We start from the raw sequence: 115,343 nt of genomic DNA on the forward strand, positions 1-115,343 counted from the left end.
TAGTGGTGACATTGTGTACAGCTTTCACCTGCCGCCTGATGGGTATGGCACGACGCGCAGCCTGATTTTTCGAGCGGTTCGAAACCGGAATCCTGAAGCTGGCCAGCGCGAACTTCACCTTGAGGTCGATCCTCACTCACCCGATGACAACTCTTGCAATCTTGTAATCTGGGCTGGGTCAGATGGGGCGTGTGTGAGAAATGAGTGAATCCTCGCGGTCTTGAATCGGTCTGTAACGACCGCCAATGAATCTTCACAATTCGATCCTCCTCACGCACCGCGGTGTGGCAGGTGCTACAAAGGCCTGGTGACGTTGGAGAAAACATCTCCTTAAGCAGTTGGTCTGCCATGACTGACCGACCACCGCGGTTGGCTTCAGCGGCGAGATCAAGCCACCCCTGCAGCCAAGGATCGGAATGACCGCTCGGATGGTACTTCAACGCGAAGGATGCATCATCTCGCTTCCAGGTCCCTGAAACTTTCTCTGGCGATGCCTCCTCTGAAGTTTGCCGCTGGCCGAACCAGTGTTGGCGATACTCCTGCAGCATCTGTTGCGAGAGTCCGCTTTCTAGTCGTGCGGCTTCTGGCTTGCTCAACGGCCTTCCCAGAACCTTCTCTGCTCGGGTGGTGATTGCCGACGGCCCTTTCTCTTCTAGCTCAGCGACAAACTGCTTCAGACTCTTGATGATGTCGCCTGCAACTTGGAGTTGCTGCGGGTCGTCGATATCGATGTCAAAGAAACTAAACTCTGGCCCTAACATTTGCATCGCTGAAAGCGCTCGTTCATCTGACGAGAGCAACAAGCGTGTGACTGGCGAAAGCTGACCATCGAAGTCGAAGTCGGCATCTTCAGGCCACGCGCCAATCTCTGCTCCTGCCTCAAGCAAAGTCTCAGCGTCCAGCGTCGGTAACGAAACAAGCGAGACGCCGTCAGACAAGCTCGCGTTGATTCCCTTCTCATGACAACTCGCACAAGAACTCTCATAGCCAAGCGTGCTGATGCCACCTCCTTGATCTTCGACGTGGCACTGTTGGCAGTTGAACGGTTGGTCCTCCTTGGGAAAGTGCTTGCCGCTGTGTGAGGCGTGGTCAAAGGAAATCCTCGTCGGCTCACGGTAAGGCCAGCCTGTAAATTCAGGATGATCCGTAGTGAAGGAATCGATCTTCTCAACATGGCACGCCTGGCAGGAAGCGCTATCGATGGCCGTGAGATCATGGTCCAAGCCGTGGTGCTCACGGTGGCATGCGGCACAGGCGATTGCGTTTCGTGAATCAATTCTCCCGGTGCCGATCGCTTCGATCCCATGTTTCTCCGCGGTACGCTCACAAAGGGAAGCAACCGGCAGATTATGGGCGGCTAAGGCGTACTTGGCTGAAAATGTTTGCTCATGACATTTCATACAGAGTTGAGACTGCATCGGCTGCAAGGCGACACCGCCGGTGGTATGAGCCCACCACTGACCAAGACTTGCATTCCCAGCAGCGTGACAATTGATGCAACGGTCTTTGCTCTGCCCCGTGGTAATGAGTTGTGCATGGGGCCGCGTCAACATCCCGGGTGCGAGCACCTCGTTCCGCCAGGAACTACTAATCAGCGTGAGGAGACCTCCAGCAACTGCGAGTAGAATACCGACAACGAATCTGCCACGACGCGAGCGAATCGAACGCGTCGGCGTACAATTGTACTGCACGCAACATTCGCCTTCAGGCGAGGGGCCCTCCTCGCAGGGGCCTCCGCGCATGTCCGATCGGTTGCAAAGCCAACGATCGCCCTCTTGCTTGGGGTGACAACCGTTGCCGTGTGAGCAACTGCCGCCGAGCGTCGGCCCCAGAGGGCAAGGTGTCTCGGCATCACACTGCCACGGCTGGTTCGGGCGATGGTAGTCGCCTGAGCCTTCAGGGTCGAGCGGACCTCTCACGTCGCCACCCCCATTCCTAGATGACCCAGTCTCGGGTAATCCAGACGACTCAGACCAAGCAACAGGTCACCCGAAAAAAGATGCGCCGTCCAACCGTGGAAGGCGGCAAGCAGCAGGAGTGGAAATGTTAGAGCGATATGAACGAATAGCCAGCCCTTCAATCGCCACTGCAATGCGTCGTGGTAATCGAGGTCGTCTCGACGACGTATTAATGAGAATAACTGTTCCGCCGTTTTGCGTTCTGCATCTGAAAGGTATCGCGTAGCTTCCGTGAGATCTGCCATTAATTGTTTGCGTCGCTCACTGGTTGGCCGCAAGCGATACTGCCAGCTACGTCGACTGGCGAAGTAGCTGCTGAGATGCTGATCGTAATACTCCCCCAAGGTTACTTGCCCGGAGGTTCTCACCGTTGCGAGGATGGTTGATTGTGCGTGGTCGCGAATGAGTTGTCTTAGGCGAGGGATTTCTTCGTAGAGGACTTCTTCGCCAACTCGGGCCAAACGTTGTGGTAAGGTTCGGGTCCAATACAGGCCCAAGCAGCCACTGGCAATGGTGGCGGCGAAGACGCAAGCGAGGGTGGTTTCCAGGATGCCGTTGGGGAGCCGCCACTGAATGTGGAGCAAGAAAATGGCGATCGATGCAAAGCCAAGATAAATGTGCATCTGCATCCACCAGGCAGATCGTCCCAGTGGTAGCGTTGGCAATCGTTTCCGCAGTGAATAGCTCGCTAGTACGATCATTGCCGCCATCAGCAGCCAGCCGCTATGAAACGCAGAACGTCCTAGCGAGAGTTCAACCCGGCGAACCCACCAAGCGATCAGCGCAACAGCAACGATTGCAATCGAGCTGTTGACGATTCGGCGGCGAGTGAAGGGGCGCATTGAAGAGTTACTGTCAGGACTTTTTCTAACCACGAATAACTCGAATAGGACGAATACTTTCTGTCAAAGTGGCGTTGATCGAGAACCTTATCTATTCGAGTTGAGAATGATAATTCTATTCGTGTTATTCGTTTAATTCGTGGTCAAAACAGAATCGCCAGAAAACTCACGAGCATTTACTTGACGACTAGCGATCGAGCCAGCCAGATAATTCACCCAGATTGCCTAAGTCAATCCGTACTAGAGCGTCATGTGGGCAGGCAGCGACGCAAGCGGGTCCTGTCGGCTGGTTGTGGCACAGGTCACACTTCGTTGCTTTGGCAATTGGTTGGTGCGTGGATTCATCGATGAGAACTGAACCGCGTCGGTCACGAATCTCAACCATCTTGATATTGTCATACGGGCAACTGTTCGCGCAAGTGGTGCAGCCGATACAACTTTGATCGTTAATCCGCACCACCCCGGTTGCCGTATCACGCGCGATGGCGCCGGTTGGGCAGCCAATCATGCAGACCGGATCAACACAGTGCATGCAGGCGTGTGTAATTTGGATGGGTCCATGGCGTGGACCTTGTCGGACGAATCGGGGGTTATTGTCGTGCGTCGCCGCACAAGCGCGAACGCAATCGTCACAGCGGGTACAGCGCTCCAAATCAATAGCCATCGCTTGTTGACCATTGATCAGTCGCCGCTCAACTAAGAATTCGAGCTTGGCTTGATTCAGTTTCTTGCCCGGATTGGCATTCGGTGCTGAGCTAACCAGTTGCTGATTCGTCACGCCGTACAGGGGCTTGAGCGTCCACTCGGCCACCTTGGCCGGTGACAAGTGAGGCAGAACGAGAGCTTCCAAGGCCTCTCTGGGAATACGCAACACGTCGACGTATCCCAGTGCGCGAAGTGAGAACTCAAGCGAAATTGTTCTCTGCTCTTGGAAGGATCTTACTGCTTCCGAAGAGCCAAAGGCTTGACCTTTGCCCAGATAAGCCAGTGTGCGGTGACCACTTCCAAAGCGCTGACTGACCCGAGCGAATCCGGAACGCACGAGCAACAATCCGTCAGCCGATTGGTTCTCTTCAGCAATGACGGGCTCGCGCTCGACCGCATCGCCGCGCCTTCCTCGCAAGGTTGCTTCGTAGTTATCGTTCCAACTGAAATGTCCGTGCGACTCGAAGACAGTTGCCTCAGCAACCGCGTCGATCTGTGTCGTTGAAAGCGACTCCAACAATGGTGTTTCTCGAAGGTGCAATCGCAAGCTGTTTTGTCGATAGAGCCGTTCGACATGCAGACGCAACGCTTCGGTGCGTCGCATGAGGTCGCGCAACCCTTGCCAACGAATCTCGACGACCGTCACTTCCCCCTCAGCGAAAACTGTTGCCGGTCGCTGACTCCGTGTCATGGCGGCGTACTCGCCAAAGAGTTCACCGGGACCGAGCCGATCGTTTTCGGTGCCGGCAACAAGTCGGGGAACATCTTGCACAAATACGCGAGGCCCCTCAGCATCCTTGCGGACGGAGGTCAGACTGTCTGGATCGGATTCCACATCCGAGAGATCAAAGGATGCCGTCGCGGACGACTTGCCGTGGCGAACTTCCGGCAGCTTGGGGTTAGTGGCCAACTGCCATAGCGCCGACCACCAGCTTCTTTTCCTCTCGGAGGGTCGTCCCATCGACTCCGCGGAGAGTCCACTCAGAACGACGCGGACGTTCCCTTGCAGAATGAGAAATGCACTACTGCCATAGTCGCCCTCGCGGACGATGAAGTCTCCGCTCTTGTAGTCAACAATCCGTGTGTCGTTGAGAAGTAAGTCGCGAAGCGACAAACTTGCGGGAAACCTTTGGGCATCGATCTGGGCGAAGGGATCGAGCTGCAAGAGATGCTCGACATCGACGTCACGCATCGACGGACTGAACGGCTGATCCCAACGCTGGGGACGGCTGACGGCGACTTCCATGTGCTTCGCAGTTTTTAGTTGTCAGTGTTCAGTTTTCAAGCCCAAAGCTACTCACAATATTACGCCGTGTGCTTGCACCACGCTCGTTCATTTGTAGCTGCTCGGAGCTGGCAGCAACGGATCAATTGCTTGCAAGTCTTTTCCGTCGGCTGTCGAAGCAAACTCGTAGGCAGACTGGCCGATTCTCTCTGCCGCTGCCAGAAGTGCCTCGCGATTGTTGAGCTTTAACTTCACGCTGAGGGCAGCATCCATTGCGGCAGCAACGTGCGTATTATCCGTGAGTTTGCGAATTTGGTACAGACGTTTTTTTTGGGCCAAAGCTCGCTTGGCCGCGGTGATCCCGAACGCAGCTTTTTCAGTGGCTAAAGCTGTCGCTTTGAAGCTTGCTTCCAGGTCGGCCATCACTCCGACGACGAACATCACACGTAGCCGTTCGGGTGTCGAGGGCACATTGGTTTCACCATTGCCACGGAGAAAGTTATGCCGCACCATCCCTTGCGACCAGGCGACCAGTTCGAAGTCAGTACTCCCTGGCTTATGTCCGCCAACATTGACGAGCTTCTCGTTCGGCGAAGTATGGCACGCCAAACATTGTCGCGCGACAAGGTACAAGTTCGTCGGGTTGTTCATCCCCGCGGCAATGCTCTTCTGCAAACGTTGCTGACGATGCTCAGGGGATTCGCTCTCTCGCGTAGCCGTCGGCCCGCCATAGTCGGCGTGCAAGTCGACCCAATCCTTTGCCGCCCCGTGACAAGATTCACATGAGACGCCAGCCACGACACGAGTCCGTCCTTCAGTCTCCTGGCACGTGTAATGGCATTTGGTGCACGTCTCATTGCGTTTGACACTTCTTAAACCTAACTTCTTTGCAATCTCTTTCGCTTCCGGCTTGCGATGCAAGGTTTCAAACGTGGCATAATGCGGCGTGGTCTTCCATTGCCCAATCTCAGCCCCGTGACATTTCACGCAAGCATCAACGCCAAGGACGTTGGCGGGGTCGCACTTCGCCTGTATTTCTCGGAGCTTGGCTGGAATATTGCCCGGCAACGGCTTTGCGTCACTAGCTTGGCACGCTTGCGAAATCCCCAGCAGCAGCGACAGGCTGAAGGTTGTAACGATTTTGCGAATGTTGATGACCATGACTTGTACTTGGAAGGTGTGCCGAGAGAGTGGTTGGGAAAGTGTAGGTCATAGATTGGCGTAGGGTATTGCCGAGGCACGAGGCATACCAGGGTCAAGCCCCAGCAGCTTAGGGTTGCGTCAATCCTCGCAGAAGCTTAAGGATTCTTATCTAGTCGATTCAGGTAGATAAACAATGCTAGGAGCACTGCACCGAGGACCAGATAGTAGGGACTACCCACGATGATTCCGTAAACGACCCCGACAACTCCTCCTCCTACACAACTAAGGTTAAAAAGGCAGCCGTTGAACTTGTCGTGTAATTCCCACGCGTCCTTCATTCCATCATCCAACGCTTCCATCGGATTGATCGTCTCTGAATACCTCTCAAGAAGGCGCGGCTTTCTCTTCTCGCCGCAATGCTGCGATTTGTCTTCTCTCTGTTCTTCAGACATGTTTGAAGTTCTCGTGCGTTCACTGTATGGCTCGCAGTATGCCTCGTGCCTCGGCATACCCTACGTTTTTTCCCGAAGCGAGGCGGAAGCGTGGGAACGAGGTCCCCATCACTCCAAGACCACATCTCCTTCTGGCACTGCAATGCAGGCTAGGCACTCACCCTCGCCCAACTCAACGCCCGGAGGCTTCACGTGACTAACACTGCCTGCCAGGACTTTCACACGGCATTGGCCACAATTCCCAGCGCGACAACCTGAAGGAAGGTCGATCCCCGCGTGTTGTGCAGCGGCGAGGATCGTTTCCTGGTCACTGGTCCAACGGACCGTTTCACCTGTGCCCGTAAACTTCACGTCGCACGGTTCTCGGTCGAGCGTGTCGATTCCGCTGATCGTCGCTGGGCCGAAAGCTTCGAAATGAACATGCTCGCGCGGCACGCCCCACGCCCAAATCGCAGGCACGAGCGACTGCATCATGGCCGGCGGTCCGCAGATATAGAAGCGATAGTTGTTTGTTCCCAATTCCGACTGGAGATAATCGAGATCAATGTATCCGCAGTGATCGTAACCGGCGAGCGTTCCGTTGCCACGAGCATGATCCGCCGAGGAAGGACGTGAGTAAGCGGTGCGTACTCGTAGCTTCGGCAACTGTTCGCGGAGTTTCAAAAGCTCACCCGCAAACAGGCGCTCGTCACCGTTACGGAAACCGGCAAACAGCCACGCGTCGCGCATGTCCTGTCGCTGGGCCAGCGAGACAATCATGCTCATCATGGGGGTCATCCCGATCCCCCCCGCGATGAAGACCACAGGCAGAGAGTCGGAGGTATCAAAGAAAAAGCATCCTTGTGGTGCTTCACATTCCAGGGTCGAGCCGACAGCGACATGCTGATGAAAGTAACTACTCCCCAGCCCCGCGGGTATGCCGGGCGAGTTGGCGGGAGGCAAGGCGTGTTTGATGGTCACCCGATAGCGGTCGCTTCGCCAACGATCTGAAAGCGTGTAGCAACGAACCAAGGGGCGCTGCGGATCGCCTGTTGGCAAATGGAAAGTCAAATACTGCCCAGGTGCAAAGCTCGGCAACGGCTGGCCGTCGGTTGGTTCGAGATAGTACGAACGGCAGTGAAACGCTTCGTCTACGATGGCGGTTACACAAAAGGGCCGCGTCCCTTGCCACGCTTTCAAGGCGGGCTGGCTTGCTTTGGCCCACTGGAGCGCTGCTTCAAGCTGAGTGTTGAATTCGCGCTGCTGATGGGAACGTTGATCGGCTTTGCGCCTTTTAGCGCGTCGCCCACTGTGTGCTGCGAGACCTGCACGCAGACCTGCAGCGCCGAGTAAGGCAGCGCCGGAAAGCATTCCTATAGCAGGTTGGTCGAGCATGAAGAGTAGGCAGTGGGCAGTGGGCCGTGAAACGTAGTTTCTAATTCAACGCTCACATGGAAGTCGACTTTCTCTTTAGCGTTTCGCCGCGGAGCTTGCTCCGTGATGGCATCACTTCGCAGTTTTCTCTTTCGCTGGCGCTGGCAACCTGCGAGCTAATTCAATCGCCTCGCGACTGACAGGCATCGCGGTGGGAGTTTCACCAACGGCGAATTGCACCCAATAGCCAGCCGAAAAATCAACCCACGCAGGCTGCAACAACAGTGCCTTGCCGTCGCGAACCATCAGTCGTGCATCGACTCGCCCCGCGTCTTCCGGCAAATCGCCCCACAGGCTGAATCCTTTTTCATTGAACACCATGCGCACCGCAAGGCGATCAAAGGGGATTGATTGCTGCGGTTGGATTCCTGGAGTTGCCAGGTTTTCTGCCTGGGGACGACACCACAACTTCTTCTCGATCTCCGCGAATAGTCGTGCGCTAAGCTCGCCTGATTCAACCTGCAATGCTCCATTGAGTCTTTGGATTCGATCGCCGACGAAAGCCAATTCCTCTAACTCAACAAGCGCTTCGCCCGTGGCATCCTGGGGGAATCGCCCTGGGAGATAATCACTAAGTTTATTACCTGTGATAGTTCCCTGGGCAAAGCCAACGATCTGCTCGCCTCTCGAGTCCCACCGAATCTTACCTCGAAACTTACCCTCCAAACCTTTCAGGACGGGAGCACAATAGGAAAGCAGCCTTACTGGCAAAGCTGTAGCACTTGCATCGAGTTTCGCTCTCCAAGTGCCGTCGGCTTCTTGCTGGACGAGCGCCGAAATCGCGTTCGCCTCATTAGGATCAAGCTGTGCTGCCAAACGCAAACGCTCGAACTCACCAACCCGATCGACTTGAAGACGAACGTTGTGAAGTGCCAACTCGTTCTTTGTCTCATCACCTCGTTTGGAATCGATGTTGAGTACCTCGATTCGCAGCAATAGTGGTTCTGCCGTTGGCGATTCCCACTCTCTTGCAGCGACTTTCAGTAACTCTCCGAGCGATTCCAGCTTGAGGCTGGCTTCCTTGATTTGAACGACATGCAAGTCGCCGAGTTTCCGCAGCTCGACTTGGTTGGCAGCGGCGAAATCGGCAAGCGTCGCGAAGGAAAACCTGGTGAGGCCGGGCTTTGGGTTTTGTTGAGCGGCCAGCTTAGGCGTTACGCGGAGACGTTCCGCGAGGCTCGCTTCTAACCGCTCGTGAGAACCGGGCAAATAGTGCGAACCGATCCAGCCGCTCGTCACCACGGTAGGTGCGAGGCAGAGCAGGAAAAAGCCGAGACGGCAAATCCTTTTGCGAGTTGTCTCGTGGAGTGTTGGCATCCTTGCCTGATTGTTGCGTTTGCTTAGCTACTTTTTTGAACCACAGAGGGCACGGAGAACACGGAGTTTTGTTTGAGAGCAATCCCCAACAGTTAGTACGCTCGCATCCAATCACTTATCAGTGTTCTTGATAATTTGTCCTATACTTAGTCCGTCCTGAAGAGACTTGATCGTTGCTTTGATTTTGGACTTATCTAAGCTTAGTTCGCCTTCGTAGCTCCAGTCTCCGTTAATGTATTCCACCACCTCACATTGACCGTTGTTCCTCCAATCTAAAGAATGGCTTGTTAACTCATTGGCAAGCTGCTTAAGGTCAAGTGCTGCTTTTGCGCCCTGTTTCGAACGTACCAGAGCTAGGTATTCGACAATGGACCTTGAATCCTCCCATCGGTGATGAGAGAGGCCCCAAGCGACCAACACCGTGTTACCGTCACGATCTGTTATAGCAGTGCTACTATCTCCAATAGGCTTCCAAAAGAAATCATGTTCATTCTTTACATACCATGAACACACAAGAGCGACGATTGCGACCAGCACCAAGACCACTTTCAACGAGAAGCGTTTTTGAAACTTCAATCTTCTACCTCGTTTGAAGCTTGATTACTAAGTCGATAGTTCATTCTCCTCCGTGTTCTCCGTGCCCTCTGTGGTTAAAAAAACTAAATGTTTCCATCAGTCAACGTTCCGCGGCCATCTTCATGAATAGTTCGTGGCGGGCTTTGATTTCTTCCAAGCTGTCGCCGCCGAACTTATCCACCACGGCGGCGGCCATTTCGAAGGCGACGACGTTTTCGATGATCACGCTGGCGGCGGATATCGCGCAGACGTCGCTTCGTTCGTAGCTGGCACCCTGCTCTGCTTTGGTCTCCATGTTGATCGACGCCAGCGGTTTGGCGAGCGTGCTGATCGGTTTCTTGGCGGCGCGGATGATTAACGGCTGGCCGTTGGTCATGCCGGCTTCGAGGCCACCGGCGTTGTTCGTGGGGCGTTCGTAGCCAAGTGTGGGGGTGTTCTTCTTCGACTCGTCGTAGTGGATCGGATCGTGGACTTGGGAACCTGGGCGACGAGCTGCTTCGAAACCGAGACCGATCTCCACGCCTTTGATCGCTTGCACAGCCATCACCGCTTGGGCGAGGCGACCATCGAGTTTGCGATCCCACTGGGCATGCGTTCCCAAGCCAAACGGCAAACCATCGACGCGCACCTCGATGATGCCGCCGAGGGTGTCGCCATCCTTACCGGTCTTGTCGATGTACTGCTTGATCGGCTCGTCACGGGCGAGATCGAGTCCGTAGACGATTGACTCGTCGCGAATCTGACGGAGTTCTTCCAGCGGCGCATCAACCGGCTCGATCTTTTCTTGGCCGATTTCAGTAACGTACCCGAAGACGGTGATGTCGAGCGCGGCAAGCAGTTGCTTCGCTAGCGCTCCGGCGGCGACGCGAACAGCCGTCTCGCGGGCGGAAGCGCGTTCCAACACGCCGCGGATGCTGCCGAGGTACTTCACCGCGCCGGTCAGATCGCCGTGCCCCGGGCGGGGACGTTCGAGGTCGTCCATCCGCTCGAGTTTGTAGTCTTTGTTGATCACTTCCAGAGCGATCGGGCTGCCGAGTGTCACCCCGTGCCACACGCCGGTGCGCACGTCGACCTTATCGGTTTCAATCCGCTGCCGCCCACCCCGTCCGTAACCGCCCTGGCGGCGTTTTAGCTCGAAGTTGATCGGTTCTTCATCAATGGTAACGCCCGCGGGGAAACCATCGACGAGCGCAAGCAGCGTCTTGCCGTGGGATTCGCCAGCGGTGAAATAACGGAGCATGTGTGAGGGGTGAGGGGCTAAAGGTCAAGGGCGAGTGCCGCGCAGCAATAGCGCAGAACTGCCGTGGAAGGTTAGTTTTCTTACTGTCGTGCTGCAATATGAGCGCAGCTGCTATCATACCCTGAAAATAGCAGAGTTGGGGAGGGAGGGTAGGCTGGAATGACCAATGCCCAAGCCTAAATGACCAATCACAAGCGATTTAATCGCTGTCAGGTCTTCACACAGAGTTATTGGTCATTGGGATTTGGACATTGGTCATTGCCAAGCGGCATGCAGTGTTATTCACGCAACTAAAAAGATGGACGTCCATCGTTCGAAAGAGCGGGCGTTCCGTCGGGCCGCTCGGTCGTCAGCACGGCAAACCGCGTTCGCGATCACTGCTAGTGGGCGTCGTCCTCAGCCCCCGGGAAGCGTGGTGATCGACCACCAGAGCTTTGTTCAGGCCGAGGAGTTCCGCGTTTCACAGCCCGCCGCTGTCGCCTGCCGAACCGCCGTCGAAGTGTGGGCTATTTTAGATGATTAGCGAGGCAGTTTCAGCCACGATTCTTGGCCACCGCCGAATTCTAACTCTTTCCTAATTCTATTTTGAACCACAGAGGACACGGAGAGCACGGAGAGAAGCAAGAAGAAAGCTTGCACTATAAAATACAAGTAGTGATTAGTTCTTGTAGTTAACAATTGAAACTACTATCTAGAACCAAATGGCCAATTCGTTCTCAGCACACACCATCAGGAATCTACCAACAAAACTCCGTGGACTCCGTGTCCTCTGTGGTTCAAAAAAACTACCAGCCAAACTCTGAGCCCGTCAGCAACTCATACGCCTCGACATACTTCGCTCGCGTTTTCTCAACAACCTCGTCAGGCAACTCAGGGGGCGGGCTGTTTTTATCCCAACCGGATTGGGTGAGCCAGTCGCGGACGAATTGTTTGTCGTAGGAGCGTTGTCCTTTGCCGGGCGAGTATTGGTCTGCTGGCCAGAAGCGGCTGCTGTCGGGGGTTAGTGCTTCGTCGATCAGGAACAACTCGCCGTCGTGGTGTCCGAACTCGAATTTCGTATCCGCGAGAATGATGCCTTTTTCTCCAGCGTGCTGGGCTCCTCGTTTGTAAATGGCGATGCTCTTTTCGCGGAGTTCTTCGCTCAGCTCGCGGCCGACTTTCTCGCGCATTTGTTCAAAGGTGATGTTCTCATCATGGTCGCCCTGCTCTGCCTTCGTAGCGGGGGTGAAGATCGGTTCTGGGAGTTGGTCGCTTTCGACCAGACCCGCGGGAAGTTTAACACCGCAGACCGTCTGCGTCTCTTGATACTCCTTCCAACCACTGCCTGAGAGATAGCCGCGAACGACACATTCAATCGGCACGACCTCGGTCTTGCGAACCATGACGGTTCGACCTGCTAGCGGCTCTAGGTCCGCTCCGTCAGGAAAGCCCATTTCGTGGACGTCGGTTTCGAGGAGGTGATTGGCGATGCCCAGATCAGACTCCGCGAGCAAGTCAAACCAAAACGTACTCAGCTCGGTCAGTAAGCGACCCTTGTCGGGAATGCCATTGGGCATCACCCAATCGTAGGCACTTATGCGATCCGTACTGACCAGTAGGAGGGTGTCTCCGAGGTCGTAGACGTCGCGGACTTTGCCGTGGCGGCAGGGGACAGAGTCGCCGGGAAGCGGGGGGAGATTGGAATGGAGTAGGGGCGTATTTTCCATAGCGAATTCCTCCTAGGGAGTTTCAACTCGTTTGATTGTAATGCGTTGCTTGACTTGCTTGCAGGGGAGGCGGCTTCGGACTTCAGACCTCAGGCTTCGGGCTCATGTGGTAAACCAACGAGTGCCGAAGTCCGATGACTGAGGACTTCCCCGCGCTTGTAGCACGCGAAACGGACAGATAGAATGAAACTTCAGGGCACAGACGTTGCCAATTCTCACTCCTGCCAGGCGTACTTCCATGGGTTTGCTGCGGTTTCGCGTTTATGAACGAGACCGCTTGGGGGACGATGGTTTAGGACGCATCTATGTCGCCGGGATGGAGGACATCCCCTGGTCGACCACGGCTAGTTGGCAAGACGACTTGCTAGTGGTGCGTCGTTCGGTCAGCGATTCTGGGAATGTTTTTGTCCCCTGGAATGTGCAGGGCCACGGGAGGCAGATGCTCGCTTCCACAACCTTGATGGAGCGTGAGAAGCCGTACACGCTGGAAGTGGAGCTGGCTCGCGGATTGATTCAGCGTTTGCGTTCGCGGCTATTCATCTGGGAATGGCTGGGCCTGGAATCGACGCCCGAGTTGCAAGAGCAGCTTCGTCAAGCAACGATTAGCTTCGCCCGCGCTGCCACCAACCAGCACGACTTGGCCCGGTGCGCGAATGCTGCTAACGGAGCCATCGCCGCAGCACTATCCGTCTCGAACCTTTTAGTCGAGAACTACACGGAGCAGTCGCTCGCCAAACGGCAACGGCAGACGCCGAGTTCGACGTTGTTGGGAGTGAGCTTGGGTCCCGAAACTCCGCCAGTCGAAGTCCGACGACAATTTGTTGATGCGTCGAACATCGTGCAGTTGCCCATTGGCTGGAGGAGCATTGAAAGCGAAGAGGGCAAACGCGACTTCAAGGCAACTGACGAGCAACTCGGTTGGTGCCAGAAGGCGGGACTGAAAGTTGCGGCGGGGCCGTTGCTCAGGCTCGACGATTCGGGAATTCCCCTGTGGATGTACGTTTGGGAAGGGGAAGATTACGAACAACTCTCGCGAATGATGATGGACCACGTGCGTGCCGTGGTCAGTCGATACGCAGGACGCGTGCATCTGTGGCATGTCGCCTCACGCGTCAACACAGGGCGACTGCTCTCCCTTGATGAAGAACAACGGCTCAACCTTGTAGCACAAGCGGTGCAAACGGTGAAGCAGCTCGACCCACGCACGCCGACGGTTGTGTCGTTCGATCAGCCGTGGGGAGAGTACATGGCCGGCACCAAAGAAGAGCTAGCTCCACTGCACTATGCCGACGCCCTGGTACGTGCCGATTTAGGCGTGTCTGGGTTTGGACTGGAGATCAACTCTGGTTTCTGGCCGCACGGCAGCGTGCGGCGGCCAAGCTTCGAGTACGGTCGGCTGATCGACCAGTGGAGTCTGCTGGGCGTGCCGTTGATGATGATGCTCTCAACTGCCCACAACAATGATCCGGACAACAAGGCAACGGCGAAGACGAATATCGAGCCGGCTGAAGCGAAGCACTTGAAAGACGCGCAGCTTACCTGGGCCAAGCAGATCGTGCCACTATTGCTGTCGCGTCCGACGGTTCAGGTGATTCTTTGGAACCAACTGAGCGACGCGCTGACACACGAGTTTCCAAATGCTGGCCTATTTGATGTGTTTGGGCAACCGAAGCCGACGTTGGCGTACTTGCGGCATTTAAGAAAAACCTGTTTGGTCTAGAGAAGACATGGGCAAGATTTACGACACAATCACTGAGCAGCTTCAAGCTTATATTGACTCGCAACAGATGTTCTTCGTTGCGACGGCTCCGCTAGCGTCGGACGGGCATGTGAATGTTTCGCCGCGGGGGTTGGATTCGTTCCGGGTGTTGGATGATCGAACCGTGGCATTTGTTGATCTCACCGGGAGCGGGGCGGAGACGATTGCCCACCTGAAGGAGAATGGGCGAATCACAATTATGTTCTGCGCGTTTACGGGCGCACCAAAAATCGTGCGGCTGCAGGGTACGGGGGAAGTGGTTGCCGTGGGAGACGCGGAGTTCGACGCTCTTCAAGAACAGTTACCACGAATTCCCGGCGTGCGAGCGATTATCAAAATCAATTGCACTAGGATCAGCGACTCTTGCGGTTTTGGTGTGCCGGAGTATGAGTACCTAGGCGAGCGGACCCAACTGACTGATTGGGCTGACCGGAAGGGTCCTGAAGGAACGCTGAAGTATCAGCAGGAGAACAACCGGGTGAGTATTGATGGACTGCCGGCGCTGGATGTTTGAGCGATTGAATTTGCAGGTGGTCCGAGGTGCTTAGGCATCCCGGCCAGGGACATCACTACCGAGGGTGGGCGAAAAACGAATCACCCAGGACCGCGTCTTCGCGATTGATGAAGCAAGGGAGCGCTTGATCCAATCTGCAGAAGTGGAGTGCCTGTTGGCAGGACTCGCTCAATCCGCAGAGTCTTAGGAAGCCGCCGTGGTTGAGCGTGCGCTTCTGCAGCATCACGAGCTGGCCCATCAAAGCACTCGGAAGGAAGGTGACGTCTTCCATCTCGAGTACGAGCCGATAAGTGAAGTGCTGCTCGGCTAACGTCCAGAGACGCTCAGCCAGGTCGCTGAATCTCGTGGGGTCGGCAGGATCGCCTTCGCCAGGATGCAGCCGGACGTAAAGCCATTCCGGGCCGCGGTCGACATCAAGGTTCCAACCGCCTTCAACATTGCTCAATACGTTAATCATGTCTGTGCGCTCCTTGCGACTCAATCATCCGTTACTCAACGCGGCACCTTCATCAATGGTTGCAGACGACTTGTCGCTGTGAAGACTACTCGCTGGTGATGAGCAGTCCGTTCCGAAAAAGAAAAGCCTTGCTGCACTTCCTTCAATCTAGGCTTGCGAGATAAAAACGACAAGCGAAGTTCGTTTACTTCGAGAATGATAGTGTTTCATAATCGGTTACAAAGCTTGTGTGCTAGCATCGCACAATAAACTAGGGAACTTACCAGCAATAAGGTAAGCGCAGAGCACGACAAGTCTTGATGCCCGGCAAACTGGACCAAGCGAGAATCGCTGGCTACTGAAGCATTTCAGCGATCGTCTTCCGGGCGACATCCATCGCTTCGGGCAGTTTCTCAGGTTGTTTGCCGCCGGCTTGGGCCATGTCGGGGCGACCGCCGCCGCCACCGCCAAGGGTTTTGGCGACCGGGCCGATCCACTTGCCGGCGCTGAGTCCACGCTCTTGCAAGTCCTTGGAAATTCCGGCGATGAGCGTGACTTTGTCTTCGCCGCTGGCGCTGGCCAACAACACGGCTGAGGGGGAAGTCTTTTGACGGATCTGATCGATGAGTTGACGCATGAGGTTCTGCTCGATGCCCGGCACATCCGCGACCACAAGGGTGGCGTCGCCGACTGTTTCGCTATTCTCAAGCAAGGAATCTGCGGTGAGTGGGCCTGCACTCGCACGCTCGTCGAGACGTTTGTCGAGCGATGCAACTTCGGCCTGAAGAGCTTCAATCCGATCCGCTACCGCCATCGGAGCCACCGACAACAAACGGGCTGCTTCGGTCAGGGATTGTTTCATCTCAGCGTCAGACACGTCGCCCGTTGTGCCAGGCGCTGCCGGCTTGGGTGCTTCGGCCTGCTCCACCGAGCCGCCGGTCTCGAGTGCTTTCTTCAGTTGTCGTCGGCGGTCGGACAACGCCTGGGCGGCAGCGGGGACGTCTGACGGAGCGACGCGCAACTTTTCTGCCGCGGCGGTGAGTGCCAGGCGGATCTGTTCACGATAATCCTTCGCTTTTTCGCCGGTGAGCGCAACAATGCGGCGCGTCCCTGCAGAGACGCCCTCCTCGGAGAGAATTTCAAAGGCATCGACTTCGCCCGTATTCGTCAGATGCGTACCGCCACACAACTCGCGACTCATCGCCCCGCCTGCGAGTGGGCCCATCGAAACCATGCGGACCGGGTCGGGATACTTCTCACCGAAGAGCATCATCGCGCCTTGCTGGCGTGCGTCGGCGAGCGGTAACGTCTCGCACTTCACAGCAGCGGCGGATTCGACATGTTCGCGCACATCGCTGGCGATGCCGGCGAGCTGTTCTTGCGAAACGGGCGACAGGTTCGTGAAGTCGAAACGCAGCCAATCGTCATCGACTTTCGAACCTTGTTGCTGTGCGTGTGTGCCAAGGTGCTTCTGCAAAGCGAGATGCAGAAGATGCGTTGCCGAATGGGCACGGGCGATGGCAGCCCGGCGGGGTTCATCGACGGTGGCTTCTGCTGAGTCGCCCGTTTGGATGCGGCCTTCCAAGACATGTCCGTGGTGGATCACTAGGGAGCCATCCTTCTGGACGTCTTCGACCTTAAAGACGAAGCCTGGATCGGTCGCGCAGAGAATCTTGCCGCTGTCGCCCACCTGTCCGCCGCTTTCTCCGTAGAAAGGCGTGCGATCGAGCACCAGTTGCACGGGAATGTTTGCGTCGTTCGCTTCGAACTCCTCGACGAGTTTTGCGTCTTCACCCTCACCCGCGATGATACCCAGGACGTGGACTTCGGGGACACTGGTCGACTCGTACCCGAGGAACTCCGTCGCTTCGAGTGCTTGTTTGAGCGAATCGAGCGGGCCTTTCGCTCCCATGACGGTGTGCTGCACTTTTCCAGACGCCTGACCATGTTCTTCCATCGCCTTCGCGTAGCCGTCCCAGTCGAAGGCGAGCTTCTGCTCAGCAGCGATTTGCTCGAAGAGTTCCGGCGGAACGCCATAGGTTTGGTAAAGCTCCGCGGCAACGGCTCCTTCGACCATCATGTTGCCTGCAGACTTCATTTCCTCAAACACGCGATCAATGCGGTTTAGCCCTGCGTCAATCGTGCCAAAGAAGTTTGCCTCCTCGCTTTCAATGACACTCGAAACGCGATCCACCGTTTCAGTAAGTTCGGGATAGGCAGCCTTCATTTGTTCGACGACCGCTGGGACGAGCTTGTGCAGGAACGGCTCACTGAGACCCATTTGATGACCATCGAGAACCGCACGACGGAGTAAGCGTTTGACGACATACTTCTCCTTGTTCGCACCCGGGTAAACATTTTCATGCACCGCAAATGTGCAAGCGCGGACGTGGTCGGTGATCCGGCGGCAACGGCGGCCCGCATCGGAATCGAGTTCGTACTTCACACCGCAGACTTCCGCGGCGGCTTCGACGATTGGCATTAGGATGTCGATGTGGTAGTTCGTCGGCACGCCCTGAAGCGTCGCGGCGGTGCGTTCGAGGCCCATGCCGGTGTCGATGTTCTTCGAGGGTAACGGACGCAGGTTGTCTGGCGGATCGCCGACGCGGTTGAACTGCGTGAACACGAGATTCCAAATTTCCACTTCCTTACCGGTTTTGTCCGTGTAGTAGATTTCGCTACACGGACCACAAACCCCATCGGGACCAAGGCTCGGGGCGCTAGCGGGCCAAAAGTTTTCGTCCTCTTCCATCCGGGCAATCTTTGCCGTGGGGACGCCGACCTTCTCGTGCCAGATGTCGGCTGCCTCGTCGTCATCTTTATAAACGGTCACGCTCAAACGTGCCGGGTCGAGGCCGAGCCACTTCTCTTCGGTGAGGAATTCCCACGCCCAGTGAATCGCTTCGCTCTTGAAATAGTCGCCAAAGCTGAAGTTGCCCAGCATCTCGAAGAACGTGTGATGGTAAGCCGTCCGGCCCACGTTATCGATGTCGCCCGTGCGGAGGCACTTCTGGCAGGTTGTCGCACGCGTGAAGTCGAGCTTCACTTTGCCCAAGAAATGATCCTTGAACTGATTCATCCCTGCGGGGGTGAACAGTACGCTGGGATCCCAGGTCGGGACGAGGACATCGCTACCGACGCGGGTGTGGTCTTTGGTTTCGTAGAAGGCGAGGTATTTTTCGCGGAGTTCGTTGGTTTGCATTTCGTGGGGGTTTTCAGTTGTCAGTTTTCAGTGATAAGTACCTGACGTTCGTTGTGGGTCTCGCCCACGCCTGGAACGATTTTCACGACAGAAGCCCCCTATCATATCGCCCGCTAGAGAATCGGACTAGCGCGGGGTGGCTAAGCCGCGAGCGGCAGGGTCAGCGTTGCTTCGGCGCCGCCTTGGGCGTGGTTGGCGACTTCGAGCTTGCCGCCGAGTTGTTTTGCCAAACGTCGGCAGAGGGCCAAACCGAGACCGACCCCAGGGGCACTTTCGGCGGCCTTCTGGGCGCTCTTGCTGAAAGCGACGGATCGCGTTGCTTTCCTTTCTGACTCGTAGCCAGGTCCATAGTCGCGGACTACGAAACGCACCGCTTGCGGCTTAGCCCCGGCGAAGCCACAGGTGGCGGTGAGATGTATGCGGCGATCCTCAGAGTTGCTCGCGTACTTGGCGGCGTTATCGACAAGGTTGAATAGGATTTGCTCAACAACGCCAATATCGCTTCGCAACGTGGCGTCGGCAACTTCCCTATCGAGTTCGACAACAAGCTCCATCTCGGCGAGCTTGGCCCGATCAGTGAGCCTTTTCTCGAATCGGTCGACCAATTCACCTGGTGTCGTCGAGTCATCAAGGGTTGGTCCCCTGCCCCGTTCGAGCCTTGCGTAACTCAGCACGTTCTCGACTAGGTGAGAGAGTCGCTCGGACTCGACACGCAGCGTTTCGAGATACTCCTGACGTCGCTGCTCTTGCGGAACCATCCCGCCGGCGAGCATTTCGGAATACATCCGAAACGTGGTCAGGGGCGTGCGTAACTCGTGAGTCACCGAGGAGACGAACGCAGCGCGGCGTTCGCTCAAAGCCAGGACGCCCCACAGTAACGCGCCGACGGAAAGCAAGGCGGCCAGCACGGCAACGGCGCTGATCGCGAGGTTGCGAATCACTCCTGGCGAAGGGAGGTAGATGTTCTTGAGGTGTGGCACTCGGAACTCGACCGGCAAGCCGGCGAGCATCCGCGAGGGGTCGCCGGACTCGGCGTCCTCTAAGGGAACTAAGTCTGCGGTTGGAAAGAGATCGGCGACTTCGGCAAGCAGATCCTGCTTCAGGTTTGGCCAATCGAGCCAGCTTCCTTGCACAAACAGTTCTCCATTGCGGGTGACTCGTCTGGCTAGCAGTAATTGGTCGTTCATCCAGAGGGGACGACTGATGCTTTCAATAACGTCGGTCGCGCCGAAAGGGTCGTCACTGGCTTGCTGAGCTTCGCCATCAAATGCAGGCGGATTGGGTGCATTGTTGTAGTAGTTGCCACGTTGCTTGGTTAGCTCTTGGCGAGCTTGCTGTTGGTAGCGTTTGCCGCGTTGCTCGAAGTCGCCCTTCTTTGCTTGGGAAGCGACCTTCGGGAGGGCGATTTGCGGCGGGCCGTTGGCCGCTTTGCCGTAGCCACCGCCATACTCTTCTCCGTATGGCGCTCCATATTCACCACTGGCGATATTACCCTTTTTCGGATCTCGGTACTCACCATTTGTTCTGTCCAACGCATCAGGCTCTGTCTCGCGAGGGAGGCTCTCGGAAGTAGGAGCTGGGATGATTCTGTTGGATTGCTCGGGCAGAGCGGCGAGCAGATTTTGCACGTCGACGTTATGAGAGAGTCGTTCAAGTCGTTTGCGATTGTCTTCCAGTTGCTCCGATGGAACGGGTTCCGGCTGAAGTGCTTGCTGTTGGCTCTGTTGTTGAACTGTCTCTTTCGCGGGTGCCTGGGGCGAGCGCCAGTTGCCTAGTTGGTCAGCCTCGAAATTGAGGTAAACGTTGTACGGCGAAACCGCAAGCGATGGGTTGAGGATACTCTCAGCTTGATACGCGTAGTGAGGTCTCGCAGTCTCTTCCGCGATGAGCGGGGCGAGCTTGGTGTCCATCCGCCAGAGGGCGAGTCGGACATCTTGCTCGCGCAAAGCTCCCTGCTCCGCTTGAAAACGTAGCTTGTCCGCTTCAAGCGACTGACGCAGCAGCCAACCGATCGTCGCGAGAACGACGAGCGAGCAGACGGCATAGATGAGCCAGGCTTTGCGGGGAGACATACCGATTGATGTACTAGGAACGATGAATGATGGATTGTTGGAAGAATCTCCGTAGGGTATGACGAGGCACGAGGCGTACCTCACGCGAGCATGTAACCCTTTCCTCTCACGGTGGAAATTACCTCGGCACCGAGTTTCTCGCGCAGGCGTGCTACATGCATATCGACCGTGCGTGTACTCACGCCCCGTGCGTCGATTTGCCAGACGTTTTCTAATAGTTCTTCACGCTGGACGGCCCGCTGGCGGTGTCGGGAAAGGTAGCGCAACAAATCGCATTCTTTCTCGGATAACTCAATACGCTCGCCGTCGTCGGAAGTGGCTTCACTCCGGGCGAAGTCGACTCGGACTCCCGGCAATTCTAGTTCTTGAATGTCGGTCGGGCGACTAGGCGAACGTCGCAACACGGCTTCGACCCGAGCGAGCAACTCCGTGACGCTGAACGGTTTCACCACATAATCGTCGGCGCCAAGTTTGAGCCCGCTAACGCGGTCATTCTCTTCGCCACGCGCACTGAGGATGATCACCGGTAAAGTCGGCTTAGCGTTGCGAACTGCGGCGAGGATTTCTAGGCCCGTCTTGCCGGGCAGTACCATGTCGAGCAGCAGCAGATCGAACTGACGGCGGAGAGCCGTCTCGCAGCCTTGTGTGCCGTCGCCCTCTTCGAGGACCTCGTGCCCCGCATACGTGAGCGCATCGACGACCCCGCGGCGGATGGCGGTGTCGTCTTCGATGGTGAGGATGGTGGGCATGGGGTTGATAGTAATTAGGCGCGAGGCGCTAGTTTCGTGGGTTTAGCCGCCGAGCTTGCTCGGCGCTCGGCTCTTACACCCTCCCAGCGCCGAGCAAGCTCTGCGGCTAAATTCCCGAGTAGCCTTGTCTTTATTCTAGCGGAGAATTCTCTTTACTCAGCCCTGGAGGGCCGAGCTACGTTACTGTGCGACTTTTCCGCCTTTGTCTAGTGCTGTGTAAACGTTCGCCGGGGCCAATCCTAGCCAGGGGTCGCTTGAGGGCGTGAGGAACAGCTCTGCGTAGACCTTTTCGTTGAGCTGGTCGAAATCGCTCGTGATCGTGCCGTCGAGGAACCACCGGTGGATTCGGCGGTGAAGTTGATATTCGTTCTTCACGGTGTCGAGCGTGATGTTGCTCTCGAATTCTTGAACGAGTGCGAGTATTGGGTCTTCCACTCTGCGTTTACTGGACGCACGGCGGGCTGCTTCCCGCGGGTCTTCATTCTCGTTGCGAATCACTGCCACTGAAGACGGGTCGAGCTTCGTTTCGTCGCGGTGCAGTGCCGCGATTTTCTCCCACTGCTCGTCGGAGGTTGTTTTGTCGAGCCTCTCGCCGCGAGCCACGAAGTTTCGGATCATCGGCGCTGCCACCGCTCGCTTCGCTACAGCCACTTGTGCGCTTTCGACCGCATCAGGACTTGCCGGCTCATTGGCTGGCTGCTCCGCTACAAGCGGCAACAGGGGTGCTTCGACAAGCGATTTGCTCATGGCCAGCGGCATCGCCTCTTTGGCGAGGGGTGCCTTCGGCGGAATTGCATTATTAAACGCAGTGGTTGGAACTGCGAGAGGCTGGGGCGTGCCGATGGTAACGAGATCCTTTCTCCAAGCCGCCAGGATGGCTTGCTCGCTTTTTTGATGATAACGCCGTAGTTCACGAATGCGCGTCGGTTCGACCCGGTCGTATTTTGGGATGTGGATGAAGTGCTGAGCGAGCTGCTCAACCCGACCAAGCCAGCTTAGAAACTTCTGTGGGCTATAAAGTCCCGGCAGCACATCAAGTGGCCTTCCTTGGGGGGAAAGGATATAGTGCGCGCTGTTTCCTGTCAGCGTGCGTTCCAACTTCCGTCCATCTCCGAAGTCGATGGTCACCTTGGGCACGGGCCGGACCGATTGCCAGTGGAGGACGAAACGCTCACGCAGGGCGTTGCTGATCTCTTCATTCGCGTACAGCGTTGTGCGAAAGAAGCGGCTGTTCGCGCAACTGTACTCGTCGGTGAGCTTGCCCAGCATGCGGAGGCTGAGGATCGGCTTTTCGGACTTTTCAGCGGCGACTTTCGCGGCTTCGAGATCGGTGTACCAATAAAGCCGGCTGGTGGCGGCGCCGCGTTGGGCGGCGATTTGGTCGAGCGCCGCCTGCCAACGCTTGTGTGTTTCTGGGGTCAGCCCTTTCTGTCCCCGGCAACCGCGGCTGTATTCTTCCAGCGCTGCCGTTAGTCCTTCCGGGCCTAACGCGCGCATCTCTTGGACGAATTGCTCGACGCGTTCGACGGATTCGGGGTTATCATCATGGAAGAAACCCAAACCGCCACAAGCTTGGGCGACGGCTGTTATGCAGGTGGTCGCTGCAAAGGCGAAGAGTGTAAGTAGCGATTTCATTTGGGGGCTCCTGTTTGAGAAAAGGGAGAATCCTTCGGTCAGTTACCGGCGGAGGCGTAGCTCCGCGGCTAGGGGTTGGAGTAAGGAAGCAATGATTGTGAGTAATCTGAGCGTCACTTCTGTATGATACGGGCAAATAACCCCATCTTTTGTAACGAGTCTGTAACTGCAAATTTGAGATGAATGCCCTACCCTCCCTCACCCGCGAACAATCACGACGGGTCGATCAGATCGCCATCGACGAGTACGGCTTCTCTGGCCTCGTACTGATGGAAAACGCCGGTCGAGGTGTCGCCGATGTTTTGCTCGGCCACGAAATCGAAACCGGCGATTCGCAACCCTCTGAAGTTGTCATACTTTGTGGCAAAGGGAACAACGCTGGCGACGGATTCGTTCTCGCTCGTCATCTCGAAATACGCGGCGTGCGGTCGAAAGTCCTTTTGCTCGCGTCTCCCGATGAGCTACGAGGGGATGCGTTGGCGAACTATCGAGTCCTTCAAAACTGCGAGTCCCCGATCGTCGACCTCTCAGCGGTAGGCGACTTACCAGCCTCGCTTGACGAGCATGTTGGGCAAGCGACTTGGCTGGTGGATGCCATGCTGGGAACGGGAGCACAGGGGACGCCGCGGTCTCCTTACGACTCAACCATTCGCTGGATGAACAACCAGCACACCCGGAAGCTCGCTCTCGACCTCCCAAGTGGGCTGGATTGCGACACCGGAGAAGCCGCGGATCCAACGGTGCGTGCCGACCTGACCTGTACGTTCGCTACGAGCAAGATTGGTTTTGATCGTCCCGGTGCACGGGAACACTTGGGAACAGTACGGGTGATTTCTATCGGCATACCGTCTGGGGCGATTGAGCGCGCTACGAAGACGTGAGCGTAGAGGGCGTTCCCTACCGCCCGAATAATCGGCACAGGCAGAATTGCGGGCATTCGTTGCGACGAGTGTTCTCAGCATGAGCTAGGTTTTCAGGTTAGCGCTCCCTGGGCCGGGAGGCTTGATCTTGACGACGCTGGCTTACGTCCGGCGATTCGACATCATGACAGTTGCTCTTGCAAATCCAGATATCGCAGCCGACGCCGCGACGACACCTTATGTGCCGATCTCGCTGGATGCCTATCGACTGACTGAGCGGCACGACGTGGACGTCTATTGCCGCATGACGGGGCAGAACGCCTACAAGCTCTACGCGGGCAGTGAAAAGCGAATCGAGGAGCACGACTTTGCCGAACTAGAACGACGCGGACACAAGTCTCTGTTCCTGGAACAGAATGCTTTCGATGCCGTCTCCGAAGAGTTGCTCGGCAGACTCGAAGACATCATCGCTGATGAGTCGCTCGCCACCGATAAGCGCTTTGCCGTTTTACAAACCGCTGTCGCAGCGGAAGTCGATTCGGCTTTTCGCCTGACCAACTGCGACAAGTTCGTGGGCTTGGCCAACAAGATGGGCAAGCAAGTCTCCGGACTTCTGCAGGGCGGGAATGCCGTGCCCAGCGAGTTGTTCCAAATCGCCGAGCACGATGCCTACACGTTCATGCACGTGACGAATGTCGCCGGCTATGCCGTGGTGTTGGCCGAACACCTGGGGATTACTGATCCGAACGAGCTTGAGCAAATCGCCACCGGCGCCATCCTCCATGATGTCGGCAAGCGGCGTATTCCGGCTGATATATTGAAGACGAAAGGTCGACTGACTGCTCAGCAGCGGGCCGTGATTCAAGAGCACCCCCGCTACGGCTACGAGGAGCTGTGCCTGCGTGATGATTTGACGCATGACCAGCTGATGATGGTCTACCAGCATCACGAGAAAGTCGACGGCACGGGCTACCCTGTACGAGTCGACGCCAGCGAGATTCACCCTTGGGCGAAGATGATCGCTGTGGTTGATGTGTTTGACGCCCTCACCAGTAAACGACCCTATCGACGTCCAGCACCTTTGGCGGAAGTGCTCGGATTCTTGGAAGAAGGTTCTGGCACCCAATTTGATGCGGAGATGGTCCGATGCTGGATCGATGCATTTCAGCAGAACTGATGCCGAAGTTGTGGCGCTCGCTACCTTCGCAGGCCATGCTGCCGTTGGGGGGCGCGGAGTTCTACGGAGCGGAACAGCAACAGCCAGCGTTCCCTGACACTCGACGTCAGTTTGAACGCATTAATGTCCGTGTGCCAGCGATTCTCCGACAGGATGAGACCTACCACGGCATCTATATCCGTGATGCGTCGCGAGTCGGGCTAGGAATCTATTCTCCGATCCAATTGCTACCGATGTCGGAGGTTCGTATCTGGCTGCCTGAGGAAGAACACTTAGTCCTGAGAGTTCGCCGCTGCCTCAAACAGCAACGCCAGTGTTATGAAGTCGGCTGCGAGTTCTCTGAAGGTGCGCTGCCTGCGAATCTCTTTCGTGAGTTGTTCATGGCGACGGTCGGGTGAGTCGCTTTATGGGCCGAGGTGCGTAAGCCCTCGGGTTACCATTCAACACGCTCGACCCAAGAGCTGACGCTTCTCGGCTCAGGATCTGACACTTCAAAAGAAGATCGCCCCCAAGCCGCGATAGCGGGCTTGAAGGCGATCCTCACGTGGGGCCAGCTTCAAAGTGCCTCTTCTCTGCCGACCTACCGTCTGTCGTTCAATGTTATTTCTACCGGCGACGAACCAATCCCATACCGGAAAGCGACAAGCCGAGGAGAACTAAGCTGGTTGGCTCAGGAATCTGGGATACGCTAATTCGAGCTACCTCATAGCCGGCTGCAGTGAAGTCGGCAGCGATTGTGTCGATCGAAGCACCAGCAGCGTTGATAGCACTGCCGCTTAAAATAATTGGCGTTCCACCAGGGTTACCAATCGATCCGATGAAGCCCGGATGCAAAGCGACCACGCCATTTTCATCATCACCAGTGTTGGGGCCGGTCTGATTGAGAAAAGCCGCTTCCATTTCGGTGTTCAACTCGGTGCCTGCGTCGAGTACCTCAGTGCCGAGAACGAGGAATTCGATCGGTGTGAAATTCCCGCCAGCATCGAACGCCTGGTGAGCAAGAGGATTGCCATTGGCGATGAAGGCATCGTTTGAAGGGATAACCATCGAAGCGTAGCTGAAGTAACGGTTGGAAGGACTGACCGAGAGCGTCGCTGAGGCGATTTCGCCAGGGGCAATCGGCCCCCCGGCACCAAAGACAGCAGAGTCTTCGCCGTTGCTGCTGGTCGCCGTCATGAACTCTGAAGAGATGGCTGCGAATGAACCATCCTCGGCAAGGCTCTCTAGTCCTGGACTCGCGGCGACGCCTTGATCGTAAACGTCGAATGAACCGTCGTGGAAACCAAACCAAAGCGGCGTAAGAAAAATTCCGCCTGTGTCGGAAAGATTCTCGATCGTCACTTGAAGGTCTTGTGCCTTCACATTTGAAAGTGAGCTAGTTGTCGCGGCGATGGCGATGACTGCGGCTGTTAAAAGGCGGGTACGTAGCATCTCTAGGGATCTCCTCAAAAGGGAAAGGGAATTGATGAAATACTTGCTTAGCGCGACAGGGACGCCGCGTTTGAAATTCGCGATTTCAGGGATTCATTAGCAAGCAAGTTCGAGTAATAGAGAGCAAGCCGCTCTTGCGACTGGCTAGCAGACCGTTGCGACAACCTCGACTCATTGGAGGGCTGGTCACACTCGTGTCTCCATGAGGGCTTAGTCGTAAGCCAGAAAGAAGGCTTACAAGAAAGTTGAGAAAAACTTTCGAAGAAGTTGTTGTGTGAGGTGGCTTACACAACGAGCCTCGTCGATCGCGTCAAGCTTGCTGGAACTACCGCGAAGCGGTTCCATCCCATAGCCCAGGGTAAGATCATCCGAGCCTAAGCGAGGAGGATCGCCACCCTGGGTTACCGTTATGCCCAACGTCAGCGACCGAGCGAAAAGGCTTAATTACCGGTGGCGGATTGACGAGGTTGCAAAGGGCCGAGGTAATCCTTTCGCATTTCGACCTCGGTCGGACTCTTCGGTACTCACAACTTACTGCTCGGTCGATTCTCGTCTACTACTCTAACCCAGGGTACGATCACACTCGCTGGGGCTCGTGATAATCGAACCCTGGGCTATGATATGAAACCCCTTCGGGGTAGTGCTCGAACACATGTCCAAGCGATTAAGAATTGCGCAGCGCTTCGCGTATTTTCTCGCGGCGTAGTTCGGAAAGCTTTGCGTCGCCAGGGTCGAGAGAAGGGTCCTCTGAGAGTAACTTGCTGGACCACTTGCCGATCAATTTCACCTGCTTCTGAAACTGCTTGCACCCCGCGCAGACGAGAATGTGGCCCTTCATACCGAGCCACTCGCTCCACGTCAAACGTCGATCCAGCGCATCCGAAGCGAGACGAGTCGTCTCCTCGCAACGCATGAACAGGATTTGTTTGAGGTTGAGCATTAATTAGTGGGCAGTGGGCAGTGGGCAGTGGGCAGTGGGCAGTGGGCAGTGGGCAGTTTAGTCGTCTTTGAACCAGCGTCGTTCGAGGCAGCCTCTAAGCAATACTCTCGCACGATGGAGCCGGACGGACAAGTTTTCTTGGGTGATTCCTAGAGTTTGGCAGATTTCGCTGGTGGTTTCAGTGGATATTTCTCTCATTTTGAACGCGGTCGCGAGGTGCTCAGGCAGTTCACTGACACAACCTGTCAGGACTTCCCAGAACTCGCGATTTTGAGCCGCTTGCTCCGTGGCACTCCAGGTGCCGGGGCGAACTTTCCAGTAGCCCTCACTGTCAAACAGCTCTTCTCCACCATCATTCTCGGTCTGCAAGGGTTGCGATTCACGCCGCGGCTTTCGCAAATAATCAATGATTTTGTGGCGAAGAATACTGATTAGCCACGTCTCGCGGGTGCTTCGCCCGTCGAAGCGCTTGCGCCCCCGCCACGCCGCCAACAGTGCCTCTTGCACTAAATCTTCAGCCACATCTTGCCTTGAGACGTGCCGGAGGGCGAAGCAGTAAAGCTTGTCGCCGTACTGCTGAAGCCACTGCTCAGCGTTATCGTCAACGTCGTCCTCGGGAGTGTCGGATTCGGCTGATTCCATGTCGGTTGATCTCAGGAAAGCCGAGCCCCACTACTGATTTAGTCGGCCCAGCGGCTTAGAAGTTACAAGAAAAGTAATCAATGCGTGCGAGAGATCAACCCGACGGCTTACGCCTGACGGCTCTGGGGTGCTGAATAACGCTAAGTTTGACTGTCCCACGTTCAACGCTCAGAATGAAGCAGGCGACAGGGCTTTCGTCACAACTCAAGGGATTTTGCAATGAATAGCCAAGAACTTCGTGAGACCCTCGAAGAACTCAAACGCGAACTAGCTCGGCCTGAGCAGTTTGACGTGCCAACACGAGAATCTTTAGAACAACTTTCCGAGGAAATCGATCGGCGGTTGGCAAGCGAGACCAAAGAGGCATTAGAAACGCCAGCGGAGGAGCCTTCGTTTACGGAGCAGCTTCAGAGTTACTTATTAGAGATCGAAACCGAACATCCCAAGCTGACGCGTGCGGTCAACCAAGTCGCGGCGGCGCTGGCGAATTTGGGGATCTGATTACGGAGCCAGCCTTTCGATAATCCACACTCCTCCATCACGACGATACCTGATCCGATCATGCAACCGATTAGGCCGTCCTTGCCAGAATTCAATCTCCGTGGGCTCAAGCCGGAATCCTCCCCAGTGTTCAGGCACAGGCACTTCTTCTCCAGCGTGTTTTTGTTCAAGTTGCTGAAGACTACTTTCTAATGCCTCGCGGTTGGGAACAACCGAGGATTGTTGCGAAACGATCGCTCCCAATTGGCTGCCGCGTGGTCGGCTGTGAAAGTATTCGACTGATTGCTCGCGTGAGGTCTTCGTAACCGTTCCGAGGATGCGGACCTGACGCTCTAACGGACCCCAGTAGAGCGTCAGTGCGGCATTCGGATTGGCAGCAAGTTCTTCGCCTTTCTGGGAATCGTAATTCGTAAAGAAGACAAAGCCCTGCGCGTCGAACGCCTTCAGGAGAACGATCCGAGCACTAACGATCCCCGTCGATGTCGATGTCGACAGGGTCATCGCGTTGGATTCGAACCACTCGTCGGAGCAGGCCTCGCGTGCCTGCTCGAACCACACGCGAAATTGCTCAAAAGGGCAAGCGTCGCAGTCGGCCTTTCTTAGGCCTGCCTGCTGGTACTGGCGTCGCATGTCGGACAGGGGTGCATTCTTTGAGTTGGAGTCGCTCATACTGTAATTGGCCGGTAAGGAAAAAATGCCATCAATCTAACGACCAAGCCTAAAGGACCAATGACCAATCGCAAGCGGTTCGAGCGCGTGAATTGGTCATTCTGGATTTGGTTAATGGTCATTCTCTGTCGCGTAGGTTGCTTTGCTGAAGCTAGCGTGAGATACTGGATATGCGGCCTACCGCGTCGGATTTGGCCAGGGATTTTGTTTCAGTTTTATCGCTGATTTGAGTTTTTGGAGAATGGACTATGAAATCGCTCGTTTCTCTCTTGGCCCTTACCGCGGCTTGCTTGGTTTCGACAACGGCTGAGGCCCAGGTCGTCACTTACTATCGCCCCGCCCTAGTGCCCCGAACCGTCTACTACGCGCCTGCACCGGTCGTGAGTACCCCTGTGGTCGCAGCACCCGCCCCGGTGGTTGTCCAGCGACCCGTCGTTGTCGCTCAGCCCGCTCCGGTACGCACCGTCACGTACTACGCCCCGACGGTGGTGGAACCCGTGGCGACACCCGTTGTCTACGAACCAACAGTCCGAGTGCGTCAACGTTACCGTCCGATTCTGGGCGGCACCGTGACCCGAGTTGATCACGGCTACACACGCTCGGTTTATCCGATTGTGCGATATTAACTCTGCCATGGGTGGCTGGGGACGAGCCCCGCGAGCCCCCAGCTTTTCAGACCACTGGGGGCTCGCGGGGCTCGTCCCCAGCCACACGCGGGTTGAAAGCCGTTATTAAAGGGCAAGACACTTAAGTCTCCATGGCCGAACTCAAGACCTTTCTGTTCACGGACATCTGCGGTTCGGTGCGTCTCAAGAATGAGATGACCGGCCGCAGCGTGACAGAGCGTGATCTTGCGTTCATTCAGACGGTCCTCACGCCGCATCGTGCGCGGATCGAAGCAAAGCTCATTGAGATGGGCGGGCGGGTTGTCTCCACGGCAGGAGACGGTCACTTCCTGGTGTTCGACAACACGATCCAGGCGGCTCAATGGGCGGTCGACGTTCAAGAAAGCCACCGCGACCAACCGATCGTGCTGCCCAGCGGCGAGCATGTCGAAACGCGGATGAGCGTCCACGTTGGCGTGCCGCAGGTCGACCCGAGTGACCCGGATAACTTCGTCGGCAAGAGCGTCGACTATGCGGCCCGCCTGAACGACTACGCCACCGGCGGTCAGATTCTTTGCAGTCGTAGCGTGATGGCGATCCTCGATGACGTGGGTCTCGATGGGATTAAGCTCTACCTGCATGGCCGTCGCGAGCTCAAAGGCATCGGCATGGTTGAAGTGCACGAGGTGCTCTACGACGAGGTCGGCCCGCGGACGATGCGCAACGAGCCGAAAAGCCATTCACACCGCCAGTGGACGGTAATCCCCACAATGGGCTTTGCTGAGGCGGAGACCGACCCCACCGGTGGCATCGCCGTTGTGGGTTCAGCCATCAAGCAAGTCGGAAACTACGTACTCGAAGGCCAACTTGGTGCGGGCGGCATGGGCGATGTGTATAAGGCACGCCATAAGCAATTCGACCGGCTGCGTGCCGTGAAAGTGATCAAGCCGCAGTACGTAGGACCTGGCCACAAGGACGTGATCAACCGCTTTTACAACGAGATTAAAGCGGTCGGGAAGCTGGAGCATAAGAACATCGTCGTAGCGATCGATAGCTCGAATCCCACGGACAAAGTCCATTACTTGGTGATGGAGTATCTCGAAGGGGTGGGGCTTGATGAGCTGGTTTCCAAGGTCGGTCCGCTCGCGGTTCCCGACGCCTGCGAGATCATCCGCCAAGCGGCCCAAGGTTTGGAATACATCCACCGTCACGAGATGGTGCACCGCGATATCAAGCCCTCGAACCTAATGTTAACGCTTGTTGATGGAGACAAGCTGCACAGCGATCACTCTCAGCCCTCCAACGGCGATCAAGAACTGGGCGTGGTGAAAATCTTGGATCTAGGGCTCGCGTTGCTGGCCGACCAAGGGGATGACCGCCTCACGCGTTACGACAACAAAGCGATGGGCACGGGCATGTACATGCCGCCTGAGCAATGGAAGACCACGAGCGTCGACATTCGGGCGGACATCTACTCACTAGGCTGTACGCTCTATCATTTGCTAGCCGGGAATCCACCGTTTATTGATTCCGATCTGCGGCCTGAGAAAGCGCACGAAAAGCAGCCGCTACCGCCGATTCGGTCAGCGAATATACCGAAGAAGCTCTGGGACGTTTTGAAGAAGATGACGGCTAAGCGGCAAGCCGATCGGTATGCGTCGCCGGCGGAGGTGGCCGAAGCGTTGGTGCCGTTTCTTGAGGGGCACGACTTGGCGGCGCTGCGTCGGCAGTACGACGAGCAATCCGGACGCATTGAAGCGCTCACGCCCACGCACAGCGACATGCCCTCGCGGCAGGACACACTGTGGTCGAAAATCCGCAGCGGCACCGGCAGCATGTACCCGACGCGACGCTGGATGCTGGGGACTGCCATGCCGCTCTTGGCCATGGCGGGCATGCTGGGCGGTACAATTTGGATGATGCAACGGAACGCGAACCGTGCGGCCGAAAATGCCCGCGAAACGGCGGAGAAGACTCTCCCGAGCTTTGCACACACGGCCGTGACGACGAATTTAGCTCCGCAAATCGAAGCCCGCTTCGACGTGCTCGTGCTGGCTAGTGAGGACGAACGCCTCCGCGCGTTGCTGAAGGACTATAACCGGGACCCTGAAGAATTTGATGTGATTCGACAACTTCAGGAATGGCTAGGGGCGTTTTCCAGCGAGCATACCGATCTGCGACCCGATAGTTGGTTTATCAATTCGCGCGATGGCACTCAAGTCGCGCGCAAGCCAACGAAGGACAGTATCGGGAAGAACTATGCGTACCGCGACTATTTCCACGGTGGCGGAAGAAACCTGTCCAAGAAGGAAGTCTCGAGTGCCAGACCGATCACTCGACCTAACCTTTCCACAGTCTACGAGGGGAGTCCGGATAAGAAGACGGGCAAACCAGCGAAGATCAAAGTTGCGTTTTCCGTCCCGATTTTTGAAACCCCGTATGACAAGAGTAGTGAGGTGTTGGGCGTGCTTTCTCTGTCAGTCGAAGTGGGCACGCTGGAGCGTTTAGACCTCAAATCAAGCGGCGATAATGAAGTGCTGCTCGTTGATACTCGGCCCGACTATTTGGCGGGGAATGCCGAAGAGGGATTGGTTCTAGATCACCCCGAGTATCAAAGCACGACCGATCCGAAAGACATGCCGCGGTTTGATGGCGAAATCCTTGCCTCGATGAAGAAGGCAGTCAAAGAAGAACGTGGTATGTTTATCACCGGCTATCGCGACCCGCTGGACGAGGCAGAAGCGAAGCTTCACTGGGGAGCATTTGAGCCGGTCTACTATGACCTGGAGGCGGATGGAGAAAAACGCTCAACCGGCTGGGTGGTGTTGGTGCAGGATGTGATGGTGGAGTAACGCCATTCATCTTCCATGAGCCGCGAAGCGTCAGCTCGCCGGTGCATACCTCAGTTCGGTAACCCAAGGGCTTACGCCTCACGGCTCAGAGTCGTGCGTTAGGCTTCCCCGTTGCAGCCACTTATCAATCGCCGCGGCCACCAAGTGTTGCAAGAGCGTCGCCAATCCAATCACCAGGATCACTCGCGGGTTCTCTTCGGCGAGGACTTCCCCAGCGAGGACCAACGCGAGCCCGGTATGCTTCATGCTCAGGGCAAACAGCATCGTTGTACGGGAAGCGTTGGAGAGGCCACAAGCACGCGCTAATCCCAGGGCAACAACGACTCCGGCCACCCCAAGTAAGATTGCTAAGACGGCTGGAATGGCTGCTGAAGCAATCGTCTCCTGTTTGACCAGTCGGGGCATGGCGAGTGCTGCGTTCGCGTAGTTGAGAACCAACAGATCGAACAGCGTAATCAGTCGAATCCAAGGTTTCAGCCGTGCGATGCGTCCTTCGCCCAATGCCCACGCTGCCAGCGCCCCGGCAAGTGAAGGCAAAACTACCCAGAGGATGAATTCCAAGCCGGAAAACTTTGCGACCAGTTGTTCGATCTTTCCCGTGTCAGCGTCTGATAAGGCGAAGCCCATCAGTTTCAGCATTTGCGGAGCGGCTATTGGCGAAAGAATGATCGACAGGACGATCAGGCCCAAGGAAAGCGCCACGTTGCCGCCGGCATTCTGACTCCAGCCGGCGGACGAATTCGCGACGGGCATCGCGGCAACGAGTGCTAACCCGACGACGATGCCCGCGGTGTTCTCTGCGTTGCAGATCGATGGAAGCAGAGGGCCGATCATGGCAACAAAAACGGCCGGACCTAGCCAGGCAGCAAGCAAACCGAGAAGCAACACCGCAGGGCGTTCCAGGAGGTCACGAATTTCCGACCAACGAATTACTGCCGCAGCACAGAACAAGAGCAATGCTAGCAGCAACATCGGTGCGCGGACTTCGCCGCCGGTCGGTTGGACAAAGGTGATGTTGCGAATCGCCTTACCAGGCCCCGGCAGAAAGGCCGCTACCGCATAAGTGCCGACCAGCAGCCAGAGGAAGTAGCGATGTAGCACATCCCCCAACCAAGTCTGTTGGGGTAACGCGTCGGTATTATCGGCAGCGGATGCCATACGCTTGGGGAGGGGGCGGCTGGAGTGGCTTCTGCGAGGATCGGGGCTGAGTCTCTCTAGAATAACAGAACAGCGGATTGGTTTCAGGGGCAATGCGGGTTTCGACTTCGTGTGAACTTCACCGAGAAGCAGCGTGTCTTTTGTGCGTCACGTGAGCTAAACTGACACTTCCCGCCGAGAATCTTTCCCCGCGATTCTCCTTCGTCTGCCTCTCCGAAATCGCCATGCCCTCTGCCACCACTGTTGAAGAACCTTGTGAGACGCCGAGCCCCTCGCTCGCGACTTCGCCGTCAACCGAGTACCTACGAGAAGAATCCACTCAAGAAAAGCCCTTCTACGGTTGGGTGATGCTCCCCGTGGCAATGCTGATTTTGGTGGCGAGCAGCCCAGGGCAGACGTTTGGCTTTGCCTTTTTCAACCCGCATTTCCAGCAGGCACTTTCGCTCACCTCGACGCAGCTTTCGACGGCTTACTTATTCGCGACTTTGCTGGCGGCGGTTCCCCTGAGTTACGTCGGCTCGCTGACCGATCGATTTGGTTTGCGAAAGTCGCTGTTCGCCACGGTCATTGCGTTATCGCTCGGGTGCATGCTGCTGGCGGCGACTTCGAACATCGCGATGCTTTGTTTGAGCTTTTTCGTGATGCGCTTGCTCGGCCCTGGGATGATGGTCCTGCTGGCGAACAATACGCTGGCCGCTTGGTTTGATAAACGGCTGGGTAAGGCAAGCGGCGCGATGCAATTGAGCATGGCGGGGGCCGTGGCTTTGATTCCCGCGGGGATGTTGTTGCTGATCAACAGCTTCGGCTGGCGGCAAGCCTACGTCATAATCGGTTGCGGCTTAGCCCTGACTATGTTGCCGGTGCTCTGGTTTTTCTACCGCGAGAGCCCTGAAGAGCTAGGGCAAGAGCGAGATGGTATCGTTCCCGGTCCGCAAGTGTTGCCTGCCGTTCCAGCCGGGAGCGTCGCCGAAAACTCCACGACGAGAGGTTCGTCCGACTTCACACTCGCCGAAGCGATGCGCACGCCCGCGTACTGGGTACTGATCGCCGCGACCAGCGCCTGGGCGATGATCGGCACGGGGATCGTCTTCCACATGGAAGCCCTCTTCGCCACTCGTGGTTTAGCCGAAACCACGATGCAACTCGCCCCGACAGCGCTGGCCATCGGCATGGCCGCGATGCAACTGTGCGGCGGCGTGTTGGCCGACCGAGTGGCGATTCGCTTTCTCGTAATGCTCGCCATCGGTGGAATCGGCTCCAGCAGCTTGGCCGTGATGGCCGCCCCTGGCGCGAAGACGTTACTGGCCGCCTTTACGCTCTATGGACTCTCTCAAGGCCTGATGAGCGTGATCGCCGGAACCGCCTGGGCACGGTTTTTTGGGCGGGCCCACTTGGGCAAAATCCGCGGCACGGCTCTCACGGCAGCGGTAGCCGCCAGTGCCGTTGGACCGTTGGCTCTGGGTCTTTCGGTCGATTACGCGGGCGGTTTTGAAGCAGGGCTGATCGGGTTTGCTGTGGTTGCCGGTTTTGTGGCGACCTCGGGGTGGTGGGCACGGAAGCCTGATTGAATAAGTTGCAGCCGCGACTTCCATCCAACCTTGTGTCCACCTCAGGGGGATTGCATACTATCGGCAATTACTCGGCCTATCTTTTTTGCGGCACTAATCTCTTGAGGTCTTGTCCCATGAAACTCGTTCTCCTTGTGCTCACCTTTGTCGCTCTCCTAACTCCGCAACGGACTTTCTCGCAGCAACCCTTCACAGACGAAATTGCTTCGCTTGAGAAACACCAAGCGGCAGCGGGCTGGTTCCGTGACGCGAAGCTGGGGATTTACTTCCACTGGGGTCCCTACACCGTGGCGGCGCATGGGAGCGAATGGTATGCGCGTTGGATGCACTTCGACCTCAGCGAAGACGACTGGGAAGGGCACACCCCCGGGTACCACAAAGACTTGCTTCCTTGGCATACAAAGAAGTTCGGTCACCCTAAGAACTTTGGGTATCACGATATGATACCGCTTTTTACTGGTGAGCACTTTGATGCAGAGGAGTGGGCTGACCTGTTTGAGGCCAGTGGTGCCAAGTTCGCTGGTCCAGTTGCTATGCACCACGACGGCTACGCGATGTGGGACAGTGAGGTCACCCCGTGGAATGCTGCGGACACCGGCCCCAAGAAGGACGTCACCGGAGAGCTATCAAAGGAGCTGCGTAACCGTGGCATGAAGCTCATCACCTCGTTTCATCATGCTCGCCATTTGCAACGCTACACGGGAATGAACTTTTCCGAGGCCCGCGAGAAATACGGTCACTTCGATCAGTACCATGTATTTTGGAACTCTCACTATCCCTGGATTGAGGGCTTAGCAACCAGTTCGGAAGATCCTAAGCTGCGTCTCCTCTATGGGAATATTCCTGAAGAGCAATGGCTGGAAAAGTTTTGGCTAGCATCGCTTAAAGAGGTGATCGATAAGTATCAGCCTGACATTATTTGGTTTGATACTTGGCTCGACCAAATCCCTGAGAAAACTCGCTACGAATTCGCTGCGTACTATCTCAACGCTGCGGACTCGTGGGGCAAAGAGGTGGTCCTCACCCATAAGCACGAGGACATGCCCGCCGCGTTCTCGGTGCAGGACTTTGAACAAGGTCGCCGTGACAAGCTGACGCAGGAAGCGTGGCTGACAGACGACACGCTCTCCAAATGGAGTTGGTCTTACGTAGAAGGATTGCAGATTAAACCGGCAGCTTGGGTCATTCACGACTTTATTGATATCGTGGCGAAGAACGGCCAACTCCTGCTCAATATCTCTCCGAAGGCTGACGGAACCATTCCCGAAGACCAAAGAAAAGTTCTCGCCAAGCTCGGAGAGTGGCTGAAGGCGAACGGCGAATCGATCTACGGCACTCGTCCTTGGAAGATTTACGGCGAAGGTCCCACACAGATGGAAAAGGGAGGACACTTCACCAAGCACGTCGACTACACGGCTCAGGACATTCGTTTCACAACCAAGGGCGAAACGCTCTACGCGATCTCTCTGGGAACGCCACAGAAAAAGTTGACGATCAAGTCACTGGCGAAGGGCAGCCCTCACTACTCCGATGAGGTCTCCAAAGTTACCACGCTCAATGGAAACTACATCGCATCCTGGTCTCAAGATGATGTAGGGCTCCATATTGAGTTAAGCCCTGATGCGCCGCAGCAGATTGCGTATGCATTTCGCATTGAGTGAGGTTCGACTACGACGTTAAGCCTTCGACCAACTCGCGTAGCTCTGCGACTTCGGCTTTCAACTGAGAAACCTCTTCTCGCAGTGAAGCGAGTTCATCGGAATTCACGCTACTACTCGCGTGCGGTTTCGCCGGAGCGGGATCTGCGACTGTTGACGGCGAAGACGCAAGCGGCGCGGGCGACGTGCTCGGTGCTGGGGCCGCTGCTGGGGCGCTCGTTCCGTGGTCTTTGAGAACCTTCTCCAACTCTTGAGGTTGATAAAGATTGTGCGTCACAATGCACCCTCGGCCTGGCGGGGTGACGTAGATCAGCAGCTCCTTGGCGACGAGTGAATCGATGATTGGGCGTAGCTCGCTCATCCCCGCAATCGGGTGCATCCGAGCCGCGCGGGCTCGAAGTTCGCCCAAAGTTTGTGCCCCCCGGAGCAGCAGTTCGCCCATCACGGCGATCTCGGCCTTGTCGACGCCCAGCCAGTCGTACATCAGGTGACGATACTTCTCGACGCGGCTATCGCTTTGCACTTGAGCAATCGCGCCGAGCTTCATGAGCTGCTCACAAGCGTCGTAAGCGTCCCCCTCGTCGAGGCTCATCTGCGGGAAGCGGTTGCTCTTTTGGTTCGCACCGTTGACCAGCGCATTCATCGAGAGCGGGTAATTATCCGGCGTGGTCTTCGCCTTTTCGATGAGGACCCCGGCGATGCGGCGCTCGACGCGACCGAGGGGCTGCCACTTGCGTTCTGCTGTTGCTTCTGTCGCTGGTTCGTTTGGATCAGTCATAGTGCGACTGATTGTACGCGAACTGAGTGCCGTGAGAATGGTCGACTTCTCAAGCAGCGAACCCCCAGCTTGCGCTGGGGGCTAGGGGTTCGATACGTTGGAAAGATTCACTCAAGCGAAAACTACTAGCCCCTAGCGCGAGCTAGGGGTTTTCAGAGTCGCCCTAAGGCAACGCCACGGCAGCACCCGCCGCACTCATGCCTTGGAAGAACGCGGCCCGCCATGTGAACGGCACCGCTTCGATCATGTACGGAGCGCAACTGCCGGGGCGATAGTAGCCCAGGGTGTAGACGCATTCGTTGGGCGTGCGGATGCCCATTTTGTAGGGCAGGATCGCAACGCTGCCGAAGAAGTGGGCTCCTGACATGATCGGCTGGACGTAGGGGCCCCAGGAGTGGCCATAGCGTTCGAGTTGGACTTGCTCGAAGTACAGCGGCTTGTGGCAGAGGCCGCTGGCTTTCCACATGTAGGTGATCTGTGGCCACTGGCGTGGCGTGTGCATTTCGTTGCCGAAGCCGCACTCGAAGGGGTAGTCCTGACCCGCTTCGCCATCAACACGAATGCTGAGGTCGATGTTGCGGATGCCGTCGGAGCGGAGTTTCTCAAACTCCTCTTCGCAGCTCTTGTCGTTCTCCTCTCGAGCCCTAGCGAGGGCGCGGCGGCGCTCGTTCAGTTCCTCTTGAGTGAACTCCTGATCACCGGCAGGATCCTGATCGGGTGCTTCGAAGTAGTCCTCTGCGTTTTCTTCTTCGAACTGCTTGAGGAGATCGCTCGGTGAACGCTCGACTTCCTCTTTCATGCTTTCCTTTTCAAAGTCTTCCTTTGCTTCACGCAGCGTCCGATCCACTTCTGTTTCTTCCGGCTGAGGAATCTCGGGAGCGGGGACGGGAATGGTTTCGGGTGTTGAGGGCTCCTCGGCAGGCTCGGGCTCTTCGGGTGCGTCAAACACGTCCTCGAAGTTTTGCTCGTCGTCGTCTGATTCAGGCATATCTTCTTCGGGCATCTCCTCGGCCTCTTCCGAATCTTCGAAGTCTTCGAAAGGGTCATCCTCGTCACGTTCTTCGTAGTCTGGCAGGTCGAGATCGAACGGATCGTCAGAAGGTTCCGCCTCGGATTCCTGCAAGTACTGCACTTGCTGTACCGCCGAATTTGCCGACGAGAAGTTTCGCTCGAACGGATCGCTAACAATGCTTGTGCGCGTAGCGACTTCGTTCCACGTCGCTTGGGTAACCCGTTGCGTACTCCGTACCGGCGCGACATTCGCTTCAGCGAATGGATTCCAGCGCTGAACTGAATTCACGCGAGCCGAAACAATTCGCGCTGGCCGGGTCGCTTCAGCGACCGCGGAAGAAGTGCCATTCGAATTCGCAGGTTGCCAAGTCTTTGCGTGCGCGAAGTTAATAAGTACAAGTAACGCAGCTAAGCGACAAGTCGCGCTAAGCGCCTTCGCTCGAAGAGTACTCGGCGGTGTAGTTGGGCGCTTCTTGCGTAATGGCGATGTCATGCGGATGGCTTTCTCGCACGCTCGCCGCGGTTACTTGAATGAACCGCGCTTCCGTGCGCAACTCGTCGATCGTTTTGGCACCGGCGTAACCCATTCCGGCTCGCAAGCCCCCGATCATCTGGTAGAGAAACGGGCTGAGCGGACCCTTGTAGGGCACGCGGCCTTCTACCCCTTCGGGGACGAGCTTGCCGTTGCCGGCGTCGTCCTTGGATTGTCGGTATCTTTCGCTGCTGCCGTGGACCATCGCCCCCATCGAACCCATGCCGCGATAGGTTTTGTAGGTGCGTCCTTGGAACAGCACGCGTTCGCCTGGGCTTTCGTCCAGCCCAGCAAGCAAGCCGCCAAGCATCACGACGTGGGCCCCAGCAACCAGCGCTTTGGTAATGTCTCCTGAATAACGAATGCCGCCGTCGGCGATGATCTTCACATCCGTCCCGGCTGCCGCTTGAGAGGCGTTGTAAACGGCCGTCACTTGCGGAACGCCGATCCCGGAGATAACCCGCGTCGTGCAGATCGATCCCGGTCCGATGCCAACCTTCACCGCGTCTGCCCCAGCGGCAATCAAATCCTTCGTTCCCTCGGCGGTTGCGACATTCCCTGCAACCAGGTCGATGTCCCAACGCTTCTTCAACTCTTTGACGGTATCGATCACATTGGTCGAGTGCCCGTGGGCACTGTCGACGACGAGAAAATCGACGCCTTTTTCGATCAGACTCGCAGCACGGTCGAAGTCGTGAACTCCGATGGCCGCTCCAACGCGGAGTCGTCCCTGGGCGTCTTTGCTTGCCTGGGGGAACCGCCGCATCATGTCGATGTCTTTGATCGTAATGAGGCCCGTCAGTTTGTAATCTTCGTCAACCAGCAGAAGCTTCTCGACCTTTTTTGCCATCAAAATCTTCTCAGCTTCCTCAAGCGTCACGGTCCCCGTAGCCGTCACAAGCTGGGCGCCTTGGGTCATCACCTCGGCAACGGGTTGGTCGGAATCTTCGAGGAAGCGGAGGTCGCGGCGGGTGAGAATGCCGGCCAGTTTGCCATCAGCGGCGGTGATCGGAATGCCGGAGACGTTTGACTGTTGCATTGTTTGCCGGGCGCTGGCAACGCTAGCATCGGCGGGCAGCGTGACCGGGTCGACGATGATGCCGTTGGCGGACCGTTTGACCTTATCAACCTCTTTGGTCTGCCGTTCGACCGTCATGTTCTTGTGGATCACCCCCAAACCGCCCTCCTGAGCGAGGGCGATGGCCATGCGATGCTCAGTGACGGTATCCATCGGCGAGCTCAACAGCGGGGCTCGCATGGTGATCCGCTTGGTCAACTGCGTAGAAACCTCAACCTCTGACGGGACCACACTACTGTGGCTCGGCTCGATGAGCACATCGTCGAAGGTGAGACCGGTGCCGGTGAGTTTGTCCATGTTGAGTGGCGAGGGGTTAGGGGCGAGGGGCTAGGTTTCGTGTTTGCTACCTAGCCGGCGAGCTACGTCTCGCCAGGAACACTTGAGGTAATCGGCTATTATCACGCGATTCTCCCTAGGTGACAACGGGGCGAAGAATATGGCTCATCGAGGAGCGCCGTGCGAGCCAACCTCAATGTCGTCGTGCTCGCGGGCTAGGGTGATTGCACGCTAACGCTCTGTCTGCTGCTGTGGTAAGCTGCTTGGTACGCAGACCTCTTCATCACGCTCTCGGAGACCCTTCTTGTGAACACCCACGACGCCATTCGCACGACGGCTGAAACTAGCGCCACGATCCTAAAGACCTATCTCAGCGATCTTGAGGACGCCGAACTGCTTGAGCGCCCCAGCCCCGAGTGCAACCACTTGGCGTGGCAGTTGGGGCATTTGATCGCCTCAGAGTGCATGCTCCTCGATATGGTCGCACCCGGCTCAGCGATCGAGCTCCCTGAAGGCTTCGCCGAAACCCACAGCAAAGACAACGTTGCCGATAACGACCCAGCAAGTTTTCTCTCCAAGGCAGAGTACCTCGAGTGGCTCGACAAGGTACACGCCGCGACGATTGCCGCACTTGAGAAGACCAGCGAGGCAGACCTCGATGCGCCCTCCCCTGAGCACTTTCAAAAGATGTTCCCTACCGTCGGCAATATGTATATCTTGCTGGCGACGCACGCGATGATGCACGTCGGGCAGTTTGTGCCTGTCAGACGGAAATTGGGGAAACCGATTTTGATTTAACTTGATTACGCTTCGAAACCCCTAGTTTGCGCTAGGGGCTAGGGTTGGTGGAGAAGAATCCCTAGCCCCTGGCGCAAGCCTGGGGTTGACCTCAAGACGTCAACTGATGGATCGACGCCAATTCAACTCGACAGTTTCTGCTGGTCTCGCAGGAATGCTTGCTTCGTCGCAGCCAGCTTATGGCTTTGCGACCAAGCCTACAAAGCTCCGCGTTCTTGGTACCCACGTCACACTTCAAGAAGACTTGCGACTCCGGGCACAGAAGGAGTTGGGCTTGGAGATCGAATTTGAACCCGGTGGTAGCGCGGCAGTTCTTCACAAGGCATCGACGAAGCCTGAATCTTTCGACCTTTACGAGCAATGGTCGAACAGTCTGAATGTATTATGGCAAGCGCGATCGATTCAAGGAATCGAAACCGAGCGGCTTTCGAACTGGTCGGAAGTCAATTCGCTGACGAAGACGGGCAAACTCACCGAAAAGGCACGGATCGGAGCAGGTGATGCTCCCTACAAGTTGCTGTATGCTCAGGAAAATGGTTCGCTGAGTTCCGAAGAATCAGGCAAGATTAGCTTTCTGCCTTACGTCCACAATGTCGACTCCTTCGGCTACAACAGCGACGTCGTTCCGAAGGGGATTCCTTACGAAACGGAAAGCTGGGGCTGGCTGCTGGACGAACGGTGGCACGGAAAAGTCGCGCTAGTGAACGCGCCCACGATTGGTCTGTTTGATACCGTTCTCGCCACGCAGGCGATGGGGTTGGTCGAGTACGCGGACATTGGCAATCTAACGCGGGAAGAAATCGACAAACTCTTTGAAGTGCTCATCGACTACCGCCAACGGGGCCACTTCCGCGGCGTTTGGAGCAGTGTTCCACACTCCGCAGACTTGATGACCCGAGGCGAAGTGGTCATTCAGAGCATGTTTTCGCCAGGCGTTTCGATGGTCAACGGCAGCGGCATGCCCTGCATCTACGCGGCTCCTAAGGAAGGTTACCGCGCCTGGCACGGGGTGATGTGCCTCTCTTCGGCAACCGAGGGAGCGGTCAAAGACGCAGCTTACGATTACATGAACTGGTGGCTCTCAGGCTGGCCGGGGGCATTCATCGCCAGGCAAGGCTACTACATTTCTAACCCACAACGCTCGCGGCCGTTGCTCTCGAACGCGGAGTGGGACTATTGGTACGAAGGCAAACCCGCCGCTGAGGATCTTCGCGGCACCGACGGACGTGTCTCCGTGAAGAAAGGGCAAGTTCGTACCGGGGGATCGTACGAGCAAAGATTTAGCAATGTGGCGGTTTGGAATACGGTGATGGACACCTACGAATACAGTTTGTTGCGTTGGAATGATTTTTTGTTGGCTTAGGGGCCTGTTTCGATAGGCAGAGTCCCTCGCAACACCCTTCCTTTTGGGAGGGTCGGCTCCAAAAAACCAAAATAAACACAGGCCGGGGAGGGAAGAAGCTGTTTCGATTCCGACTTTGTGAAATGTTGAATTGGCTCAGATCGAAGCCTATCCCTCCCCGACGCTGAGACGTCGACCCTCCCAAAGGGAGGGTGAGTTACTGTCCCGTAAAAGGCCCATAAACTGAAGATGCCCTCTGAGTCTCCCAAGCACATGGATGCCTCGCGGTCTTGGTCGCTGGCGAAAAAAATCTACGTCTCCGCGGGAGCGTTGTTACTGCTTTTTCTGGCAACAGCAGTCGCCAGTTACTTTGGGTTTGGACGTGTCGAAGAACAATTCTCCCGCTTTGCTGAGTCGAGCCAAGCCGAGTCGCGACTACTTGAGATTGATCTTGATGTCGCTCAACTCGAACGCAAAGTTGCCGCGTTTACGATTACGCGCAATAGCGTAGCTGCTGAAAATATCCGCCAGCAAGCATCCGCTTTACAGGAAAAGATTTCTGACACCTTAACAGCAGAAAATACCGAAGAGGTCGCTCAACGTCTCAAGATCATGCAGGGGCATCTCGCAAGTTACCTTGAGAATTTCGAAACTGTTATCGAGGAACGCGAGCTACGCAGCCAATTAGTCGAGGCAAAGCTACTAAAAGCTACAGATCGGCTCAATGAGTTGATTACGGAGATCATCAATAGCACCACGGAAGACGAGATTGCGTTACGAGCCTCCTTGTATAAAGCACGCATGTCTCTCTCGGTTGCGACTAGCAACGCTCTCCAATTCCTCAACAACCCCGACTCCGACAAGGTTCGCTCCTCGCTCACTGAGTTGGAGAACGCTTCGCAAGAAGTAGCGATGCGGCTTGAAGAGACGGAAAGCGATCTCACGCCTAGTTACGAAGCGATCAAGCAGGGGATGGACGACTTCCAAAAAGATTTCCTTCGGATTGTACAAGCGACACGCGCCTATCTTTACTTGGTGAATGTCGTGATGGCTGGCGATGCGGCGGAGTTCTCCTATCAAGCGAAGCAACTACGCCTAATCAGCCAAACGAAGCTTGCTTCCATTCAAGAGCAAGCCCTCCAAGAGTCAAAGCAAGCCAATCGATTCACTCTAGGTCTCACGGGAGCCGCTTCGCTGCTTGGGCTTGTTATCGCTTGGGCGATTGCGACGAATATCCTCGGCCCGATTCTTGGGATTACCGACACTTTCGTGCGACTCTTGAAGGGTCAAACGGTCGATCAGATTCCGAATTTGGAGAGAGGCGACGAACTCGGCGATCTTGCACGGGCAGCGGATCGACTCAAGGTACAGACTGAAGAAACCAATCGCCTGCTTGCCGAGTCACAGCGTCTGACCGCCGAGTTAGAAACACAAGCCTCTGCCTTGGCAAAGAGCAACGAGGACCTCGACTCGTTTGCCTATGTTGCTTCGCACGATTTGAAGTCGCCTCTACGAGCGATTGATAACGTCTCGAAATGGATTGTTGAGGATGCCGGAGACGTTCTGCCTGAGAAGTCGAAAGAGCACCTCGACATCTTGCGGCAGCGTGTTGGTCGGATGGAAAGCTTACTAGACGATTTGCTCGCCTATTCTCGCGCCGGACGAATGGATGAATTGGCGGAACCCGTCGAATTGCATGAGTTGGTAGAAGAAATCCCCTCGCTGATCGACTGGCCAGCTGACGCCACGCTGAAGATTACCGACCGACTGCCGACGGTTACTGGAGAGAAGACGGTCTTCCAGCGAATTTTTTTGAACCTCGTCACCAACTCGGTGAAATATCGTTCCGAGGAATCATTGCATGTCCAGATAGAAGCGAAAGAATTACCAGACCTCTACGAGTTCAGCGTTGCTGATAATGGCATTGGGATTGCCCCGGAGTATCACAATTCGGTCTTTAAGATGTTCCGACGACTGCACCGCCAAGCCGACATTGAAGGTACTGGTATGGGGCTCTCCTTGGTTCAGAAACTTGTCGAAGCTGGCGGAGGACGCGCCTGGGTCGAGTCTGCCGAAGGCGAAGGGGCGACGTTTAAGTTTACGTGGCCCAAAATAGGCGCTGGCTGTTAGGCGCTGGTTTTTTCGTTAGTTTACCTCAAAACCAGCGCCTATCGCCTAACAACCAGCGCCCAATAGAAAAAACCGCGGGCCAGCTTCCTAAGAAGCCGACCCGCGGTGAAGGGGAATCGATCGTTAGCTAAGCTACGACTGGCGGCTGAGGCAATCGAAACCGCCAGCCGAGCATACTCCTGGTGTCGAAACCTAGTACGTCAGGATCATGTCCATGCCGACGACGTCTTCGTCGATGTCCAGACCTGGAGCCCACGTTTCGCGGTACTCAGGACGGAAGACCAAGTTGTCGAGCAATTTGACGTTCACGCCACTGGTAGCCGAGTAGTACGAAGTTCCGTCGCTCTTCCACCACTCCATGCGACCGCCAAGGCTGACGACATCGTTGAGCGAGTAGAACAGGTATTGGTTGATGCCAAGTTGGTCGTTGCTACCAACGGCATTGCCATTGTCATCGATCGGGTCGATGCCTACGAGGTCCGTTTGGAAGACGTAGTTCAAGCGATCGGTCAGGTTGACATCGATCACGACGCTGTGTGAGTAGCTATCGTCTTGACCACCGTCACGAGCACCGAAGTTGCCGTAAGTGGTGATGTAGGTCAAGCCAATGTTGTCGGTCAGGTCGATACCGAAACCACCAAGGTAGTTGTTACCGCTGTTGGTGTTATCGAAACCAGTGTCCCAACCGAGGGTCCAACCGTTGTACAGGGTGATTCCATCGAATCCGCTGTACGTGGTGAGAACACCGGTGTGGGTAAACGGCTCGCTGTTGAACATGGTCAACGCGTGGCTGTAGAAGAAGTTGTCCGGAGCGGTGACGACTTCGTAACCAACAAGCGTGTAGAAGTGACCAACGATGACGGAGAAGTCGCCCATGGCCAATTCACCGTACAACTGAGGAATCGCCCAGCCGTATTCGCCGTGATCAAGCGAAGCGTCGAACGTACCAAAGCCACGAGTTCCGGCACCTGGGTTACCGAAGGCTTGAGTCTTCTGAGCATCGGTACCATACATGACGTCCGCACGGAAACCCCAGTCGAGGCCGTTGCTGCCGTCTGCTGCTTTGCCCAAGTAAAACCATTGTTGGTGCAGGTTCACTTGGTCTGGCAGGTCGTTGAACGCCAGGGTGTCGTCAAACGCTTGAGAGAGTGGCGTGTTGTTATCATGCCAACCGATTTGAGTCCAGCCGCCGAAGTCGAGGCCAGAATCATCAAGACCGACGAGTCCTGCTAGAGTGAATCCAGCGAGACCAGCTCCGATACCACTGCCGCAAATTCCGCTTCCACATCCAACTCCGTCACCGCAGCAAGCATCGCCACAGCAGGCGTCACCGCAGCAACCGTCGTCGCAGCAGGAATCGCAGCAACCGTCGTCACAGCCGCAGCTTGCTTCGCAGCAGCCGACGGCCTTTACATTGTTGTCATACGACCAAGCGGTCGCCCCTGTCTGAGCTACAGCCGCATTCCCGCTCATGGCGAGGGCTGCAATTCCGACAATCCATGTCCGAATCTTCACAGTTACGCTCCTTCATGCGTCCAATCCCAGTGAGTGAGAACGACTCAGCTCGCCCGTTGGACGTGTGTTGTCGCAAAGCCATTCCCTAAGAACGATCAGGCGTAGGGAACAGCTTCGCCGGGTAAAAAATCCGCCTCGCAATCATCTATCGACGACCGCTTCTGCAAATCGAGAGAACGCATGCACGGTTTGCGGCGAAATTCCCAGCGAATCACGACAAAACTGGTAAACCTTAACGATGGGAGCGGTCGTGATGTGAAGATCGCATGCCGCGCTCGAATTGCTACCGTGTATCTGGTGCTTCGTCTGGGTTCTTATCATTGAAAACAGCCCGCAAAGTTTGCCCGAACTGCGTGATTTGCCGATGGATGTGCGTGAGAAGAAACCGCTAGCCCCAAGCGCAAGCTTTTGGGTTTGAACCCGCGAGCTTGCGCTGGGGGCTAGGAAAGTAACCAATCCGCGTGCCACTGGCTCTGCCAGTGTTTCGGAGTTGTGGCAGACTCGGAATTCCAGTGGGGCAAGAAACATCTGCAAGCACTTGACTAGGGGCAACTGCAAGCTGCTAGAAAACTTGAAGCCAGCTTGCAGGTACGACAACACCAACCGCTTTTGGGAATGTCTTTCCAAGGTAAAGCACTGGCAAAGCGAGTGGCACTCAGGCACTGGGGTTGTCCGTTCGCGAAGAAGATGACGCGACCGAAGACCTGCGGCGGAGAATCTCGCTAGCTGATTCCCCGAGGAGAACTTCTGTTGAGTCATCAGGTGAATAAACGGCGACGACTGAGAAGCCGTTCTCGGCGATTCCCATCTCGATCAGCCCCTGGGCGCCTAAAGCCATCCGGCCCGCGTGTCGCTCGAGCTGGAATCTCATATCACCAAGCCCATCATAAGCGCGGTAAACGACTTCAGTGCACACCATCCGGTGCGAGCAGGTAAAGTCGAAATCGAAGTCGTAGGGTTTCCCCTCGTGGACGATCGCCCTGCAGAACCCTTCGGCGATCTGTTCTTGCGAGAGTTGGGGACGAAGAATCACAACCGAATCGCTAGCTAACGGAGAATCGACTGACCGGATCAGCACCCCGTCTTTCATCGCTTCGAGGACACGGAGTCCATGTGGCCGAGGTGCGTCTTCACGGCAATTATCGAACAGTTCGGTGCGTTCTGCAAAACCTGGGTCGGCCTCGACCGCGATCTTACTCAAATCTTCTCGACAACCTAGATACAAAGCCGCGTGAGGCCAGTAGCCGGGAAGGAAGTAATTCGTGATCGCGAACTCTTTGCGCACAACGAAGACATCCCCTGGCTGCAGATGCTCAATCAACTGCTGGCGGATTTCCTCGGGTACGCAAGGCCGATGTCCGGGCTTGACTGAAACGTCGGCCATCAACTCCGACACGTACTTCTGCACGTGAAATAGCCCTTGGCCGATGAGGTCTCGTCGGAATAGGTTCGCAAAAAAGCGGCCCCAGACGCGAACGCGTGTTTTCAGGTAGGTGGCAAAGGTTGGTCGTAACCGCCTTGATAAGCGATCAGCGATTTTGAATAACGGAGCATAATCCTCAGCAGAAAGTATCTCGGTAAGCTTCGCGCGGCTTGCTAGGTAGTTACGTCGCGCCTGGAGCATCCGCCAAGCGTTGCTGGGCTTGGTGAGCGAATGTTGCACGGTCTCGTATATTCCTGCGGGCACGCCGAGGGTCGGATCAGGCTCGTCGAGTTTCTTCCGGATCGCGGTTGCTTGGTGATAACGATTGCGAAGGAAGATCGCCGCATCGATCAGAACGCCAGCGGCAGTAAACGCGGTGAGAAAGTTGGCTGCTTGCTCAGGGTCGGTCTCTTGAGACGGATCGATATCCCCCGGATCAAGAGCGAGAATGATTTCAAACAGTGCGTTACGGCATTGCCAATAACTGGCCTGCAATTGCCGCATCGCCAGTTCTTCGTTCGGTGTGAGATAGCCACGCTCAACCGCGGCTTCAGTATCGGGCTGGCTGAGTGCACGGTCCTTGAGCTCTTCGAGATAGGAGGCAATCTCAAGGACGGTTGCGGCATGAGAATCGCATACAAGTTTTCGTCCTGGCTTCGCCATTTGATTACTAGACCCGGGATTTATCCCGGGGTTTATGGAAAAACAATGCCATCGACCGAGTAGCAAGGACAACTTACCAACGGGGCCTTACCGAGGTCGAAATAATCCGCGGCTCGTTACGATCTCGGAAGAACGCCGTCGCTTATCAAACTCAACCGCTCGATCGAGTTAATGGATACCTAAGCTTACCCCGTGATAAATCACGGGGCTAATAATTTCGATTGCCAGAAACAGAAATTACGCCGCCTTGCGGCTGTACAACACTGCGTTGCCCTCTTTCCCAACCACATGCAGCGAGCCCGTTTCGCGAAGGCAATACGCCATTCGCTGTGCTGTCCAGCGAGGAACTTTCAACTTCTCAGCCAAATGCCCTGTGTGGAACTTCCGCGGTAAGCGTTTGGGCAAGAACTTTCTCAAGTCGGCGTGGGTCCGAAGCGAATGAATCTCGAGCACATCGGTGAGCAACTGATCCTGCACCACAAAATCACGTTCGCGCCGACGCCGTCGTTTGCCGTGTCCGGGGTAGCGATGCTCCTCCACGGTCACCAGCGGCACGTCGAGAATCAATTTGTTGTGAGGGAAGACCCGCGTGAAGTAAACCAGATGATCGAACACATCGAGTAGCTTCCCACGCTTGGGGCTTCGCCGCCGGCTGACCACCTCGCCGTCTTTGCCATCCAGCTTTACGAGTAGCTTCTCTGCCACGATGGGTTTCACAACACGCACGGTATGCTTCTTCTTGAGCAACTTCGCGATCTTATCGCGGATGGCCGAGAGCGAACCGTGCTGGATCTCGATCAGTTCCCTACCTCGGACCGCATCAATACGAAAGCCATCACATCGCACTTCGTGCTGTGACTCGTCTTCAACGTAATGCCACTTTAGTTGGCGGTGGAGAGAGGTTTCCATGGGATTCCGTTCCCTGGTTTATTTTTTGAACCGCGAAGAGCGTCGCCATCTTGTCATTCCGACAGTCGTCTCAGCGACGGAGGAATCTAGTCTGGACTCTCGTTCGCAGTGACGACGGACGAGTGTGCCAACTGGATTCCTCGGTCGGCGAGACTCCCGTCGGAATGACACGCTAGATGCTATCAACTCGCGTTTGGCGGGGCGATGCCGAAATCTTCGATGGTTAAGAGCGTCGTTAGCTCATATCCCTTTGCGGCAAATGCTTCACGACCCCCTTCCATGCGATCAACGATGGCCAGCACACGGCTGACTTTCAGTCCGACTGCCTCGCAGCGCTCGATTGCTAGCAGCGAAGAGCCACCGGTAGTGACCACGTCCTCGACGATCACCACTTCTTCACCCGACTCGTAGGGGCCTTCAACGAATTTTCCGGTGCCATGCTGTTTCGATTCCTTGCGAACCATGATGCCGCGAAGCGGCGTCCCCTTCACACCAGCGAGTGTAAGAATCGCTGCGGTGATGGGATCAGCCCCGATTGCCATCCCCCCGACCAAGGGCGGCAAGTCGTCGCCCATAAGCTCAAGCATCCCTGCCCCCACCAGCCGCGAGCCCTCGGCCGTCAAAACCGCCTTACGGCAATCAAGGTAGTAACTCGCTTTCTTACCCGAGGCGAGCGTGAACTCACCAAATTGCAGGGCACGATCACGGACGAGTTCGATGAGTTGTTGCTTGTTGTACTTAAGTGCGTCTGACATGTGGGAACGTTGTTAAGCTAGTTGCGATTAGGTTTGGGCCACAGAGGGCACGGAGGTACACAGAGAAATTTGAGAGGACAGCGGATTCAACCTCTTGGTTTCAAACTTTTTTCAGAGCCAACCAACAAGCCTCTGTGCAACTCCGTGTCCTCTGTGGTTCAAAAAAAGAAGCTGAGCAATCGAATCAATTCTCTTCCGTCTCGACTTCTTCCGGCACATACCAGTCTTGCCGGAGCCAGTCGACGATCAGTTCCAGCGATTTGTCATCAAGCTGGTTCAGCAGCTCGTTGTCGTGCGGAGCGAACTTCGGCATGCGGTCGTTCATATCGCCGTAGAAGCGTTCGTCCTCAGGGTTACGGATGAAGTCGGTAAGCCATTGTTTGCTCATATAACCATCGAGGACCGGCGAACCGATATCTTGTTGCTCGCCAAACGAGTGGCAATCGGTGCAGCTCATCCCTTCGGAAACGATGTCCGCGAGGTCGCCTTCCATCAGGGCACGGCCTTCTTCGATAAGCTTTGCATCCTCCGTGTCAGCATCTTTCTGGCGAGTGAGCTTCGCTTCAGCGGAGAGAGCGATCGCGACCTTGTTAAAGGCATCTTCTACTTGCTTGCGTTCCTCACCTTCTAAATCAGCGAAGCAGCCCGTGACGTAGTCGACCATCTCGGGATAGTCCCCCTCAGCGGCAAACGGCGAATCTTTATACCCGAAGTAATGCTTACTGCCAACGAACTCCAGATCGAGCAGCTTCTTGATCCAGTCGCGCGAGCCAACGCCATAGAGGTTCGGAGCGCTTGGCTTGTCATTCACCAACATCTTGTCCAGGTGGCTGAGCTCGCTGACGTCTTTGCTGAGATCCTGATAGTTATGGCAGCTTGAGCAGTTTTGCTTAAAGAGCTTAGGGCCTTGCAAGTAAGGGTCGTTGTAGACGAGTGTCAGCGCGCCGGTGGGGGGTATTCTGCTCGGACCACTTGCGAGCTCGCGCACGCGCTCGGCTTCGTGGTGAGCCTCGATCTTCGCGTTTAAGAAGCTCTCTGAAGCTGCCAGGCGGTTCTTGGCGATTTCGTCCTCACCCTTTTTGATCGCTTCCTTTTCTTCCTCGCTCATGCCACTGGCATAGTAGTCGTCATTGAGCGCTTGCACGGTTAGCGCCACGGCCCCACCGAGGATGACCACTAGCAAAGCCACGTTGAAATAATGCCCGACCTTGCTCTTGCCAATCCACGGCATCAGGAACAGCACCACAAGTATTACCGTGGGGATGACAATCGCACCCCAGATCTCCAGTTCGCCTGGGAACCACTTCAGGAATTGAAAGAGAAACAAAAAGTACCACTCGGGACGAGCGGCGTTGTATGGGCTGGAAGGGTCCGCCGGGGCGGTGAGTTCGGCTCCGCCGTAGTAGACCGTTAGCCCCAGAACAGCAGCCAATACGCCCAAGGCAGCGACACTGTCCTTGAGAACTTGATCGGGCCAAAAGGTTGCATCGGGTGCGTAGGTCTTATCTTTCGCGTGCAAACCGTGCTTGCGAAACAACGCCAGATGCACGGCAAGAAACGCGACCAAAGCGCCCGGCAGCACACCCGCATGCAGAGCAAAAAATCGCGTCAGAGTTTGGTGTCCGTAGCTACTACCACCAATCGCCAACTGTTTGACTTGGTTTCCTACGACGGGTGTCAGGCTAGAAAGCTCAGTCCCCACATTGGTTGCCCAATATCCCTTTTGATCCCACGGCAACAGATAACCTGTGAGTGCCAGCCCCAACACAATCAGCATGAGAATGAGCCCGAGCACGAAGTTCAACTCGCGCGGCGCTCGATAGGCCCCATCCCAAACGACCTGCAGAAAGTGCAACGCGAGCAACACGATCATCGCCTGAGCCATGAAGTGATGGATGCCCCGCAGGACCCAACCCCAGGTCATTTCATTCTGGATGTAGTAAACACTTTCCCAAGCCGTCTGCGTGCTGGGGCTGTAGGCCATCCAGAGGAAGATGCCGGTGATCACCTGCGTCATGAACGCCATGACCAGGGTGCTCCCCCAAACATATCGCCACCGCGCTCCACCGGGGACGCTCTCGTAAAGCGCCTCGTTAACAAGATCACGCACACCGGCGCGATCATCGAGCCAGTCGGTGAGCTTGGAGAGTAATCCGCCTGATTTACTGGAAGTTGCCACGAGCGTTTTCTTGTTAGGGTTTGGGGAATTGCTCTGTTCGTTGCAAACTGTTCTACCCCCGAAGGGGTTTCGTAATTCAGCCCAGGGTTCGATCATCGCGAGCGACAGCGAGTGTGATCGTACCCTGGGTCAGCGTCAACAAACCATAATCGACCGAGTAGCAAGGCATGCATGCAGGAAAACTACAACCGAGGTCGAAATTGGTACGGTCAACCTCTGTCCTTTGCGACCTCGATTAGGTTTCAACGGTACTCAAGCCTTCTTGCTCGGTCGCCTCTTGACGTTCGATCTCGTACCCAGGGTAGGTCAAAGCTCGCTGGGGCTCGCTGTTGACCAACCCTGGGCTATGTGGTGTAACCGCTTCGCGGTAATGTTCAAGAATCACTATGTCGCTAACAGCAACACCGATCATTATCCTATGCCGTTGGGTGCTTCTCTGCGTGTCCCGTTTGGTAATCGATGAACTCAACGTAGACTTCCGTCGCCTCGTTGACGTCGCCCGTTTCAGATTTGATGGCGATGTCTTTCAATTCGACAGGCAGCGAATCCATGTCGCGTGGGGAAACCTCTTTGTCACCACGAACACGACTGCCGTCGAGGTTGAACGAGCTCGTGTGGCAGGGGCATTTGAATGCGGTATCGCCTGGCGTGTAACCGATCTGGCAGCCCGCGTGCGGACACTTGGCGGTAAATGCCGTTGGTACTTTCTCTCCAGAATTGCGGACAAGAAAAACCGCCCCGACTTTGCTCGCTTCGTAGCCGGTCCACGCATCCTGACGATCCGTGATGACGGGAAAGCTGCGAGGCACTCCGTCTTCAGGAACTTGGCTCAAGAGCGCAACACGTACCTTGGGAGACTCTTTTTTCTTAAACAAGGGCGTCAGAAATGAGGCGACACCAGCCGCTATCGGAGTGAGCACGGCTGCCGCCCCAGCAAGAATTGCGGCGATTGCTGTCCGGCGGTCGTTAGGACTATTGGATACAGGTTTACCCATAGATTTCTCTCGTGTCAGTGATGACCAATGTTTTATTCTCCCATGCTCGCGCGCAGAGCGTCAAGCACGGACGATTGGGCTTCTTCGCGGGGCATTGACATCGTGATACCAGCAGCAGCCTTATGACCGCCGCCGCCAAACTGCTCAGCAATTGCCCGCACGTCAAAATCGCCCTTGGCTCGCAGGCTGACCTTTGTTTTCTCTGGTTCTAGCTCAACGAACATGGCAGCCGCTTCAGCCCCGGCGACTGCCAGTTGCATATTGATGGCATCTTCAGTGTCAGTGAGCTGTGCACCGGTTTCCGCGAAGTCTTTCTGAGAGACATATGTCCAGAGGAGCCGTCCTGAGCACTCACTTTTTACGTGATTGAGGATTTTTCCACGTAGGTGCAGTCGGGCAAGGCTATGCTGCTCATAAAGTTTTGAGAAGGTTTCCGGCGGACTTGCTCCAGCGGCAACGAGTTTCGCCAAGGCTTCAAATGCGGGCTCCTTGACTGAGGAGAATCGGAACCAACCCGTGTCGGTAGCGATGGCAGCAAAGAGTGGTGCTGCCATTTCGGGGGTCAGGTCGACTCCTAGTTCTTCGATCAGCTCTAAAATCAGCCGTCCGGTCGCTTCCGCTGTTGCGTCCTTGAAAACGTGCGCGCCGAAATCGTCTTCGCTCACGTGATGATCAATCACAACGCGCTCGCCTTGGAACCCACGCAACACATCCGCCATTGGGCCGAGTTGTCCCCAAGCACTTGTGTCGACGACAACAAACACTTGATGCTGCCGCAAAGTTTCCAGCGGGACCTGCTCAATTTCCTCGACGCGATTCTCTGGGTCCATGAAGGTGATGTGCTGAGGAATCTCATCCCCGTTGATGATCTGCACACGTTTGCCCAAGGATTCCAGAGCGAGTGCGAGACCAAGTTCACTTCCAATCGCATCGCAATCGGCGCGGCAATGACTGGTAATCAGGAACGAGTCGTTCGCTGCGATGAGTTCAACAAGTGGTTGCCAGTTGATCATTCGATAGTTTTCAGTTGTCAGTGTTCAGTTTTCAGTAGCCGGCGAGCTACGCCTCGCCCGGGGTTAATCTTTCAACGATTAAACGCGCTTTCGTAATGTCGCGTTGCAATTGTTCCACAAGTTCTTCCTTCGAATCAAACTTCTCAATCCTGCGGATACGCTCGATGAACTCAACCTCCATCGGCTTCCCGTACAACGCCGCATCGACATCGAGAACGTGAATCTCGACCTTCGTATGATCTTCGCCGAAAGTTGGGTTAGGCCCCAAATGGATCGCAGCCGCGTACCACTGCGGGCCACCATTAATGTCGATGAGCGTTCGTCCCGCGTAAACGCCCTGTGCGGGAAGCAGCGTGTCGATCGCTTCCAGATTGGCCGTCGGAAAGCCGATTTTGGCTCCCCGCCCTGCCCCGTGGGCGACCATGCCACGCAGGCGATACGGCTGGCCCAGTAGTTTCGCCGCCAGGGCAACTTCGCCGTTCGCGATTGCCGTGCGAATTCGAGAGCTGGAGACCAACTCATCGTCGATCGAAACTGGTTCAACCACGTCGAGCGACATCCCGGCGCTGGAGGTCAATTGGTGCAGTTTCTCGATCGTCCCCTCTCGATTCTTACCGAAGTAAAAATTTGGCCCTTCGACCATTGCCTTGGCATCAAGTGCCTCGACAACGATCTGCTCAAAGAATTCTTCGGCGCTAAGTTCAAGGAGAGCTTCATCGGTCGGATAAGCCACGATTTTGAACACGCCGAGTCCTGCGAGCAACTCCGCCTTGCGGGTTGTCCACGTGAGCGGCGGGGGGCACTGCTCAGGGCGGAGCAGTCGCACCGGGTGGGGGTCGAAGGTAAAGACAATCGCCTGCCCGCCAACCTCCTCGGCACGTCGGCGAAGTTGTTCGACGATACGGCGATGCCCCAAATGCACTCCATCAAAGTTGCCAATCGCCACCGCGCCACCCCGTGCAGCGGCAGGAAGCTGGTCGAGATGGCGAATGATAGGCACAGTAGGAGCGGCTTCGATGTGAATGGGTAACGCCTTAGTATCGTAGGTCGTGAAAGGATGGTCAACGTGGGGAAGTTTTCAGTTGTCAGTGTTCAGTTTTCAGTTCAGATGGTCAGGTAGCCCGCGAGCTCGTTTACCTTCTGCTGAAAACTGCTAACTGAACACTGAAAACATGCCCCTCGCTCTGGTATCATATTGATAGAGGCCAGAACTTACGCGCACGGAAGCCCTCGCTCAAAAACTCTTCATGAACGAACAACAGACTTATCTCTCAAAGGACCTCGTACCCCGGTTGGCTGCCATTGACATTGGCAGCAACAGTATTCGCTTGGTCGTGGCGGAAGCCTTAACCGACGGACGCTATCGCATTCTTGACGAAGAACGCGAATCCACAAGGCTTGGTCGCTCCTTAGCCTCCTCGGGAAAGATTGATGAAGAGTCGATGGTCGCTTCGTTGGCCGCGTTGCGCCGCTTCAAGTCGATTGCGGAGGGCTTTGGCATCGAAAGCCAACGCGCCATTGCTACCTGTGCCGTACGTGAAGCGAAGAACGGCCAAGAATTTGTCGAACGTGTCCGCACGGAGTTGGGGCTCGACATCGAAGTCATCACTAGCGAGAAGGAGGCCCACTTCGCCTTCCAAAGCGTTCGACGCCGGTTCGATCTCTCGGGACAGAATACGCTACTAGCCGATATCGGCGGTGGCAGCACGGAGCTTGTTCTCGCCTCGGGAGAACTGATCGAGGGAATCTACGGCACGAAACTCGGAGCGGTACGGCTGACTGAAAAGTTCGGTGGCGGGCAGGCGCTCGCTGGCGACGATTTCAAGAAGATGGTCGATTGGATTGATCGCGAGCTCAAACAAATGACCGAAAAGCCGAGCGCACCGTTGCATATGCTGATCGGGTCAGGCGGAACGTTCACGAATCTCGCGAACATGGTGATGGCGAGCAAAGGACTAGGCCAGTTGTCAGCGGCAGGCTACCAACTGGCACGCGCCGACGTACGTCACTTGGTGGACCGTCTTCGCAAAATGACCGCCAAGCAACGTCGCGAAGTACCAGGGCTCAATCCAGACCGCGTGGATATCATCGTGCCTGGAATCACGATCGTCGACCGAATCATGCGCCGCTTCAAAGTGAATCTCCTGCAGGTTCATGACTACGGAGTTCGCGACGGTCTGCTGCTGACCATGATCGAAAACGGCCAAGGTCCCAGCACGAATGGGCCCCCGAATTACGACGAGCATCTCGACCGCTTTGCGAAGGCGTGCGGCGTGAATCTGGAGCACTCGAAGCACGTGGCTAATTTAGCTGTGCAGATCTACGCGGGGCTGGCGAAGATCTTTGAACTCGACGAACAGGACCTCCCGCTGCTGGAAGCAGCCGGGCGACTGCAGGACGTGGGCTACCTGATCAATTATGAAAAACACCACAAGCATTCCTATCACCTGATTCTCCACAGCCGCCTGGAGATGTTTCGCCCGCAGGACTTACAGATTATTGCCAATGTGGCGCGCTATCACCGAGGCGCTCAGCCCAAAAACAAGCATGCGAACTTCAAGGCTCTGAACGAGTTTGAACAAAAGCGTGTTCGTCAAATGTCCGCTGTGTTGCGACTGGCCGGGGGACTTGATCGCAGCCACAACCAAACGGTCCAATCCGTAGAAATCGAAGGCACCCGGCAGCAGGTGGACCTGCTGGTTTCTGCGAGCGATTACCCCGAAGTCAACCTCTGGGCAGCCCGCCGTCGAGCCGGGCCTTTTGAGAAAATCTTTGAAACCGAGTTGAACGTTCAGTGGGCCGGTAGGACCGAGGCGGCGCCGAGTTAGGGTTATTGTCTCTGTCATTCCGACGGGAGGCTCGCCGACCGAGGAATCCGGCATGCAGTCGGGTACGTCATCAAGGCGAACCAGAGTTCAAGCCGGATTCCTCCGCCGCTGAGACGGCTGTCGGAATGACAAGTGACGCATCATGAAAACATCGCCCAACTCCGTCGTTAACATCGCTGCCTACAAGTTCGTCGATCTCGACGATCTGCCTCGTCGCCGCGCGGAGTTGAAATCACGTTGCCAAGAACTCGATCTGAAGGGAACGATTCTCCTCAGCAAGGAGGGGATCAACATGTTCCTTGCCGGTTCACGCGAGTGCATCGACGCCTTCCTTGCCGAGCTTCGCAGTCAAAGTGAATTCGCGGACCTCGAAACCAAAGAAAGCTACAGCGATCGGCAGCCGTTCAATCGGTTATTGGTCAGGCTCAAGAAGGAGATCATCGCCTTTGGGGTCGACGGGATCGAACCGGCGAAACGCTCTTCGCCCAAGCTGACTGCGAAAGAACTCAAGCAGTGGCTCGATGAAGGCCGTCCGGTGACGCTGCTCGATACGCGCAACGATTACGAGGTCGAGTTAGGCACCTTCGAGAATGCGGTCGACCTGAACATCGATCACTTCCGCAATTTCCCTGAAGCCATCAAGCAGCTGCCTGCGGAGACACGCCAGCAGCCGGTGGTCATGTTCTGCACAGGCGGAATTCGCTGTGAGAAAGCGGGCCCCTTCATGGAGCGGGAAGGCTTTGAGCAGGTGTTTCAACTTGAGGGGGGCATCCTGAAGTACTTTGAGGAGTGCGGGGGCGATCATTACGACGGAGAGTGCTTCGTCTTCGATCAGCGGGTAGCACTTGATCCCGAACTGCAAGAAACGGCTACCACCCAGTGTTACGTCTGCCAGCATCCCTTAAACGAAGTCGATCAGTCAGTCTCAAGCTATGTCTTCGGGAAGCATTGCCCGTACTGCTACTCAGATTTCGTCGCCCAACATCGCCAGAGCCTAGCAGTCCGTGAAGCGCGCATCGCTCAGTTGGCGAAGAGCCTTCCGGGAAGCACGCCCTACGATCATATTCGCCCCCTGAATATCCCCAAGCGATTCGACCAAGCTACGCTGCTCGACACGCTTGACGGATTGCATCCGCATGTTGGCCGCGACGAGTGGCAGCGGATGTGTGAGATCGGCCACGTGACGTTCGAAGATCACGAAAAGCAAGAACACCCCGTCGATCCGCAACAAATTGTCCGAGCAGGCCAGCGTTACAACCGTCACGTCCCGGCGATGGTCGAACCGGACGTGAACGCCGATGTTCGCCTGCTTCATGAAGATGAGTCAATCGTCGTCATCGAAAAACCGGCTCCCTTGCCCATGCACTCCGGCGGGCGGTTCCATCGGAACACGCTGAGTTACTTTTTGGAAGAAGTTTACGCACCGCAGCGATTGCGAATCGTCCATCGCCTCGACGCCAACACGACCGGCGTGGTCGTCTACGCACGGACGCGGGCCGTTGCTCAAGCGTTACATGCCCAGTTTGAAGCCGGCACCGTTGAGAAAAAGTACTTGGTCCGCGCGCAAGGACATATCTCCGAGGGCAAGTTCACGATCACCACGCCGATCGGCAAGGAACCGGTTCAGGCAGGCCTGCGTTTGCCCGACCCTGATGGTCTCGCCGCCGAGACTCAATTCAAAGTCCTCAGCCGCGACGGCGAAGGCACCTCCAAACCGACAACGCTGCTAGAAGCCCGCCCCGTGACCGGTCGCACCAACCAAATCCGCATCCACCTCTGGAAAATGGGCCACCCGGTGTGCGGCGACCCGGCCTACTTGCCGGAGAAGCGACTCGGGGGGATGCAGACCCTAGCCGTCGACGAGCCGCCACTTTGTTTGCATGCACAGTGGCTTAAGTTTCAGCATCCTGAGGATGGCGAAGACTTTTGGGAGGAAGCGGGCGAGCCGGGGTGGACCTAGCCCTATGTCATTACAACCCAGGGTTAGTTAGACGAGAAATATTATTGCAAATCAAATATCAGACACGTGAGAAACTCAACATGACTGATGAACAAGCGGATTACATTTCGCTGGAAGTCTCCCTGGATGGAGAACAGTTGTTCCTTTCAGGTGATACTGCCGGCTTGCAACGAATGCGTAATTATCTTGACCGCTTAATCGCTAACACGAACGACGGCAAGTTTGAACATATTCATCTCATGACGCCTGAGTGGGGTGGAGAGGAGCTATCTAGCACGCAATTTTTTCGCGACAGTACTCTGATTCATCATGCAAAAATCTATTGTGTCAAAGGCACCGTTGAACAGACTTAGCGTACGACTTCTCGCGACTAAATCTTGTCGTACAAACGCCCTCTACAGCAACTCGTCGAGTTCATTCACCAACGCTTCAAACTTCTCCAGCGCCGTCCGCACTGGCTTCGGCTTCGTCATATCCACGCCGGCATCCTTCAACAAATCGAGCGGGTCTTTCGAGCAACCGCCTTTGAGGAACGAGAGATAGTCGTCGAGTTCCTTCTCGCCACCGTTCACGACGCGCTCACTCAAGGCAATCGCTGCTGAGAGGCCCGTGGCGTATTTGTAGACGTAGAACGCCCGATAGAAGTGCGGGATGCGAAAAGCTTCCAGCTTCAGTTGCTCATCGATAGCAAAGTCAGGGCCGAAGTACGCGGAGAGCAATTCGCCGTAAACGTGTTTGAAGCTCTCAACAGTCAGCGGCTCGCCCGCTTCGGCCATTTCGTGGGTGATCTTCTCGAACTCGGCGAACATCGTCTGCCGGATGATCGTGCCGCGGATGGCGTCGATGTCGCGATTGATGAGGTAGGCCCGTTCTTTGTCGCTCTTCGCCTCGCTCATCAACTGACGGCTGAGGAGTTGCTCGTTGAACGTGCTGGCCACCTCGGCGACGAAGATCACGTAGTCGTAGTAAATGTAGGGTTGATTGCCAGCCGAATAGTAGCTGTGCATCGAGTGCCCCGCTTCGTGCGTCAGCGTGAAGACGTGATCTAGTACTGCAGGCTGATAATTCATCAGAATAAACGGCGCGGCGTCGAACGTGCCACAACTGAACGCGCCGCTCTGCTTGCCTCGGTTGGGATAACGGTCGCACCAACGATCCGTGGTGAGGCCTTTCTCCAGCACCTCGCAATATTGATAGCCCAACGGCGTGAGCGAACGCATCACCACATCAACGGCTTGCTTCCAAGTGCGCTTCTGGTCTAAGTCGCTGAGGATCGGCACGTAGGTATCGTAGTGGTGGATCGACTTCAGCTTCATCTTCCGCTTGCGGAGATCGTAGTACCGATGCTGCACGGGCAGCTTCTCGCGCACGGCTTTAATGAGGTTGTCGTAAACGCTCGCCGGGACATTGTCCGGGAAGAGCGCCGCCGCGCGAGCGCTTTCATGATTGCGCGCTTTAGCGTAGTAGACATCGCGTTGGATCGAACCGCTGAGCGTTGCCGCCAAAGTATTCTCGTGCCCCTGGAACACCTCGTAATATTGATGGAACGCCTGCTTGCGGACGCTTCGCTTCGGGGAGTGCAGCATCGCCGAGAACGAGGAGTGCGACAGCTCGATCGATTGCCCCTGGGCATCGTCCATCATGCCGAACTTGAGATCCGCATCCGTGAGCTGCCGAAACGCTTGGTTCGAAGCGTCCGACATTTCGCTCTGCATCGCGAGCAGGCGTTCTTCCGCGTCGCTCAGCGTATGCGGTCGGTAACGAGCCACGCGTTCAAGGACAAGCTTGTAGGGCTGTAACTCTTTCGCTTTGATAAGCTTCTGGAACTTCGTCTTGGGGATTGCCAGGATCTCCGGCCGAATGTAGCTGGCCGCCTGTCCTGCTTCGCTAGCCGCGTGCTGAAAACGGGCGACCATCGCTTGGTAATCGCTGTTGGATTGGTCTTCGGTCGTCCTGAGAAACGCGTAGGTGCCGATCTTTTCGCCCTCTTGATCGAAATCCGCATCAAACTGCAAACAGGCGGCTAACTGCTTCGCGCTCTTTGCCAAGGTGCCGCGGAAAGTGTCGAACTTCTTAGCCGTCCGCTTCCACTTGGTGAAGGCTTTCTCCCAAGCCTGATCGTTGGGGAAGAGCGTTTCGAGATTCCACGTGTCCGCTTCCTTCACCTTGGAACGGGGAGGCAAGGTCTTGGGGCGGGGTTTGCGTTTGGTTTTGGTGGCGGCCATTTATTCTTTAACCACAGAGGCACGGAGGACACGCAGAGTTCGTTCGAGGGTTGATTCTCTCGCAAAGGCACCATGACATCTATTGATCGCGGCGCGAAGTGGTCGCAGCGCAAAGTGGGTATGCCGAGGGATGAGGCATACCCTGCAGAAGTACCGCGAAGCGGTTACACAAAATAGCCCAGGGTTGGTCAACGGCGAGGCCCAGCGAGCCTTGACCTACCCTGGGTACACGATCAAAAGCCATGAGCGACCGAGCGAGAAGTTATGAGAACCAGCGGCACACGAACGAGGTCGCAACAGGCCGAGGCAGAACCTTTCCCGTTTCGACCTCGATGACGCTTTTCGGTACTCGCGTCTTGCTACTCGGTCGATTCTTGTTGTTGTCTTTTGACCCAGGGTAGGTCAAAAGCTCGCTTAGGCTCGCTCTTGACCAACCCTGGGCTATAGGATGAAACCGCTTCGCGGTAGTGATCGAGAATCGTGGCATGGACTTCTTGAGCAAGGAATCCAGCGCGGTGCAAGCACCCGCGGCGAAACCTCTCTGCAAAATCTCCGTGTCCTCCGTGCCTCCGTGGTTCAAAAAAGGACCACAGCAAGCTCACCAACGCCAGGCGATCGTGCCCCAGGCGAGGCCTGCGCCGAAGCCGCTCATAAGGATGGAATCGCCGCTTTTGATGCCGCCGGCGCGGAGGGTTTCATCCAAGGCGAGCGGGATACTGGCGGCTGAGGTGTTGCCGTAGCGGTCGATGTGCTTGACGACACGTTCGCGGTCGATGCCGAGCGCCTGGACGGCGGCGTCGAGGATGCGCTCGTTGGCTTGGTGGAATAAGTAGCAGCCGATCTCCGTGCTGGCGAGGCCCGCGTGGTCGAGCACTTGCTTCACGTTCTCTTCGACAAGCCGGACCGCCCATTTGAACACCGGGCGGCCATTCATCTGCAGGTAGTGATTGTTATCCGGTGGCACGCCAATTGTGCAGGGTTGTTTCGAACCTCCTTGCGGACGATAAAGCAATTCCGTACCGCTGCCATCAGAGCCAAGCGTGTAGGACAACGCCCCCTGCTCCGCACTTCCTTTGGTGAGCAATACCGCACCGGCACCGTCACCGAAGATCGGATAGATTTTTTTATCTTCAGGATCGACAATCCGCGAGTTCGTGTCGGCGCCAATCACTAGCGCGTACTTGCTGCAACCAGTGGCGATAAACTGCATCGCCGTGATCAGCGAATAGGTGAAGCCTGCACAAGCAGCCGAGACATCCATAGCCGCACAGTTAAGGCCCAGACGGTCTTGCAAAGTGGTAGCGGTCGCCGGAGCTAAACGATCAGGCGTGAAGGTGCCGAGCGTGAGCAAATCGACTTCTGCCGGATCGACTGCCGCGGCTTCCAAACAACGCTTGGCCGCTTCCAGGGCCATGTCGCCGGTGCTCATATCTGCTGGAGCATGGCGGCGTTCGCGGATGCCGGTCCGCTGGATGATCCACTCCGCGTCGCAACCGAGCCGGGCAAGGTCGTCGTTCGTGACGACGTTGTCGGGCACAAAACTCCCCGTGCCGACGATCCGCACCCCCATCAATGAGCGCAACGGTGCGCCGCCGATCGACGGTCTGGCGTCACTCATGGCGGGAACCTCAGTTGCGGAGGGTAGGAGCGGGGGATTAGGGAAGGCGGGGCATGCTAGCGCCAAGCGATGCAGGGTACGGCAGAACGGCGATTCTTACAAGGCGAGGCATACACTCCCGCAAAGGAATCACTCTTCGGGAATCACCCGCCACTGTTCTATCAGGGCCAAACTCCCCGATTGATTCAGTTGCGGCCAAGCGACGACAACGGCAATCTTCATTGCTGGGCCGCCTTCGCCCGACAAGCGGTAGGCCGCAGAAAGCTGACGGGACGATCCTTTCGCGACGGGGGCAAGGGGCTCGCCAAAGGGCTCGATTCGCAAAGTCTCGCCCAGTTGTTGTGCACGTTTCGTGACAGGATCTCCACCCAGGTTGTTCAACATGGTATTGCGAGCCTGTTCGGCAGTCGGCGGCGGTGCGTCAGGAGAGTTGGGGGGCGGAATGAGACTCATGGACGCTTTGCGCGTTAGCAACTGCATCGAATCTTCAAGCTGACCTTCTGAGAGCATCTCAACCCACGCGGTCACGGTTTGCTCAGCTTGCTGGTTGAAGAGGCGTGTCGTGACCGCATTTCGCGCGTAAGCAGCTATCCCCAGCACGATTGCGAGCACAAGTCCCCAACGTGCCAGCGACGCGCCCGCTAACTGTTCGGGCTTCTGCTCGATCTGCCAAATCGCAAACAAAGAGAAAGCCGCTGCCAGAACTGCGACTATCCAAAAACTGGACGACACTAACGCAAGCGACGAGAGCAATCCACCTAGAAAAGCGATGACTGCTACAGGGCTAAGTCGGCGGTAGTGGTCGGCGGTTTCGAGTTCAGAATCCATTGTTCGGCTCGGTTTAAGCTGATCGCCACGACGACTGTCTCAGGCTAGCTTCATGCCTGCTCATATTCACTTAGTTGAACTCAGCAGCATCGTTCGTGGTCGCCTTGAGAATCTGATAAGCAGGGCGGACTGAGTAATCGAGCATCGACTTTTCCCAATCCTTTATCTTTGCAGGATCCCAAACCCCTGCTGCCCTCGGTCCGAAATAGATGGTCACTGTGAGGAAACTCGTAAAAACGACTGCCACGCCTAAACCCATCAGGGGCCCAGCAATCATTTCGAGTTGAGGGATAAATCGCACCCGCACTCGCGAGGCTCGTCTGGCGAGCTCTTTCAGGATCAGCATCACTGCAAAAAAGACGACCCATTGACCCGCGAAGATAAAGTACCAGAGATACTGATCGTCGGTATCTGCTTGCTCGAAGCCCCACATTCCCAAAGGAAGTCCCATCACGAGCGCCGAAGGAATGCTGATCAGCAAACAAAGTAATGAAATCGTATTACTCCAAAGACCCTCGCCAACGGTCATCGCAACACCTGCGAAGAAGACAAAGATCAGTAGTACACAAACGTAAAGCATGATTCTCAACCCCTGGCTTGCGCCAGGGGCTACTTGATTGATTTAGCAAACTGATTACTTCAGGACACGCATGATTTCAGGCAGCGAGGTCACGCCCTTGGCAACTAGCAAGATAGCCTCTTCCTGCAAGGATCGCTGCCGCGTGGCGCGGGCTGCCTTTCGAAGCAAATCCGCATCGGGCTTCTTGAGCAAGACCTCTCGCATCTTATCGTTCACTTCAACGAGCTCGAAAATGCCAGTCCGACCTGCGTACCCTAGACCTTGGCAATCGGGACAGGGCTTGTCGGACTCGAGCTCCTCCGGCTTGGGTGGGCGGAACAACTGCTCGACTTTGCCAACCGGGATGCCGAGCTTCTTCAGCACCGCAGGAGCGGGGACGTAGCCGACCCGACAGGTTGGGCAGAGCTTACGAACGAGCCTTTGATACAAGACTCCAGTGACATGCTTGGCAAACAGCTTGTGAGGAACTTTGGCTTTCAGCAAGCGGAGTAAAGCGTCCGCTCCGTCGCGTGCGGCAATCGTAGTGATGACCAAACGCTCGTCAGCCACTTCGTCCATTAGAAGCTTCGTCGCCTCCGCGTCGGTAAAGTCGCGCATCACGTAAACATTCGGATACGTCCGAATCAAGTCGGGCAGGATCGTGGCGGCGGTTTCTCCCTTCGCCGGGTCGAATTGGTTGACGCTGACATTCTGGATATCTGCTTCCAGCTTGTTTGCGGGTTCAATCGAAACAAAGTCTCGCATCAAGCGATCCGTTTCGCCGATGGAAACGTCTGTGATCGTCGTCAGCCCGCCACCAGGCATCGTTGAGAAAACGAGCAAGCCTTGATCGCGCGCCATCAACTCCGACCACTTCTCCTTGAGCCCCTCGCGGATCCCCAGTTCGTCGTACGTTGTATAAGTGGCCTTCTTCCCGACGAAGTCCAAGACAACCCGTTCTCCGGATTTCGTACCTTCACTCGCAAACTTGACGAGAAAGCTCTTGCCCTCATACTTGGCGCCAAACTGGCTCTTTTGCTTCTTCCGGCGTTCTTTCACATCTAGGTTAGCGAGCGTTTTCATCACGGCTAGCAGCACATCACCTGACTCACGATCTTTGGGCTCGCCTGAATGCCACATGCCGTCTATTTCATGCCGCGAGTTCACCGCTTGCTGGGTGTAATCGAGCATCACTCGATCGGCCCGACGGCTGATGGTCTCAACAACCAGATCTTTCAAAAGTAGATAGCCGGGCGACTGCCTAGCAGTCAATAAGTTGGCGTTGTCGGCGTTGGCATCCTCTGCCCCCATTGCGGAGAGATCGACCGCGGCACCGAGCTCGTACTGTGCCTTGCGTTCGGTGTCGATCTTCACGCCTACCTTGCCCATGACTTCAGAGAAGGCGAACCGCCACCACTCGCGCGTCAGAACGGTTTGGTGTTTCTGGACCGATCTATTGTGCCGGATAATGTAGGGAATAGCTGTTGCCAACATGGGCAACAGGAGGATAGGCAGACGCACAAAGTTCGGCATCGGAATAAAGAACAGCCCAATAGCAAGCAATGCAAACGGGAAGAAGATGATCGGGTTCCACTTGTGCCAACCCAATTTGAAGATCTGAGAGTCTCGATTCACCCAATCGGTAAAGCCAACCCATGAAATCAGGATCGCAGAGAAAGAAATTAACGGGATCAGCCACAGCCACTTCCCGTTGCCTAGTTCCCCCACCATTTTTCCCATGCCTTCGTAATACTTCTTCTGCATCTTCGGTTGCAGTTTCTTGAAGGCAGCTTCTTCCGCGGCGGCTGCTGCTTTTTCCGCCTTCTTCTCTGCATCGTCTTTGGCATAAGTGCATGCGGGAGTTAGCACGGTACCCGTGCCAACCACCAACAGAAGGAAAACTAACCACAGTTGCCGCATTACATGATTCCAGGTTGTTTGACCGAGATGCCTTTAAGGGCCATCTTGAGTTCTTCAGGGTTGGGGGCGACTTCGAGAGCCACCGTGCGGTCGATCAGCTTGTCATCGACCAGTTGCTTGAGGCTTTGCGTAAAGGTCTGCATGCCATCTTCGATGCCGACACTGATCGCACCGCCAAGCTTGGCATCTTGTTCTTCCATGACAAGCTTTCGCACTGTGGGCGTGAAGCGCATGATCTCGACCGTCGGCACCCGACCGACGCCGGGCTTGATGCTTTTCAGCAACTTCTGAGCGACGATGCCCTTCATGTTCATCGCGATCGCGCTACGCAACGCACCGTGCATGTCTTGTGGGAAGAGGTCCAAGATACGACCAATCGTCCCTGGGGCACCGCTGGCGTGGATGGTCCCGAACACCAAGTGACCGGTTTCCGCCGCGTGGATGGCGGTCATAAAAGTTTCTTTGTCACGCATTTCGCCCACGAGCATGATGTCGGGGTCTTCACGCACGGCATGCTTCATGCCGACTTCAAAGTCGATGACGTCGAGGCCGATTTCGCGCTGGTTGATCAAGCACTTGTCTTCGGTGAAGACAAACTCAATCGGGTCTTCCAGCGTGAGAATATGTTTACGGTAGTTTTGATTGATCCAGTTAAGCATCGAACCAATCGTGGTCGTCTTGCCTGAACCGGTCACCCCAGCCAGCAGCACCATGCCCTGGTCGTACTTACAAAGCTCGACCATCGAAGACGGCAAGTGCAAACCTTCGAAGTCGGGAATCCAACTGTTCACGCGACGAGCAACCAAACCGATGTGGCCTAGCTGTTGTAGCAAGTTCACGCGGAACCGCCAATTCGTGCCGTCAACCTCGATCATGTGCGCGAAGTCAGCCCCGCCGTCGTGATCGAAGATCTTGCGGTTGCGCTCGGTCATCATCGGAAAGCAGAGGCGGACCATTTCCTCGTCGTCCATCGGCCCGCGATTCATCGGGCGTAGCGTGCCGTCGATCCGAACCATCGGCGGATTGCCCACCTTGAGGTGCAAGTCGCTCGCTTCCAGCTTGACACAAGCGCGGAACAGCTTGTCGATCTCGAGTTCCTTGTGGACCGAGACAAAACTATCGTAGTCCTTCGAGCTAATCGAGCTCTTCTGTGCGTTGGTTGATGATGACATGGTTGTGCTCCTCGTACGACTAAGCAACAAGTTGCGCTGGTGGCAAGCGAACTGGGACACCCGCCTCGGCCATGATCTGCTTGGTTTCTTGAATCGTAAACTCACCGAAGTGAAAAATACTGGCAGCCAGTGCCGCGTCCGCTTTGCCGATCGTGACCGCGTCGGCCAAATGCTTCGGGTGCCCTGCCCCACCGCTGGCGACGACGGGGATCGAGACGGACTCACTCACTGCAGCGGTCATTTCTAAGTCGTAGCCATCCTTGGTACCATCGGCGTCCATACAAGTGAGGACAATCTCTCCGGCCCCGAGCGACTCAACTTTCTTCGCCCACTCCAAAGCATCTAATCCTGTGGGGACGCGACCGCCGTTGATGAACACCTCGAACCGCTGGTTACCTTGTTCGTCGGTAACGCGCTTCGGGTCGATATTCACTACCGTGGCACAACCGCCAAAAGCACGGCTGATTTCGGTGATCAGTTCTGGGGTTCTTACCGCGGCGGAGTTGATGCTCACTTTTTCAGCCCCGGCCTGGATAAGCTGACGGGCGTCCTCCAGCGTGCGGATGCCCCCGCCCACCGTAAACGGCATGAAGATCTGCTCCGCCACACGCCGGACCATTTCCCGCATGATGTCGCGGCCCTCGTGGCTAGCGCAGATGTCCAGAAAAACGAGCTCATCGGCTCCGTCACGCTCGTACCGTGCTGCTACCTCAACCGGATCGCCCGCGTCGCGGAGATTCACAAAATTGGTTCCCTTGACCACCCGCCCACGATCGACGTCCAAGCAAGGGATGACACGTTTAGCGAGCATGGTCGAGAGGCGAGAGGTTAGGGGCACGAGCCGTCAGGCGTCAGCCATCGGGTAATTCGATCGTCAGGCCAATAATCGCCCGAAGTTCCGTAATCCTCTTAGCTTAAGTAGCCTACCGGGGTGGGTCAACTAGATGGGCGGTCGTCGGGGTTGTAATGAATAGACGGGAAGCAATTTCCGAGAGATCAAACGGTGCCATTCATCTAAGCAGAAATCCCTCGGGCACTTTCTCTAGCCGAACTCCCGCAACATCGCCTGGGCTCGTTTCGTATCATCCACCACGGCCAGCATGATCGACTCAAGCGGTCGTGGCTCCAGTCGAGCGAGGTTCATGAGCGTTGTTGGAAGGTCTTGCTGATCGGGCATCGCAGCAAGAAAACGACGCCACATTTCCGACCCTGCTTGCAGCATCCAGGTCTCATATTCCAACTGATCAGCTTCCTCGGTTACCTTTCGGTACATGTCGTCATCGAGTTCATTAAGTCCGTGAAGACAAACGAGCTCGGCGATTCCCTTGGTAAGCTCGTGCATGACCAATGGTAACGTCCAAGACTTTGCTACCACTTGGAACTGGTCCCTACGGCGGACAACTCCTCCATAGCCGATAGCCGCGGCTCGCGCAGCCTTACCCATAACAGTTCTGGGAGTGTGCAGGTTTCCGAAGGCGACATCAGTAGTCAGATGAGCCTCCAGTCGGTCCTCGGGTATTCCCCACATTTCGGAGTTGGCGCGTTCACAAAGTCTTGCCAGCTCTGGTTTCAGCTTCCGCTCCGACCACAGCATCATCAAGAACAACCAAACTTGCTGTGCATAATGTAAGCCAGGAATCGCGATCACCCATTTCTTCCAGCCACGAGCCACAAGATACCGCTTCGATTCCTTCCACAACAACTTACCGCGTGTCGCGAGAAGGCGATGATGGTAGAAGGGGTGCTTTGGCTTGTGTGTGCGGTTCCAAAACCATGTCGGGAGCCCAAAAACTATAGCCGGATCGCCCCAAAAATAGATCAACGCGAAACTCACCGAAAGCGTATCGTATCGCCGAGTGATCCCTCGCTTGAGACTCTCAAGTTCACCTTTGACCAAATGATGAGACGTTAGAAACGAATGCATGGCAGCACCTTGAATCAATAGATTCAGGGTCAGCCGCTTATTCGTCTGCTGTCGCAACTCGTCGTGAGAAAATTCGTTCTCTGCCGGATCTGCGTTAAACACAATAGCGGGATGATCGAGAAAGAGCCTTGGGTTGGGGCTCGGGTCTGTGATCTGGCCAATCAGGATTGAAGGGATCGAGGTTTGGGCTGGGCTCTGCCGGACTGTCCGGTAAAGGCGCAGGTTCCGTTTCGGGCACTTTGACAGGAGCTTCTGGAGGGGCTTCGGGCATGGAAAGATTCTTGAAAAAGCGTAAGCCGCAGGGCAAGTTCAACCTGCCCCAATCTGGTAAACTACCGCACAATGGCATCGATACCGTATGCAGAATTGTAAAAGTGAAACTTGAGCGAGTCCAATCAGTTGTCCAAATCCGCAGTGAGTAATCGCATAATTGGCTGGCGCGAGTGGATTGCGCTTCCTGAACTGGGCATCGCTCAGATCAAGCCCAAGATCGACACGGGGGCACGCTCCTCCTCGCTTCACGCACGACATATCGAGATCTTCGAGCGGGACGGCAGCCAATGGGTTCGCTTTGAAGTCCAACCGGTACAGCGGAAGAAAGAGCCCAAGCTGATTTGCGAGTCGCCGGTGCTCGAACGTCGCGAAGTGAAAAGCTCCAGCGGCCACGTCACTCGCCGCGTCGTGATTCGCACTCTCGTTGAACTTGCCGGACAGAAATGGCCGATTGATCTAACCTTGGCCTCCCGCGACCAGATGGGGTTTCGTATGCTGTTGGGACGCGAGGCGGTGCGTGGGCGGTTTTTGGTAGACCCTGCAAAGTCGTACCTGCTGGGCCCTAAGCCAAGGAAAAGCAAAGGCAAATGACCGCGTCAGGGTGGCTGGGGACGAGCCACCCGACAGAAAGTTTTTCCATCTCTCAAGGATTCCAATTTTGAAAATCGCCATCCTCTCACGTAACTCGAAACTTTACTCGACGGACCGGCTCAAGCAGGCGGCGATTGATCGGGGGCATGAGGTTTCGATCGTTGACTATCTACGCTGCTACATGGACATCACTTCGCACCGCCCGCAGGTGATCTATCAGGGCAAGCCACTACGCGTCGATGCGGTGATCCCTCGAATTGGAGCGACGCATACGTTCTATGGCACGGCCGTGGTTCGACAGTTCGAGATGAAGGGCGTGTTCGTCGCCAACGAGTCGCAAGCGATTAGTCGGTCGCGCGACAAGCTCCGCAGCTTGCAACTGTTGGCCCGCGATGGAATCGGGCTGCCGGTCACCGGATTTGCTCATTCCACGAAAGATATCGACGGGCTGATCAACTTGGCGGGCGGCTCGCCTTTGGTAATTAAGCTCATCGAAGGCACACAGGGAGTCGGCGTGATTCTCGCGGAGACTAAAAAAGCCGCCCAAGCAGTCATTGAGGCCTTTCGTGGGCTCGACGCGAACATCCTCGTCCAAGAGTTCATCAAGGAAGCTGGCGGTGCTGACCTGCGCTGCTTTGTCGTTGGTGGTCGAGTGATCGCTGCCATGAAACGCCAGGGGCCGGAAGGGGAATTCCGTAGCAACCTCCATCGCGGCGGCAGTGCGGAGAAGATCAAGCTCACGCCCGAGGAACGCAGCACGGCAGTTCGCTCCGCGAAAACGATGGGGCTCAACATTGCCGGTGTCGATATCCTGCGATCCAATCACGGTGCCGTCGTCATGGAAGTAAACTCTTCACCGGGTCTCGAAGGCATCGAAGAAGCAACCAAAGTAGACGTCGCCGGGAAAATCATCGAGTTCATCGAAAAGAACGCGAAGCCCGGAAAGCAACGCGACAAAGGCAAAGGATGATCACCTGTGGCTAAGCCACGAGCGGCAATCAGTGATCCTCTCGAAATCTCCGGCGCCATCGTGCCGCCCGGCGAGCGCGAACGCTTTGAAATCCCCGTAGCCCGCTTACCGACGGGTACTTCGTTATCATTACCTGTGGTAGCAGTGAATGGTCGCTACCCGGGGCCTACCGTCTGGCTCAGTGCTGCGGTCCACGGCGACGAAGTGAACGGCGTTGAAATTATCGGACAGGTTCTCGATCGGCTAAAACCAAAGTCGATGCGCGGCGCGGTGATCGCCACGCCGATCGTGAACGTCTTCGGCTTCAACGCCCAGTCGCGTTACCTGCCCGACCGTCGCGACTTGAATCGCTCCTTCCCAGGCAGCGCAAAGGGCTCGCTCGCCGGGCGATTGGCTCATCTCTTCATGCAGGAGGTCGTGCTGCGGTGCAATTATGGGATCGACCTTCATACCGGCTCAAACCATCGCACAAACCTGCCCCAAATCCGCGGCAACTTGGCTGACCCCGTTACCCGACAACTGGCCGAAGCATTCGCCGCGCCGGTGATCATGCAATCAGGAGCGATCGACGGCTCCCTCCGACGCGCCGCCACCTCTGCTGGGATTCCGACCCTCGTTTACGAAGCGGGCGAGCCTCTGCGGTTCGACGAGTCCGCCATTCAACTCGGCGCCAACGGCATCCTCCGTGTGATGGCGGCCCTCGGGATGCGTCGCACGAGTCCCCGCAAGAAGAAGGCGCACTCGGCAGTCGTCGAATCCACCAAATGGGTTCGTGCCAAGGCAAGCGGTATCCTGCGGCTGACAACCAAGCTCGGCTCACAAGTTGAAGCCAAGCAACCGCTGGGGGTCGTGGCTGATGTGTTCGGTGACGACGCGAAGGAAATCATCTCTCCAGTGGCGGGCCTCGTCATCGGTCACACGAACAACCCGCTGGTCCAACAAGGCGAAGCGGTGGTGCATATCGCGGAGATGATGAGTGATGATCACGCGGATGAAGTGGCGGCGCTGTTGGCGGAGGAGTGAAGCACTCGCTAACGCCGGCTCAGCGCCACCAGCGTCAGATCATCTGGCTTGCTCGGCAACCCCTCGGGTTCGTCGTGCATGCGGCTCCAGGCGGTTCCAGCGAGTCGCGCGGCCACGTCCAACGCCGGGCCGCAGCGGGTGTGGTTGATCACTTCCTCGAGTAGCAGATTATCCCACAGGCCATCGCTCGCTAGGACCAGCATGTCGCGCTGGGCGAGCTTGACCGTGGGGCCAACTTCAACGTGCATCTCTTCGACGCCGATCAGATTGGAAACGAGATGGCGGTCCTCGTGCACCATCGCTTCTTGCTCATTGATGATCCCTGATTCTAACGCGTAGCCGACCGGAGAATGCGCTTTAGTCAGTAGCTTCAACTTGCCGCGCCCGCCGACGAGAATCGCTTGCGAGTCGCCCACGTGAAAGGTTCGCACGGCATTGTCCTCGATCAAAGCGGCGACAAGCGTTGTTGCCGATCCGGTCCCTAATGCGAGCACTTCTTGGTTGGCCGACTCGATACCGTCCATGATGGCGGCACGCAGAGATCGTTCGGGCGGGTTAGACGAAACACTGTTCAAGATTGACTCGACGGCTAGCCGTGCCGCCAGTTCGCCGCTTGCCAAGCCACCGCAGCCGTCGGCTACGATTAGCAGGAGGTTGCCTTCTGACAGCGTGACGACTGCTGCTGCGTCTTCGTTGGTGGTCTCTTTATCAGGACTGCGTGAAGAAAGTACGGCGACAGACATTTCGCCGAACTGAAGCAGCGAAGGCTCCGTATCGTTGCTTTCCAACCACTTCCTTGGCGTAATCGCGGCGATTTCACTTTTCGTGGTCATGGTTGGCTTCGTCATGGTTGGCTTCCGGGCAACCGATGCGAACACCACGGACAGTGGCTCCAATAGTCACCCGCGACGCCCCAGCCGCATTTTCCGCAACGCTGCTTCGCTGACTTGGTCCCCGCATTCAGGGACGACTCTAACGGCCATTTTTTCCGAACCTTCACCCGGCACCAAGGGCAATATCGCATGAAGGGCATCAAGAGCTTTCGCTCGCAACTCTTGTTATGGCAACGACCAGTGTACCGTTTGTCGGAGTATTCCCGATTGGTCTCGACCTCAAACCCTGGCCCGTAGCACCAGGGGCAATACTGCCAGTCGAGTTTCATCCCTCGATTACAACGCGGACAACACTGCGGAAAGTCGGTCTCGCCCTCGTGCTGCCAACGAGGTTTGCCACACCAAGGGCAGCCGGTCATGCATTCGGAGACTGGTCCCTTGCAGGCCGTGCACTCGTGGGTGGGTTTCAGCGAGTTGAACTCGCTGATGAATTGCTTGTGTCGCAGTTCACGCCAATCAGCCGTGTTGAGCTTCCGTCCGCTACGGCTCCCCGACTTGCCCTGGCGAGTGCTCCTCTTGGCGCGTCTGACGCGTTTCTTGATACGCTCGAAAGCGGAGAGCATTGCCCCGGCATGGGCATATCGTTTTGTGGGTGACAGTTCCAGCGCGCGTTGGATGAACGCCACCATCTGGGGCGAGAGCTTTTCTTTGAGTACCTCGATCCCCTCGGGCGGCCAGTCGAAGGGCCAGTCGGGAAGGTATCCGGTGAACATGCGGTACAGCACTAAGCCTAACGCGAACACGTCCGACTGAAATGAGGGACGCCCCATCGCTTGTTCAGGTGCCATGTAACCAAGCGTCCCCGCGCCGGAGGCGTGAATCGTTCGATTCTTCGCGATGCGAGCGACGCCAAAATCGGCGAGCCGCAAACGGTTGCCTTCAAAAATGAGAAAGTTATCTGGCTTGATATCGCAGTGGATGATCTGATTCTCGTGCGCGTAGGCCACACCCGCGAGCATCTGCTTGGTGAAGTCGATCGCTAAGTCCAACGACATCCGCTTCGTCAAACGGTCATCGAGCGTCGACTTACCCAGCAGGCTGACGACCACCAATTGATCGTCAATGATCTCGGCAGTCTTCAACGGAAGAATATTCGGATGATCGAGCTTGGCAATGAGACGCACTTCACGGCGGAAGGCTTCCAACGTTTCTGTATCGACGAGATGGGCGTGAGGGATCTTGAGCGCAACTTGAACGCCTTCGATCGTATCGCGGGCTTGATAAACAACCGCGAACCCGCCCTCGCCGAGCTTACGCTCGATCTGGTACTTGCCAAAGCGTTGACGGGCACGGAGTTTTTTCATTACGGTTCTTGTCATTCCGACGGGAGGCTCGCCGACCGAGGAATCGAGTTCACACTTGAGTTGAGTCAACGAGAGTCCAAGCCAGATTCCTCGGTCGCTGGAAGCTCGGTCGGAATGACACGAACCCGCTACTCAAAGCTTACCTCAAGAACTTCGCCACTCGGCTCTTCGGTGGCAACCAAATCCTTGAATTCTTTCACGTTCTTCCCCTCGCCGACGCGGACCGTGTAGCTGCCGCTGTGAAAGACATGGGGTTGAAATTCATGGGTCGGCAAACGCAGCGAGTAGACCAGCTCGTCATTAGACTGGTCGATCACTTGAACGACTGGCTTGGTCCCCTCCGCAGCAGTGATCTTCGGGAGAAATCCCCGAGACACGCGAGTATAGTTATCCTGCTGGTTGATCGTGACTGGCCAACCGCGGAACTGCTTGGCTCCCTCTTCGGTAACATCCTGGTGACGCGGCCAGCACTCCATGGTGATTTCGCGTTTCGCCTTGTTGAAGCGGATTATCCCATGTCCGGCTGCTTTGTAATTCTCCTTGGTTGGATTCGCGTAGGCGACCATCGTGACCTTGTTTTTGAAGCCATCATAAAAACGGCCTGCAAACTTCAAGTCGGGCAGTTCGCGTTCCGGCGAACCGGGGCCTGCCGAATCCTCCAACGGCCACCACCAGCGCCCGTAGTAGTTGACGATCGAAGGCACGCAGAACGACCAGGGCGCATCCTCCCACTGATTCGTGCCGTGATGGATCACCGTGGCAAGGTGCTGATCGCCGGCGATGTGGAAGGCAAACGCGCGACGCATTTCCTGTAGCGCCCGATTGCGACCACTCTGCGGCCAGCCATTACTATCCAAGTCAGCCAGTAACCGCGCGTCGTACTTGCCGTGGATGTGTGCTCCGCCAGCAAAAATGGTTTGGGAGAGAACCGCCTTCATCTCCGTGCCCTGCCAATCTTGTCCCCACTCGCGCAGGAACTTGAGTTGCCGCTTGCCGAGGAGTTGCGCCTCGGGCAAATCGACCGTCGACGGATCGTACTTCGGATCGTTGATGTGATCGGGCCGCGGGCCTTGTTGAGGGACCAGCCCACCGGGGCCGGTCTTCCACTTGCGGTCTTCGATAATGGCAAAGTCGACACCACCGATGTTCAGTGACGTGTAATAAACGGAGATGTCCTGGCCGACGGGTGTGGCATCGTAAGGATCGGGTAGATGCGCGCACTGAGCTCGCTGCACCATGTTCACATAGTCCGCCGATTTGAAGTAACCACCATCGTCGCCAGCCTGAGTCGTGGCCTTCGCCCCGGCGGCTCCCCACAGGTTGGCCTGACCGACGTCGTGATCGTCGGGGATGGCAACCGTAGGTCGATCCTTAATAATCTCGCCGAACTGTCGTCCGAAGAGTAGCCAGGCATCGTAGTGGCGGTTGTGGTCGTAGCTCTGATCGCCCGAGAAAAACAGCAGGTCCGGGTCTTGCGCTTTGACGTTGTCAACAATGTCTTGCCGAGGTCCGCGATCTTTATTCGAGTTTCCAGTAAACGCCGCAACGACGATCTCTTCTTTATCACGCGGGTTTTTGCGAATCGTGCCTTCGTAGCTCGCCCCGCCAGGATGCGTCAAGCGATAGGGAACTTGCTTGGTGTCGTCCCAATCCTCAATGCGGAAGGTCGTCATCCAGTGCTTTTCGTCGACCTCTTGCTTCTTGGCCGTCTGCCACTGGCCGTTGCGATTCAGTTCCAAAGTAACTTCGCGAGACTCGCCTTCTTGCAGAGGATAGAGCTGTGCACTGAGCTTGAGCACTTTGTCCTGCGTTGTGTAGAGAGCGAAACAAATGACTTTGTCGCGATCGACTTTGGGCGTCTCTAGCGGCACTTGCTTCCAGCCAATGTCGATCGGCTGAGGAGCTTCAGAAGACTCATCACCGTGCGTGCAGCTCACCTGCAACAAAGAGAGAAGAGCGACGAGGCAAAGACGTTGAAAATGGATCGGCTGCATAAAAAGAAATCCCCAAAAAAAGTGATGCTAGAAGACCTGTGACAAGTCTCCTCGATAGCCGTATTCTAAGCGGTCGGTCGACGCATTTCTACAAGACGACACTTCGGCAGAGAATCCAAGAACGTCCGCCCGTACGACTTCGTTTTTACTCGCGGATCGAGGATCACCACCCGCCCGGTGTCGCGCTGGCTGCGCACCAATCGGCCAAAGCCCTGTTTCAGTTTCAAGACGGCTTCGGGCAACTGGTACTCGCGGAAGGGTTGGCCCCCGGCGTCTTTGATCGCTTCCAAACGAGCCTCCAAGAGCGGACGGTCGGGGACGCTGAAGGGCAATTTTGTAATCACGACCAACTGCAACGCATCGCCCGGCACGTCGACTCCCTGCCAGAAGCTATCCGCTCCGAAGAGCACGCTGCGAGGATTCTCCTTGAACAACTCCAGCATCCGGCTGCGCGGCGTGCCATCGGCTTGGCTAATCAGATTGAGATTATTCTTGGCCAACCAGCCGGAGAGCCCTGTGGCGGCCTTGCGCATGGTTTCATAGCTGGTGAACAGCACGAATGCCCGGCCATCGCTTTCGCGAATGAAGTACTTCAGCGCGTCGAGCGACGCCCGTTCGAACGCTTGCCTTTCGCGACTAGGATCGGGCATGTCTGAGAGCGTCACCAGCTCGACTTGGCTCTTGTAGTCAAACGGGCTGTCGAGGGAAAGTGTCTCGCTACCGGTCAGTCCGATCCGCTCTTTGAAAAAGTCAAACGAGCCCCGCCCCCCAACAGCCAGCGTGGCGCTTGTGAGAACGACCGTCTTCACTTCTTGAAAGAGTTGCTCGCGCAGTGCCGGCCCTACATCAACCGGGGCGGCAGCAAGCGTCATCCGCGGCCTTCCGCTGCGTGATTGTTGGATGTCCGCCCAGTAAACGGCTGAATCCATCAACTGCTTGTGCCAAGCATGGACATCACCCGCGAGGCCCAACAGACGATCGTGCGCGGAGGTGAAATCCTGCCGCACGGCCTCGTCTTCGAAACGATCTCCGGCTCGCTTCACTCCAGAAGCCAACGCCTTGAGCTCCGAACTCAGCGGATTGACCACATCCAACGGCTCACGGACGCGGCCATTTTCGGGAGCCCCGCCATCGCGCCACTCCCAGAGATCACCAAAGAATTCGCTCGCCACGTAACGGCAACTATCGACCAGTTTCGTGAGCGACTCCAAACCGTGGCCGACCAGCAGTCCTTTGTTGGTTCGTTCATTATAGAGTCGGCTCAACGTCCAATCGATTTGGCTCGTTGAGATCCGCATCCCCAAGTGATCCGCGGCGACAGCTTCTACCGTATGTGCTTCATCGAGGATCGCCACGTCATAATCAGGCAACAGACTGACGCCTGCACGCCGCAGTGAAAGGTCGCTAAAGAATAGCGCGTGATTCACAACCAGAATCTGCGCATTCTGCACACGTCGGCGATCTTGGTAGTAAAAACACTGACGATACGTCGGGCAGCGACGCCCCATGCAATTGCCGTGGTCGCTGGCGACTTCGTCCCAAACGGCAGGGTTGGGCTGGTAGTCGATATCGGCCAGTGATCCGTCGACAGTTGTCTCACTCCATCGCCGCAGATCGTCGACTTGGTCGTACGCATCGCGGGTCTCAAACAGCGCCGTCGCGCGCGAGTAGGCATTCTTCAAACGCCGCTTGCTCAAGTAGTTCCTCCGTCCCTTCACCAAAACGGCGGTGAACTCTCGCGGAATGACACTATTCAAGAGCGGCAAGTCCTTGGCGATCAACTGCTCCTGCAAACTGATCGTATGCGTGGAGACGACAATCCGCAGTGGCTTCTGTTTCCGAGAATCCTCTTCGCCGGCCGTCGTGGCGGCGAGAATCGCGGGCGTGAGATAGGCGAAGCTCTTCCCGACACCCGTGCCTGCCTCGACGACGAGATGTCTTTCGTGCTCAATCGCGTTGGCCACGGCCGCGGCCATTTCAAGCTGCTGGGGACGCTCTTCGTAATTGGCAATCCGTATTGCAATCGAACCGTCGGGGCCGAGGATATCGTGGGCGGTCAGCGGTGTGACGGGGGCATCCATGCTTGGTTGTTAGAAGCGCGGCTAAGCCGACGAGCGGCCTGCTCTTGAGGAACTATCTTGGCCGTGCCGTGATGGTCCCTTCTTCAGGACTGCTGGCTGTGGCGTAGAGCTTTTTGGGGATGCGGCCCGCGAGGTACGATTTCCGTCCCGCTTGAATCGCATGTTGCATCGCTTCGGCCATCATCACTGGATCGGCTGCATGGGCCACAGCCGTGTTGAGCAGTACCCCGTCGACGCCCAGTTCCATTGCTGCCGCCACGTCACTCGCTCCGCCCACACCGGCGTCCATGATCACGGGATAGTCGGGATCGTCCTCTTTGAGATACTCCAAACAGATACGGATGTTGTTGGGATTCAGCACGCCTTGTCCCGAGCCGATCGGACTGCCCGCAGGCATCACGCTCGTCGCACCGGCTTCTTTCAGTCGGCGGGCGACGATCGGATCGTCGCTTGTGTAGACCAGCACCTGAAAACCGTCAGCAACCAGCCGCTCGGTCGCATCAATCGTAGCCACGGGGTCCGGCAAAAGGGTCTTGGTGTCGGCCAAACATTCCAGTTTCACCCAGTCAGCTCCGGGGTTTTCCAAACCAAGGAGGATCTCACGCCCCAGCTTCGCCACCCGCACGGCATCGTCCGCGTTGAAGCAGCCTGCGGTGTTGGGAAGCAAGGTGTACCGCGAGGTATCCACGAAGTCGAGCAGGTTGTTCCCCTCCGCATCAATCAGCCGCTCGCGCCGCACGGCGACGGTAATGCAATCGGTTCCGCAAGCCTCAAGCGACTGGCCCATCTGCTCGTACGTAGCGTACTTCCCTGTGCCGACGATCAGGCGGCTGGAAAGCGTGTGCGTTCCGATGGTGAGTTCGTCAGCGGTGGTGAGTTCTATCGGCATGGTGTATTGGTATCAGTAGTTCCGGCAGGCTGTTAGCCTGCGGCTGCCTGCGTTTGCAAATAGTGATGATAGCCGCGTGCTAACAGCACGCCGGTGCCTTGCTAGACAATCATCCCCCGCCAACCAGAGTGACGATCTCGATTCGGTCGCCCTCGGAAAGCTCGGTCGTCGCGTGTTCGGTGCGTGGGGCTAGCTCGAGGTTCCGCTCGACGGCTAAACTGCGAGCGTCGAGTTCGAGTTCTTTGAGCAAGTCGGCGACAGTAGAACCTTCGACGATGTCACGAGGCTCACCGTTGAGTTGAATCTGCATGGGGGCAACTTCGCTCGTATTCTACCCGTCGGCTTACGCCTGACGGCTCTTTGACTTTTCAACTCTTACTCTTCACCACGCACAAAGGCAGTTCGAAACGGCCCGCCATCAACCAACACGAATTGGCCCTTTTGTGGAGCGCCTTTGGCGTTCATGCTGCTATTGAAAGGCAAAGCGTAAGCAAATACTTGCCCACTGGTGGCTTCGGCAATGTAAATCAGGCTACTACCCAACCGAGCATTCCCCCGACCCCCCGGCAAATCTGCTAAGCCGGTCACCATCAAATACTTGGGGCTCTGTGCCTGCGTGCCGAAGTCCGCTTGGATGTTGTACTCATAGAAGGCTGTAAACTTGCCGGTGCGACGGCTGATGACTGCTGCACGAAGGTCGCCTGTGAGATAGTCAAGAAAGTAAAACGCTTCGATCCCTTGATCGACCAATCCCGTGGCGATGGCGAAGTTGTCTTCTCCTTGCGAGGCGGTCGCCTTCACTTGAGTACTGCCGAACTGTCCCGACCAAAAAGCCATCGCCCCCATGCCTGTAGCGCCGCCAACGATAAAGAGGGCGAGCGTATTGACCAAGCCTTGCCAACGGGCAGTTTGATTTGAGTCAGTCATGCGAACGGTTCCGGAGAGGGAAGAGATGTCGTCACTGTCGATAATCATCCTACCGCGTTAACGCAAACGAATCCAGGTCCAAGCAATCCATTGCTGCATCACCTAGCCCCTAGCGAAAGCTATGGGTTGAAGTGCTTATTGATTCTATCCCCTTTCAAATGCCAAACCCCTGGCTTGCGCCAGGGGCTAGGGGTCTCTTGTGAGCTTGAAATCGAGCGATCGTTATTCATCACCGCCGGTGAATCGCATCACGTAGTACAACAAGATCAGCACTGACTGCAACGTCCCAGCTACATAGGTCCAAGCGGCAGCGTTCAGGACGCTGTTCACTTGTCCCATCTCATTGGAGGGAACCATGCCATGTTCTACCAGCAAGGCTTTCGCACGGTTACTGGCGTCGAATTCGACCGGCAGATTCACTAGCTGAAAGGCCACTACGCATCCGAACGCGATGATCCCGGCATACACCAACTGTTGCAAGCCGAGACCAATACCGGCAAAGAGAATCAGCATTCCCATGCTGCCACCGAAATTCGCTGCAGGGACAGCCATGTTCCGTACAACCAACGGTGCATAACCCTTGGCGTCTTGAAGAGCGTGCCCCGCCTCGTGAGCGGCAATGCCGACTGCCGCCATCGAGTTTGCGCCATACACACCCTGGCTAAGCCGCAGCACCTTATCACGCGGGTCGTAATGATCGGTCAGCTCGCCGCCGATTGGCTCGATGCCGACGTCCTGCAATCCGGCATAATCCAAGATGCGTCGGGCAGCCGCGGCACCACTCAATCGAGCCGGCATCTGCGAGGCCTCAGAGTAAGCCGAACGGACCTTCGCCTGGGCCCAGAACGCGAGCAGCAAACCCGGTGCAAGGTAGACGAAGTACATGGGGTCGAAAATCATCTCATTAACTCCTAATAACGATTTCTTCCGCTGTCAGCGGCTATTTTAGAGTTCTGCTGGTCTGTTTCTACGCAGGAAGCGAACTTCTGGTTTGAATAGGGCGTAAAATAGGGTAATTTCATAGGTGACAGCGAGGCAGATTTCCTGATTTTTCGGATTCTTCGACCGACGCTGCTGAAGGGCAAACCGCATTTCCTGTGGAGAGTTGACCATGCAAGCCACCGAAAACCCGTATGCTCCATCCAACTTCACCATGGCCGCCCACGCTGAGGCGAGCGAGCGGGCAACGTTTATTGCCAAAACGTATGCCCACCTCGCGGGAGCGATTCTCGCGTTTGTTGCCCTAACCGCCGTCTTGGTGAATGCGTCGTTTACGCCGGGGCTCATTGAACTCATGCTGGGCAACCGTATAAGTTGGCTGATCGTCCTTGGCATTTTCATGGGCGTCAACTGGATGGCGGATAGTTGGGCCAGATCATCAACTTCCCAGGGGATTCAGTACGCAGGCTTGGGACTTTGTGTGATTGCTTGGTCTATCATTTTCACGCCTCTCCTGTACATCGCCTCGACTCACTTTAGTGGAGTCATTGCAACCGCAGGCATCACCACGCTGGCACTGTTTGGGGTCCTGACGGCAATCGTGTTCATCACCCGCCAAGACTTTTCGTTTTTGCGTGGCGTGCTCATGTTTGGCGGAATCGCAGCGATGGGCTTGATTGCTTGTGCAATCATTTTCAACTTCAGCTTGGGCCCGATCTTTACTTATGCGATGATCGCGCTGGCCTGTGGCTACATTCTGTACGACACCTCGAACGTGATGCTGCACTATCGCACGGATCAGTACGTAGCGGCCTCGCTAGCGTTGTTCGCTTCGGTGGCACTTCTGTTCTGGTACATCTTGCAATTGTTTATGTCGGCGGATGACTAGCATCCGATCGATAGAAGGTTTTCTTGCGAAGTAAGCACATGAGCGAGCTGCCGCGTATGACAACTCGCTGTGTGTTTTTTTGCCTGCTTTGTCTGCTGACAGGCTGTCAACAGGGCGAGCCCGCCGCGAGCGGCGGGGCGAAACGGGCTCCACAAGCGAAGCTGCCTTCTGAGGAAGAACTGCGCGAGCTGGTGGATCGTACGCTCGAATTCACCGAGCATGGCCGCGTTCTCGACCTCGACACGCAAGCAGCATGGCAGATATTGCATGGCGTGCTGGCCTTTGGGCGAGACTTCACGATGCGCACCAGCGACGGCCCCGAGAACGTCCTCGATTGGGTTTTCTCCGGCAAGCCGATGAAGGGCTGGACACTCGAACCCGGCCAAGTCGGCCTGCGGGCTACGATTGAGCCCGGCAAGTTCGGCCAGGGGCACGAGGATCAGTGGCTGGCGGTGATCTCACAATGCGGGGTGCCGATCAAACAACCTCTTGAGATTTCGGGGCAGGAAGAAAAGTACACCCTCTACGATCTGCTCAAACAGGCGATGTTCGATTGCTACGAAGGGAAGGAAAGTAGCTGGACGCTGATCGCGCTCTCGCAATACCTCGACCCGATCGACCAGACATGGACGGGCCGCGATGGCGAGCAGTGGTCCCTGGAGCGACTCGCCGGGATGGAAGCTGGACCGACTTTGGACGAAACCGCTGGCCAAGCCAAAGTGAACGAGGGTGCCTGTGGCGGAACGCACCGCGTGATTGGGCTGGCGATGGCACTGAATCGTTACCGTGCGAAGTACCCTGACCGAAAACTCTCCGGCGGTTGGCTAGCGGCCCAAAAACGGATCGCTTGGGCCATTGCACAGTCCAAAAAGCATCAACTTCCCAGCGGAGCTTTCTCGATTCAGTACTTCATGCGTCCGGCAAACAGCGGCAACTTGGCTGAGCACCTCGCCAGCACGGGGCACACGCTGGAATTTCTCTCCGTCGCTTTACCGACCGCGGAACTGAAAGAACCGTGGGTGCAGCGGTCGGTGGTTTATCTCTGCAACTTGCTAGAAAGAAGCAAAGAGCTAGACCTGGAGTGCGGGGCACTCTATCACGCGGCCCACGGGTTGGTGTTGTATCGGCAACGTGTCTTCGACTCGCAAGAGTCTTCCGTGGCAATCAGTTCGCAGTGATAGTCTCCCGAGCTTCCCAACCACTCTCGTCACGCTCGATCCGATGATAGAGCGTATCACGCTCAATCGGCTCGCGACCCGCTTCTTCAATCAGGCGGCGCAGTTCGGCGACGCTCATCATTTCGGGCGTCTCAGCCCCCGCGTCGTGGTAGATCAACTCGTGCCGCACCGTGCCGTCGATATCGTCCGCTCCGTAGCTCAACGCAATTTGAGCCGAGCCGATGCCGAGCATGATCCAATACGCCTTGATATGCGGAATGTTATCCAGCATCAAACGGCTAATCGCCATGGTCCGCAAGTCTTCCGGTCCGGATGGCTTCTTGATATGTGAAAGACCTGTGTTGTCAGGGTGGAATGCCAAAGGAATGAACGTCTGGAAGCCGCCTGTCTCATCCTGCAATTCCCTAAGCCGGATCAAGTGATCGATCCGATGGAACGGTTGCTCGATGTGCCCATAGAGCATCGTGCAGTTGGTCCGCAGGCCAAGCTCGTGAGCCGTGCGATGTGTTTCGAACCAGCGTGACGAGTCCGCCTTGTGTTCGCAAATCTGGTTGCGGACCTCGGGGTGGAAAATCTCTGCCCCGCCACCGGGCATACTACCGAGGCCCGCTTCGATCATATCTTCCAACACCCAGCGGATCGGTTTCTTGGTGAGACGTTCAAACCAATCGATCTCGACCGGCGTCCACGCCTTGAGATGCAGGTTCGGATACGCGTCGTGCAGCAGGCTAATGACTTTGCGATACCATTCGTACTTCGCCTGATGGTGTAGCCCGCCAACGATGTGCATTTCGGTGCAGCCATTGTTTACCGCTTCCTGCCCACGGGCGAGTACTTGCTCGTCGTTCATCCAGTAGCTCTTCGCATCGCGCAGATCGGCACGAAAGGCACAGAAGGTACAACGGTAAACGCAAACATTCGTCGGGTTGAGGTGCGTATTGATATTGTAGTAAGCGGCATTGCCGTTCTTACGCTCGCGCACCAAGTTAGCCAGCTCGCCCAGTTCAGGCAGCGGCACCTTGGGGTCGTACAGCAGGAGCCCGTCGTCAAAGGAAAGCCGCTCACCGGCTTCGACCTTTTCGCGAATGGGGGCGAGGACGGGGGTAGAGGTTCTTAGCATGGAAAGCGAATGGAAAGGGTCGACGGGTTGGTGAATGACCAATGTCCAGGTCTAAATGACCAATTGGCTTTGGCGACTCCGGACGACATTGGTCATTTGGAATTGGACATTGGTCATTGAAGCACTAAGTCTAAGGTGCCAACCGCTAGGAGCCCAAGGCTTATCACGGCATTCACGTTGAAAAAGGCCGTGTTGACCCGGTCAAGGTCGTCGGGCTTCACCAGAGAATGCTCGTAAATTAGCAGCGCAGCAACGGCAACTACGCCGGCGATGTAGATCCAGCCGAACGCTGGGTAGGCCCAGATGAGAGCTGCCAGAAAGAGAATCGTCCCCAGGTGGCAAACCGCGGCCAGTCGCAGGGCACCGGGGACGCCGAGCTTGACGGGGACGCTGTGCAACTTGGCTTCGCGGTCGAAATCGACATCCTGGCAGGCGTAAAGGATGTCGAAACCGGCGACCCAAGTGAGGACCGCCCCGCCGAGTACTGCTGGGGCGAGTAGGTCTGTGGGGTTTGCGAGGACGGTTTGGCCGCGGATGGCAATCCAAGCGGCCAACGGCGAAGACGCAAGCGCGGCGCCAAGCCAAAAGTGGGCCAGGGAAGTGAATCGCTTCGTCAGGCTGTAGCCAAAGAGAAACAGCAGAACAGGGACGCTCAAGTATAGCGGCAAGCGATTCGGTAAAAACAACAATGTGCTGGCGATGAACGCGAGGCTCGTGAAAGTCGTGAATATTGTGACTTGTGTCGTGCTGAGGATCCCCGCCGGCAAGTGCCTTCCAGAGGTACGCGGATTCCCAGCGTCGATCTTGCGATCAACCAGCCGATTAAACGCCATCGCCGCACTGCGAGCGGTGACCATGCAGAGGAGGATGCCGAGGAGCTCTTGAGGGCGTATTTGCAACTTAGACAATTCGAAGCCGCCGAGATCCAGCGTCATGCCAAAGATGGTCAGCCTAATTCCCTCAACGAATTCTACTGTCGCGGACTCAAGCGATCTCAATCGCCAAGCCATCACCGCCGCCAACAACGCAAATGGCAGCGCGAAAATGGTGTGGCTAAAGCGGATCAGCGAGAGAAAGTGGCGGGCGGTCTTGAGCATTGATCAGATAGTAGCCCTATCGCTCCGCGATAGGAAATGCGGAAGCTGGAAAGAATTACTTTCATTAAAAAAGTAAAGTACGTCCTTGAGGGTACTGCTTTCCTGTCGCGGAGCGACAGGGCTACTCTTGGCCCCAGCGTTTGATCAGGCAGTTGTCGACGCCGAGTTGGTCGCATATTCTGGCTACGATGAAGTCCACTAAGTCGCGGAGCGTACTCACCCCGTGGTACCAACCGGGCGAAGCGGGAAGGATCACCGCACCTGCTTCGCTCGCTTTTCGCATGTTCTCAATCGCTGGTCGTGAAAGCGGGGCCTCACGAGGAACGAGAATCAGTTTTCGTCCTTCCTTGAGATGCACTTCCGCGGCCCGTTGAATCAGATTGCCTGCCGCTCCATGTGCCACGGCACTGAGCGTCGTCCCTGAACATGGCGTGATGACCATTCCTTCGGTGACGAACGAACCGCTAGCGATTGGCGTCATGAAGTCTTGCCAGTGGTGGTAATGCAACTCGCCCACCGGTCGTGCTTCGACCGACAACACATTGCTATCAGCGGTTCCGATGCCCGCCGAGGCTTGCAACAGTTTGATCTTGCTATCCGAGGCATTCGTCACATCATGCAGCATCAGGTCCGCGGGTCGGAAATCCTTCAGATCGATCGTGAGATCCATCTCCTGCTTAATGACAGCCGCGCCCGAAGGGCTAATCGAAAGATGTACGTCGTGCCCCGTGGCGAGCAGCACCTCGATGAGCCGCAGCGAGTAGACAGCGCCACTCGCGCCGGTGATTCCAATGCAGATGTTTTTCATAGTAGGCGGTAGGCAGTAAGCAGTAGGCAGTGCGGGTGCATCAGTCTTCTTCTGGTCATAGTCCTATGGTTCGAGCGACTTCTTCAATCCGTTCAGAAGTCTGCCAACTTCGCTAGCTGACGATAGCAGGGAATCTTGTTGCGAGCGTTCAATATATTTTAATCGACACGCGATCATAATCTGAGTTTCGGCCTCACGCAAAGAGCCATGTGCAATTGAGAGGAAACGCCTGAAGTCCGCCTCAGAAAAACGACCTTGGCCCTCGGCAATGTTCGATGGAATCGAAACTGCGCATCTTCTCAACTGTGAACACAGTCCGAACTTCTCATCACTGGGAAAAGAGTTTGCTGTTTTATAGACCTCTTCAACAAAGTCCATCGACTTCTGCCAAACAACTAGGTCTTGATAATTCCGAGACACGAGAGACACCCATCATTTGTCCAACAACAACAACTGCTTACTGCCCACTGCCTACTGCCTACTTTTCACGCCAACATAAAGCGTCGCCACGCCGAAGGTAAGTCCACGGTAAGTGACATCGCTCAACCCCACGGCACGCATTCGCTGAGCAAGTTGTTCTCCCTGGGGAAACTCCCCGACGCTCTCCGGCAAATAGTCATAAGCACTCGCCTCATTTCGTGCGAGCCATTGTCCCAGTTTAGGCAGCACGTTGCGGAAGTACCAACCGTAGACGGCTTTGAAGGGTTGCCAGCGCGGGGTGCTGAATTCGAGCACGGCCACCTTGCCGCCCGGCTTGCAGACGCGGGTCATCTCGGTGAGACCGGCATCGGTGTCCGCCACGTTTCTCAAACCGAAGGCGACGCTCACGATGTCGAACTCGCCGTCGGGAAAAGGGAGATTCTGCGTGTCGGCTTCCAGGAAAGTGAGCTCTCCGCTGGCGCCGGCTTTCTGTCCCTTTTGCTCGCCGAGGGCTAGCATCTCATGGCAGAAGTCGGTGCCGACGATCTCTGCCTTACCTTTCGATGCCTTGCGATACGCTAGGGCCAAGTCCCCCGTACCGGTACAGACGTCAAGAATCTTCATCCCCGATTCAGGAGCCACTCGCCGAACGGTCCGCCAGCGCCAGTAGTAGTCCGTACCCATCGAGAGCAGGTGATTCATCCGATCGTATCGACCAGCAATTTGGCCAAACATCTTGCGGACTTTAGGGCCTGACTTGTCGACCATTGTGGGAGGGATGAAGGTAGAGGGATGAAGAATGATGTCTGCTTGCGGTTCACTTAACGAGCCAAGAAGCGTTAGCTCTCGGGTCTTCGCATTGCGAATTTTTGAATTATCGCAGTACAATCACGCGTTCGCTAGCGCCAACCGAAGCGGTCGCATAACGGTTAACGCTCTAGATCGGGCCTCCAGGCCTGAGCAGTACTCTAACCAGCTTCAACTCAGGCCTGGAGGCTCGAGCTACTATTTTGAAAACTCTCTCCATCCACTACTTGCCGCAATTTGTTGCTGAGGCCGACTTGGCTGGCTCAACGGTCGTTGTGGTCGATCTGCTCCGCGCTTCGACGACCATTTGCTACGCGCTGGCGAATGGCGCGACTGCCGTCCGGCCATTCTTGGAGGTCGCTGGTGTCGCCCAGGCTGTCGCGGATTACGATAGGGACGAGGTAAAGCTCGGTGGTGAGCGTGGGGGCGAGATTCTCGAAGGGTTCGACCTGGGGAACTCTCCCCATGAATACACCGCCGGCGAGGTCTTCGGCCAGACGATCCTCTTCACAACCACCAATGGAACGCGGGCACTGCTGCACGCACGCCTAGCTCAGCGAACCGTGATCGGTGCCGCCGTGAATCGGCAATCGGTCACTGAAGCAATCGCCGACGAAGGGGACATCCACATTCTCTGTGCTGGCACGGCAGGGGTTGTCACGCGGGAAGACATCCTCGCAGCCGGGGCGATCGCCGCTGAGCTTTTGGCTTCCGGAGCAAGAACGACCAACGAGTGGGCCGAAGCGGCTGTCCGCGAGTGGCAGGAGTTGGTCAACACAGCCCGCGTGCTGGGACGGAGCGTCAGCGAACAATTCGCCGAGGAACTAAAAACCACCCCCGGTGGTAAGAACCTGCTGGCCATCGGCCAAGACGAGGATTTGCCCCTCTGTGCACAGCTCGACGTGCTGGACGTCGTGCCGGAGTTGAACCAGCCCGATTCTGATGGTAGTGGGGGACTCATTGTCTTGCGGTAGAGAATCTAAAGTTCGCTCGCTAAACTATGTGGCTCTACGAATACGAATCTCGATCTCTCGCTAAGGCGCGAAGTCGCCAAGTGAGACAATCACACTCCTTAGCGTCTTCGCGCCTTTGCGGGAGACCTATCGTTCAAGAGTCTTATGATGGAAATGGAAAAACTCGTCTCACTCTGCAAACGCCGCGGCTTTATGTTTCAGTCGAGCGAAATCTACGGCGGCATCAACGGCTTCTGGGACTACGGGCCGTTGGGCGTTGAGTTGAAGCGAAACATCAAGAACGCTTGGTGGCACGACATGGTCGCTGCCCATGACGAGCTCGCCACGCACGAAGGTGCCCCCAGCACATATGAAATGACCGGCCTCGACTGCACGATTATCATGCACCCGCAGGTCTGGAAATGCTCTGGCCATCACGACCTGTTCAGCGACATGATGGTTGATTGCAAGGAGACCAAGGGCCGTTATCGCTACGATCAACTCCGTGGTCGCTGGGTGACAGCCAAAGAGCAAAAGGTATTCGTCACGACCAAGGCTGAGGCCGAGGAAGAGGGCGAAGACCTCCAGCGTCGGGCGCTCAAGTTTTTCAATCTTCGCGGCAAAGATGCCGACCAACTAGCTTGGGAGGGAGAAACCGTTTCGCTGGAAACCATCAGCGACTTCGAGAACGTGCTTGCCCCCGAAGCGAAAGCCGTCGGCACGTTCACTGAACCACGCGAATTCAACCTGATGTTCAAAACCATCGTCGGTGCGATGGGAACCGAAGCAGACACGGCCTTCCTTCGCCCCGAAACGGCGCAGGGCATTTTCGTCAACTTCAAGAACGTCGTCGACAGCACACGTGTGAAGATTCCCTTTGGCATCGCCCAGGTCGGGAAGAGCTTCCGCAACGAGATCACGCCGCGGAACTTTACGTTCCGCTCGCGCGAGTTCGAGCAGATGGAGATCGAGTTCTTCTGTCATCCCGAGACGTCGCGCAAGTGGTACGAGTATTGGCGCGATCGGCGAATGAAATGGTACAAGGACTTGGGCCTCGCCGGCGAGCGGCTCCAACTGCGGGATCACGATCCCGATGAGCTGAGCCACTACAGCACCGGCACGGCAGACATTGAGTATGCGTTCCCGTTCTTGCCTGAGGGAGAATTTGGGGAGTTGGAAGGAATCGCCCACCGGGGGGACTTCGATCTGCGCAGCCACATGGAAGGGAAGCTCGACCCGAACACTTGCCCGCTTGAAGTCGAGAAGGGTGAGGATGGCAAGCCAAAGTATCGCGGCAGCGGCAAGGACCTGACCTATCGCGATCCGGAAACGAACGAGAAGTTCCTGCCGCACGTGATCGAACCGTCCGCTGGCGCTGATCGGGCGACCCTCGCGTTCCTATGCGAAGCGTACCAGGAAGACGAGCAACCCGACGACAAAGGAAAAATGCAAACCCGCACAGTCATGAAACTGCACCCACGGATCGCTCCGATCAAGGCGGCGGTCTTCCCGCTGGTGAAGAAGGAAGGCATGCCAGAAATCGCACGGGATGTTTATCGGGCCCTCAAAGCGAAGTTCCCCGCCACTTACGACGAAAAAGGGGCCGTGGGACGCCGCTATCGCCGCCAAGACGAAGCAGGCACGCCTTACTGCATCACGATCGACGGCGACACGCTCACCGACAAGACCGTGACGATTCGCGACCGCGACTCTTTAGAACAGTGGCGGGTGAAGCTCGATGATGTCGTTGAAGAAATCGCCGGGCGGGTTTCGTAGTATTTTGTGTCATTCCGACAGGTGTCTCAGCACCGGAGGAATCTGGCTTGCACTCTGGTTGAGTCAACTTGGCTTCAAACCGGATTCCTCGGTCGCTGGAAGCTCGGTCGGAATGACACTGTGGTTAGCTTACTAAGCCACACGGCGATAGTACGCACTGTCATACCCAGGACGTTGCTCCGTCGCGAACTGCAACGCGTCGAGTTGCCGATCAACACCGGCGAGCTGCCGGTTCAGTTGCCGGCTGTTCCGCCAGAGCCGACTGGCCATCCAGGCGAGCCCAACAATCAGGCCTCCCTCACCAGTCAGTGTCATGGCCAGCGCCTGATTCCACAGCCCCGGCTGTGTTGCAATCGTGCTGTAGATCAAAGCCACCAAGCCAACTGCTAAGGTCAGACCGCTAACCGCCAACAACGTGCTGAGCCACCAACCCGTTGGCGTCCGGTGCTGGGCGTAGGTGGCCAGGGGTTGAGCTTGTTTCGGCGGCGTCGAACGTCGGATCTCAAGCGGCTGACGAACGAGATCGAGCGCGGGGCTCAACTCCTCCGCGGCCACGGGAGACGTGGCCGACAGACGGCGACCAAGTTGCGCTAGTTCCGCCTGCACTTGCTTGCTATCGAAGACTTCGCGCAAAGGGACAATCTTCGGGGCGTCGAGTTCGGTGAGCTCGATTCCCGCATCCTCAAGTGAATCGCTCCCGCGCTTTTGACGCAGAGCGTCTGTCAGGACGAACTCGCAACGTGGACAGACTAAAGGGCCCGAGACCTGAGAAGCAATCGCGGGAACTTCTTGCTGGCAATGACGACACCACATACGCGAACAGCTCATGAGACGAAGAGAAAAGAACGCCAGAACGGTGCGTCCTCGTCTTGAGCGTATCGTCCACCAGCGGCGACAAACTTTAGCGATTCGGTGGAGTTTGCCGGGCAAGGTCGTAGGGTATCGCCGAGGAACGAGGCATACCGAACCCTCGCGCATGGTGTGCCTCGTACCTCGGCAATACCCTACGATGAAAGCAAAATCAGCGCTGAATCGTCACGCGAGAGCCGACCGAGAGAATGTCATACAGATCATTCACGTCAGGTTGCTTGAGCTTAATCGTCCGCGAGACGGGCTCACCGGCGACTTGGCTCGTTCCGGTCGCGGCACGTAGCACGGCAACCTGGCCGCCAACGGCTGACGGGTTGGAGAGCACGATGCTGCGTGACTCGCCTGATTCCCCTGGGCTTGCCGAGTACAGGCCGCCAGTTGGGGTGATCGGCTTCTGATCAACGAGCCAATTGCCATCCTCAACGGTCAAGCTCGGATCGACTTCGATCGCGAAGCGGCCCGCGTAGCGACGACCCAACATGAGGGTCAACTCGCGCGAGCTGATATCGATTTTCGCATTGAAAGGACCGGGAATCACTTTCAACTCTTGCCCGGTTTGCAAAGCGGCTGGCGAAGCCAAGCCGTTGATCTTCGCCAGCAACTGCCACGGCACGTCGTACTTGGCGGCGATCTGTTGGAGCGTCTCGCCAGCTTGCACGAGGTAAGGGGCTTCGAGGCGTGGCTCGCTGGAATAAATCACCGTCCCGGCAAGTTGCGACAGCAACTGGTTCACTTCGGCCGTTTCCTCGGGTGTGAGCGAAGGATCACCGTACCAGTCGGAGAGCAGCAAGAGGGCTTGCGACAACTCGCCACGATCCAAGGCGGCTTGGACGGCGGTACGTGTGGCACCGAACAGCGAAGTCTGTGGCGTCGGCGTCGTGGAAGGGGCTGGCTCGGTCGAAACAACGTTATTGCTAGGAGCCGGTTCGACCAAAGGAACTTCAGGATCGATACCGAGCGGCTTTTCTTCCTCTTGAATGATGATGCTTGGGGTCACCGTCATGACGGGTTCAGCCTGCTCTCCGCCAGTCATCGGCGAGTCAGCCATTTCCGTGGCGTCGCTTTCGACGCTAGGGACGGCAGGCATTGCAGGCAGCTCATTGGAACCCACGCTTGCGGAGGCATCCGCGGGTGGCGTCCAAGCGGGAGGTGCTTCGCTAGCCGCACCGGGATTGAAAGCCGGCGGAGGACCAGCAGGCGTTGTCGCACTAAAGGCAGGCGGACCCGCACCATCATTCATAGCGAAAGATCCCGCGGTCGACCCCGTCGCGAAAGCGTCGGCTCCCGGATCGTCGAGTTCCAGACCGGCTTCGATCTCAAAAGTCCCAACGCCCTCAGGAATAACCGGCTCAGTCTCGTTGATCTTGAGATACAAAAAGACGCCAACACAAACCAAGATGGTGATCGTCGCTAGGGGTCGAATAGAACTCACGGCTCGCATCTCCTGATGAGCATAATGTGTGACTCTTGGACCTGGGGCCCGGTTGCTATTGCGGCAGATCGTAGGAAAAGCGAGCGGGGGACGCTATGGCAGTTGTGCGGAAGTGGGAAGTGGGCAGTGGGCAGTGGGCAGTGGGCAGTGGGCAGTGGGCAGTTTGGATTCTGGTCGTCAGATTTGTTGCGCAAGGGGACAGCTTGAGAACTAGCAAATTTTCCGCAGAAGACCTTGGACTGCCCCCTGCCGACTGCCCACTTGTTTCCTGCTAAACTAAACAACTATGACCGACACTCCTAAAACTTCTTCGCTTCGCAAACGAATGGTTTACGTTCTACCGATCGCTGTGCTAGCGTTGCTAGCAACTGTCGCGGCCCAAATTGACGATTGGAGTCGTGATCTGACAACAAACTTCGCAGAGACTTCGGTCGCAGCAGAAGATCCACTGGATCGCCCACTTGCTGTCGTAGCAGAAGTCGAAGAGATCGAGCAAGCCATCCGCACATTCGTTGAAAATCAGCCTCGTTGGGAACTCAAGGGTTCGGATTCTTTGCCAAGTATTCGCTCGATTTTTCTGACGCGAAAAACCAAGTGGCTGAAGTTTACCGACGATGTGCAAGTCGACATTCACTACTCGCAAGAGCCAATACTCGTTGAAATCAGCAGCCAATCACGCGTTGGTAAAGGGGATTTAGGGCAGAATCCGCGGAATATTCGGGAGTTAAATCGAGCGTTGCGTGAGCAGCTTGATGTTGCGAAGTAATTTTTTGCTCGCGACGACAACTTGCGAGCACTTCTCCGGCAAGCTGTTAGCTTGCGGCTGCCTAGTCTGGAAAAAACGTTCGTGCCAATCCGCGCGATCCGTGACCAAAAATTTTGCCGCTATTAGTTCTCGCGCAAACCCTATGCGAACAAGCTTGTCAAGCAAAAATTTTTTGAGAGAAGTGTTTGTCAAGTTCACTTCCTGAAGAAACAGCCTTTGTCGTTGTTCGCCTTGCTAACTATAATGGAGACATCAGGCGGCTTACCTGAGGCACCATCTGACGAACTCAACTTGTCTTGTGTTCGTCAGGAAACGATAAAACCAAGCCCGCTTGGTGAAAGAAGGTTCGCGATGATTACCGTACGCCCCAAAGTGGCTGAGCTTAGCTACCAACTTCTTGGGCGGACGGTCCATCCTGAGCTTTTCCAGATTCATCAGTATCGTTCTGTGGAACGCAATGGCTATCAGGCGAAGGTCTGGATCACCAGCAGTGGCCACGTCGTCACCTGGCACTACGGCGACCTTGTCCTCACGGAGGTCGTTGGCTCAGCGGCTCAAGAAATGCCGGAACGTCGTCGCCTGAAGACCTACAAGATCGAAGGCGACCGCGTCGAAACTTTCCAGGCCACCGGCGGCATCACGCATGAGACGCGTTTCTCGTTAGAGCCTTCCGATCCCGGTCGATTTGCCGCCTATCAGAAAGAGTTAACTCTTCAAGCGACCCGCGCCGGCATGCTTCAGCGATTTGATGCGAGTGGACGCTTTGAAGACGGTGCCCTTAGCTACGTGAATGTCGATTCGCGAGACAAAGTCTTCCGCGTGCAGGCGTTTCACACGTTCCCTGCCGACTACGCGATGCTCAAAGTGCAATCGTGGTATCGGTTGCCGTAATAGCTGTCGGGTATGCCGAGGAACGAGGCATACCTCATATGAAGTCAAAGTGTCGAAAGGTCGAAGAGTCGAAGGGGAGCAATTTGGGTTTCTCTTCGACCGTTTGACCCTTCGACTATTCGACCGATTTCTTGGTATGCCTCGTGCCTCGGCGATACCCTACAAGCTCTTCAGAAACTGCTGCAGCGCTTCATTCACCGCTTCGGCATTCTCAAGCGTCGTCATGTGTCCGGCTTCGGGGATCTCCACGTATTCCGCGTTCGGTAACGCCTCAGCAATACCTCGCATTTCTTCGGGAGGGCTGATCGCGTCGTTCTCGCCACAGAGCACAAGTGCAGGGCAAGCTATGTCTTTGAGCTGATCGGTCACGTCCGGTCGCTCCGCCATGCCAAGCTGAGAAGCTGAGACCGCTAGTGGATTTTGGCGAAGGATCATCTCACGTACATCGTCACTGACCTTCGCTTCCTGTTTAGCAGCCGAGAGCAGCATCGAAAGCATTCCTGTGGCCTCTGAAGTGTCTTCAGCCGACTGCATCAGACGGGCCATCTTTTGACGTTTCTCGCGGGCTTCGTTGGAATCAGCGATCGCCCGTGTGTCGCAGGCAATGAGAGCCTTCAGACGCTCCGGGTAGTTCAGTGCGAATTGCCAGCCGACGTAGCCGCCCATTGAGAACCCCGCCAGGACGACCGGCTCGGTGACGCCTAGCTCGTCGAGCAAAGCAAGCACATCGTCAGTGTACTGACGCATCGACACGCCGGAAGTTGCATCACTGTCAGCGAGCGTCGACCGATTCTCTGGTGTCTGGCCATACCCTCGCAAGTTCGGAGCGATCACCTGATAGTCAGCCGCTAGCGCGTCGATCTGCGGTCGCCACATCTCCAGATCAAGCGGAAAGCCGTGCAGTAGAACGACTGGTGTGCCATCGCCTTGGACTTCGTAAGTGAGCGTAATATTATTGATTGTTGATCGCTGAATGTTAGTCATCTGGCTATCGTTGCTCCAAAGAAGGGCTGCGATTCTTGGTGCGCTGCTCGCGAATTCTTTCGGCTCTCTCCCTGGCCTCTTTCGACTTGGAATCCCTGGACTTTTCGGCCCTTTCGATCTTGTCTTCGCGAGGTATTGATGGTGAGGGAGCTGCAGGCTTCTTTCCACTCGCTTTCTCTTGCTCCAGCGCCTCTTCAAATTCTACCAACTGATTCTGCATCACCTGGACGTGGGGCATCTTCGCTACGGCTTCGCGTTGATACTTCACCGCTTTTTCGAATTCACCTGCTGAAAAGTAGCAGCGAGCCAGGGTATCAAGAAAACCGGCGTTCCCAGGGGAGTACTCCAATGACTTTTTGGAAAAGGCGATCGCCTTCTGGTAATCTCCCTCGGTATTCCCAATAAGCCATGCCCAGTGATTGTAAAGCCCGGGACTGTCGGGGTTGTCCCCGATCTGGGCAAGCAAACGTCGGCTCACCCTGCGGATGGTCGCCTTGGTGCGTTTGCGGAACTCTTCGTCCTCGCTCTTGGCGTGGTACATCGCGATCAGGATGTCGGGGTCGTCCTCGTAAGCGGTCACGGCCAGGGTCAACTGCTTGGCTTGGTTATCAGCATCTCCTAGCGCCCCGTAGTGACACGCTTGATACAAGTGTCGGCGGGCGTAATGGGCGGCGAGCGGTTCGTAGAAGTAGTAATCAGCTGCCAGTGCTTTCTTGAGCTTTGCTTTTGCGGGCGGATTCTTATCCAGCGCGTCACAACTGGCGGCAAGTAGCTCAGCCGCCTCGCGATCTTCTCCTCGGTCGTGGTGCCAATCGGCCAGATACCGCCGAGCCAACAAGGCGTTCTTGTCCACCACGGCAAATCCATCGACGACATACCGCCACTCGCGCTCCGCCCAAGCAAGCTTGCCGAACGTCTGCAGCAGGTAGCTTCCCAGCCGAACGCGCTGCTCATCGTCGTCGGCAATCAGTTCGCTGGCACGCAGTGCGGTTTCCTCAGAGAGCTCTGGCTTACCTTGTTTGTCGTAAGCTGCTGCCAAGTAGTAGATGAGCTTTCGCTCTTTGCGAATATCTTCTTCGTAACGAGTTTCAATCTGCTTCAGAACTTGCCACCGCTCGTTCTTGATGATCCAGTCCAAGACGTGCACCAACCCCTGCGTCGTTTCTCCCCGTCGGCCATCGATCAAAATCCATTGGCTAAGTTGCACATGGCGAACGAGTGACGCCGTGGTTTCGTCGACAAGTTCCAAACGATTGCAGAGCTTGAGCTCGTGCGCCAACAAAGAAAACGCGAGCCGTTGCCACTCCGTATCCTGAGAAATCCCTTCGCGTTCTAGCCGGTACATCTCGGCTTGGATGGCATGCTCCCACAAAGCAACTGCGGCTTTGGGAGTTTTCGCTTCAATGAGACTCGCCCGAACCCACTCGACGGGGGCTCGCTGACTCGAACCGCACTCACGCTCAATCTTTGAAGCTACCTGGAGGATCGCGTCGGCCTCAAGTCCGGCCAACTGCAGCGCTGCCTCGCGAGCCAAGCTTGGGGAGGAATCAAAGCGAGCAATCCTAGCCAGTGCCACCGCCCCGCGACCTTCGGATAAGAGGGCCAAGCGGTCGATCCGTTCGCCTCGCTCCGTCTCAGGTAACTCACTATAACGCGTTAGCAACTGGCGAACTTCAGCCGGATCGTCCTCACGCAGCCAATCGATTCGTAACTGATGCAGGATGTAATTGACTCGGGAAGAGATTTCCAAGTCTTCGTGATCGTCATTCTCCTTCAACTGGTCGAAGGCATCGTGGCCGAATTGCAAAAGCTTCTGCTCGGCTGCTTCTCGCCGGTGATACTCGTCGTCACCTAATTGGGCGATAAGTGCTTCGATTTCCTGCGCTTGCTCGGCAGGGCTCGTTTGGGCGTATCCGGTGGTGACGAGAACTTGACATGCAGCCGTGAGCAAGAGTGCAAGTAGAGGCAGCAAGGATCGGACGGAAGGTGGCATGGCTGTTGTTCAGTAATCGGATTCGATCGCATCTACCCCGAAGGGGTTTCGCACCATAGCCCAGGGTTGGTCAATAGCGAGCCCCAGCGAGCTTCGACCTACCCTGGGTAAACGATCAAACGTCAAAGGCGACCGAGCAAAAAGGTCGGACTACCAGCGGAACATTGACGAGGTCGCAAAGAGCTGAGGTTAACCGTTTTCATTTCGACCTCGATCTCGTTTCTCGGTACGCATGCCCTTAAGCTCGGTCGATTCTTGTTGGAACCTTCTCACCCAGGGTGGCGACCACACTCGCTGGGGCTCGTGATGGTCTTACCCTGGGCTATGGGATGGAACCGCTTCGCGGTATTGTTGGAAACTCTCGTCTAATTGATATTACGCGATAATGAACAAGCTAATCGCTAACGGATAACGGCTAAACGCTAACAGCTACCGCCCGCTTTCCATTTCTTCGATATAGCGTCGTAACCGCTCGAGTTCGTCGGTCACGCTACTCAGCTTCAGCATGTTTTGCACGCGTTTGAGCAACGAGATCTTATCGACCGGTTTGGAGAGGAAGTCGTCAGTTCCCGAGTTGACTCCTCGTTCCATGTCGCCTAACTCGTTCAGCGCCGTGACCATCAGCACCATAATGTCGCGAGTTTGAGCGTCTTCTTTGAGTCGTTCGCACACCTCAAAGCCGCTGAGCTTTGGCATCATTACGTCAAGCAGGATGAGATCAGGCTTGAACGCGGCCACTTTTTCGAGCGTATCCTCGCCATCAACGGCGACCTCCGTCTCGACGTCGAGCTCGCCAAGATAGGCGAGCATCAGCTCGACGTTGGCTTCATTGTCGTCAGCGATAAGTATGCGATGTTTGTCTGCCATGGTTTGTTTTGAACCGCCAAGGACGCCAAGAGCGCTAAGGGGTTGATGGTTAGTGGTTAGGTTGTGTAAACGATGCGCTTGATGCCACCGTCTTTAAGTCTTGTTGTGTTGAAGTTGATAAGTAGACCGAGCTGTTTGCTTGTCGCTCTCAGGTAATTGATAACCTGTGCTTCGTGGATCGGGTGGAACGACTCAACAGCTTTTAGCTCTACGATTAATTCGTTGCCAACAAGAAAGTCCAGTCGCGCTTCTCCGACGGGCTCGCCTTTGTATTGTAACGCTATCGGCGCTTCACGCTGAAAGGAAATTCCCCTTCTTCTAAACTCAATCGCTAAGGCTTGCTGATAAACACTTTCAAGAAATCCGGCACCGAGATGCTTATGAACTTCAATGGCAGCTCCAATCGTCTGACTAGCAAGGTCATCAACCGCTGGGTCAGGCTCTTCCATCCTCGATTCTTTCAGCAATCTGGCCTTGGCGCTCTTGGTGTCCTTGGCGGTTCCAAACTAAACGGCTGCTGACTCAATTGCTGCCGCGGGCACTGGGAACTGGCTGCACAAATCGCTCACCTGTCCGCGGACTGTTTGCAACACGCCGTCGTCTTCGGGATTGGACAAAGCTTGCAGGATCCAGCCGCCTACGGACTTCATCTCGGCTTCGCCCATCCCACGGGTGGTGAGCGCCGGCGTGCCAATGCGGATACCTGAGGGATCCATCGGTTGTCGCTGGTCGTAGGGGATCATATTCATATTGACGGTAATGCCGCAGGCGTCGAGCGTCGTTTCGGCCTGCTTGCCGCCGATGCCCAGCGGCGTCACGTCGACCAACATCAAGTGGTTTTCGGTACCGCCACTGACCAAGTTTAAACCACCGGCGATCAGCGTTTCAGCAAGTGTCTTCGCGTTGTCGATCACTTGCTGGCCGTAGAGCTTAAACTCTGGCTTGAGCGCCTCGCCAAAGCAAACCGCCTTGCCAGCAATCACGTGCATCAACGGGCCGCCCTGCAATCCGGGGAAGACCCGGCTGTTGAGCTTCTTGGCGTATTCCTTTTTCGCCAGCACCAAACCACCGCGGGGACCGCGGAGCGTTTTATGCGTGGTGGTCGTCACGAAGTCTGCCACGGGCACCGGATTATCATGCAAGCCGGCAGCGACCAACCCCGCGTAGTGGGCCATATCGACCATCAGTTTCGCACCGACGTCTTCAGCAATCTCCGCAAACTTGGCGTGCGGAATCTCACGAGGATAGGCGCTCGCCCCTGCGACAATCAACTTCGGCTTGTGTTCTTTTGCTAGAGCCGCGACTTGATCGAAGTCGATGCGATGGTCGTCTTCTCGGACTCCGTAGTTAACAAAGTTGTAAAGCATCCCGGAGATGTTCAACTTCATCCCGTGTGTGAGATGCCCACCGTGAGCCAGATCGAGCCCTAGGACCGTATCCCCTGGTTCGAGTGCCGCCAGGTAGATCGCCATGTTGGCTTGCGAACCCGAGTGCGGCTGGACATTGGCGAAGTCTGCACCAAAGAGTTCTTTCGCTCGATCACGGGCCAGCGTTTCGACCACGTCCACATGCTCGCAGCCACCGTAGTAACGCCGCCCTGGATAGCCTTCGGCATATTTGTTCGTGAGGACGCCCCCAGCGGCCTGCATAACAGCAGGACTGGTGTAGTTCTCACTGGCGATCATCTCCAGCCCGTCCTGCTGTCGCTCGATTTCATTGGCAACGGCCGACCAGACTTCTGGGTCACTGTCTTCTAGAAAGTTAGGCATGTGTTCAATTGGAAATGAAGGAATTTGTCTTTTCGGTAACGGTAAGGCCCTGAACGCTACCCCGAAGGGGTTTCATCCCATAGCCCAGGGTAAGATCGTCCGAGCCTAAGCGAGGAGGATCGCCACCCTGGGTAATAGTTTACTCCCAAAGGAGCGACCGAGCGATCAGGCATGATTACCGGCGGCACGTGAACGAGGTCGCAACGAGCCGAGGCAAACCTTACACATTTCGACCTCGATGAAGCTTTACAGTACTCATGGCTTGCTGCTCGGTCGATGTTCGCTGATCTCCGCTAACCCAGGGTACGATCACACTCGCTGGGGCTCGTGATGATCGAACCCTGGGCTATGGGATGAAACCCCTTCGGGGTAGGCCTGTCGCAATAACATCTAACCTAGCGTATGCCATATCATTCATTGTCGAAGTCGAGCCCAAGAGTGTCAATCGGGCAGCGGTTGCGATGCCCTACTTGGGAGAGATCGTAACCGTTGCATTCCCCTCATTATCCACAAGCCTGCCAGCGTGATCGTTAATGCGAAGATAGAGTACGCTGTCGGACTCCGGCTCGAGCAGGCCGCCGAGGCCTACGGCCAAGGGACGCGTAAACGTTGCCCGCTCGGTCCCACTCTTCCCCACTGCGACACTTCCTTCGACGGGTACGAGCGCTGCCAGCAGTCTCCCAAGCGGTTGTCCTTCGTGGTACTCCAGCGTGATGCCCCCTGGCTCGCAAGGCCACGGAGTCGGAGGCTCCGTCGAGCGGTCGAGCGCGATGCGGTATCTCCCGGTCGCCTCTAGTTGGTACTTTTTGCCCGCAGCGAGCTGCCAGCCGGTTGATTGCCATCCCCGATCGGACGCAACTTTTATCGTTGCATGAGAAGGTTCGGGGGACGTCGTCTTCACTTCATCGATTCTCATCCGCTGATGATCGTAGCCATAGTCCATGGTCGAGACCATCGCGAGCCACTGGATTTCTAAGTCACGCCACTTTCGCTGTCCGATCCCACGATAGAAGCGTCGATTGAATCGGCGGCCCCCATCAGGAGCAAAGTCCAGCCCCCGACGCATCGCGTGGAATTGCTTTTGAAATCTCACATCGTTATCCAACAACCAACAGAGGGCCCAACTCCAGGCGTAGTGCTGCGTGTCGAGTGGACGGCGGTTGTCGATACGCAACACATCCACCAACCCGTAAGACTTGTCCGCCTTCACCGCATCGTTGATGAGTTTGATCCGCCCCCACATCGGGAAGTTCTTGCGCGCGTCGGGCATCACTGCAAGCTCAAGAGGCTGTTCTTTATTCTCCGGATGCCAACGGTGCGTCCCTAACAGTTCCGCAAGTCCCTCCATGTGCCAACCTGGGCCCGCACCGCCCAAATGCGCTAGCATGAAGGCGTGTGTCCCTTCATGCAGCAACAAGTGGCGGCGATAGTAGTCGCTCGGCTGTTCGACCAACCACAACTCGCGGTCGTGGGCGAAGCCGTTGAGAAAGTTACGATTGTCTGTCGGGAGCAGGCCGAGTTCGGCAAACTTCTCGCGGTCGCCGATCAAAAACGCTTGCACGCGCCATGTGGCAATCTTCTCTTCCGCCACGCCGAAGTACTGACACCAAAGTGGTACTGCGGCATCAAACGCTGCGGGAAGCTCGTCGATGCTTTCGCTTGAAGGCAGGTCTGTGAATAGCCGCAGGTATTTGCCGCGAAGCTCGCGAATGCCCTGGCTTTCGGTCGCGGCGCGATCGCTTTTGTGCGGGGGTGGAAGTTGGCCGTTAGTGACACCTCCGAGCAGCACGAAGTTCAAGAATAAAAAAATGAGAGTTCGCATCGTTATTGTTTGTCAACGAATGTAACGAATCTGCCGGACTTATCTCTACCGCCCCCGGAGCAGCTTCTCCAACTGGCGATTGATTTCATCCCCAATCACGGCACCGGCTGCGTTTTGAATCAAGTCGGTGATTACCCGGTCGTCAATTTTCCAGCGAGTCAGTGTCCCTCGGACAGGGATTCGTAGCTTCTGGCCGGCGAGTGAACGGAAATACTTGCTGCCGCGGACCCACTTTTCTTGCACGGGCACTTCGAGATCGAGGTGCAACTGTTCGTCGAAGCTGACCCAGCCGGTGCTTTTCACGGGCACATCGTCAACGAGAAATTGCATCTCGCGGTGATAGACTTTTCCGTCAACCACCCGGAGGTCGATCGGTTGCTCTTGCATAGTGATCCCGTTACCGGCGGGGACGTTGCCGTCGGCGGGAATTTCGCGACCACGGGCGAGCAAATTGATTTGCCGCAGCAGGTCGATCATCGGTTTAGTCGTTTCGCCGGGCAGCACGGCCAGCCGATGAATCGTCAGACGGCCCCCAAGATCGCTTCGCTTTGGCGTATCCAGCGGGATACGTGCCCCCTCAAGATCGAGAGAGAACTCTCCCTCAGCTCGCGCAGCTCCCGCTAGAAACGGAGCAGCGTACTTGAGTAATGAGTCACTCACCTTTTCAGATACAGCCACCCGAGTGATGACCGGCCCCTTTGGTAATTGCAGAACCCGCGGCGGCGGATCCAACACCACTTGTGGCTTCGCCGTAAATCGCCCCTGACCGACCTTTAAATCAATTGGCTTGAACTGCAGTTGCCCGTCTCGCAAGTCGGCTTCTAGCAACGCAGGTCCGAACGGTAAGCCATAGAGATCAGCCGCTTGCCAGCCGGTGTTGGCAACGACTTGCCAGCGTCGCGACCAATCGACTTCCTCGACGTTCGCAGGATTCAGCACGCCAACAAACTGAACGCGTGATTGATTGGCTCCTTGGAGCTTCGCACCGGGACCCAACTTTTCCTCAATCAGCTTGTCGAGCGCGGCTGCGTCGTAAGCGAGCGTCAAGTCGCCCTGCAACCTTTGTGTGGTGGTTGCTTCCTCGACAACTGTCGTGCCGGATGCTTGGATGGTTTGTCCGATGACTTTTAAGGGGCTAAGCCGCAAGCGGTCGATGGCTTGTTGGTAGGCGATACGGCCTGAGAGCTCCAGCTTTGGCTCGTTCCATAACACTTTGGGGCGACCGTAGCCTGCACCGGCCGCCTGCTCGACGGCAACCAAGTCAAGATTCTTTACCGTGCACGTTACGTCTGCTGCCGCTTCGTCGGCTCGACTGTCGAGCGTGAGGTCACCTTGAGCGATTCCACGGGGCCATGTCGAGTCTCCGCTCCGCATACCACCGAGATCTGCCAAGCGCTCAAGATCCACCGTGTAAGCGATTCGTCCCTGAGCAACCGGCGGCGTGTCCGCAGCAAGTTGCACAGCGAGATTTTGGCTGCGAAACGCTACAGTGCTAGAAGTAAACTGCAATGCACGTGAGTCCAGTGAACGGCTCGCCGCTTGCCAGCGCAGATCGCCAACCAGTTTGGCAAGCGGTTCGTTGAAACGAACTTCACCCCACTTACCACGAAGGTCTTCGACCTCCAGATTGACGTTCGACATGCTCAGCAGCCCGTCAGCAACCACGAGCTGAGCATCGAGAGTCGTCGCGCCGTTCAACTCCTCGGGAATTCCTTCCACCCAAGGGCGCAGGCGACCAGCCCAACGCGTGAGTGGTCCGCGACCTTTCAGATGCAGTTCGGTAAAGCTCCCATCGGCAGCACCAGCGGGCTGAAGTTCCAACGGCTTGAGCAGTTCGACCGTAAAGATGTCGCTCACGCCCTGCATCGTTAGCGTGGCACTCGCAAGCTGCTTCAGCTCGTAGTTCTGATGTTGCCCGCTGGTCTGAACATCAAGGTGCAACCGATCGTCTTCCCAGACTTGCGTTCCTTCGTGCCGAACATCCACCTGTTCGAGATCAGCAAGCAACGTGGCGAGGAAACCGTTCTCTCCCGTTTCTCTAACTGTCAGCTTCCCGCTGCCAGTCCCACGCAGTTGCCAAGCGGAAAGATCAACAAACTGCCCGAGCTGATCGGCAAGTTGTGCAAGGTCAAAACGGAAGTTCCCATCGGCCCCTTCCGCGACGGCATCCAGCTTGGCCGAAGCAAACGGCGAGCGAAACGTCACGGTATTTAACCGCGCCGCTTGCGGCTTAGCCGCCGAGGTTTCTCCAGCGGCTAAGCCACGAGCGGCCACCAGCTCAGCATACGCTTTCACCGGCTGATCCCAACGAATCTCGCGCTGTCCATCAGTCCCTCTGAGGTCGCGAACTTCTGCATCCACATCCCAACTTCGCCCTGACGCTCCATTCAAGCTTCGCGCTGTCACTTGCACGGTCCCTGAATCCACCTGCACACCGCGACGCACTTGCAAGGTTCTGGGGAGCTGCCGAGTCAAGGAAACCAAGTCCACTGAGCCGGTGATCGTCGCCGGCTCACTAGGCAGCTGCTCCAAACTCAGACGACGGAGTTCGTTGATATTGAAATTGCCTTTCACATCACCATTGAACCAATCGCTGACCATCTGAAGCTGTTCAACAGCAATCCGTTCACCGGCTGCGGAGAGCTTGGTATCGATCGAAGCTTGATTGAGTTGCAACACGTCGCCCGCAAGCGCGTCGGCGGTGAACTTTGCTCGTGAAAAATCAATCCGGCCGCGCGTCTCCAAAGCGGTGAATGCTTCTGGGTCGTCTGCTGGAGGTAATTGCCAGTTGACACTTATATCGGAAGCCGCATCGCCCGTGATTCGCGCCCCCGGAGCGACCCGTGCGAGCCACGGCTCGAGCGGCTCCAATGGCAGCTGCTGTGAGACGAGCCGTAGCTCCTGTCGTCCCCCGCCTGGCGACTTGACTTGGACTTCGATCTTCCCGGGCTGAGAAGCGAGCGCCGCATCGGCGGATACCATCTGCACGTTTGCTATGCCGTCGGCCACCCAAGTTCCCGCGGCTGTGTCCGTCATGGCGGTCAGGTTCAGCCCGTGCAGGTTCCACTGCTGGCTAGTCGCCACGTCGCGCGCGGCCAAGCCGCCTTCGGTGATTTCTAATTTGAGATTGATCTCCACAGGCTTAGGCTGAATCGCGACGTCGGCTTGCTCTTCCGCGTCCTTCTTCTGCCCGCGAAGTCGGGCGAGTGCCGCCTCCCAGTTGCTTCCCTCGGGGGAGGTCATCAGATTGATTGCTGGGCGGACGATCTTGATCGTTCCCAAGTCGCGTCGGTTGGCGATCAGCGAAGTCAGCGAACGATCGAGCGAAACGCTTTCCGCCTCGAACAGCGGATTCCCCTCCGCGTCCAGCCATCGAACATTCCTGAGCGTCTGCCCGCCGGTCCAGCCGAGGCTAGCACTCTCCGTCGTCACACTGCCTGCCCCTTCCGGCAACGCACGGGCAATGACTTCATCGCGCAACGGCGTATTGGCAACAATCGTCGGCAGCGCCGCAGCTAAACCGACGAGCGCTAGGAGAAGCAAAACCAAGAACCGTCGTCGCTTCCGCTTCCCTCGCGCATGCCGTGACGGGCCGAGTTCTAGAGGTTCTGAAGCAGAAGTCTTCCGGCGACGAGCCATGCGCGGACCTTCACCCTAGGGGGCGACACTTGAGAGAACGGGGCAATTGCGAATTCTAGGGGCCTAGCAAATCCAAGACCAGAGAACTGCAATCCGAGTGCTAGCACGATCCGGCAAGCGTGTGACCCGTTTTCTCTTCAAGTAGGGCGAGGAATCGCTCGACATCTGCCGCGGGAACCTTGAGTCGCAGGTCACCGTCGTAGCGACGGAGGAGGAAGGTGTCGGGGTGCTTGGTACGCTTGATGCCGCGGATGTAGGCCCAGGGGATGGGCTGACCCAGGCCGATGAGTGACACATCACTTAGAGCAACGGGCTTTCTCCATTCGAACGCGAAACTTACTAGATGGCTGCTCATAAAAATGCCGTAGAACGCTAAAGCAACCACAGAGAAAAGTCCCCATCCTCCCGGTGGCGGACTTTCTTCTAACGCCGCACCTAGTGTTAACATGATTGGAAAGAACAAAAACCAACCAAGCTTTAACACTCGTCTTGCGCGAGACCCTGGTAGGCTTCCCTTCACTAGCAAACAGGTATCGCGATACTTCACCACAAAGTTTCGACGCTTTGCTAGTGCTTGTAATGTTGAGGGGACAGCAAAAACTAGAGCACTCGCCCACAGAATTGCCAAACTTATTTGCCCGTCAATCTTCAATTCGCGCACAAGTGGCGCGAGAACTGAACAAAGTACTGCCGCTACCACCATGCCAATCAGAAGCGAGCGAGTGCTGTAACGCACGGAGTAATCCGCGAGTTGCTCACTCGCCGATTCGTGTTGTGCTTCTTCAGCATCCGCCATGCAAATTAATCCCGTAGGGATGCCCTTATGCCAGCCCAGGGTGGAGCCCCGCGCAACCCTGGGAAACTAACCCTGGGTAATTAACCCTGGGTAATTAACCCTGGGAAACGGGTCGGCCCAAAAAAATCAAACAGCCCCAACGGGGCGACCCTAATCCCACACATACCGCTCATCCAATTCAATTCCGTGCCGCTCACACAACTGACGAAACTCGTCTTGGTAGGTCATTGTCTGATGATGTTCTTCCTGCCGGACAATGTACTTTTTCACGGCTGGTGCATTCGATTCGCTCACGGAAAACGCACCGTATCCACTTTGCCATTGAAACTCGCTGAGGCTCGGACTTTGTTTCTTGATCCACTTGGCCGTTTCTGTCTTCGCTTTCTTCACCACGTCCATGATGGCAACTTTGCGAGAGAGTTGGCAAAGAATATGCACGTGATCTTTCACGCCGCCGATCAAGAGCGGTGGCGAGTCAACTTCGTCACGCAGAATCGTCGCTTTATAGGCGTAGAGTTGCTCTCGCAAGTCAGCACTCTCGAGCCAGGGCGTGCGGTGTTTCGTACTATAGACGAAATGAACCAGAACCTTGGCTAGCGATTGCGGCATAATTCAAGGAGATAAGGTCGCCCCGTTGGGGCTTTCGTGGTTATGGGGCGATTGATACCCGGGGTTTCGCAAGGTTCGCTGTTGCTCACCATTGCTCCACCCCGGGCTGACCTAGGATCGCCACTTCGTGGCTATTCTGGCACGGCTGAACGTGCGAGGCAAGTTTCCTGGACCAATCCCAAAGGGATGCCTCTAAGCAAGCCCAGGGTGGAGCCCCGCGCAACCCTAGGTAACTGTCACCCAGCCCCAACGCCTCACCGCTAGGCATTGGGTTCCTTTCGCTGGCAGCGCAATCCCACTCAGGATAAATTGATCAAGGCGCACCACTCCTGATTCAACCTGGAGCCCTGTCGATGAAAAATTCTGTCCGCTATTTCACTCTGCTCTACCTTCTGCTGCTGACTTTTTCGGTTGCGATCTCCGCTGATCGCTGTCTCGCTCAAGGCAATCCATTTGAGGACTCTTCAGACAACCCCTTTGGTGGCCCCTTCGACGATCCTTTTTCCGGCGAAACCCAAGCCCAAAAGGATTACATGCGTCGACAACAAGAAGCGGAAGAAAAACGGGAGCGTGAAAAGGACGCGAAAATCGCTGCGCTGCGTAAGGAACAAGACATCGCCAAGCTGAAAGCGATGTTGGAGGAATCTTACGAACACATCAACCAACTCAAGCGTGAAATCCACGAACGCCATTATGAATTGGACAGGCTTCAACAGGAACACGACGAAGTGCGCGTTGATGGTGAACGCATGCGTGAAACGCTGGGGCGAGACGTCGAGGAGATGACCAACTTATTCGCAGAAGCACAGTCGATTCAGCGACAGCTTATCAAGCGTCTGCTCAGTGCCAAGCATCCTGAGGCGACGCTTGCCACGCTGAACTTTCTATCACGCTGGGGGCAAGTCAATCGCGATGCCAATGCGAGGCCTCACCCGTTGGATAAGGAAACCATCCGACTCCTCGACGCGCTGGCCGACTCTGAGGACCGTCAGATACGTCAACTCGCACGAGATGCTCTCGTGCAGCATTCGCCGGCGGTGGCCAATCGGATGGGATTCCAGGAGGCCCACGGCTATTGGCTGCCGGTCACAACTTCCGAAACCAAAGACATTCAGGTCTCGAACGACTCTGTTCGCGCGCGTTTGAATAGCAAGATTCTCATCGACTTTATCGAGATACCCTTGGAAGATGCCCTGGAATACATCGGCGACTTCTGCGACGTCGAAATTCGTCTGCCGGAGCCACTCCGTAAAGACCCAAGCCACGAAGACTTCGACGAGCAACTGCTCACCTACGAATCGGATGAGGGAACCGCGCGTGCGGCACTTGAAGAGTTGCTCGGCCAGCTTGATCTCACTTATTGCATTGAAGGCAACAGCGTGAAGATCATTTCGACCGACGACCCCAAGACAACCGTCAGGCTCACCTACAACATCCGCGGACTCCTAACCGACGAGATCGACATGAAGAAGATCGAACAGTTGCTCATCGATCAATTCACCAAGGAGGGCAAAGTCGAAGAAAAGATCGAAGTCCGCGAGCCGGGCACCGTGATTCAAACCATCGACAAACACCGACTCGTGGTGACGGCCAGCGAGTCGACGCAGCATGAAGTCTCGGTGTTACTAGGTTCGTTGGTACGGTGAGACTGTGCTTTGATTGAATTCAGGGGCACGCTGCTGAGTAGGCTTGCATCGCCATCCAACTAGAAGCGTTCTGTTGATTGCCTCGGCGTTTCACACTTGGGTAGGATAGCCAGGAATCCTAGGACGCAAATGAGGGTCACTCCTTTGTACTTAAGGATAAGCGAACAGTGCCGCCCTGTCGTTGTGACCAGGGGGGCGGGTCTCGCCTAAGCCGTTGTGCGATGGACTGGAAAGTTCGAGCTGAGGGATCACAATGGGACCTATGACTATAAACTGCCCACTACCTACCGTTCTCGTTGCCCTCCTTTCGTCTTTCGCCCCGATTGGAGCACATGCGGCTGAAGAGTTAGCGATTAGCAATCGCCATCTCTCAGCGATCTTTGATCAAGGAGCCGGCGTTCTCACGATCCTCTCCAAAGATACCGACACGACGTTCATCCGGGACAAGCTGAGTTCGCGAGAGCCGTCTTCGGCGAGAGTGGTCGAGATAGAACACGCTGTGTTCGGGGCTGGCGAAGCGATTGAGTTGACCTACGCCAACGGGCGCGTTGATCAGATAGCGGCCTACGAAGATGTCGAATTCCTGTTCCTCCGGCCAACGCTTGCCAACACTAGCGACCGGACCATCAACCTCAAGGAGGTCGATCTTCTCGATACCGCGCTCAGCCTGGGCAAACCTGTCGGTTCACTCAAGGCGCTAGGCACGGCTGGCTTGACCGCTGTCGACGGTCAAACCGGAAGCTATATGTTCCTGGCGTTGGCTGATCCCGCGACCAATCACGGCGTCGTTGGGGCATGGCTGTCTTCTGACCGGGGCAGCGGGATTGTGTTCAGCGGAAAACAGCAAGACCAAGCGACCCTCAGGGCCCGGATCGACTACGGTCGCCTTCGTATTGCTCCTGGGGAACAGGCAGAAGGTGAGACGTTTGTCATCGGCCACTTCAAGGACGCCCGGCGAGGACTTGAGGAGTACGCCGATCTGGTCGCTCAGAACTACGGCATCAAACTGCGGCCTCAACCCGCAGGCTACTGCACTTGGTACAGCAATCCGCATGGCGGCGCCTGCGACCAAGAACGCATCATCGAGATAGCAAAAACCGCCGCGCAGGAGCTCAAACCCTACGGCTTCGACTTAGTGCAAATCGATGATGGGTGGCAGGATGGAAAGGAACGCAACGGACCCGCCAAGGTATTCGAAAGGGTTAAACCTGAAGGCCAATACTCAGATGGCATGAAACCGGTTGCCGATCAAATTACCGACCTGGGCCTCACCGCCGGCATCTGGTGGATGCCGTTCGCGGGCGACCGACGTGCCCCCTACTTCGCAGACAAGCAACCGTGGTTTACGAAGAAAGCCGACGGTACGCCGTACCATACTCCTTGGGGCGGCACGGCGCTCGACCTGACGAATCCTCGGGTTCGCGACTTCGTCGGTTTCCTGAGCAATCGCATGGCCAACGAGTGGGGCTACAAGTACTTTAAGATGGACGGCCTGTGGATGGGCACATCGACCAAGCAGGCCTATATCAACAACGGCTACCGCGAGGATGACGAACTCGGCGTCCCGGGCGTTCATGATCCGAACATCACGCCGATCGAGGCCTACCGCCTCGGCTTGAAACAGGTCCGCGACTCCGCCGGCGACGACGTCTTCTTCTTGGGATGCAACGTTTCGCAGAACATGCGTTCGTTTGGTGCGACCTACGGCTTGGTCGACGCCATGCGGGTAGGGCCCGACAACGGGGCCAAGTGGGACCGACTGGTCCGCGGCCCCTGGCACAGCTCAAACCGGTACTTCCTCCACCGACGCGTCTGGTACAACGACCCCGACCCGCTGTACATCCGAGCGAGCGTGCCGTTGCACCATGCCAGGCTTATCTGCTCCTGGATCGCCGTCTCGGGCCACCTATCGGTCTGCAGCGAATGGCTCCCGGAACTTCCGGAGGAGCGCGTCGACATGCTCCGCCGCACGCTGCCGAGCCACGACGCCTTTGCTCGGCCAGTCGACATCTTCGAAAACCCGCTCGCCAAGATCTGGCTGCTGCAGGACGACCGCTCGGGGGTCTTGCGCAATGTCATTGGACTCTACAACTGGAGCGACAAGCAAAGCGAGCGAATCGACTACGACCTTGCCAAGCTGGGACTCGATCCCACGAAGCAGTACGTCGGCTTCGACTACTGGAGCAATGAGTTCTTGTCGCCTTTCACCGCCAAGCTCGCTGCCGAACTTGAGCCTGCTACTTGTCGCGTCTTGGCGCTCCGCGAACTTACCGATCACCCTGTGCTTGTCTCGACATCCAGGCATATCACGCAAGGCATCGTCGACGTAGTTCATGAGAAGTGGAATCGGCAAGAACGCACCCTCTCTGGGACCAGCAGACTCGTCGGCGGCGATCCGTACGAATTAAGATTTGCTCTACCCGCATCGAGCACTTCTTGGAAGCTGGCCTCGTTCGAAGTGGCTTCAGACACGGTGACGGTCGTGTCCGAAACGCAGAAGGGCTCGTTTCTGCGGGTGGGACTGTCTACAGAGCAAAGCAGGGAAATTGAATGGACTGCCCATTTCTCTCCCGAGTAACCAGCCCATAGCTCGCGCTTCGTACGTCAAATCCAACCCCGGGTAGAGATCGTGCCCAAGGAGGTGGTCTTTCTACACGAAAGCGTAAGAACTGAGGTACGCAGTTCGTGCATAAGGTGGCATCGTCCTTACGCTCAAAAGGCGTTTGCCCAATTGCGTTCAGCTTCATCGGCCGACGCACGAAACTGACTTTCATCTGCCGTGCCGCTCGCTTTCGAAATCCCTTCCCCGGCGAAATTGGCCACCAGCCCTGGTAAAATTGAGTCCCGTATTGTCACTGCGGCTTCACCTGATCAATCGACGACCGCGTCAATCGACGTAAGTCGCAATGGCGAAACGGCCTGAGGAAGACTTCTGCAAAGCAAAAGTCGAGAGGCCGCGGGAGTTGCTATCGTGTAAGACATTTGCTGGCAAGCGTTTCGTCGTCGTCTGCGATACGAACGTCTGGGACTTTTGCACAGTGAAACCGCGTTTCCGTGCAAAAAGCAGAAATCGAGCCTGAACGACTTACGACGATTGCGCGCATCGTAGCCCTGTCGCTCCGCGACAGGAACCGCGAAAGCTGTGCAGTGCTTCTGATCCGGAAAAGGAATGTAGCGTGTCGAACGGTCCTGGCTTTGCTACCGCGGAGCGGTAGGGCTACATGTACCGACTATTTCACCCGCCCCAGGGCATGGTACAATCACCGATTCGTCCCAACCACAACGCCCTCAGCCATTACGAAAGCCCCCGCCATGCCCCTCTCTGCTCTCCCTGAACTTACTCTCTCCAACAGCGCTATGTCTGTGCTGGAAGCGGCGGAAAAGGCGGGCCGTTTGCATCTGGCCGGCAGCGTCGAGGAGTTGGTCCAACTTGCCACGCCTGATGCCTCGCTGGGCCTCGGGGAAGTCGCCCCCGATGGTCGTTACACGGTTGGTTACGACGTCGATGGCAAGTTCCGCCCCGAAGTCGAGGTCTGCCAAATCAAGAACGGCGTCGCCGCCAACTATCTCGAAGCGTACATGCGTCGTCGCGACCCGAACTGCATGGTCGTGGGCGATGATACCGTCACTGATAAGCCGACCTACCAGGAGCGGTTCAACGAGCCATTCAACGACTTACGCGAAGCAACGCTTGACTGGCTCCGCGAGCAACCGATCGCGGCATTCTTCTTTCGCACCGGTTTACCGGATAAGCCGCTCAACGCGGTGGCGATTGCTCCGGCCAATGCAGGCTTCTTTGCTTTGGGCCTAGCCATGCTGCAAGGCATCGTGCCTTTGGATGAAGTGAAGGCCGAAGGGGCGAACTACAACCATGAAGCGGTTCTCTACATCGCCCCGCCGTTTCGCCACACGAAGTTCGATGGCAAGCAGGTAGTCGTTCATAACCGCCGCTTCGAGCAAGAAAACGACTTCAATCTCCACGAGTTGTTCTCCTATAACCTTTACCCCGGTCCTTCGGCGAAGAAGGGCGTCTACGGAATGTTGCTCACCCTGGGTGAGCGCGATGAGGAACCTTGGACGACGGCGCATTGCTCGACGGTTGAAGTCGTCACGCCGTATGAAAACTCGACCGTGATTATGCACGAGGGGGCTTCGGGTGGCGGCAAGAGCGAAATGCTCGAACACATGCACCGCGAACGCGACGGTACACTGCTGTTGGGCACCAACACCATCACCGGCGACACACGCAAGCTCACCATGCCCCGGGGTTGCGATCTACGTCCCGTGACCGACGACATGGCCCTCTGCCATTCCGCTTTGCAACATCACGACGGCCCGCAGAAGAAACTCACGCTAATCGACGCGGAAAACGCTTGGTTCGTGCGTGTGAACCATATCGACCATTACGGCATCGATCCACAGCTTGAACGGCTGACCATCGACCCGCCTGGTCCGCTGCTGTTCTTGAACATTGATGCGCAGCCCGCTTCAACGGCGCTCATCTGGGAACACAAAATGGACGACCCCGAGACGCCCTGTCCGAATCCACGGGTCGTCGTTCCTCGCAAATTCGTTCCAAACGTCGTGAGCGAACCGGTAACGGTCGACATCCGCAGTTTCGGCGTCCGTTGTCCTCCCTGCACCGCCGAGAAGCCGACCTACGGCATCCTCGGCCTGTTCCATGTCTTGCCGCCATCCCTAGCTTGGCTCTGGCGTTTGGTTGCCCCGCGAGGTCACGGTAATCCTTCGATCGTCGATCAAGGCGGCATGCAATCAGAAGGCGTCGGCTCGTTCTGGCCGTTTGCTACCGGGCGGAAAGTCGATCAGGCGAACATCCTGCTCGACCAAATCATGGACACGTCGAGTACGCAATTCGTGCTGATCCCCAACCAGCACGTCGGCTGTTGGAAAGTCGGCTTCGCTCCGCAATGGGTCACCCGCGAGTACCTCGCCCGCCGGGGTGCCACGCCATTCAAGACCGAGGACCTCAAAGCAAGCCGCTGCCCACTGTTGGGTTACAACAAAGAGACGATCCAAGTCGAAGGCCAGACGATCGGCAGTTGGTTCATGGATGTCGCCAACCAACCCGAAGTCGGCGAAGCCGCTTACGACGCTGGGGCAAAACTGCTGACCGACTTCTTCCACCAGCAGGTGAAAGAGTTCCTCGTCGACGACCTCGACCCGCACGGACGGAAGATCATCCAGGCGTGCCTGGACGGGGCATCGGCGGAGGATTATGTGGGGCTGGGAAGTTAATCGGCCACCGAATCTACCGAGCCTACTTCGATCAAACTTATAGATCGAAATTGAACGTCCGCGACAGATACCGACCTAGTCGAGCCGCCACGGTGCGTGGCTCCGTTTCGATGCGTGCTTGGCCGATCAGTCCGTGGCGGAGTAAGCCTTGGGGATCGCTTAGGCGGGCTTGGGCTCGGTAGGCTTTTTCGATGGGGCGGGTGACGCCGTCGGCGTCGGGTTGGGAGGGAAGCGGGCCGCCGCTGGTACTTGCCAAACGTGGTGGGGCGACGTCGAGTTCTTCGTTGCTGGCGACGTACTCCACTTCGGTTACGTACACGTGGTAGACGCTCTCCTCGAACATGATCCGCACCTCTTGCCCGCGGCGGACGTCGGCAATGTCGTCTTGGTTGATCACCAGCACGGCATCCCACTCTTTCGGGTCGCCGATCTGGCAAAGCAGGTTCTGCGGTCCGTCGGGGGTGAGCAGCGCGCCAAGGTTCTTCTTATCCAAGGGAGAACCGTACCAAGTGGCGAGTTCTTCCTCTTTGTCGCCGGGGGGTTCGGGAACGCGGAGTGGTGGGATGACGGTGCCGTCGATTGGCGCGGTGATTCGCAAACGGTCGCGATCTTTGAGTCTTTGGGTGAGTTGTTCCTCAGTCGCGGCAAGTTTCTCGCGGACGACTCGCAGTTCGAGGGTGGCTTGCTCGCCCCCTTCGCGGAAGCGCATCCCCTTGAGCGTCTTCACCTGAGTTTCGAGCGAGGCTTTTTCTCCTTCAAGCCGCTTGATGGCCATTTCCAGATCGACGTTGGTCAACTGGGCGAGGAGGTCTCCTTTTTTGACGACCGTACCCGGTTCGACGGCCCACTCCAATGTGCCGGGCGCTTCGATGTAGACGCTCTCTGCGCCGTGCGGCTCCAGCTCGAAGAGGGCGATCACCTTCGAAGGCAATGGCACCAAGAACAAGGTTGAGATCAGTCCCGCGATGATCAGCAGCGAGACGAACATACGCAGGCGTTTCACTTTTTGGATTCTCCCGGGAACGCGGAAAAACTTGAAGAGTTTCACAAAGGGCATCACGACCAAGCCGTATAGCGAAGCACAAGCGATCGCTTGGCCGAGGACTTTCAGGCCGTACGGTTCGAAGACTTTATTCAAGAAGTACAGAATGGAGAGCAGGATCACCCAGCGATAGATAAACGACGCGACGGTGTAGAGTGCGAAGAGCGTTTGATGCCGTTTAGGAAGAAACGGATCTTCTTGTTCTTCGAGACCGAGGCACCACTTACCGAGCTTTCGGTTGAGGATCGAACTAGATTTTTGGCGGAGGTTGGGTATCTCCAGGATATCGCTAAGGATGTAGTAGCCATCGTAGCGGAGCAGCGGGTTGGCGTTGAATAGAATCGTACTGACCGAGCTGACGAACATCACGTTCAGGCACATATAGTTCAGCCAGCCGGGCTCGCTAAACCACCAGATGAAGGTGGCAACCGAGGCAATCACGACCTCGACGTACATCCCGGCAGCACCGATCGCTGCCCGATGCCAACGGTTGGGCAGCATCCAAGAGTCGCTCACGTTGCAGTACAGGCAAGGCGTGAGCACGAGGAACATCACGCCCATCTCATGGCACTCGCCGCCGAAATGTTTGCAAG

Annotated in this window: 94 protein-coding genes (2 of these 94 running past the window's edge); 29 read left to right on the forward strand and 65 right to left on the reverse strand. The window is 56.4% G+C overall.

What is annotated here, in order from left to right; translation table 11 throughout:
• The 9 genes from RIB44_14650 to aroC form a co-directional block, all read right to left on the reverse strand.
• Positions 1–1,919, reverse strand: the 5' portion of a protein-coding gene (locus RIB44_14650; protein ID MEQ8617809.1) for a hypothetical protein. 115 nt of this gene lie to the left of the window's left edge; the window shows 1,919 of its 2,034 coding nt (coding positions 1–1,919); its start codon is at positions 1,917–1,919; its stop codon lies off the left edge, out of view.
• Positions 1,916–2,800: a hypothetical protein gene (locus RIB44_14655; GenBank protein ID MEQ8617810.1), complete on the reverse strand. Its 885-nt coding sequence runs from the start codon at positions 2,798–2,800 to the stop codon at positions 1,916–1,918. Before RIB44_14655 ends, RIB44_14650 begins: the two co-directional genes overlap by 4 nt.
• Positions 2,801–2,987: 187 nt before the next feature.
• Positions 2,988–4,751 carry a cyclic nucleotide-binding domain-containing protein gene (locus RIB44_14660; GenBank protein ID MEQ8617811.1) on the reverse strand — a complete coding sequence of 588 codons (1,764 nt, stop codon included), beginning with the start codon at positions 4,749–4,751 and terminating at the stop codon, positions 2,988–2,990.
• Between the two features lie 87 nt (positions 4,752–4,838).
• Positions 4,839–5,891 (reverse strand): cytochrome c family protein, encoded by a 1,053-nt coding sequence (locus RIB44_14665; GenBank protein ID MEQ8617812.1) that lies wholly within the window; start codon positions 5,889–5,891, stop codon positions 4,839–4,841.
• A 137-nt stretch (positions 5,892–6,028) separates the two neighbouring features.
• On the reverse strand, positions 6,029–6,325 hold the full coding sequence (locus RIB44_14670; protein ID MEQ8617813.1) for a hypothetical protein: 297 nt from the start codon (positions 6,323–6,325) through the stop codon (positions 6,029–6,031).
• 108 nt (positions 6,326–6,433) lie between these two features.
• The gene (locus RIB44_14675) at positions 6,434–7,699 is read right to left on the reverse strand and encodes a 2Fe-2S iron-sulfur cluster-binding protein (GenBank protein MEQ8617814.1); all 1,266 of its coding nucleotides are present in this window, start codon (positions 7,697–7,699) and stop codon (positions 6,434–6,436) included.
• Positions 7,700–7,810: 111 nt separating this feature from the next.
• Entirely contained in the window at positions 7,811–9,055 is a 1,245-nt protein-coding gene (locus RIB44_14680; protein ID MEQ8617815.1) for a hypothetical protein, read from the reverse strand.
• Between the two features lie 111 nt (positions 9,056–9,166).
• Complete coding sequence (locus RIB44_14685) at positions 9,167–9,631, reverse strand: hypothetical protein (GenBank protein MEQ8617816.1); 465 nt, start codon at positions 9,629–9,631, stop codon at positions 9,167–9,169.
• Between the two features lie 100 nt (positions 9,632–9,731).
• A complete protein-coding gene (aroC, locus tag RIB44_14690) occupies positions 9,732–10,871 on the reverse strand; it encodes a chorismate synthase (GenBank protein MEQ8617817.1) in 1,140 nt (379 codons plus the stop codon).
• Between the two features lie 298 nt (positions 10,872–11,169).
• On the opposite strand from aroC, the gene RIB44_14695 reads away from it, so the two are divergent.
• Positions 11,170–11,394: a hypothetical protein gene (locus RIB44_14695; protein ID MEQ8617818.1), complete on the forward strand. Its 225-nt coding sequence runs from the start codon at positions 11,170–11,172 to the stop codon at positions 11,392–11,394.
• Between the two features lie 262 nt (positions 11,395–11,656).
• Here the strand turns inward: RIB44_14695 and RIB44_14700 are convergent, their stop codons facing one another.
• On the reverse strand, positions 11,657–12,577 hold the full coding sequence (locus RIB44_14700; protein MEQ8617819.1) for a phosphoribosylaminoimidazolesuccinocarboxamide synthase: 921 nt from the start codon (positions 12,575–12,577) through the stop codon (positions 11,657–11,659).
• Between the two features lie 205 nt (positions 12,578–12,782).
• On the opposite strand from RIB44_14700, the gene RIB44_14705 reads away from it, so the two are divergent.
• The gene (locus RIB44_14705; GenBank protein ID MEQ8617820.1) at positions 12,783–14,297 is read left to right on the forward strand and encodes an endo-1,4-beta-xylanase; all 1,515 of its coding nucleotides are present in this window, start codon (positions 12,783–12,785) and stop codon (positions 14,295–14,297) included.
• Positions 14,298–14,304: 7 nt separating this feature from the next.
• Entirely contained in the window at positions 14,305–14,850 is a 546-nt protein-coding gene (locus RIB44_14710; GenBank protein ID MEQ8617821.1) for a pyridoxamine 5'-phosphate oxidase family protein, read from the forward strand.
• 55 nt (positions 14,851–14,905) lie between these two features.
• On the opposite strand, the gene RIB44_14715 is transcribed toward RIB44_14710, so the two are convergent.
• The 5 genes from RIB44_14715 to RIB44_14735 all read right to left on the reverse strand — a co-directional run bounded on the left by RIB44_14715 (position 14,906) and on the right by RIB44_14735 (position 22,944).
• Positions 14,906–15,307, reverse strand: coding sequence for an STAS domain-containing protein (locus RIB44_14715; protein MEQ8617822.1), 402 nt, complete (start codon positions 15,305–15,307; stop codon positions 14,906–14,908).
• Between the two features lie 334 nt (positions 15,308–15,641).
• Complete coding sequence (gene alaS / locus RIB44_14720) at positions 15,642–18,488, reverse strand: alanine--tRNA ligase (GenBank protein MEQ8617823.1); 2,847 nt, start codon at positions 18,486–18,488, stop codon at positions 15,642–15,644.
• Between the two features lie 140 nt (positions 18,489–18,628).
• On the reverse strand, positions 18,629–20,560 hold the full coding sequence (locus RIB44_14725; GenBank protein MEQ8617824.1) for a HAMP domain-containing sensor histidine kinase: 1,932 nt from the start codon (positions 20,558–20,560) through the stop codon (positions 18,629–18,631).
• A gap of 80 nt (positions 20,561–20,640) precedes the next feature.
• Positions 20,641–21,309, reverse strand: coding sequence for a response regulator transcription factor (locus RIB44_14730; GenBank protein ID MEQ8617825.1), 669 nt, complete (start codon positions 21,307–21,309; stop codon positions 20,641–20,643).
• Between the two features lie 180 nt (positions 21,310–21,489).
• Positions 21,490–22,944 (reverse strand): hypothetical protein, encoded by a 1,455-nt coding sequence (locus RIB44_14735; protein ID MEQ8617826.1) that lies wholly within the window; start codon positions 22,942–22,944, stop codon positions 21,490–21,492.
• 179 nt (positions 22,945–23,123) lie between these two features.
• On the opposite strand from RIB44_14735, the gene RIB44_14740 reads away from it, so the two are divergent.
• The 3 genes from RIB44_14740 to RIB44_14750 all read left to right on the forward strand — a co-directional run bounded on the left by RIB44_14740 (position 23,124) and on the right by RIB44_14750 (position 25,379).
• A complete protein-coding gene (locus tag RIB44_14740) occupies positions 23,124–23,825 on the forward strand; it encodes an NAD(P)H-hydrate epimerase (GenBank protein MEQ8617827.1) in 702 nt (233 codons plus the stop codon).
• Between the two features lie 163 nt (positions 23,826–23,988).
• Positions 23,989–24,981 carry an HD domain-containing protein gene (locus RIB44_14745; GenBank protein MEQ8617828.1) on the forward strand — a complete coding sequence of 331 codons (993 nt, stop codon included), beginning with the start codon at positions 23,989–23,991 and terminating at the stop codon, positions 24,979–24,981.
• Positions 24,951–25,379, forward strand: coding sequence for a PilZ domain-containing protein (locus RIB44_14750; protein MEQ8617829.1), 429 nt, complete (start codon positions 24,951–24,953; stop codon positions 25,377–25,379). The genes RIB44_14745 and RIB44_14750 overlap by 31 nt, the downstream gene beginning before the upstream one ends.
• Positions 25,380–25,587: 208 nt before the next feature.
• Here RIB44_14750 and RIB44_14755 read toward each other — a convergent pair whose 3' ends face one another.
• The 3 genes from RIB44_14755 to RIB44_14765 form a co-directional block, all read right to left on the reverse strand.
• Positions 25,588–26,412, reverse strand: coding sequence for a spondin domain-containing protein (locus RIB44_14755; GenBank protein MEQ8617830.1), 825 nt, complete (start codon positions 26,410–26,412; stop codon positions 25,588–25,590).
• Between the two features lie 664 nt (positions 26,413–27,076).
• Positions 27,077–27,352, reverse strand: a complete 276-nt coding sequence (locus tag RIB44_14760) for a hypothetical protein (GenBank protein ID MEQ8617831.1) — start codon at positions 27,350–27,352, stop codon at positions 27,077–27,079.
• 57 nt (positions 27,353–27,409) lie between these two features.
• Positions 27,410–27,994 carry a sigma-70 family RNA polymerase sigma factor gene (locus RIB44_14765; protein MEQ8617832.1) on the reverse strand — a complete coding sequence of 195 codons (585 nt, stop codon included), beginning with the start codon at positions 27,992–27,994 and terminating at the stop codon, positions 27,410–27,412.
• 219 nt (positions 27,995–28,213) lie between these two features.
• On the opposite strand from RIB44_14765, the gene RIB44_14770 reads away from it, so the two are divergent.
• Positions 28,214–28,495 (forward strand): DUF4404 family protein, encoded by a 282-nt coding sequence (locus RIB44_14770; GenBank protein MEQ8617833.1) that lies wholly within the window; start codon positions 28,214–28,216, stop codon positions 28,493–28,495.
• Here the strand turns inward: RIB44_14770 and pdxH are convergent, their stop codons facing one another.
• On the reverse strand, positions 28,496–29,164 hold the full coding sequence (gene pdxH / locus RIB44_14775) for a pyridoxamine 5'-phosphate oxidase (protein ID MEQ8617834.1): 669 nt from the start codon (positions 29,162–29,164) through the stop codon (positions 28,496–28,498).
• Between the two features lie 248 nt (positions 29,165–29,412).
• On the opposite strand from pdxH, the gene RIB44_14780 reads away from it, so the two are divergent.
• Both RIB44_14780 and RIB44_14785 read left to right on the forward strand, forming a co-directional pair.
• Positions 29,413–29,790 (forward strand): hypothetical protein, encoded by a 378-nt coding sequence (locus RIB44_14780; protein MEQ8617835.1) that lies wholly within the window; start codon positions 29,413–29,415, stop codon positions 29,788–29,790.
• 131 nt (positions 29,791–29,921) lie between these two features.
• On the forward strand, positions 29,922–32,621 hold the full coding sequence (locus RIB44_14785; GenBank protein ID MEQ8617836.1) for a protein kinase: 2,700 nt from the start codon (positions 29,922–29,924) through the stop codon (positions 32,619–32,621).
• A gap of 78 nt (positions 32,622–32,699) precedes the next feature.
• Here the strand turns inward: RIB44_14785 and RIB44_14790 are convergent, their stop codons facing one another.
• Positions 32,700–33,779 carry a bile acid:sodium symporter gene (locus tag RIB44_14790; protein ID MEQ8617837.1) on the reverse strand — a complete coding sequence of 360 codons (1,080 nt, stop codon included), beginning with the start codon at positions 33,777–33,779 and terminating at the stop codon, positions 32,700–32,702.
• A 224-nt stretch (positions 33,780–34,003) separates the two neighbouring features.
• Between RIB44_14790 and RIB44_14795 the strand changes: the two genes are divergently transcribed.
• Both RIB44_14795 and RIB44_14800 read left to right on the forward strand, forming a co-directional pair.
• On the forward strand, positions 34,004–35,347 hold the full coding sequence (locus tag RIB44_14795; GenBank protein MEQ8617838.1) for an MFS transporter: 1,344 nt from the start codon (positions 34,004–34,006) through the stop codon (positions 35,345–35,347).
• 116 nt (positions 35,348–35,463) lie between these two features.
• Entirely contained in the window at positions 35,464–37,008 is a 1,545-nt protein-coding gene (locus tag RIB44_14800; protein MEQ8617839.1) for an alpha-L-fucosidase, read from the forward strand.
• 7 nt (positions 37,009–37,015) lie between these two features.
• On the opposite strand, the gene RIB44_14805 is transcribed toward RIB44_14800, so the two are convergent.
• From RIB44_14805 to guaB, 3 genes are all read right to left on the reverse strand, one after another.
• Entirely contained in the window at positions 37,016–37,783 is a 768-nt protein-coding gene (locus RIB44_14805; GenBank protein ID MEQ8617840.1) for a DUF480 domain-containing protein, read from the reverse strand.
• A gap of 163 nt (positions 37,784–37,946) precedes the next feature.
• Positions 37,947–39,083, reverse strand: a complete 1,137-nt coding sequence (locus RIB44_14810; GenBank protein ID MEQ8617841.1) for a hypothetical protein — start codon at positions 39,081–39,083, stop codon at positions 37,947–37,949.
• A gap of 136 nt (positions 39,084–39,219) precedes the next feature.
• Positions 39,220–40,701, reverse strand: coding sequence for an IMP dehydrogenase (gene guaB, locus RIB44_14815; GenBank protein ID MEQ8617842.1), 1,482 nt, complete (start codon positions 40,699–40,701; stop codon positions 39,220–39,222).
• 285 nt (positions 40,702–40,986) lie between these two features.
• On the opposite strand from guaB, the gene RIB44_14820 reads away from it, so the two are divergent.
• From RIB44_14820 to RIB44_14830, 3 genes are all read left to right on the forward strand, one after another.
• Positions 40,987–41,478: a DinB family protein gene (locus RIB44_14820; protein ID MEQ8617843.1), complete on the forward strand. Its 492-nt coding sequence runs from the start codon at positions 40,987–40,989 to the stop codon at positions 41,476–41,478.
• A gap of 154 nt (positions 41,479–41,632) precedes the next feature.
• A complete protein-coding gene (locus tag RIB44_14825) occupies positions 41,633–42,841 on the forward strand; it encodes an extracellular solute-binding protein (protein ID MEQ8617844.1) in 1,209 nt (402 codons plus the stop codon).
• Between the two features lie 228 nt (positions 42,842–43,069).
• Complete coding sequence (locus RIB44_14830; protein ID MEQ8617845.1) at positions 43,070–44,950, forward strand: ATP-binding protein; 1,881 nt, start codon at positions 43,070–43,072, stop codon at positions 44,948–44,950.
• Positions 44,951–45,142: 192 nt separating this feature from the next.
• On the opposite strand, the gene RIB44_14835 is transcribed toward RIB44_14830, so the two are convergent.
• From RIB44_14835 to RIB44_14875, 9 genes are all read right to left on the reverse strand, one after another.
• Positions 45,143–46,465: an outer membrane beta-barrel protein gene (locus RIB44_14835; GenBank protein MEQ8617846.1), complete on the reverse strand. Its 1,323-nt coding sequence runs from the start codon at positions 46,463–46,465 to the stop codon at positions 45,143–45,145.
• Between the two features lie 655 nt (positions 46,466–47,120).
• Entirely contained in the window at positions 47,121–48,551 is a 1,431-nt protein-coding gene (locus RIB44_14840) for a YiiX/YebB-like N1pC/P60 family cysteine hydrolase (GenBank protein ID MEQ8617847.1), read from the reverse strand.
• A 237-nt stretch (positions 48,552–48,788) separates the two neighbouring features.
• Complete coding sequence (locus RIB44_14845; protein MEQ8617848.1) at positions 48,789–49,460, reverse strand: hypothetical protein; 672 nt, start codon at positions 49,458–49,460, stop codon at positions 48,789–48,791.
• 182 nt (positions 49,461–49,642) lie between these two features.
• Entirely contained in the window at positions 49,643–50,215 is a 573-nt protein-coding gene (gene pyrE / locus RIB44_14850) for an orotate phosphoribosyltransferase (GenBank protein ID MEQ8617849.1), read from the reverse strand.
• 184 nt (positions 50,216–50,399) lie between these two features.
• Positions 50,400–52,394: a cytochrome bc complex cytochrome b subunit gene (locus RIB44_14855; GenBank protein MEQ8617850.1), complete on the reverse strand. Its 1,995-nt coding sequence runs from the start codon at positions 52,392–52,394 to the stop codon at positions 50,400–50,402.
• 235 nt (positions 52,395–52,629) lie between these two features.
• Entirely contained in the window at positions 52,630–52,806 is a 177-nt protein-coding gene (locus RIB44_14860; protein MEQ8617851.1) for a hypothetical protein, read from the reverse strand.
• A 4-nt stretch (positions 52,807–52,810) separates the two neighbouring features.
• Complete coding sequence (locus RIB44_14865; protein ID MEQ8617852.1) at positions 52,811–53,389, reverse strand: Rieske (2Fe-2S) protein; 579 nt, start codon at positions 53,387–53,389, stop codon at positions 52,811–52,813.
• A 32-nt stretch (positions 53,390–53,421) separates the two neighbouring features.
• On the reverse strand, positions 53,422–54,402 hold the full coding sequence (locus RIB44_14870) for a bifunctional oligoribonuclease/PAP phosphatase NrnA (protein ID MEQ8617853.1): 981 nt from the start codon (positions 54,400–54,402) through the stop codon (positions 53,422–53,424).
• A gap of 46 nt (positions 54,403–54,448) precedes the next feature.
• Complete coding sequence (locus RIB44_14875) at positions 54,449–55,402, reverse strand: bifunctional riboflavin kinase/FAD synthetase (protein ID MEQ8617854.1); 954 nt, start codon at positions 55,400–55,402, stop codon at positions 54,449–54,451.
• Between the two features lie 247 nt (positions 55,403–55,649).
• Here RIB44_14875 and RIB44_14880 point away from each other — a divergent pair, with 247 nt between their 5' ends.
• The 3 genes from RIB44_14880 (at position 55,650) to RIB44_14890 (ending at position 59,543) form a co-directional block, all read left to right on the forward strand.
• Entirely contained in the window at positions 55,650–57,230 is a 1,581-nt protein-coding gene (locus RIB44_14880) for a Ppx/GppA phosphatase family protein (protein MEQ8617855.1), read from the forward strand.
• A 142-nt stretch (positions 57,231–57,372) separates the two neighbouring features.
• Entirely contained in the window at positions 57,373–59,190 is a 1,818-nt protein-coding gene (locus RIB44_14885) for a sulfurtransferase (GenBank protein ID MEQ8617856.1), read from the forward strand.
• An 80-nt stretch (positions 59,191–59,270) separates the two neighbouring features.
• A complete protein-coding gene (locus tag RIB44_14890) occupies positions 59,271–59,543 on the forward strand; it encodes an Imm32 family immunity protein (protein ID MEQ8617857.1) in 273 nt (90 codons plus the stop codon).
• Positions 59,544–59,585: 42 nt separating this feature from the next.
• Here RIB44_14890 and pepF read toward each other — a convergent pair whose 3' ends face one another.
• The 8 genes from pepF to RIB44_14930 form a co-directional block, all read right to left on the reverse strand.
• Entirely contained in the window at positions 59,586–61,415 is a 1,830-nt protein-coding gene (gene pepF / locus RIB44_14895) for an oligoendopeptidase F (GenBank protein MEQ8617858.1), read from the reverse strand.
• Between the two features lie 598 nt (positions 61,416–62,013).
• Entirely contained in the window at positions 62,014–63,033 is a 1,020-nt protein-coding gene (locus RIB44_14900) for a beta-ketoacyl-ACP synthase III (protein ID MEQ8617859.1), read from the reverse strand.
• A 129-nt stretch (positions 63,034–63,162) separates the two neighbouring features.
• On the reverse strand, positions 63,163–63,861 hold the full coding sequence (locus RIB44_14905; GenBank protein MEQ8617860.1) for a hypothetical protein: 699 nt from the start codon (positions 63,859–63,861) through the stop codon (positions 63,163–63,165).
• A 70-nt stretch (positions 63,862–63,931) separates the two neighbouring features.
• Complete coding sequence (locus RIB44_14910) at positions 63,932–64,441, reverse strand: hypothetical protein (GenBank protein ID MEQ8617861.1); 510 nt, start codon at positions 64,439–64,441, stop codon at positions 63,932–63,934.
• Positions 64,442–64,495: 54 nt separating this feature from the next.
• A complete protein-coding gene (locus tag RIB44_14915; GenBank protein MEQ8617862.1) occupies positions 64,496–66,340 on the reverse strand; it encodes an ATPase, T2SS/T4P/T4SS family in 1,845 nt (614 codons plus the stop codon).
• On the reverse strand, positions 66,340–67,512 hold the full coding sequence (locus RIB44_14920) for a PilT/PilU family type 4a pilus ATPase (GenBank protein ID MEQ8617863.1): 1,173 nt from the start codon (positions 67,510–67,512) through the stop codon (positions 66,340–66,342). The genes RIB44_14915 and RIB44_14920 overlap by 1 nt, the downstream gene beginning before the upstream one ends.
• Positions 67,513–67,531: 19 nt before the next feature.
• Complete coding sequence (gene hisF / locus RIB44_14925) at positions 67,532–68,323, reverse strand: imidazole glycerol phosphate synthase subunit HisF (GenBank protein MEQ8617864.1); 792 nt, start codon at positions 68,321–68,323, stop codon at positions 67,532–67,534.
• Between the two features lie 231 nt (positions 68,324–68,554).
• Complete coding sequence (locus RIB44_14930) at positions 68,555–69,538, reverse strand: hypothetical protein (protein MEQ8617865.1); 984 nt, start codon at positions 69,536–69,538, stop codon at positions 68,555–68,557.
• Between the two features lie 312 nt (positions 69,539–69,850).
• Here RIB44_14930 and RIB44_14935 point away from each other — a divergent pair, with 312 nt between their 5' ends.
• The 3 genes from RIB44_14935 to RIB44_14945 all read left to right on the forward strand — a co-directional run bounded on the left by RIB44_14935 (position 69,851) and on the right by RIB44_14945 (position 72,293).
• On the forward strand, positions 69,851–70,300 hold the full coding sequence (locus RIB44_14935; protein ID MEQ8617866.1) for an ATP-dependent zinc protease: 450 nt from the start codon (positions 69,851–69,853) through the stop codon (positions 70,298–70,300).
• Between the two features lie 67 nt (positions 70,301–70,367).
• Positions 70,368–71,270, forward strand: coding sequence for a 30S ribosomal protein S6--L-glutamate ligase (gene rimK / locus RIB44_14940; protein ID MEQ8617867.1), 903 nt, complete (start codon positions 70,368–70,370; stop codon positions 71,268–71,270).
• Positions 71,271–71,276: 6 nt separating this feature from the next.
• Positions 71,277–72,293 (forward strand): succinylglutamate desuccinylase/aspartoacylase family protein, encoded by a 1,017-nt coding sequence (locus tag RIB44_14945; GenBank protein MEQ8617868.1) that lies wholly within the window; start codon positions 71,277–71,279, stop codon positions 72,291–72,293.
• A gap of 8 nt (positions 72,294–72,301) precedes the next feature.
• Here RIB44_14945 and RIB44_14950 read toward each other — a convergent pair whose 3' ends face one another.
• The 8 genes from RIB44_14950 to RIB44_14985 all read right to left on the reverse strand — a co-directional run bounded on the left by RIB44_14950 (position 72,302) and on the right by RIB44_14985 (position 81,281).
• Complete coding sequence (locus RIB44_14950; GenBank protein MEQ8617869.1) at positions 72,302–73,141, reverse strand: protein phosphatase 2C domain-containing protein; 840 nt, start codon at positions 73,139–73,141, stop codon at positions 72,302–72,304.
• The gene (locus RIB44_14955; protein MEQ8617870.1) at positions 73,138–74,490 is read right to left on the reverse strand and encodes a serine/threonine-protein kinase; all 1,353 of its coding nucleotides are present in this window, start codon (positions 74,488–74,490) and stop codon (positions 73,138–73,140) included. Before RIB44_14955 ends, RIB44_14950 begins: the two co-directional genes overlap by 4 nt.
• A gap of 128 nt (positions 74,491–74,618) precedes the next feature.
• Positions 74,619–76,484, reverse strand: coding sequence for a hypothetical protein (locus tag RIB44_14960; protein ID MEQ8617871.1), 1,866 nt, complete (start codon positions 76,482–76,484; stop codon positions 74,619–74,621).
• Between the two features lie 65 nt (positions 76,485–76,549).
• The gene (locus RIB44_14965; protein ID MEQ8617872.1) at positions 76,550–78,565 is read right to left on the reverse strand and encodes a helicase C-terminal domain-containing protein; all 2,016 of its coding nucleotides are present in this window, start codon (positions 78,563–78,565) and stop codon (positions 76,550–76,552) included.
• Positions 78,566–78,617: 52 nt separating this feature from the next.
• The gene (locus tag RIB44_14970) at positions 78,618–79,454 is read right to left on the reverse strand and encodes a thiazole synthase (protein ID MEQ8617873.1); all 837 of its coding nucleotides are present in this window, start codon (positions 79,452–79,454) and stop codon (positions 78,618–78,620) included.
• Positions 79,455–79,563: 109 nt separating this feature from the next.
• Positions 79,564–79,764, reverse strand: coding sequence for a sulfur carrier protein ThiS (gene thiS / locus RIB44_14975; protein ID MEQ8617874.1), 201 nt, complete (start codon positions 79,762–79,764; stop codon positions 79,564–79,566).
• Between the two features lie 65 nt (positions 79,765–79,829).
• A complete protein-coding gene (locus RIB44_14980; GenBank protein ID MEQ8617875.1) occupies positions 79,830–80,381 on the reverse strand; it encodes a hypothetical protein in 552 nt (183 codons plus the stop codon).
• A gap of 222 nt (positions 80,382–80,603) precedes the next feature.
• A complete protein-coding gene (locus RIB44_14985) occupies positions 80,604–81,281 on the reverse strand; it encodes a zinc metallopeptidase (GenBank protein MEQ8617876.1) in 678 nt (225 codons plus the stop codon).
• A 211-nt stretch (positions 81,282–81,492) separates the two neighbouring features.
• On the opposite strand from RIB44_14985, the gene RIB44_14990 reads away from it, so the two are divergent.
• Together RIB44_14990 and RIB44_14995 are read left to right on the forward strand one after the other, a co-directional pair.
• Positions 81,493–82,209: a Bax inhibitor-1 family protein gene (locus RIB44_14990; GenBank protein ID MEQ8617877.1), complete on the forward strand. Its 717-nt coding sequence runs from the start codon at positions 81,493–81,495 to the stop codon at positions 82,207–82,209.
• Between the two features lie 56 nt (positions 82,210–82,265).
• Positions 82,266–83,387, forward strand: a complete 1,122-nt coding sequence (locus tag RIB44_14995) for an ADP-ribosylation factor-directed GTPase activating protein isoform b (protein MEQ8617878.1) — start codon at positions 82,266–82,268, stop codon at positions 83,385–83,387.
• On the opposite strand, the gene mqnE is transcribed toward RIB44_14995, so the two are convergent.
• The 5 genes from mqnE to ubiE all read right to left on the reverse strand — a co-directional run bounded on the left by mqnE (position 83,374) and on the right by ubiE (position 87,600).
• The gene (mqnE, locus tag RIB44_15000) at positions 83,374–84,507 is read right to left on the reverse strand and encodes an aminofutalosine synthase MqnE (protein ID MEQ8617879.1); all 1,134 of its coding nucleotides are present in this window, start codon (positions 84,505–84,507) and stop codon (positions 83,374–83,376) included. The genes RIB44_14995 and mqnE overlap by 14 nt on opposite strands.
• A 113-nt stretch (positions 84,508–84,620) precedes the next feature.
• The gene (locus RIB44_15005) at positions 84,621–85,604 is read right to left on the reverse strand and encodes a UbiA-like polyprenyltransferase (protein ID MEQ8617880.1); all 984 of its coding nucleotides are present in this window, start codon (positions 85,602–85,604) and stop codon (positions 84,621–84,623) included.
• A 121-nt stretch (positions 85,605–85,725) separates the two neighbouring features.
• Positions 85,726–86,412 (reverse strand): flavin prenyltransferase UbiX, encoded by a 687-nt coding sequence (locus tag RIB44_15010; protein MEQ8617881.1) that lies wholly within the window; start codon positions 86,410–86,412, stop codon positions 85,726–85,728.
• A gap of 63 nt (positions 86,413–86,475) precedes the next feature.
• Complete coding sequence (locus tag RIB44_15015; GenBank protein ID MEQ8617882.1) at positions 86,476–86,841, reverse strand: four helix bundle protein; 366 nt, start codon at positions 86,839–86,841, stop codon at positions 86,476–86,478.
• Positions 86,842–86,883: 42 nt separating this feature from the next.
• Entirely contained in the window at positions 86,884–87,600 is a 717-nt protein-coding gene (gene ubiE / locus RIB44_15020) for a bifunctional demethylmenaquinone methyltransferase/2-methoxy-6-polyprenyl-1,4-benzoquinol methylase UbiE (protein ID MEQ8617883.1), read from the reverse strand.
• A gap of 242 nt (positions 87,601–87,842) precedes the next feature.
• Here ubiE and RIB44_15025 point away from each other — a divergent pair, with 242 nt between their 5' ends.
• Together RIB44_15025 and RIB44_15030 are read left to right on the forward strand one after the other, a co-directional pair.
• Entirely contained in the window at positions 87,843–88,613 is a 771-nt protein-coding gene (locus RIB44_15025) for a 2-phosphosulfolactate phosphatase (GenBank protein MEQ8617884.1), read from the forward strand.
• A 153-nt stretch (positions 88,614–88,766) separates the two neighbouring features.
• Positions 88,767–90,368: a glycine--tRNA ligase gene (locus tag RIB44_15030; GenBank protein MEQ8617885.1), complete on the forward strand. Its 1,602-nt coding sequence runs from the start codon at positions 88,767–88,769 to the stop codon at positions 90,366–90,368.
• A gap of 132 nt (positions 90,369–90,500) precedes the next feature.
• Here RIB44_15030 and RIB44_15035 read toward each other — a convergent pair whose 3' ends face one another.
• A complete protein-coding gene (locus tag RIB44_15035; GenBank protein MEQ8617886.1) occupies positions 90,501–91,196 on the reverse strand; it encodes a hypothetical protein in 696 nt (231 codons plus the stop codon).
• Between the two features lie 193 nt (positions 91,197–91,389).
• Positions 91,390–92,670, reverse strand: coding sequence for a LysM peptidoglycan-binding domain-containing protein (locus RIB44_15040; protein ID MEQ8617887.1), 1,281 nt, complete (start codon positions 92,668–92,670; stop codon positions 91,390–91,392).
• Between the two features lie 286 nt (positions 92,671–92,956).
• Between RIB44_15040 and RIB44_15045 the strand changes: the two genes are divergently transcribed.
• Together RIB44_15045 and RIB44_15050 are read left to right on the forward strand one after the other, a co-directional pair.
• Positions 92,957–93,436, forward strand: a complete 480-nt coding sequence (locus RIB44_15045) for a DUF1499 domain-containing protein (protein ID MEQ8617888.1) — start codon at positions 92,957–92,959, stop codon at positions 93,434–93,436.
• Between the two features lie 351 nt (positions 93,437–93,787).
• A complete protein-coding gene (locus tag RIB44_15050; protein MEQ8617889.1) occupies positions 93,788–94,327 on the forward strand; it encodes a DUF2617 family protein in 540 nt (179 codons plus the stop codon).
• Positions 94,328–94,486: 159 nt separating this feature from the next.
• On the opposite strand, the gene RIB44_15055 is transcribed toward RIB44_15050, so the two are convergent.
• From RIB44_15055 to RIB44_15095, 9 genes are all read right to left on the reverse strand, one after another.
• On the reverse strand, positions 94,487–95,311 hold the full coding sequence (locus RIB44_15055; protein ID MEQ8617890.1) for an alpha/beta hydrolase: 825 nt from the start codon (positions 95,309–95,311) through the stop codon (positions 94,487–94,489).
• 4 nt (positions 95,312–95,315) lie between these two features.
• Positions 95,316–97,304 (reverse strand): tetratricopeptide repeat protein, encoded by a 1,989-nt coding sequence (locus tag RIB44_15060; protein MEQ8617891.1) that lies wholly within the window; start codon positions 97,302–97,304, stop codon positions 95,316–95,318.
• A 429-nt stretch (positions 97,305–97,733) separates the two neighbouring features.
• The gene (locus RIB44_15065; GenBank protein MEQ8617892.1) at positions 97,734–98,171 is read right to left on the reverse strand and encodes a response regulator; all 438 of its coding nucleotides are present in this window, start codon (positions 98,169–98,171) and stop codon (positions 97,734–97,736) included.
• Between the two features lie 56 nt (positions 98,172–98,227).
• On the reverse strand, positions 98,228–98,620 hold the full coding sequence (locus RIB44_15070; GenBank protein MEQ8617893.1) for a GxxExxY protein: 393 nt from the start codon (positions 98,618–98,620) through the stop codon (positions 98,228–98,230).
• Between the two features lie 57 nt (positions 98,621–98,677).
• A complete protein-coding gene (gene glyA / locus RIB44_15075) occupies positions 98,678–99,940 on the reverse strand; it encodes a serine hydroxymethyltransferase (GenBank protein MEQ8617894.1) in 1,263 nt (420 codons plus the stop codon).
• A 466-nt stretch (positions 99,941–100,406) separates the two neighbouring features.
• On the reverse strand, positions 100,407–101,762 hold the full coding sequence (locus tag RIB44_15080; protein MEQ8617895.1) for a hypothetical protein: 1,356 nt from the start codon (positions 101,760–101,762) through the stop codon (positions 100,407–100,409).
• Between the two features lie 45 nt (positions 101,763–101,807).
• Entirely contained in the window at positions 101,808–105,401 is a 3,594-nt protein-coding gene (locus tag RIB44_15085; protein ID MEQ8617896.1) for a hypothetical protein, read from the reverse strand.
• Between the two features lie 100 nt (positions 105,402–105,501).
• The gene (locus tag RIB44_15090) at positions 105,502–106,197 is read right to left on the reverse strand and encodes a hypothetical protein (GenBank protein ID MEQ8617897.1); all 696 of its coding nucleotides are present in this window, start codon (positions 106,195–106,197) and stop codon (positions 105,502–105,504) included.
• A 150-nt stretch (positions 106,198–106,347) separates the two neighbouring features.
• Positions 106,348–106,806: a transposase gene (locus tag RIB44_15095; protein ID MEQ8617898.1), complete on the reverse strand. Its 459-nt coding sequence runs from the start codon at positions 106,804–106,806 to the stop codon at positions 106,348–106,350.
• 353 nt (positions 106,807–107,159) lie between these two features.
• Here RIB44_15095 and RIB44_15100 point away from each other — a divergent pair, with 353 nt between their 5' ends.
• The 3 genes from RIB44_15100 to RIB44_15110 all read left to right on the forward strand — a co-directional run bounded on the left by RIB44_15100 (position 107,160) and on the right by RIB44_15110 (position 113,708).
• Positions 107,160–108,452 (forward strand): hypothetical protein, encoded by a 1,293-nt coding sequence (locus tag RIB44_15100; GenBank protein ID MEQ8617899.1) that lies wholly within the window; start codon positions 107,160–107,162, stop codon positions 108,450–108,452.
• 262 nt (positions 108,453–108,714) lie between these two features.
• Positions 108,715–111,030, forward strand: coding sequence for an alpha-galactosidase (locus tag RIB44_15105; GenBank protein ID MEQ8617900.1), 2,316 nt, complete (start codon positions 108,715–108,717; stop codon positions 111,028–111,030).
• 734 nt (positions 111,031–111,764) lie between these two features.
• A complete protein-coding gene (locus tag RIB44_15110; protein MEQ8617901.1) occupies positions 111,765–113,708 on the forward strand; it encodes a DUF4914 family protein in 1,944 nt (647 codons plus the stop codon).
• Positions 113,709–113,745: 37 nt separating this feature from the next.
• On the opposite strand, the gene RIB44_15115 is transcribed toward RIB44_15110, so the two are convergent.
• A protein-coding gene (locus RIB44_15115; GenBank protein ID MEQ8617902.1) for a biotin/lipoyl-binding protein crosses the window boundary here: on the reverse strand, positions 113,746–115,343 show its 3' portion. Its footprint extends 655 nt past the window's final position; 1,598 of the gene's 2,253 nt are visible here — the last part of the coding sequence; its start codon lies off the right edge, out of view — the gene reads right to left on this strand; its stop codon occupies positions 113,746–113,748.

It is taken from the genome of Lacipirellulaceae bacterium (assembly GCA_040218535.1).
GTDB lineage: Bacteria > Planctomycetota > Planctomycetia > Pirellulales > Lacipirellulaceae > Adhaeretor.

Coding starts and splice junctions, on each gene's coding strand:
- RIB44_14655 (MEQ8617810.1), bottom strand. CDS start 2,800: ATGCGCCCCTTCACTCGCCGCCGAATCGTCAACAGCTCGATTGCAATC.
- RIB44_14660 (MEQ8617811.1), bottom strand. CDS start 4,751: ATGGAAGTCGCCGTCAGCCGTCCCCAGCGTTGGGATCAGCCGTTCAGT.
- RIB44_14665 (MEQ8617812.1), bottom strand. CDS start 5,891: ATGGTCATCAACATTCGCAAAATCGTTACAACCTTCAGCCTGTCGCTG.
- RIB44_14670 (MEQ8617813.1), bottom strand. CDS start 6,325: ATGTCTGAAGAACAGAGAGAAGACAAATCGCAGCATTGCGGCGAGAAG.
- RIB44_14675 (MEQ8617814.1), bottom strand. CDS start 7,699: ATGCTCGACCAACCTGCTATAGGAATGCTTTCCGGCGCTGCCTTACTC.
- RIB44_14680 (MEQ8617815.1), bottom strand. CDS start 9,055: ATGCCAACACTCCACGAGACAACTCGCAAAAGGATTTGCCGTCTCGGC.
- aroC (MEQ8617817.1), bottom strand. CDS start 10,871: ATGCTCCGTTATTTCACCGCTGGCGAATCCCACGGCAAGACGCTGCTT.
- RIB44_14695 (MEQ8617818.1), top strand. CDS start 11,170: ATGGACGTCCATCGTTCGAAAGAGCGGGCGTTCCGTCGGGCCGCTCGG.
- RIB44_14700 (MEQ8617819.1), bottom strand. CDS start 12,577: ATGGAAAATACGCCCCTACTCCATTCCAATCTCCCCCCGCTTCCCGGC.
- RIB44_14710 (MEQ8617821.1), top strand. CDS start 14,305: ATGGGCAAGATTTACGACACAATCACTGAGCAGCTTCAAGCTTATATT.
- RIB44_14715 (MEQ8617822.1), bottom strand. CDS start 15,307: ATGATTAACGTATTGAGCAATGTTGAAGGCGGTTGGAACCTTGATGTC.
- alaS (MEQ8617823.1), bottom strand. CDS start 18,488: ATGCAAACCAACGAACTCCGCGAAAAATACCTCGCCTTCTACGAAACC.
- RIB44_14725 (MEQ8617824.1), bottom strand. CDS start 20,560: ATGTCTCCCCGCAAAGCCTGGCTCATCTATGCCGTCTGCTCGCTCGTC.
- RIB44_14730 (MEQ8617825.1), bottom strand. CDS start 21,309: ATGCCCACCATCCTCACCATCGAAGACGACACCGCCATCCGCCGCGGG.
- RIB44_14735 (MEQ8617826.1), bottom strand. CDS start 22,944: ATGAAATCGCTACTTACACTCTTCGCCTTTGCAGCGACCACCTGCATA.
- RIB44_14740 (MEQ8617827.1), top strand. CDS start 23,124: ATGAATGCCCTACCCTCCCTCACCCGCGAACAATCACGACGGGTCGAT.
- RIB44_14745 (MEQ8617828.1), top strand. CDS start 23,989: ATGACAGTTGCTCTTGCAAATCCAGATATCGCAGCCGACGCCGCGACG.
- RIB44_14750 (MEQ8617829.1), top strand. CDS start 24,951: ATGCTGGATCGATGCATTTCAGCAGAACTGATGCCGAAGTTGTGGCGC.
- RIB44_14755 (MEQ8617830.1), bottom strand. CDS start 26,412: ATGCTACGTACCCGCCTTTTAACAGCCGCAGTCATCGCCATCGCCGCG.
- RIB44_14760 (MEQ8617831.1), bottom strand. CDS start 27,352: ATGCTCAACCTCAAACAAATCCTGTTCATGCGTTGCGAGGAGACGACT.
- RIB44_14765 (MEQ8617832.1), bottom strand. CDS start 27,994: ATGGAATCAGCCGAATCCGACACTCCCGAGGACGACGTTGACGATAAC.
- RIB44_14770 (MEQ8617833.1), top strand. CDS start 28,214: ATGAATAGCCAAGAACTTCGTGAGACCCTCGAAGAACTCAAACGCGAA.
- pdxH (MEQ8617834.1), bottom strand. CDS start 29,164: ATGAGCGACTCCAACTCAAAGAATGCACCCCTGTCCGACATGCGACGC.
- RIB44_14780 (MEQ8617835.1), top strand. CDS start 29,413: ATGAAATCGCTCGTTTCTCTCTTGGCCCTTACCGCGGCTTGCTTGGTT.
- RIB44_14785 (MEQ8617836.1), top strand. CDS start 29,922: ATGGCCGAACTCAAGACCTTTCTGTTCACGGACATCTGCGGTTCGGTG.
- RIB44_14790 (MEQ8617837.1), bottom strand. CDS start 33,779: ATGGCATCCGCTGCCGATAATACCGACGCGTTACCCCAACAGACTTGG.
- RIB44_14795 (MEQ8617838.1), top strand. CDS start 34,004: ATGCCCTCTGCCACCACTGTTGAAGAACCTTGTGAGACGCCGAGCCCC.
- RIB44_14800 (MEQ8617839.1), top strand. CDS start 35,464: ATGAAACTCGTTCTCCTTGTGCTCACCTTTGTCGCTCTCCTAACTCCG.
- RIB44_14805 (MEQ8617840.1), bottom strand. CDS start 37,783: ATGACTGATCCAAACGAACCAGCGACAGAAGCAACAGCAGAACGCAAG.
- guaB (MEQ8617842.1), bottom strand. CDS start 40,701: ATGGACAAACTCACCGGCACCGGTCTCACCTTCGACGATGTGCTCATC.
- RIB44_14825 (MEQ8617844.1), top strand. CDS start 41,633: ATGCTTGCTTCGTCGCAGCCAGCTTATGGCTTTGCGACCAAGCCTACA.
- RIB44_14830 (MEQ8617845.1), top strand. CDS start 43,070: ATGCCCTCTGAGTCTCCCAAGCACATGGATGCCTCGCGGTCTTGGTCG.
- RIB44_14840 (MEQ8617847.1), bottom strand. CDS start 48,551: ATGGCGAAGCCAGGACGAAAACTTGTATGCGATTCTCATGCCGCAACC.
- RIB44_14845 (MEQ8617848.1), bottom strand. CDS start 49,460: ATGGAAACCTCTCTCCACCGCCAACTAAAGTGGCATTACGTTGAAGAC.
- pyrE (MEQ8617849.1), bottom strand. CDS start 50,215: ATGTCAGACGCACTTAAGTACAACAAGCAACAACTCATCGAACTCGTC.
- RIB44_14860 (MEQ8617851.1), bottom strand. CDS start 52,806: ATGATCGGTGTTGCTGTTAGCGACATAGTGATTCTTGAACATTACCGC.
- RIB44_14865 (MEQ8617852.1), bottom strand. CDS start 53,389: ATGGGTAAACCTGTATCCAATAGTCCTAACGACCGCCGGACAGCAATC.
- RIB44_14870 (MEQ8617853.1), bottom strand. CDS start 54,402: ATGATCAACTGGCAACCACTTGTTGAACTCATCGCAGCGAACGACTCG.
- RIB44_14880 (MEQ8617855.1), top strand. CDS start 55,650: ATGAACGAACAACAGACTTATCTCTCAAAGGACCTCGTACCCCGGTTG.
- RIB44_14885 (MEQ8617856.1), top strand. CDS start 57,373: ATGAAAACATCGCCCAACTCCGTCGTTAACATCGCTGCCTACAAGTTC.
- RIB44_14890 (MEQ8617857.1), top strand. CDS start 59,271: ATGACTGATGAACAAGCGGATTACATTTCGCTGGAAGTCTCCCTGGAT.
- pepF (MEQ8617858.1), bottom strand. CDS start 61,415: ATGGCCGCCACCAAAACCAAACGCAAACCCCGCCCCAAGACCTTGCCT.
- RIB44_14900 (MEQ8617859.1), bottom strand. CDS start 63,033: ATGAGTGACGCCAGACCGTCGATCGGCGGCGCACCGTTGCGCTCATTG.
- RIB44_14905 (MEQ8617860.1), bottom strand. CDS start 63,861: ATGGATTCTGAACTCGAAACCGCCGACCACTACCGCCGACTTAGCCCT.
- RIB44_14910 (MEQ8617861.1), bottom strand. CDS start 64,441: ATGCTTTACGTTTGTGTACTACTGATCTTTGTCTTCTTCGCAGGTGTT.
- RIB44_14915 (MEQ8617862.1), bottom strand. CDS start 66,340: ATGCGGCAACTGTGGTTAGTTTTCCTTCTGTTGGTGGTTGGCACGGGT.
- RIB44_14920 (MEQ8617863.1), bottom strand. CDS start 67,512: ATGTCATCATCAACCAACGCACAGAAGAGCTCGATTAGCTCGAAGGAC.
- hisF (MEQ8617864.1), bottom strand. CDS start 68,323: ATGCTCGCTAAACGTGTCATCCCTTGCTTGGACGTCGATCGTGGGCGG.
- RIB44_14950 (MEQ8617869.1), bottom strand. CDS start 73,141: ATGACGAAGCCAACCATGACCACGAAAAGTGAAATCGCCGCGATTACG.
- RIB44_14955 (MEQ8617870.1), bottom strand. CDS start 74,490: ATGAAAAAACTCCGTGCCCGTCAACGCTTTGGCAAGTACCAGATCGAG.
- RIB44_14960 (MEQ8617871.1), bottom strand. CDS start 76,484: ATGCAGCCGATCCATTTTCAACGTCTTTGCCTCGTCGCTCTTCTCTCT.
- RIB44_14965 (MEQ8617872.1), bottom strand. CDS start 78,565: ATGGATGCCCCCGTCACACCGCTGACCGCCCACGATATCCTCGGCCCC.
- RIB44_14970 (MEQ8617873.1), bottom strand. CDS start 79,454: ATGCCGATAGAACTCACCACCGCTGACGAACTCACCATCGGAACGCAC.
- thiS (MEQ8617874.1), bottom strand. CDS start 79,764: ATGCAGATTCAACTCAACGGTGAGCCTCGTGACATCGTCGAAGGTTCT.
- RIB44_14980 (MEQ8617875.1), bottom strand. CDS start 80,381: ATGACTGACTCAAATCAAACTGCCCGTTGGCAAGGCTTGGTCAATACG.
- RIB44_14985 (MEQ8617876.1), bottom strand. CDS start 81,281: ATGATTTTCGACCCCATGTACTTCGTCTACCTTGCACCGGGTTTGCTG.
- RIB44_14990 (MEQ8617877.1), top strand. CDS start 81,493: ATGCAAGCCACCGAAAACCCGTATGCTCCATCCAACTTCACCATGGCC.
- RIB44_14995 (MEQ8617878.1), top strand. CDS start 82,266: ATGACAACTCGCTGTGTGTTTTTTTGCCTGCTTTGTCTGCTGACAGGC.
- mqnE (MEQ8617879.1), bottom strand. CDS start 84,507: ATGCTAAGAACCTCTACCCCCGTCCTCGCCCCCATTCGCGAAAAGGTC.
- RIB44_15005 (MEQ8617880.1), bottom strand. CDS start 85,604: ATGCTCAAGACCGCCCGCCACTTTCTCTCGCTGATCCGCTTTAGCCAC.
- RIB44_15010 (MEQ8617881.1), bottom strand. CDS start 86,412: ATGAAAAACATCTGCATTGGAATCACCGGCGCGAGTGGCGCTGTCTAC.
- ubiE (MEQ8617883.1), bottom strand. CDS start 87,600: ATGGTCGACAAGTCAGGCCCTAAAGTCCGCAAGATGTTTGGCCAAATT.
- RIB44_15030 (MEQ8617885.1), top strand. CDS start 88,767: ATGGAAAAACTCGTCTCACTCTGCAAACGCCGCGGCTTTATGTTTCAG.
- RIB44_15035 (MEQ8617886.1), bottom strand. CDS start 91,196: ATGAGCTGTTCGCGTATGTGGTGTCGTCATTGCCAGCAAGAAGTTCCC.
- RIB44_15045 (MEQ8617888.1), top strand. CDS start 92,957: ATGACCGACACTCCTAAAACTTCTTCGCTTCGCAAACGAATGGTTTAC.
- RIB44_15050 (MEQ8617889.1), top strand. CDS start 93,788: ATGATTACCGTACGCCCCAAAGTGGCTGAGCTTAGCTACCAACTTCTT.
- RIB44_15055 (MEQ8617890.1), bottom strand. CDS start 95,311: ATGACTAACATTCAGCGATCAACAATCAATAATATTACGCTCACTTAC.
- RIB44_15060 (MEQ8617891.1), bottom strand. CDS start 97,304: ATGCCACCTTCCGTCCGATCCTTGCTGCCTCTACTTGCACTCTTGCTC.
- RIB44_15065 (MEQ8617892.1), bottom strand. CDS start 98,171: ATGGCAGACAAACATCGCATACTTATCGCTGACGACAATGAAGCCAAC.
- RIB44_15070 (MEQ8617893.1), bottom strand. CDS start 98,620: ATGGAAGAGCCTGACCCAGCGGTTGATGACCTTGCTAGTCAGACGATT.
- glyA (MEQ8617894.1), bottom strand. CDS start 99,940: ATGCCTAACTTTCTAGAAGACAGTGACCCAGAAGTCTGGTCGGCCGTT.
- RIB44_15080 (MEQ8617895.1), bottom strand. CDS start 101,762: ATGCGAACTCTCATTTTTTTATTCTTGAACTTCGTGCTGCTCGGAGGT.
- RIB44_15085 (MEQ8617896.1), bottom strand. CDS start 105,401: ATGGCTCGTCGCCGGAAGACTTCTGCTTCAGAACCTCTAGAACTCGGC.
- RIB44_15090 (MEQ8617897.1), bottom strand. CDS start 106,197: ATGGCGGATGCTGAAGAAGCACAACACGAATCGGCGAGTGAGCAACTC.
- RIB44_15095 (MEQ8617898.1), bottom strand. CDS start 106,806: ATGCCGCAATCGCTAGCCAAGGTTCTGGTTCATTTCGTCTATAGTACG.
- RIB44_15100 (MEQ8617899.1), top strand. CDS start 107,160: ATGAAAAATTCTGTCCGCTATTTCACTCTGCTCTACCTTCTGCTGCTG.
- RIB44_15105 (MEQ8617900.1), top strand. CDS start 108,715: ATGACTATAAACTGCCCACTACCTACCGTTCTCGTTGCCCTCCTTTCG.
- RIB44_15110 (MEQ8617901.1), top strand. CDS start 111,765: ATGCCCCTCTCTGCTCTCCCTGAACTTACTCTCTCCAACAGCGCTATG.